This window comes from Streptomyces sp. YIM S03343 (assembly GCF_054729195.1).
The window spans coordinates 5,266,407-5,380,340 of sequence record NZ_JBPUKX010000001.1 but is presented as its reverse complement, the minus strand read 5'-3'; the positions used below and the strand labels follow the sequence as shown (position 1 = coordinate 5,380,340).

The 113,934-nt window shown below is 68.8% G+C and carries 107 protein-coding genes, 2 tRNA genes and 3 pseudogenes (2 of these 112 running past the window's edge); 65 read left to right on the top strand and 47 right to left on the bottom strand.

Annotated features, from left to right (window positions below):
- Positions 1-357, bottom strand: partial view of a UTP--glucose-1-phosphate uridylyltransferase GalU gene (gene galU / locus ACSYGN_RS23565; RefSeq protein WP_460398753.1) — the 5' end (the start) only. The gene continues 546 nt to the left of window position 1, outside the view; the window shows 357 of its 903 coding nt (coding positions 1-357); it begins with the start codon at positions 355-357; the stop codon falls past the left edge of the window.
- Positions 358-510: 153 nt separating this feature from the next.
- Between galU and ACSYGN_RS23560 the strand changes: the two genes are divergently transcribed.
- Positions 511-1,104, top strand: coding sequence for a 5-formyltetrahydrofolate cyclo-ligase (locus ACSYGN_RS23560; protein ID WP_460398751.1), 594 nt, complete (start codon positions 511-513; stop codon positions 1,102-1,104).
- A 123-nt stretch (positions 1,105-1,227) separates the two neighbouring features.
- Here the strand turns inward: ACSYGN_RS23560 and ACSYGN_RS23555 are convergent, their stop codons facing one another.
- On the bottom strand, positions 1,228-3,993 hold the full coding sequence (locus ACSYGN_RS23555; RefSeq protein ID WP_460398749.1) for a penicillin acylase family protein: 2,766 nt from the start codon (positions 3,991-3,993) through the stop codon (positions 1,228-1,230).
- 212 nt (positions 3,994-4,205) lie between these two features.
- Here ACSYGN_RS23555 and ACSYGN_RS23550 point away from each other — a divergent pair, with 212 nt between their 5' ends.
- The 6 genes from ACSYGN_RS23550 to mscL all read left to right on the top strand — a co-directional run bounded on the left by ACSYGN_RS23550 (position 4,206) and on the right by mscL (position 10,232).
- Entirely contained in the window at positions 4,206-5,765 is a 1,560-nt protein-coding gene (locus ACSYGN_RS23550; protein ID WP_460398747.1) for a potassium/proton antiporter, read from the top strand.
- A 303-nt stretch (positions 5,766-6,068) separates the two neighbouring features.
- Complete coding sequence (locus ACSYGN_RS23545; protein ID WP_460398745.1) at positions 6,069-7,370, top strand: MFS transporter; 1,302 nt, start codon at positions 6,069-6,071, stop codon at positions 7,368-7,370.
- 68 nt (positions 7,371-7,438) lie between these two features.
- Complete coding sequence (locus tag ACSYGN_RS23540) at positions 7,439-7,747, top strand: FmdB family zinc ribbon protein (protein WP_460398743.1); 309 nt, start codon at positions 7,439-7,441, stop codon at positions 7,745-7,747.
- 125 nt (positions 7,748-7,872) lie between these two features.
- The gene (locus ACSYGN_RS23535) at positions 7,873-8,706 is read left to right on the top strand and encodes an S-methyl-5'-thioadenosine phosphorylase (protein ID WP_460398741.1); all 834 of its coding nucleotides are present in this window, start codon (positions 7,873-7,875) and stop codon (positions 8,704-8,706) included.
- A gap of 248 nt (positions 8,707-8,954) precedes the next feature.
- Positions 8,955-9,602, top strand: coding sequence for a hypothetical protein (locus ACSYGN_RS23530; RefSeq protein WP_460398739.1), 648 nt, complete (start codon positions 8,955-8,957; stop codon positions 9,600-9,602).
- A 138-nt stretch (positions 9,603-9,740) separates the two neighbouring features.
- The gene (mscL, locus tag ACSYGN_RS23525; protein WP_460398737.1) at positions 9,741-10,232 is read left to right on the top strand and encodes a large conductance mechanosensitive channel protein MscL; all 492 of its coding nucleotides are present in this window, start codon (positions 9,741-9,743) and stop codon (positions 10,230-10,232) included.
- Positions 10,233-10,455: 223 nt separating this feature from the next.
- Here mscL and ACSYGN_RS23520 read toward each other — a convergent pair whose 3' ends face one another.
- From ACSYGN_RS23520 to pflB, 3 genes are all read right to left on the bottom strand, one after another.
- A complete protein-coding gene (locus tag ACSYGN_RS23520; RefSeq protein WP_460398735.1) occupies positions 10,456-10,632 on the bottom strand; it encodes a hypothetical protein in 177 nt (58 codons plus the stop codon).
- A gap of 172 nt (positions 10,633-10,804) precedes the next feature.
- Positions 10,805-11,680 (bottom strand): pyruvate formate-lyase-activating protein, encoded by an 876-nt coding sequence (gene pflA / locus ACSYGN_RS23515; RefSeq protein WP_460398734.1) that lies wholly within the window; start codon positions 11,678-11,680, stop codon positions 10,805-10,807.
- An 18-nt stretch (positions 11,681-11,698) separates the two neighbouring features.
- Complete coding sequence (gene pflB / locus ACSYGN_RS23510) at positions 11,699-13,999, bottom strand: formate C-acetyltransferase (RefSeq protein WP_460398732.1); 2,301 nt, start codon at positions 13,997-13,999, stop codon at positions 11,699-11,701.
- Positions 14,000-14,432: 433 nt separating this feature from the next.
- On the opposite strand from pflB, the gene ACSYGN_RS23505 reads away from it, so the two are divergent.
- The 3 genes from ACSYGN_RS23505 (at position 14,433) to ACSYGN_RS23495 (ending at position 17,944) form a co-directional block, all read left to right on the top strand.
- Positions 14,433-15,485: a P1 family peptidase gene (locus ACSYGN_RS23505; protein WP_460398730.1), complete on the top strand. Its 1,053-nt coding sequence runs from the start codon at positions 14,433-14,435 to the stop codon at positions 15,483-15,485.
- Positions 15,486-15,716: 231 nt separating this feature from the next.
- Positions 15,717-16,943: a L,D-transpeptidase gene (locus ACSYGN_RS23500; protein WP_460398728.1), complete on the top strand. Its 1,227-nt coding sequence runs from the start codon at positions 15,717-15,719 to the stop codon at positions 16,941-16,943.
- Positions 16,944-17,197: 254 nt separating this feature from the next.
- The gene (locus tag ACSYGN_RS23495) at positions 17,198-17,944 is read left to right on the top strand and encodes a DUF6227 family protein (protein ID WP_460398726.1); all 747 of its coding nucleotides are present in this window, start codon (positions 17,198-17,200) and stop codon (positions 17,942-17,944) included.
- Positions 17,945-18,016: 72 nt separating this feature from the next.
- Here the strand turns inward: ACSYGN_RS23495 and ACSYGN_RS23490 are convergent, their stop codons facing one another.
- The 5 genes and pseudogenes from ACSYGN_RS23490 to ACSYGN_RS23470 form a co-directional block, all read right to left on the bottom strand.
- On the bottom strand, positions 18,017-18,304 hold the full coding sequence (locus tag ACSYGN_RS23490) for a hypothetical protein (RefSeq protein ID WP_460398724.1): 288 nt from the start codon (positions 18,302-18,304) through the stop codon (positions 18,017-18,019).
- Between the two features lie 112 nt (positions 18,305-18,416).
- Positions 18,417-18,773 (bottom strand): hypothetical protein, encoded by a 357-nt coding sequence (locus ACSYGN_RS23485; RefSeq protein ID WP_460403959.1) that lies wholly within the window; start codon positions 18,771-18,773, stop codon positions 18,417-18,419.
- A gap of 175 nt (positions 18,774-18,948) precedes the next feature.
- Positions 18,949-19,896, bottom strand: coding sequence for a 1-phosphofructokinase (gene pfkB / locus ACSYGN_RS23480; protein WP_460398722.1), 948 nt, complete (start codon positions 19,894-19,896; stop codon positions 18,949-18,951).
- Positions 19,893-20,297, bottom strand: a pseudogene (locus ACSYGN_RS23475) (DeoR/GlpR family DNA-binding transcription regulator); the annotation flags it as partial. The gene pfkB and the pseudogene ACSYGN_RS23475, both read right to left, overlap by 4 nt.
- A gap of 388 nt (positions 20,298-20,685) precedes the next feature.
- Positions 20,686-22,296 (bottom strand): MFS transporter, encoded by a 1,611-nt coding sequence (locus ACSYGN_RS23470; protein ID WP_460398720.1) that lies wholly within the window; start codon positions 22,294-22,296, stop codon positions 20,686-20,688.
- A 62-nt stretch (positions 22,297-22,358) separates the two neighbouring features.
- Here ACSYGN_RS23470 and ACSYGN_RS23465 point away from each other — a divergent pair, with 62 nt between their 5' ends.
- Positions 22,359-23,327, top strand: a complete 969-nt coding sequence (locus tag ACSYGN_RS23465) for a helix-turn-helix transcriptional regulator (RefSeq protein WP_460398718.1) — start codon at positions 22,359-22,361, stop codon at positions 23,325-23,327.
- A 692-nt stretch (positions 23,328-24,019) separates the two neighbouring features.
- Here ACSYGN_RS23465 and ACSYGN_RS23460 read toward each other — a convergent pair.
- Positions 24,020-25,018, bottom strand: a complete 999-nt coding sequence (locus tag ACSYGN_RS23460) for a sigma-70 family RNA polymerase sigma factor (RefSeq protein ID WP_460398716.1) — start codon at positions 25,016-25,018, stop codon at positions 24,020-24,022.
- A gap of 231 nt (positions 25,019-25,249) precedes the next feature.
- Here ACSYGN_RS23460 and ACSYGN_RS23455 point away from each other — a divergent pair, with 231 nt between their 5' ends.
- Positions 25,250-25,804 carry a GNAT family N-acetyltransferase gene (locus tag ACSYGN_RS23455; RefSeq protein ID WP_460398714.1) on the top strand — a complete coding sequence of 185 codons (555 nt, stop codon included), beginning with the start codon at positions 25,250-25,252 and terminating at the stop codon, positions 25,802-25,804.
- Between the two features lie 50 nt (positions 25,805-25,854).
- On the opposite strand, the gene ACSYGN_RS23450 is transcribed toward ACSYGN_RS23455, so the two are convergent.
- Complete coding sequence (locus ACSYGN_RS23450; RefSeq protein ID WP_460398712.1) at positions 25,855-26,646, bottom strand: dioxygenase family protein; 792 nt, start codon at positions 26,644-26,646, stop codon at positions 25,855-25,857.
- 201 nt (positions 26,647-26,847) lie between these two features.
- On the opposite strand from ACSYGN_RS23450, the gene ACSYGN_RS23445 reads away from it, so the two are divergent.
- Positions 26,848-27,489, top strand: coding sequence for a MarR family winged helix-turn-helix transcriptional regulator (locus tag ACSYGN_RS23445; protein ID WP_460398709.1), 642 nt, complete (start codon positions 26,848-26,850; stop codon positions 27,487-27,489).
- A gap of 191 nt (positions 27,490-27,680) precedes the next feature.
- Here the strand turns inward: ACSYGN_RS23445 and ACSYGN_RS23440 are convergent, their stop codons facing one another.
- Positions 27,681-29,237, bottom strand: a complete 1,557-nt coding sequence (locus tag ACSYGN_RS23440; RefSeq protein WP_460398707.1) for an MFS transporter — start codon at positions 29,235-29,237, stop codon at positions 27,681-27,683.
- Between the two features lie 226 nt (positions 29,238-29,463).
- The gene (locus ACSYGN_RS23435; RefSeq protein WP_460398705.1) at positions 29,464-30,117 is read right to left on the bottom strand and encodes a TetR/AcrR family transcriptional regulator; all 654 of its coding nucleotides are present in this window, start codon (positions 30,115-30,117) and stop codon (positions 29,464-29,466) included.
- Positions 30,118-30,435: 318 nt separating this feature from the next.
- Here ACSYGN_RS23435 and ACSYGN_RS23430 point away from each other — a divergent pair, with 318 nt between their 5' ends.
- The 16 genes from ACSYGN_RS23430 (at position 30,436) to ACSYGN_RS23355 (ending at position 49,455) form a co-directional block, all read left to right on the top strand.
- Entirely contained in the window at positions 30,436-31,806 is a 1,371-nt protein-coding gene (locus ACSYGN_RS23430; protein WP_460398703.1) for a M6 family metalloprotease domain-containing protein, read from the top strand.
- A gap of 250 nt (positions 31,807-32,056) precedes the next feature.
- Complete coding sequence (locus ACSYGN_RS23425) at positions 32,057-32,959, top strand: glycosyltransferase family 2 protein (RefSeq protein ID WP_460398701.1); 903 nt, start codon at positions 32,057-32,059, stop codon at positions 32,957-32,959.
- Positions 32,960-33,069: 110 nt separating this feature from the next.
- Positions 33,070-33,603, top strand: a complete 534-nt coding sequence (locus tag ACSYGN_RS23420) for a hypothetical protein (protein ID WP_460398699.1) — start codon at positions 33,070-33,072, stop codon at positions 33,601-33,603.
- Positions 33,600-35,945: a hypothetical protein gene (locus ACSYGN_RS23415; RefSeq protein WP_460398697.1), complete on the top strand. Its 2,346-nt coding sequence runs from the start codon at positions 33,600-33,602 to the stop codon at positions 35,943-35,945. Before ACSYGN_RS23420 ends, ACSYGN_RS23415 begins: the two co-directional genes overlap by 4 nt.
- Before the next feature lie 115 nt (positions 35,946-36,060).
- Entirely contained in the window at positions 36,061-38,454 is a 2,394-nt protein-coding gene (locus tag ACSYGN_RS23410) for a glycosyltransferase family 4 protein (RefSeq protein ID WP_460398695.1), read from the top strand.
- A 39-nt stretch (positions 38,455-38,493) separates the two neighbouring features.
- A complete protein-coding gene (locus ACSYGN_RS23405) occupies positions 38,494-39,735 on the top strand; it encodes a glycosyltransferase family 4 protein (protein ID WP_460398693.1) in 1,242 nt (413 codons plus the stop codon).
- A gap of 74 nt (positions 39,736-39,809) precedes the next feature.
- Positions 39,810-40,952, top strand: coding sequence for a glycosyltransferase family 4 protein (locus ACSYGN_RS23400; protein ID WP_460398691.1), 1,143 nt, complete (start codon positions 39,810-39,812; stop codon positions 40,950-40,952).
- Between the two features lie 259 nt (positions 40,953-41,211).
- Positions 41,212-41,976, top strand: coding sequence for a nucleotidyltransferase domain-containing protein (locus tag ACSYGN_RS23395; RefSeq protein ID WP_460398689.1), 765 nt, complete (start codon positions 41,212-41,214; stop codon positions 41,974-41,976).
- Entirely contained in the window at positions 41,973-42,536 is a 564-nt protein-coding gene (locus ACSYGN_RS23390) for a 2'-5' RNA ligase family protein (protein WP_460398687.1), read from the top strand. Before ACSYGN_RS23395 ends, ACSYGN_RS23390 begins: the two co-directional genes overlap by 4 nt.
- A gap of 2 nt (positions 42,537-42,538) precedes the next feature.
- A complete protein-coding gene (locus ACSYGN_RS23385; RefSeq protein ID WP_460398685.1) occupies positions 42,539-44,068 on the top strand; it encodes a flippase in 1,530 nt (509 codons plus the stop codon).
- Positions 44,065-45,264, top strand: a complete 1,200-nt coding sequence (locus ACSYGN_RS23380; protein ID WP_460398683.1) for a glycosyltransferase family 4 protein — start codon at positions 44,065-44,067, stop codon at positions 45,262-45,264. The genes ACSYGN_RS23385 and ACSYGN_RS23380 overlap by 4 nt, the downstream gene beginning before the upstream one ends.
- A gap of 72 nt (positions 45,265-45,336) precedes the next feature.
- A complete protein-coding gene (locus ACSYGN_RS23375) occupies positions 45,337-46,164 on the top strand; it encodes a polysaccharide deacetylase family protein (protein WP_460398681.1) in 828 nt (275 codons plus the stop codon).
- Between the two features lie 61 nt (positions 46,165-46,225).
- Positions 46,226-47,497, top strand: a complete 1,272-nt coding sequence (locus ACSYGN_RS23370; RefSeq protein WP_460398679.1) for a carboxylate--amine ligase — start codon at positions 46,226-46,228, stop codon at positions 47,495-47,497.
- Positions 47,498-47,550: 53 nt separating this feature from the next.
- Positions 47,551-48,693, top strand: a complete 1,143-nt coding sequence (locus ACSYGN_RS23365) for a cellulase family glycosylhydrolase (protein WP_460398677.1) — start codon at positions 47,551-47,553, stop codon at positions 48,691-48,693.
- Positions 48,694-48,922: 229 nt separating this feature from the next.
- Positions 48,923-48,995: transfer RNA gene (locus ACSYGN_RS23360), tRNA-Arg, on the top strand.
- A 112-nt stretch (positions 48,996-49,107) separates the two neighbouring features.
- Positions 49,108-49,455, top strand: a complete 348-nt coding sequence (locus tag ACSYGN_RS23355; protein WP_460398675.1) for a hypothetical protein — start codon at positions 49,108-49,110, stop codon at positions 49,453-49,455.
- Positions 49,456-49,545: 90 nt separating this feature from the next.
- On the opposite strand, the gene ACSYGN_RS23350 is transcribed toward ACSYGN_RS23355, so the two are convergent.
- Positions 49,546-49,962: a tyrosine-type recombinase/integrase gene (locus ACSYGN_RS23350; protein WP_460398673.1), complete on the bottom strand. Its 417-nt coding sequence runs from the start codon at positions 49,960-49,962 to the stop codon at positions 49,546-49,548.
- On the bottom strand, positions 49,959-50,783 hold the full coding sequence (locus ACSYGN_RS23345) for a tyrosine-type recombinase/integrase (RefSeq protein ID WP_460398671.1): 825 nt from the start codon (positions 50,781-50,783) through the stop codon (positions 49,959-49,961). Before ACSYGN_RS23345 ends, ACSYGN_RS23350 begins: the two co-directional genes overlap by 4 nt.
- Before the next feature lie 459 nt (positions 50,784-51,242).
- Here ACSYGN_RS23345 and ACSYGN_RS23340 point away from each other — a divergent pair, with 459 nt between their 5' ends.
- The 4 genes from ACSYGN_RS23340 to ACSYGN_RS23325 all read left to right on the top strand — a co-directional run bounded on the left by ACSYGN_RS23340 (position 51,243) and on the right by ACSYGN_RS23325 (position 55,847).
- A complete protein-coding gene (locus ACSYGN_RS23340; RefSeq protein ID WP_460398668.1) occupies positions 51,243-51,464 on the top strand; it encodes a helix-turn-helix transcriptional regulator in 222 nt (73 codons plus the stop codon).
- 604 nt (positions 51,465-52,068) lie between these two features.
- A complete protein-coding gene (locus ACSYGN_RS23335) occupies positions 52,069-53,319 on the top strand; it encodes a DUF3631 domain-containing protein (protein WP_460398666.1) in 1,251 nt (416 codons plus the stop codon).
- Between the two features lie 288 nt (positions 53,320-53,607).
- On the top strand, positions 53,608-54,126 hold the full coding sequence (gene mobC / locus ACSYGN_RS23330; RefSeq protein WP_460398664.1) for a plasmid mobilization relaxosome protein MobC: 519 nt from the start codon (positions 53,608-53,610) through the stop codon (positions 54,124-54,126).
- Positions 54,126-55,847, top strand: a complete 1,722-nt coding sequence (locus ACSYGN_RS23325; protein WP_460398662.1) for a relaxase/mobilization nuclease domain-containing protein — start codon at positions 54,126-54,128, stop codon at positions 55,845-55,847. Before mobC ends, ACSYGN_RS23325 begins: the two co-directional genes overlap by 1 nt.
- On the opposite strand, the gene ACSYGN_RS23320 is transcribed toward ACSYGN_RS23325, so the two are convergent.
- Both ACSYGN_RS23320 and ACSYGN_RS23315 read right to left on the bottom strand, forming a co-directional pair.
- Positions 55,848-56,393 (bottom strand): flavoprotein, encoded by a 546-nt coding sequence (locus ACSYGN_RS23320; RefSeq protein ID WP_460398660.1) that lies wholly within the window; start codon positions 56,391-56,393, stop codon positions 55,848-55,850.
- On the bottom strand, positions 56,390-57,661 hold the full coding sequence (locus ACSYGN_RS23315; RefSeq protein WP_460398658.1) for a helix-turn-helix domain-containing protein: 1,272 nt from the start codon (positions 57,659-57,661) through the stop codon (positions 56,390-56,392). Before ACSYGN_RS23315 ends, ACSYGN_RS23320 begins: the two co-directional genes overlap by 4 nt.
- Positions 57,662-57,837: 176 nt before the next feature.
- On the opposite strand from ACSYGN_RS23315, the gene ACSYGN_RS23310 reads away from it, so the two are divergent.
- From ACSYGN_RS23310 to ACSYGN_RS23280, 7 genes are all read left to right on the top strand, one after another.
- Positions 57,838-58,278 carry an ATP-binding protein gene (locus ACSYGN_RS23310; protein ID WP_460398656.1) on the top strand — a complete coding sequence of 147 codons (441 nt, stop codon included), beginning with the start codon at positions 57,838-57,840 and terminating at the stop codon, positions 58,276-58,278.
- A complete protein-coding gene (locus tag ACSYGN_RS23305; RefSeq protein ID WP_460398654.1) occupies positions 58,278-59,594 on the top strand; it encodes a UDP-N-acetylglucosamine 1-carboxyvinyltransferase in 1,317 nt (438 codons plus the stop codon). Before ACSYGN_RS23310 ends, ACSYGN_RS23305 begins: the two co-directional genes overlap by 1 nt.
- Complete coding sequence (locus tag ACSYGN_RS23300) at positions 59,591-60,826, top strand: bifunctional UDP-sugar hydrolase/5'-nucleotidase (protein WP_460398652.1); 1,236 nt, start codon at positions 59,591-59,593, stop codon at positions 60,824-60,826. Before ACSYGN_RS23305 ends, ACSYGN_RS23300 begins: the two co-directional genes overlap by 4 nt.
- Complete coding sequence (dcd, locus tag ACSYGN_RS23295) at positions 60,823-61,362, top strand: dCTP deaminase (protein ID WP_460398650.1); 540 nt, start codon at positions 60,823-60,825, stop codon at positions 61,360-61,362. The genes ACSYGN_RS23300 and dcd overlap by 4 nt, the downstream gene beginning before the upstream one ends.
- Complete coding sequence (locus ACSYGN_RS23290) at positions 61,359-61,895, top strand: dCTP deaminase (RefSeq protein ID WP_460398648.1); 537 nt, start codon at positions 61,359-61,361, stop codon at positions 61,893-61,895. The genes dcd and ACSYGN_RS23290 overlap by 4 nt, the downstream gene beginning before the upstream one ends.
- The gene (locus ACSYGN_RS23285) at positions 61,892-63,007 is read left to right on the top strand and encodes a glycosyltransferase family 4 protein (protein ID WP_460398646.1); all 1,116 of its coding nucleotides are present in this window, start codon (positions 61,892-61,894) and stop codon (positions 63,005-63,007) included. The genes ACSYGN_RS23290 and ACSYGN_RS23285 overlap by 4 nt, the downstream gene beginning before the upstream one ends.
- Before the next feature lie 93 nt (positions 63,008-63,100).
- Entirely contained in the window at positions 63,101-64,144 is a 1,044-nt protein-coding gene (locus ACSYGN_RS23280) for a serine hydrolase domain-containing protein (protein ID WP_460398644.1), read from the top strand.
- Between the two features lie 266 nt (positions 64,145-64,410).
- On the opposite strand, the gene ACSYGN_RS23275 is transcribed toward ACSYGN_RS23280, so the two are convergent.
- From ACSYGN_RS23275 to ACSYGN_RS23255, 5 genes are all read right to left on the bottom strand, one after another.
- Positions 64,411-64,977: a DUF2290 domain-containing protein gene (locus ACSYGN_RS23275; RefSeq protein ID WP_460403671.1), complete on the bottom strand. Its 567-nt coding sequence runs from the start codon at positions 64,975-64,977 to the stop codon at positions 64,411-64,413.
- 79 nt (positions 64,978-65,056) lie between these two features.
- A complete protein-coding gene (locus ACSYGN_RS23270; RefSeq protein WP_460398641.1) occupies positions 65,057-67,201 on the bottom strand; it encodes a DEAD/DEAH box helicase in 2,145 nt (714 codons plus the stop codon).
- 426 nt (positions 67,202-67,627) lie between these two features.
- Positions 67,628-67,969 (bottom strand): hypothetical protein, encoded by a 342-nt coding sequence (locus ACSYGN_RS23265; protein ID WP_460398639.1) that lies wholly within the window; start codon positions 67,967-67,969, stop codon positions 67,628-67,630.
- Positions 67,970-68,403: 434 nt separating this feature from the next.
- Entirely contained in the window at positions 68,404-68,835 is a 432-nt protein-coding gene (locus ACSYGN_RS23260) for a hypothetical protein (RefSeq protein ID WP_460398637.1), read from the bottom strand.
- Positions 68,828-69,862 carry a hypothetical protein gene (locus tag ACSYGN_RS23255; RefSeq protein ID WP_460398635.1) on the bottom strand — a complete coding sequence of 345 codons (1,035 nt, stop codon included), beginning with the start codon at positions 69,860-69,862 and terminating at the stop codon, positions 68,828-68,830. Before ACSYGN_RS23255 ends, ACSYGN_RS23260 begins: the two co-directional genes overlap by 8 nt.
- 147 nt (positions 69,863-70,009) lie before the next feature.
- Between ACSYGN_RS23255 and ACSYGN_RS23250 the strand changes: the two genes are divergently transcribed.
- A complete protein-coding gene (locus ACSYGN_RS23250; protein ID WP_460394678.1) occupies positions 70,010-71,356 on the top strand; it encodes an IS701 family transposase in 1,347 nt (448 codons plus the stop codon).
- A gap of 605 nt (positions 71,357-71,961) precedes the next feature.
- Positions 71,962-72,771, top strand: coding sequence for a transposase family protein (locus tag ACSYGN_RS23245; protein ID WP_460398633.1), 810 nt, complete (start codon positions 71,962-71,964; stop codon positions 72,769-72,771).
- Positions 72,772-72,788: 17 nt separating this feature from the next.
- Here the strand turns inward: ACSYGN_RS23245 and ACSYGN_RS23240 are convergent, their stop codons facing one another.
- Positions 72,789-73,730, bottom strand: coding sequence for a restriction endonuclease (locus ACSYGN_RS23240; RefSeq protein WP_460398631.1), 942 nt, complete (start codon positions 73,728-73,730; stop codon positions 72,789-72,791).
- A 316-nt stretch (positions 73,731-74,046) separates the two neighbouring features.
- On the opposite strand from ACSYGN_RS23240, the gene ACSYGN_RS23235 reads away from it, so the two are divergent.
- Positions 74,047-74,121 (top strand) — tRNA-Arg (locus tag ACSYGN_RS23235).
- Between the two features lie 112 nt (positions 74,122-74,233).
- On the opposite strand, the gene ACSYGN_RS23230 is transcribed toward ACSYGN_RS23235, so the two are convergent.
- The 9 genes and pseudogenes from ACSYGN_RS23230 to ACSYGN_RS23190 form a co-directional block, all read right to left on the bottom strand.
- Complete coding sequence (locus ACSYGN_RS23230) at positions 74,234-74,548, bottom strand: helix-turn-helix domain-containing protein (RefSeq protein ID WP_460398628.1); 315 nt, start codon at positions 74,546-74,548, stop codon at positions 74,234-74,236.
- A complete protein-coding gene (locus tag ACSYGN_RS23225) occupies positions 74,548-75,015 on the bottom strand; it encodes a PIN domain-containing protein (protein ID WP_460398626.1) in 468 nt (155 codons plus the stop codon). The genes ACSYGN_RS23230 and ACSYGN_RS23225 overlap by 1 nt, the downstream gene beginning before the upstream one ends.
- A complete protein-coding gene (locus tag ACSYGN_RS23220) occupies positions 75,005-75,274 on the bottom strand; it encodes a type II toxin-antitoxin system Phd/YefM family antitoxin (RefSeq protein WP_460398624.1) in 270 nt (89 codons plus the stop codon). The genes ACSYGN_RS23225 and ACSYGN_RS23220 overlap by 11 nt, the downstream gene beginning before the upstream one ends.
- Positions 75,275-75,645: 371 nt before the next feature.
- Entirely contained in the window at positions 75,646-76,074 is a 429-nt protein-coding gene (locus ACSYGN_RS23215) for a PIN domain-containing protein (protein WP_460398622.1), read from the bottom strand.
- Positions 76,071-76,343 (bottom strand): hypothetical protein, encoded by a 273-nt coding sequence (locus ACSYGN_RS23210; protein WP_460398620.1) that lies wholly within the window; start codon positions 76,341-76,343, stop codon positions 76,071-76,073. Before ACSYGN_RS23210 ends, ACSYGN_RS23215 begins: the two co-directional genes overlap by 4 nt.
- A 385-nt stretch (positions 76,344-76,728) precedes the next feature.
- Entirely contained in the window at positions 76,729-77,082 is a 354-nt protein-coding gene (locus ACSYGN_RS23205; RefSeq protein ID WP_460398618.1) for a helix-turn-helix domain-containing protein, read from the bottom strand.
- On the bottom strand, positions 77,082-77,549 hold the full coding sequence (locus tag ACSYGN_RS23200) for a PIN domain-containing protein (RefSeq protein ID WP_460398616.1): 468 nt from the start codon (positions 77,547-77,549) through the stop codon (positions 77,082-77,084). The genes ACSYGN_RS23205 and ACSYGN_RS23200 overlap by 1 nt, the downstream gene beginning before the upstream one ends.
- The gene (locus ACSYGN_RS23195) at positions 77,539-77,808 is read right to left on the bottom strand and encodes a type II toxin-antitoxin system Phd/YefM family antitoxin (protein WP_460398614.1); all 270 of its coding nucleotides are present in this window, start codon (positions 77,806-77,808) and stop codon (positions 77,539-77,541) included. Before ACSYGN_RS23195 ends, ACSYGN_RS23200 begins: the two co-directional genes overlap by 11 nt.
- A gap of 350 nt (positions 77,809-78,158) precedes the next feature.
- Positions 78,159-78,287, bottom strand: a pseudogene (locus ACSYGN_RS23190) (site-specific integrase); the annotation flags it as partial.
- 157 nt (positions 78,288-78,444) lie between these two features.
- Between ACSYGN_RS23190 and ACSYGN_RS23185 the strand changes: the two are divergent.
- Entirely contained in the window at positions 78,445-78,696 is a 252-nt protein-coding gene (locus ACSYGN_RS23185) for a hypothetical protein (RefSeq protein WP_460398612.1), read from the top strand.
- 10 nt (positions 78,697-78,706) lie between these two features.
- Positions 78,707-79,906 carry an SPFH domain-containing protein gene (locus tag ACSYGN_RS23180; protein WP_460398610.1) on the top strand — a complete coding sequence of 400 codons (1,200 nt, stop codon included), beginning with the start codon at positions 78,707-78,709 and terminating at the stop codon, positions 79,904-79,906.
- A 267-nt stretch (positions 79,907-80,173) separates the two neighbouring features.
- On the opposite strand, the gene ACSYGN_RS23175 is transcribed toward ACSYGN_RS23180, so the two are convergent.
- The 9 genes and pseudogenes from ACSYGN_RS23175 to ACSYGN_RS23135 form a co-directional block, all read right to left on the bottom strand.
- Positions 80,174-80,383: a hypothetical protein gene (locus ACSYGN_RS23175; protein WP_460398608.1), complete on the bottom strand. Its 210-nt coding sequence runs from the start codon at positions 80,381-80,383 to the stop codon at positions 80,174-80,176.
- 166 nt (positions 80,384-80,549) lie between these two features.
- Positions 80,550-80,775: pseudogene (locus ACSYGN_RS23170) on the bottom strand (amidohydrolase family protein); the annotation flags it as partial.
- 135 nt (positions 80,776-80,910) lie between these two features.
- Positions 80,911-81,729, bottom strand: coding sequence for a polysaccharide deacetylase family protein (locus tag ACSYGN_RS23165; RefSeq protein WP_460398606.1), 819 nt, complete (start codon positions 81,727-81,729; stop codon positions 80,911-80,913).
- Positions 81,730-82,458: 729 nt separating this feature from the next.
- Entirely contained in the window at positions 82,459-83,169 is a 711-nt protein-coding gene (locus tag ACSYGN_RS23160) for a hypothetical protein (protein ID WP_460398604.1), read from the bottom strand.
- Between the two features lie 220 nt (positions 83,170-83,389).
- A complete protein-coding gene (locus ACSYGN_RS23155; protein ID WP_460398603.1) occupies positions 83,390-84,418 on the bottom strand; it encodes a COG1361 family protein in 1,029 nt (342 codons plus the stop codon).
- A gap of 4 nt (positions 84,419-84,422) precedes the next feature.
- A complete protein-coding gene (locus ACSYGN_RS23150; RefSeq protein WP_460398602.1) occupies positions 84,423-84,938 on the bottom strand; it encodes a hypothetical protein in 516 nt (171 codons plus the stop codon).
- Positions 84,939-85,078: 140 nt separating this feature from the next.
- A complete protein-coding gene (locus ACSYGN_RS23145; RefSeq protein ID WP_460398600.1) occupies positions 85,079-85,351 on the bottom strand; it encodes a hypothetical protein in 273 nt (90 codons plus the stop codon).
- A gap of 123 nt (positions 85,352-85,474) precedes the next feature.
- Positions 85,475-85,936 carry a hypothetical protein gene (locus ACSYGN_RS23140; protein ID WP_460398598.1) on the bottom strand — a complete coding sequence of 154 codons (462 nt, stop codon included), beginning with the start codon at positions 85,934-85,936 and terminating at the stop codon, positions 85,475-85,477.
- 346 nt (positions 85,937-86,282) lie between these two features.
- Positions 86,283-86,480 (bottom strand): hypothetical protein, encoded by a 198-nt coding sequence (locus ACSYGN_RS23135; RefSeq protein ID WP_460398596.1) that lies wholly within the window; start codon positions 86,478-86,480, stop codon positions 86,283-86,285.
- Between the two features lie 267 nt (positions 86,481-86,747).
- On the opposite strand from ACSYGN_RS23135, the gene ACSYGN_RS23130 reads away from it, so the two are divergent.
- The 8 genes from ACSYGN_RS23130 to ACSYGN_RS23095 all read left to right on the top strand — a co-directional run bounded on the left by ACSYGN_RS23130 (position 86,748) and on the right by ACSYGN_RS23095 (position 95,568).
- A complete protein-coding gene (locus ACSYGN_RS23130; protein ID WP_460398594.1) occupies positions 86,748-88,238 on the top strand; it encodes a helix-turn-helix domain-containing protein in 1,491 nt (496 codons plus the stop codon).
- A gap of 68 nt (positions 88,239-88,306) precedes the next feature.
- Positions 88,307-88,537: a hypothetical protein gene (locus ACSYGN_RS23125; RefSeq protein ID WP_460398592.1), complete on the top strand. Its 231-nt coding sequence runs from the start codon at positions 88,307-88,309 to the stop codon at positions 88,535-88,537.
- 188 nt (positions 88,538-88,725) lie between these two features.
- Positions 88,726-88,965, top strand: a complete 240-nt coding sequence (locus ACSYGN_RS23120; RefSeq protein ID WP_460398590.1) for a hypothetical protein — start codon at positions 88,726-88,728, stop codon at positions 88,963-88,965.
- A gap of 111 nt (positions 88,966-89,076) precedes the next feature.
- Positions 89,077-89,544 (top strand): PH domain-containing protein, encoded by a 468-nt coding sequence (locus ACSYGN_RS23115; protein ID WP_460398588.1) that lies wholly within the window; start codon positions 89,077-89,079, stop codon positions 89,542-89,544.
- Between the two features lie 186 nt (positions 89,545-89,730).
- Positions 89,731-92,796: an FG-GAP-like repeat-containing protein gene (locus tag ACSYGN_RS23110; RefSeq protein ID WP_460398586.1), complete on the top strand. Its 3,066-nt coding sequence runs from the start codon at positions 89,731-89,733 to the stop codon at positions 92,794-92,796.
- A 781-nt stretch (positions 92,797-93,577) separates the two neighbouring features.
- Complete coding sequence (locus tag ACSYGN_RS23105) at positions 93,578-93,997, top strand: hypothetical protein (RefSeq protein ID WP_460398584.1); 420 nt, start codon at positions 93,578-93,580, stop codon at positions 93,995-93,997.
- A gap of 189 nt (positions 93,998-94,186) precedes the next feature.
- Complete coding sequence (locus ACSYGN_RS23100) at positions 94,187-94,825, top strand: SIMPL domain-containing protein (protein ID WP_460398582.1); 639 nt, start codon at positions 94,187-94,189, stop codon at positions 94,823-94,825.
- Between the two features lie 173 nt (positions 94,826-94,998).
- On the top strand, positions 94,999-95,568 hold the full coding sequence (locus ACSYGN_RS23095) for a hypothetical protein (RefSeq protein WP_460398580.1): 570 nt from the start codon (positions 94,999-95,001) through the stop codon (positions 95,566-95,568).
- Between the two features lie 52 nt (positions 95,569-95,620).
- On the opposite strand, the gene ACSYGN_RS23090 is transcribed toward ACSYGN_RS23095, so the two are convergent.
- Together ACSYGN_RS23090 and ACSYGN_RS23085 are read right to left on the bottom strand one after the other, a co-directional pair.
- Positions 95,621-97,030, bottom strand: coding sequence for a DUF2252 domain-containing protein (locus ACSYGN_RS23090; protein ID WP_460398578.1), 1,410 nt, complete (start codon positions 97,028-97,030; stop codon positions 95,621-95,623).
- On the bottom strand, positions 97,027-97,668 hold the full coding sequence (locus ACSYGN_RS23085; protein ID WP_460398576.1) for a potassium channel family protein: 642 nt from the start codon (positions 97,666-97,668) through the stop codon (positions 97,027-97,029). Before ACSYGN_RS23085 ends, ACSYGN_RS23090 begins: the two co-directional genes overlap by 4 nt.
- A gap of 384 nt (positions 97,669-98,052) precedes the next feature.
- On the opposite strand from ACSYGN_RS23085, the gene ACSYGN_RS23080 reads away from it, so the two are divergent.
- The 5 genes from ACSYGN_RS23080 (at position 98,053) to ACSYGN_RS23060 (ending at position 101,960) form a co-directional block, all read left to right on the top strand.
- A complete protein-coding gene (locus ACSYGN_RS23080; RefSeq protein ID WP_460398574.1) occupies positions 98,053-98,715 on the top strand; it encodes an HdeD family acid-resistance protein in 663 nt (220 codons plus the stop codon).
- Positions 98,716-98,859: 144 nt separating this feature from the next.
- Positions 98,860-100,230 (top strand): hypothetical protein, encoded by a 1,371-nt coding sequence (locus ACSYGN_RS23075; RefSeq protein WP_460398572.1) that lies wholly within the window; start codon positions 98,860-98,862, stop codon positions 100,228-100,230.
- 166 nt (positions 100,231-100,396) lie between these two features.
- Complete coding sequence (locus ACSYGN_RS23070) at positions 100,397-100,876, top strand: SHOCT domain-containing protein (RefSeq protein WP_460398570.1); 480 nt, start codon at positions 100,397-100,399, stop codon at positions 100,874-100,876.
- A gap of 30 nt (positions 100,877-100,906) precedes the next feature.
- Positions 100,907-101,326 (top strand): DUF7144 family membrane protein, encoded by a 420-nt coding sequence (locus ACSYGN_RS23065; protein WP_460398568.1) that lies wholly within the window; start codon positions 100,907-100,909, stop codon positions 101,324-101,326.
- Positions 101,327-101,453: 127 nt separating this feature from the next.
- Positions 101,454-101,960 carry a glutathione peroxidase gene (locus ACSYGN_RS23060; RefSeq protein ID WP_460398565.1) on the top strand — a complete coding sequence of 169 codons (507 nt, stop codon included), beginning with the start codon at positions 101,454-101,456 and terminating at the stop codon, positions 101,958-101,960.
- Between the two features lie 142 nt (positions 101,961-102,102).
- On the opposite strand, the gene ACSYGN_RS23055 is transcribed toward ACSYGN_RS23060, so the two are convergent.
- The 3 genes from ACSYGN_RS23055 to ACSYGN_RS23045 form a co-directional block, all read right to left on the bottom strand.
- Entirely contained in the window at positions 102,103-102,291 is a 189-nt protein-coding gene (locus ACSYGN_RS23055; protein ID WP_460398563.1) for a DUF397 domain-containing protein, read from the bottom strand.
- A 257-nt stretch (positions 102,292-102,548) separates the two neighbouring features.
- The gene (locus tag ACSYGN_RS23050; RefSeq protein WP_460398561.1) at positions 102,549-103,406 is read right to left on the bottom strand and encodes a helix-turn-helix domain-containing protein; all 858 of its coding nucleotides are present in this window, start codon (positions 103,404-103,406) and stop codon (positions 102,549-102,551) included.
- 355 nt (positions 103,407-103,761) lie between these two features.
- Positions 103,762-104,499, bottom strand: a complete 738-nt coding sequence (locus tag ACSYGN_RS23045) for a GOLPH3/VPS74 family protein (RefSeq protein WP_460398559.1) — start codon at positions 104,497-104,499, stop codon at positions 103,762-103,764.
- Positions 104,500-104,727: 228 nt separating this feature from the next.
- Between ACSYGN_RS23045 and ACSYGN_RS23040 the strand changes: the two genes are divergently transcribed.
- The 7 genes from ACSYGN_RS23040 to ACSYGN_RS23010 all read left to right on the top strand — a co-directional run.
- Complete coding sequence (locus ACSYGN_RS23040) at positions 104,728-107,241, top strand: D-alanyl-D-alanine carboxypeptidase family protein (RefSeq protein ID WP_460403669.1); 2,514 nt, start codon at positions 104,728-104,730, stop codon at positions 107,239-107,241.
- Positions 107,242-107,471: 230 nt separating this feature from the next.
- Positions 107,472-109,400, top strand: a complete 1,929-nt coding sequence (locus tag ACSYGN_RS23035) for an MFS transporter (protein WP_460398557.1) — start codon at positions 107,472-107,474, stop codon at positions 109,398-109,400.
- A 175-nt stretch (positions 109,401-109,575) separates the two neighbouring features.
- Entirely contained in the window at positions 109,576-110,433 is an 858-nt protein-coding gene (locus ACSYGN_RS23030) for a hypothetical protein (protein WP_460398555.1), read from the top strand.
- A gap of 180 nt (positions 110,434-110,613) precedes the next feature.
- Positions 110,614-111,837 carry a M48 family metallopeptidase gene (locus tag ACSYGN_RS23025; protein WP_460398553.1) on the top strand — a complete coding sequence of 408 codons (1,224 nt, stop codon included), beginning with the start codon at positions 110,614-110,616 and terminating at the stop codon, positions 111,835-111,837.
- On the top strand, positions 111,834-112,190 hold the full coding sequence (locus tag ACSYGN_RS23020; RefSeq protein ID WP_460398551.1) for a hypothetical protein: 357 nt from the start codon (positions 111,834-111,836) through the stop codon (positions 112,188-112,190). The genes ACSYGN_RS23025 and ACSYGN_RS23020 overlap by 4 nt, the downstream gene beginning before the upstream one ends.
- Entirely contained in the window at positions 112,187-113,374 is a 1,188-nt protein-coding gene (locus ACSYGN_RS23015; RefSeq protein ID WP_460398549.1) for a hypothetical protein, read from the top strand. The genes ACSYGN_RS23020 and ACSYGN_RS23015 overlap by 4 nt, the downstream gene beginning before the upstream one ends.
- Positions 113,375-113,671: 297 nt before the next feature.
- On the top strand, positions 113,672-113,934 hold the 5' portion of the coding sequence (locus ACSYGN_RS23010; protein WP_460398548.1) for a restriction system modified-DNA reader domain-containing protein. Its footprint extends 136 nt past the window's final position; the window shows 263 of its 399 coding nt (coding positions 1-263); its start codon is at positions 113,672-113,674; the stop codon falls past the right edge of the window.

The following is a 113,934-nucleotide window of genomic DNA, read 5'->3' as shown; positions in this document are numbered from 1 at the left end:
CAGGACGGCGTGCCCGAGGCCCCTGGGGTCGCCCTGACGCACATAGTGCATGGTCGCGAGGTCGCTGGACTGCTGGACCTTGGCGAGCCGCGCGGCGTCGCCCTTCTTCTGCAGGGCCGACTCGAGCTCGTAGTTGCGGTCGAAGTGGTCCTCCAGGGGGCGCTTGTTGCGGCCCGTGATCATGAGGACGTCGTCGAGACCCGCGGCCACGGCCTCTTCGACCACGTACTGGATCGCCGGCTTGTCCACGACCGGCAGCATCTCCTTGGGAGTGGCCTTGGTGGCCGGCAGGAAACGGGTGCCCAGACCCGCGGCGGGAATGACAGCCTTGCTGATCCTGGGGTGCGACTGAGTCATGTCCGCAACCTTATCCGCTGCCTTTGGGCAGATTCCGATGACTCGGGCCGATTCATGCTCTTATAAGAGCAATTGAGAAAGGTACGGAAACGACCGGTGAACCACCTGAACGATCTGAACCACCCAGGACGTTCGGCAGAGCATGACAAGCGAATGTTGCGCCGGGAGTTCCTCACGGTGAGGAACAGGTTGACGGCGGATGACGTGCGGGAGGCCGCCGCCGCGCTGGCCGCGCGGGCACTCGGCCTGCCCGAACTGGCAGGCGCGCGCACGGTCGCCGCGTACGTCTCCGTCGGGACCGAACCCGGCACGCCGGCGCTGCTGGACGCGCTGCGCGCGCGGGGCGTACGCGTGCTGCTGCCCGTCCTGCTGCCGGACAACGACCTCGACTGGGGCGTGTACGCCGGGGAGGGCTCCCTCGCGCGCGTGCGCCGCGGCTCCCGGATGACTCTCCTGGAGCCGTCCGGCGCGCGGCTGGGCCCGGAGACCGTGACCGCCGCCGACGCCGTCCTGCTGCCCGGTCTCGCCGTCGACACGCGCGGGATGCGGCTGGGGCGCGGCGGGGGGTCGTACGACCGTGTGCTGGCGCGTCTGGAGCGCGCGGACGCCCGTCCGGCCCTGGTGGTGCTCCTGTACGACTCCGAGGTCGTCGGGCACGTCCCGGGCGAGGAGCACGACCGCCCCGTGGACGCCGTGGTGACACCGTCGGGGGTGCGCCGGTTCGGCGGGGGCGGGAGCGGGGTCTGAGACGCCGAAACGGCCCTCCACGCGCGCGTGGAGGGCCGTTTCCGTGCCGTTTCCGTGCCGTTGCCGTACCGCTGACGGCCCGCTGACGGTCCGCCGCCGGCCCGGCGACGGGCCGTCAGCGGGCTACGGCTTGAGGACGAGCGTGTCGCTCGTGCTCTTGTCGACGGCCTTGCCGGTGAACGACCAGGGCAGCAGTTCGCCCTCGGTCCACTTGCCGGTCTGGTCGGTGTAGTGGGCGCTGAAGGCATGTCCCGAGGCGCCGGTCAGGTTGATCCACTTGGACTTGTCGAGGTCGGCGAGGTTCACGACCATCCGCATCGACGGCACCCAGACCACGCCGTAGCCGCCCGCCGCGTTCCAGCCGGTCGCGTTGACCGTGGCCTCGCCGCCGCTGAGCTTCCAGGGGCCGCGGTTGAGGATGTACCGGAGCGCGCTGGGGCCGTCGGTGCCGAGGGTCTGGTTCTTCAGGAACAGGCGGTGCAGCCGGCCCCAGTTCCAGGAGTCGATGTCCTTGCCGAGCTTGGCGGTGAGCTCCCAGCGGGCGTCGATCATGGCGCGCTTGAACAGCTGGTCGCGGTTCTCGGCCTTGGGGCGGTTGCCGACGCCCTTCGGGGTCTTCCACCAGTCGCTGTTCTCGTCGTCCATGAGCTTGCGGACGACCTCGAACCAGCGGTCGCCGCCGTCGGGCTGCGCCTGGTCGTCGTCGCGCTGGCCGCACTCGCTCACCTTGCTGTCGTCCTCGTCGACCGGGCCGGTGTTGTCGATCTTGTCAACCCACAGGCACTGGCCCTTGACCCGCAGCTCCTTGGGCAGCTTGTTGCCGAAGGCGAGCTTGAGGATGTTGCGCCAGACGGCGTTGAAGTACGCAGCCGCCGCCGAGTCGGAGTCCTGGGTATAGTCCCAGCCCTCCAGCAGCTTCTGGGCCTCGCGCACGTCCTTGTCCGGGATGTCGATCTTCAGCAGCTTGGGCACCAGCAGCTTGGCGATCTCGCTGCTGTTGTCGAGCTGCATCTGACGCATGTCGTCGGTGGAGATCTTGCCGCCGCCCTTGATCTTCGACTCGATCAGGTCGGTGATGCGCTGGCTGCGGGCGCCGTAGCCCCAGTCGGTGGTCAGCGTGTAGGGGTACTTGTCCTTGTCGACGACGGCCTGGTTGGCGGTGACGATGTAGCCGCGCTTCGGGTTGTACTCGTAGGGCAGTTCGGCCTGCTTGATGAAGCCCTTCCACTTGTACTTCGAGTCCCAGCCGGGCGCCGGGATCGATCCGTCGTCGCCCTGTGCGCGCGTGGGGATCTTCCCGGGCAGCGTGTAGCCGATGTTGTTGTTCGTGTCGGCGTAGACCAGGTTCTGCGAGGGCACGTCGAACTTGGCCGCAGCGGCGCGGAACTCGGTCCAGTCGGAGGCCCGGTCCATCGCGAAGACGGCGTCCATGGTGGTGCCCGCGTCGAGGGCGGTCCAGCGCAGGGCGATGCCGTAGCCGTCGCCGCGGTCGGGTGCCGCGGTGTCGACGGTGGCCTTCTTGCCGACCTTCACGAGTTCGTCGTCGCGGTCGGACAGCAGCGGGCTGCCGTCCTGGGTCGCACGGACGACGATCTTCTTGGACGCCCCGCCGGCGACCTTGATGGTCTCCTCGCGGGTCTTGAAGGGCACGACCTTGCCGTCGTACAGGTAGCCGTCGCCGCTGAGCTTCTCCAGGTAGAGGTCGGTGACGTCGACGCCGGAGTTGGTCATGCCCCAGGAGATGTCGGCGTTGTGGCCGATGATCACGCCGGGCATGCCGGCGAAGGTGTAGCCCGTGACGTCGTACTGGCACTTGCTGGAGACCGTGCGGCAGTGCAGGCCCATCTGGTACCAGACGGACGGCAGCGAGGCCGACAGGTGCGGGTCGTTGGCCAGCAGCGGCTTGCCGGTGATGGTGTACCGCCCGGCCACCACCCAGGAGTTGGAACCTATGCCCTGACCGTTCACACCGACAGCCGTGGGCAGGCCGTCGAGGACCGTGTAGAGGCCCCCCAGTTGGCTTGTGAGGGCCGAACCCGTCGTCGTGGTGCTCGTGGTGCCGGTCGTGCCCGCCGTCGTCCCAGTGGACGTCGTGGCGCTTCCCTGGGTGAACGCCTTGGTGAGCTCGTCGTACTGGCCCTCCTGGACGATCGCCTTGTTGCGGCTGTACGGGTAGTCCGGGTACAGGTCGGCGATCTGCTTGGGGCCGAGGCGGCTGGTCATCAGGGCGCGGTCGATCTCGTCCTGCATGTTGCCGCGCAGGTCCCAGGCCATCGCCTTCAGCCAGGAGACCGAGTCGACCGGGGTCCACTGCTCAGGCTTGTAGTCGTTGGTGAACCCGAGGGCGGCGTACTCGAGGGAGATGTCCTTGTCGTCCTTGCCCTTGAGGTAGGCGTTGACTCCCGCCGCGTACGCCTGGAGGTTCTTCTTCGTGGCGGACGACAGCTTGGTGTCGTACTCCTTCTTCGCCACCCGGTCCCAGCCCAGGGTGCGCAGGAACTCGTCGTTCTTGACCTGGTCCTTGCCGAACATCTCCGACAGGCGCCCGGAGGTCATGTGGCGGCGGACGTCCATCTCGTAGAACCGGTCCTGCGCCTGGACGTAGCCCTGCGCCATGAACAGGTCGGCGTCGGACGAGGCGTAGATCTGCGGGATGCCGTACCCGTCCCGCTTCACTTCGACCGGGCCTGACAGGCCGTCGAGTGTGATGGATCCCGTGGTCTGCGGGAAGGAGGCGCGCACCGTGCTCACCGACCAGTACCCCCCGTAGGCGACGCCGCCGACCAGCGCCATCACCAGAACGAGGACGACCAGACGGGCTTTGCGCCCCTTCTTCCTGCCGGACTTGCCGGGCTTGTCACCGGTTGTGGCGGTGGTGTTGGGGGGCATCGCTGTCCTTGCTGTCCTAACGCGAGCGGCAGGCGGTCCTGGAGTGCTGGAGCAACCATAGGCGCAGGGCCCCGCCGTGCTTGACGCGGAGTGGGGATCTGTGCGGCCGGATGTTCGATCATGCCGCCGAAAGCGTCAAGAAAGCGTCAAGAATTAGGTAAGGTAATGAAGTACTTGCCGCGAAGTGGCTGCCCGCTTCGTGCCCACCGGACGTGTGCCGGGAGCCCCTGCGGGGTTCCGGCGCCCCAGGGACCAGAAAGGTACGGCCGCTGACTGTTCACCACCTCAACCAGCTTCTGCTCGTCTGCTCGCTCGTCCTGCTCATCGCCGTCGCGGCGGTCCGGATCTCCTCGCGCAGCGGGCTCCCCAGCCTGCTCGTCTACCTGGGCATCGGCGTCGCCATGGGCCAGGACGGGATCGGCGACATCCGCTTCGACAACGCCGAACTGACGCAGGTCATCGGGTACGCGGCCCTGGCCGTGATCCTCACCGAGGGCGGTCTCGGCACGAAGTGGAAGGAGATCCGGCCAGTGCTGCCCGCGGCCGCCACCCTGGCGTCCGCCGGTGTCGCCGTGAGCGTCGGCGTCACCGCGGCGGGTGCGCACTGGCTGATCGGGCTGGAGTGGCGGCAGGCGCTGATCATCGGCGCGGTGGTGTCCTCGACGGACGCGGCGGCGGTGTTCTCCGTGCTGCGCAGGATCCCCCTCCCCGCGCGCGTGACGGGCATGCTGGAGGCAGAGTCGGGCTTCAACGACGCGCCCGTCGTCATCCTGGTCGTCGCCTTCTCCACCGCGGGCCCCGTCGAGCACTGGTACGTGCTGGTGGGCGAGATCGCGCTGGAGCTGGCCATCGGCGCCGCCATCGGACTCACCGTGGGCTGGCTCGGCGCCTGGGGACTCAGGCATGTGGCGCTGCCCGCCTCCGGCCTCTACCCGATCGCCGTCATGGCCATCGCGGTCACCGCGTACGCGACGGGCGCCCTGGCGCACGGCAGCGGCTTCCTGGCCGTCTACCTGGCCGCCATGGTGATGGGCAACGCCAAGCTGCCGCACTGGCCCGCCACCCGAGGCTTCGCCGACGGGCTCGGCTGGATCGCCCAGATCGGCATGTTCGTCCTGCTCGGTCTGCTGGTCACTCCGCACGCGATCGGCAACGACATCTGGCCGGCGATCGTCATCGGGCTGGTGCTGACCATGGTCGCGCGCCCGCTGAGCGTCCTGCTGTGCCTGACGCCGTTCCGGGTGCCCTGGGCGGAACAGGCTCTGATGTCCTGGGCGGGGCTGCGCGGCGCCGTGCCCATCATCCTGGCGACGATCCCCATGGTGAACGGCGTCGAGGACAGCCGGCGCATCTTCAACATCGTCTTCGTCCTGGTCGTCGTCTACACCCTGGTCCAGGGCCCGACCCTGCCCTGGCTGGCCCGGGCGCTGAAGCTCGGCGGGCCCGAGGAGGCCGCCGACCTCGGCATCGAGTCGGCGCCCCTGGAGCGGCTGCGCGGCCATCTGCTGTCCGTGGCGATCCCCGACGGCTCCCGGATGCACGGCGTCGAGATCAGCGAGCTGCGGCTTCCAGCCGGGGCCGCCGTCACCCTCGTCGTACGGGACGGGAAGTCGTTCGTGCCGATGCCCTCGACGGTCCTGCGCCGCGGCGACGAACTGCTGGTGGTCACCACCGACCCCGTCCGCGACGCGGCCGAGCGGCGGCTGCGCGCGGTCGCCCAGGGCGGCAAGCTGGCGGGCTGGCTGGGAATGACCGGTCGCAACGGGAAGTGAAACGCACATCGACCATGGCTGGAAACGGACCCGGGCGGCGCCCGATGCCGTCCGGGCGATCACCGCTCGCGGGCACCACGCGCGCGTAGTGCCTCTTCTCACAGGCCCGGCCGGTCATGATCCCGGTACGATGAAACGGCACTCTGATCGAACCAACTCTGCCTGACGCAGAGCTGGCGCGACCGTATGGCGGTCGGATCGCCCCCTGTGACGGGCACCGGCATCTACCGCAGTTCCGCGCACCGAGGACAGCTCTCGGCGCCCCTCACGGGCGCGCTACCAGGCGGCAGAAAGGCACGGGCCGTGGCATCCACGGTCACCCCTGAGCCCGCACAGAACACGACGGAAACCGCCTCCCGCCCGGGGTACGGGCAACTGCTGCGCACCCGCGGCGCCTGGACCTTCCTGGTACCGGGTCTCGCGGCACGCCAGCCGTTCGCGATGCTCACCCTGTCCATGGTGCTGCTGGTGCAGCACACCACCGGCTCCTACGGCGCGGCAGGCGCCGTGGCGGCCGTCACCGGCGTGGCGATGGCGCTCTTCGCGCCCTACAGCGGCCGCCTGGCCGACCGGCACGGCCAGCGCGCGGTGCTGATTCCCGGCGCCCTCGTGCACGCCGTGTCGGGGCTGGGCCTCACCGCGCTCGCCCTGGCGCACGCCCCCCTGTGGGCGCTGTTCGCGGCGGCAGTGCCGACCGGCGCGTCGGTGCCGCAGATCGGGCCCATGGTGCGCGCCCGCTGGGGCGTGAAGCTCAAGAACTCACCTCTGATGGCCACCGCGGCGGCCTTCGAGTCCGTCACCGACGAGCTGACCTTCGTCGTCGGCCCGCTCCTCGCCACGGCCCTGTGCACCTCCGTGGCCCCGGCCGCGGGCCTGATCGCGGAGGCGACGCTGACCCTCGTCGGCGGGCTGCTGTTCGCCGCGTGCAGGAGCACCGAGCCGCCGGTGGCCGCCGGCGGCAGCGGGCACGCGCGCGTGAAGCACGCCTCGGCGCTCGGTGTGCCCGGCGTACGGGTGCTCGTGGTGACCTTCCTGGGCATCGGGGCCGTCTTCGGCGGGATGCAGGTCTCGCTGGCCGCGTTCAGCGAGTCGATCGGCCGGCCCGGTCTGAACGGCGTCCTGTACGGCGTCTTCGCCGCGGGCAACATGCTCTCCGGCGTCGTGTGCGGCGCCGTCGCCTGGAAGGCGGCCCCGCAGCGCCGTCTGCTGATCGGCTACACCGCCCTCACGCTGGTCGCGGCCGCTCTGTGGACGGCGCACTCGGTGCTCGTCCTCGCCGGTCTCGGCCTCCTCGTCGGCACGACCGTCGCGCCCGCCCTGATCACCGGATACACCCTGGTCGACGGCCTGGTCCCCGCCGCGTCCCGCACCGAGGCGTTCACCTGGCTGACCGGCGCGGTCGCACTGGGCCAGGCGGCGGCCGTCACCGTCGCCGGACAACTGGAGGACCGGCTGTGGGACGGCGCCGGGTTCCTGGTGCCGATGGGCGGCACGGCGCTGGCCCTGGTCACCCTCGTGGCGCTGCGCTCGCGTCTGGTGGCACGTCCCACAGGCCGGACCGTGGCGCGTGGCGTCGGTCACCGCCTGCCGGTCACGGTGGACTGACGCCGGGGAATACGTCACTATGGACCGTCGTTAGCACTCATCGAGTGAGAGTGCCAGGAGGAAATTCAGTGCCGACCTACCAGTACCAGTGCACCGAGTGCGGCGAGGGCCTCGAGGCGGTCCAGAAGTTCACCGACGACGCCCTGACCGAGTGCCCCAGCTGCGGTGGACGTCTGAAGAAGGTGTTCTCCGCGGTCGGCATCGTCTTCAAGGGCTCCGGCTTCTACCGCAACGACAGCCGCGGCTCCTCGTCGAGCAGCAGCCCCGCGAAGTCGAAGCCGGCGGCCTCGTCGAGCTCCACGGATTCCGCTGGCTCCGCCGCCAAGTCGAGCTCCACGACGTCGTCGTCGAGCTCCGCCAGCAGCTCGGCCGCCTGACACTTCTCCGGGGGACCCTGCCGTCGTACGACGGCAGGGTCCTCGGCGTTCCCGCAGGCGGGGTGCGCCGTCACGCAGCCGGCCACGCGCCCCGCCGTTCCGCCGGGCGGGTTACTGTGCTGGGCATGGCGAACGCAGAGATCGGCGTAATCGGCGGTTCCGGCTTCTACTCGTTCCTCGACGACGTGACCGAGGTCCAGGTGGACACCCCCTACGGACCGCCCAGCGACTCCCTCTTCCTCGGTGAGATCGCCGGCCGGCGGGTCGCCTTCCTCCCCCGGCACGGCCGCGGCCACCATCTGCCGCCGCACCGCATCAACTACCGCGCCAATCTCTGGGCGCTGCGCTCCCTCGGGGTGCGCCAGGTGCTGGGCCCCTGCGCGGTGGGCGGGCTGCGCCCCGAGTACGGCCCGGGCACACTGCTGGTGCCGGACCAACTGGTGGACCGTACGAAGTCCCGGGCGGGCTCCTACTTCGACGGGCTGCCGCTGCCCGACGGCTCGGTGCCGAACGTGGTGCATGTGTCGCTGGCCGACCCCTACTGCCCCGCGGGCCGGGCCGCCGCGCTGAAGGCGGCGCACGGCCGGGACTGGGAACCTGTGGACGGCGGCACGCTGGTCGTGATCGAGGGGCCGCGCTTCTCGACGCGCGCCGAGTCGCTGTGGCATCAGGCGCAGGGCTGGTCGGTGGTCGGTATGACCGGTCACCCCGAGGCCGCGCTCGCCCGTGAACTGGAGCTCTGCTACACCTCGATGACCCTGGTCACCGACCTCGACGCGGGCGCCGAGTCCGGTGAGGGCGTCTCGCACGAGGAGGTGCTGAGGGTGTTCGCGGCCAATGTGGACCGGCTGCGCGGGGTGCTCTTCGACGCTGTGGCCGCCCTCCCCGACAACGCGGTGCGGGAATGCCTGTGCACGACGGCACTCGGCGGGATGGATCCGGGATTCGCGCTGCCGTAACGGGGGCGGGGCCCGCTGCGGTCGCAGGCTGCGCCAGTTGCCGGCCGGCGGTCGCCGGTGACGGGAGCAGAGCCGTGCGCAGGCGGTGAACCAGGCCGCGACGAGGGCTGCTCCCTGCGGAACCCCTCCTTCGGGTGGCGGAGTTTTCCACAACCGACGGGTCGTCCACCGGCCCGGGCGAGCGGCACGGCGAAGCCCCATCGTGGGGGCATCGCAAGCCGCTCCCTCGTCGCAGGTGGTGATCCCCCATGTCCGGCTCCGCTTCATCGTTGTTCCCCCACCGGTCCTCGCCGCAGCATCAGCCTCTCCCCAGGTCGGCCCTTCACGAGGTCTTCCCGCCGGTCTTCCGGCCGACCGCGTCCTCACCGCGCCCGCCCGGCACCGACGTCCCGCCGACGTCCGAGATCCCGCTGTTCCCTCCCGTGCGGGTGCGCGGCGGATGGTACGGCTTCCAGCGGCTCGTACGGCGCTGTGCACCGATCCTGGCGGCCGGGCCGGCGGTGGCCGCGGCGGCGCTTCTGGCGACGGGCCCGCGGGCCGGGACGGAGGCGCATCCCAGGGTCCCGGTACCCGGTCGTCCGGTGGCGGAGGCGGCCCGGCAGCGCCCGGCGGCCTCACCACCGGCCCGGCCGGTGGCCGCGCCGGTGCGGATCGCCGACGCCGCCACCGTACGACTGCTGCGGCCCGGCGACCGGGTCGACATCATCGCGGCCGAGGGACCCGCGGCGGGCGCCGACGCCCACGTGATCGCGCGAGGAGCGCGGGTGGCGAAGGTGCCCGAGGCTGTGGACGACGGGGAGAGCGGGGCCCTGGTCGTGCTCTCGGTGCCCCGTTCCACCGCGGCGCGATTGGTGGGCGCGAGCGCTACCGCGCGGCTGGCGGTGACGCTGTGCTGAACCTTGCGCGCCGCCTCCTTGGCAGCCTCCTGCCGGGTCTCGCGCTCATGGACCGGAACCGGCCACAGCCGCCGCGGATTGACGTAGGTTGCGGAGTTGTCTGTTCCACGACCTGTGTCCCCGAGGAGAGGCCCCGAGTTGAGAGAGAGCAAACCGAGCGTCTGGCAGGGCTTCAAAGCCTTTCTGATGCGCGGCAACGTCGTCGATCTGGCAGTCGCCGTGGTCATCGGCGCGGCCTTCACCAACATCGTGACCTCGGTGGTGAAGGGCGTCATCAACCCTGTGGTCGGTGCGATGGGCACCAAGAGCCTGGACAGCTACAGCAGTTGTCTGAAGGACCCGTGCAAGCTGAACCCGGATGGATCGGTCAAAACGGGTGTCCAGATACTCTGGGGCTCCGTGCTCGGGTCGACCCTCAACTTCGTGATCACCGCGGCGGTGGTGTACTTCCTGATGGTGCTGCCCATGTCCCGCTATCTGGCCCGGATGGAGGCCCGCCGGAAGGCGAAGGAAGGCGTGAAGGAGACCCTCGAGGTGACCGAGCTGGAGGTGCTGAAGCAGATCCGCGACGAGCTGATCGCACAGCGCGGCTCCGGCCCCTCCTCCGGCTCCGGTTACGGGCGGCCTTAGGGCCTGTCCGACGGATCATGCCGGAGACGCGGGGGCTGGCACGCACATCTGCGGCGTTGTCGTCAGTCGCCGACGCTCCGCGTCGACTCCCTCCTCCGCCTTGCAGCTGCACGCACCAGCCCCCGCTCACCTGGGTCGACGGGTGCCGTCGGTTTCCTCCGACTCGATCCGCCGGACAGGCCCTAGCCCGCCGGTGTCTCACGGCGGCTCTGCGGCGCGCGGTTCAGAGGTGGTGGGGCGGCTTCTCGTCGAGGAAGCGCCTCAGGTCGGCGGCGCTGTCGGAGTCGCCGCGCTCGCCCCACCCGCGGTCCGTGTCGTCCGCCGACTGCTGGTTCAGCGGGTCTTCGAAGATCAGCGCGGCCTTCGGGCCGCGCGGTTCGGGGGCGGGGTCGCTGTTCATGGCTCCAGGGTACGACTCGGGGCGCGGCCGGTGCCGGGGCGCGCTCCCCGGCCGGGTCGGCCGCCGGTGCTGGGGTGTTCCGGCGGAGACGGCGACGCCGGAACCCGGTGAAAAGGGGAACGACCAGCCCGATCGCTTCGGATCGGATGCCGGTCGTCCCGTGGGTTCGGGTTCACACCGCGAAGAGTCCGTAGGCCGTGAAGATGGCCTTGGCCTGTGCCGTCTGCTCCGGTGTCGGGCTGGGTGTGTCGTGCAGGGTGAATTCCTTGCCGAGTGCCTGCCACTTCGCCTCGCCCAGCTTGTGGAAGGGCAGGACGTCGACGCGGGAGACATTGCCGAGGGTGGCCGCGAAGGCCGCGACTCCCTCGACATTCTCCGGTGCGTCGGTGAGACCCGGCACCAGCACGAACCGCACATGGACCTCCTTGCCGAGGTCCACCAGCCGGTGCGCGAAGTCGAGCGTCGGCTGGAGCGGGCGGCCGGTGACCCGGCGGTAGGTCTCACGGTCCCAGGACTTGATGTCGAGCAGGACGAGGTCGGTGTCACGGAGCAGAGCGTCCGTGGCGCGGACCCCGAGGAAGCCCGAGGTGTCCAGGGCGGTGTGCAGACCGAGTTCGTGCTTGAAGCGGTTCAGCAGCTCGCCGGTGAACACCGGCTGGAGCAGCGGTTCGCCGCCGCTGACGGTGGCGCCGCCACCGGAGGCCGCGATGAAACGCTGGTACTTCCCCGCTTCGGCGACCACGTCGTCGGCGCTGGTCCGCTTGCCGTTCCGCATCCGCCACGTGTCGGGATTGTGGCAGTACAGGCAGGTGAGCGGGCAGCCGGACAGGAAGGTCACGAAGCGGGTACCGGGTCCGTCGACCCCGGTCGAGAGGTCCCACGAGTGGACCGAGCCCACCGCCGGCCGACGGGCCACGGCGGCGGCCGGCGTGGACGGAGTGGAAGGAGTGATCGGCGTGGACGGGATGGCCTGCTCAGCCGAGGTGGTGGCCTCGTCGACGGGGCACCCCGCCCACGCCGGCATGGCCGACGCAGGCGGGAGAAGCATGGTCATCGTCCCTCTCTCTCAGAGCGAGCCGTGGAAGGTGCGGTTGATGACGTCGAGCTGCTGCTCACGGGTCAGGCGGATGAAGTTCACAGCGTAACCGGAGACCCGGATGGTGAGCTGCGGGTACTTCTCGGGGTGCTCCATCGCGTCCTCGAGCGTCGTCTTGTCCAGCACGTTCACGTTCATGTGGAAGCCGTCGCTGCCCATGAATCCGTCCAGGACACCCGCGAGGTTGGCGGTGCGCTCCTCGGGGTTACGGCCCAGGGCGTCCGGGGTGATCGTGTTGGTCAGCGAGATGCCGTCCTCCGCGTCGTCGTACGGGAGCTTCGCGACGGACATCGCCGAGGCGATGTAGCCGTGCTCGTCACGCCCGTTCATCGGGTTGGCGCCCGGTGCGAAGGGGGTGCCGCCGCGACGGCCGTCCGGCGTGTTGCCGGTCTTCTTGCCGTAGACGACGTTCGAGGTGATCGTCAGCACCGACTGGGTGTGCACCGCGTCGCGGTACGTCGGGTGCCGGCGGACCTTCTCCATGAACTCGTGGACGAGCCACTTGGCGATGTCGTCGGCCTGGTCGTCGTTGTTGCCGTAGGCCGGGTACTCGCCCTCGATCTCGTAGTCGACGGCAAGGCCGGTCTCGTCACGGATGACCTTGACACGCGCGTACTTGACGGCCGAGAGCGAGTCGGCGGCGACCGACAGACCGGCGATGCCGCACGCCATGGTGCGCAGGATCACCTTGTCGTGGAGGGCCATCTCCAGGCGCTCGTAGGCGTACTTGTCGTGCATGTAGTGGATGACGTTGAGCGCGTGGACGTAGGTCTTGGCCAGCCAGTCCAGCATCGCGTCGTACTGCTTGAGCAGGGTCTCGTACTCGAGGTACTCGCCGGTGATCGGCTCGAAGCCCTGGACGACGGTCTTGCCGGACTTCTCGTCGCGGCCACCGTTGATCGCGTAGAGCAGGGCCTTGGCGACGTTCACACGGGCGCCGAAGAACTGCATCTGCTTGCCCATCGCCATCGCGGAGACGCAGCAGGCGATCGCGGTGTCGTCACCGTACTTCGGGCGCATCAGCTCGTCGGACTCGAACTGGAGGGCGCTGGTGTCGATGGCGACCTGGGACGCGAACTTCTTGAACGGCTCCGGCAGCTGCGGCGACCAGAAGACGGTGAGGTTCGGCTCCGGCGCGGCACCGAGGTTGTACAGGGTGTTCAGCGCGCGGAAGGTGGTGCGGGTGACCAGCGGCCGCCCGTCGGCACCGATACCGCCCATCGACCAGGTGACCCAGGTGGGGTCGCCGGAGTAGAGCTCGTTGTACTCCGGGGTGCGCAGGAAGCGGACGATACGGAGCTTGATGACGAAGTCGTCGATGATCTCCTGGGCCTCGGACTCGGTCAGGAGACCGGCCTCGATGTCCCGCTGGAGGAAGATGTCGAGGAACGCGTCGATGCGGCCGATCGACATGGCCGCGCCGTTCTGCTCCTTGACGGCGCCGAGGTAGGCGAAGTACAGCCACTGGACGGCCTCACGGCCGGTGCGGGCCGGACCCGAGATGTCGAAGCCGTAGGAGCCGGCCATGGCCTTGAGCTCCTTGAGGGCCTTGATCTGCTCGCTGGTCTCCTCGCGCTCCTGCATGACGCGGTCGCTCGGCCAGTCGGCGTCGAGGGCGGCCTTGTCGGCGAGCTTGGCCTCGATGAGCTTGTCGACACCGTAGAGGGCGACGCGGCGGTAGTCACCGATGATGCGGCCGCGGCCGTAGGCGTCGGGGAGGCCGGTGATGATGCCGGAGGAGCGGCAGGCGCGGATCTCGGGGGTGTAGGCGTCGAAGACACCGTCGTTGTGGGTCTTGCGGAGCTTGGTGTAGATCTCGGCGACCCGCTGGTCGGCCTCGTAGCCATAGGCGTTGAGGGCGCCCTCGACCATGCGCCAGCCACCGTTCGGCATGATCGCCCGCTTGAGCGGCGCATCGGTCTGGAGACCGACGATCACGTCGAGGTCCTTCTCGATGTAGCCGGGCTCGAAGGCGTCGATACGGGACGGGGTCTTGGTGTCGACGTCGTAGACACCGCGCTCGATCTCGGTCGGGAACATCCCGAGGAGCTTGTCCCATACCTTCGTGGTCCGCTCGGTGGGGCCGGCGAGGAAGGAGGAGTCACCCTCGTAGGGGGTGTAGTTGTTCTGGACAAAATCCCGGACGTCGACGGCGTCGCGCCAGAGGCCGCCGCGGAAGCCTTCCCAGGCATCTCCCGTCGCTGGCGTGTCGGTCGCCCTCTCCGCCGCAGCAGGAGTGACGGTGTTGGATTCCGCAGGAGTGGCAGTCATGACGCGCACCTTCCGCATCGCTTCGTCGGTACGCATCCATTGCACGCCCATGGCAAGCGTTCGGGGAGTTGCTTTGGTCCCCCATGTGGACCCAAAGGTCCTATCGATGATCGATCAAACGGGGGCCCATACCCTGCGACCTGGTGTTTTGGGCGGGACCTTGTTCCTTTGACCGCTTGTGAAGCGCTGCGCAATTGTTTTCTGGAATTTCCGCGCATGCGCGCGGCTCTGCGCTCAACTGTGCCGGCCGCCGTATTACTCGTGGTGCTATTGCTGTCGCTCTGCGGCGCTCTTACCGGGGCCCGGGCGGTATTCGCGACGGCCGCGGTGTGCGCGCTGGCGGTGGTCGCGGGAGCAGTTGGGGCCGGCGTGGGTGCGGCGGCGGGCGCGTCGGCAGGAGTGGCCGCCGGGCGGCCCGGCAAGACTGATCGGCATGACAGTCGACGCTTTGACGGATGTCGCCGGGGTGCGCGTCGGGCACGCGACCCGCACCGGGGACGGCTGGCTCACCGGCACCACGGTCGTCCTCGCACCGGAGGGCGGGGCCGTGGCGGCCGTGGACGTACGCGGGGGCGGCCCCGGGACCAAGGAGACCGACGCCCTCGACCCGCGCAACGTGGTACGGAAGGTGGAGGCGATCGTCCTGACCGGAGGGAGTGCGTACGGACTCGATGCGGCGTCCGGCGTGATGGCCTGGCTGGAGGAGCGCGGGCGCGGGGTGCGCGTGGGGCCCGACCCGTCGCACGTCGTGCCGGTGGTGCCCGCCGCGTGCGTCTTCGACCTGGGGCGCGGCGGAGACTTCCGGGCCCGGCCGGACGCGGCCACCGGACGCGCGGCGGTCGAGGACGCCGCCGCGAGCACACCGGGCGCGCCGGTGCCCGAGGGGTGCGCAGGCGCCGGAACGGGCGCCGCCGTGGGCCAGCTCAAGGGCGGCGTCGGCACGGCGAGCACCGTCCTCGGTTCCGGGATCACGGTGGCCGCCCTGGTCGTCGCCAACGCCGCGGGGTCGGCCGTGGACCCGGAGACGGGCGCGCTGTACGGCGAGTTGTTCCAGGGCCGGGTGACCTACCCGGAGCCGCACGTGCACGAGGCGGCACGCCGCCGGCTGGCCGAGGCCGCCGCTAAGAACGCGCCCGTCCCCCTCAACACGACGCTCGCCGTGGTCGCAACGGACGCCGATCTGTCGAAGGCCCAGGCGCAGAAGCTCGCCGGCACGGCGCATGACGGCATCGCGCGCGCCGTGCGGCCGGTGCACCTGCTCAACGACGGCGACACGGTGTTCGCACTGGCCACCGGCGCCCACCCGCTGGACGCCGGAAACCCGCTCGCGCTCAACGACCTCCTCGCGGCGGGCGCGGACACCGTGACCCGCGCCATCGTCCGCGCGGTACGCGCAGCGGAGTCGGTGACGACGGCGGGGACGGGAGCCGGGGCGGGGGCGGGCGGGGTGTGGCTGTCGTACGGGGAGGTGTACGGGAGGGGGTAGGGAGGGGGCGGGAGCGCGAAGGGGGTGGTGAGGAGGTGGTGGTGGGGCGGGGCGGGGGCGGGGGGAGGGAGGGGGGAGGGGCCCCCGGAACGCGTGCGTGCTGTGCGATTGTCCCGGTTCTGTCACGCGACGATACGGAGAGCGATCGGCGGGAACCTTCCCCGCCGCCCTTCCCCTCTCTCTCCACGCACTGGAGCGGATGACGCACACCACACGAACCTGGAGCAGCCCGTGACAAGGCCGGACATAGCAGCGCGGCGCGCACTGGTGGCCTGTGCCGCCCTGATGGTCGGCACCTTCGCCCTCACCGCGTGCGGCGGCAGCGCCAACGCCAAGGACGACGCCGACAACGGCAAGGGCGGCAAGGACGCCAAGACCTCGACCGCGCAGATCGTGATCTCGGCCAAGGACGGCTCCACGAGCGCGTCGATCAACACGACCGGCGTGAAGGTCAGCCGCGGACGGCTGACCGAGGTGAAGATGACCGTGTCGGACTCTGGGCAGGCCGTGGCGGGCACGATCTCCGCGGACGGCACCGTCTGGAAGCCGAAGCAGCAGCTGGAGCGCGGCACCAAGTACGCGATCTCGGCGACCGCGAAGGACGGCAGCGGCCGTACCGCGGCGGCCAACTCGATCTTCACGACGGTCACTTCGGCCAACAGTTTCATCGGGACGTACACGCCGGACGACGGCACCACGGTCGGTGTGGGGATGCCGGTGTCGTTCACCTTCGACAAGGTGATCAGCGACAAGAAGGCCGTGCAGTCGCACATCACGGTCACGTCCAGCAGCGGGCAGCAGGTCGTCGGGCACTGGTTCGGGGCGCAGCGGCTCGACTTCCGGCCCGAGGAGTACTGGAAGGCCGGCTCCAAGGTCACGATGAAGATCGACCTGGACGGTGTGCAGGGCGCGAACGGCGCCTTCGGTGTGCAGAGGAAGACCGTGACCTTCACGATCGGCCGGTCTCAGGTGTCCACGGTCGACGCGAACACGCAGACCATGACGATCATGCGGGACGGCAAGACTCTCAAGACGCTCCCGGTCTCGACGGGCAGCCCGGAGCACACCACCTACAACGGGCAGATGGTGATCTCCGAGAAGTTCAAGCAGACCCGGATGAACAGCCAGACGGTCGGTCTGGGCGGTGAGTACGACATCCCGGACGTGCCGGACGCGATGCGCCTGACCACCTCGGGCACCTTCATCCACGGCAACTACTGGTACAACAAGGGGAATCCGCCGTTCGGCCGGGAGGGCACCAGCCACGGCTGTGTGGGGCTGGCGGACGTGCAGGGCGGCGGCTCGGGCGGCACGCCCGCGAGCTGGTTCTTCGGCGACTCGCTGATCGGTGACGTGGTGATCGTCAAGAACTCCCCCGACAAAACGGTCGCGCCCGACAACGGGCTCAACGGCTGGAATCTGTCGTGGAGCGAGTGGACGTCAGGCAGCTCCGCCTGATCCCGGCAGGTGCCGGCCCTCTCGGGCCGTCACCGATCATCTCCGGCCATCTCTGACCGTCCCCGGCCGTCCTTCCGACGGCCCCACCCTCACCTGACCAGGCATTTTCCACGGTCTACCGGGCCGCGCGGGAACTTTTCGCGCGGCCCGCGCGTTTTCCGCGCATACGTTTTCTCGGTTCCCGGACATGATGTCCGGCCGAGGGGCTACGGTATGCACCCACAAGGTGACATGCAGCAACGCCGGGAGAAGCCTTGAGCGTTCCGTACGAGACGGCAGCGTACGAGCCACCCGAGTCGCCCGAGTCTCCTGAGGAGCACCTCGAGCGACTCCTCGGCCGTGCCCTGAACTCCTTCGAGCTGCCCGACGAGACGATACGGCGGCTCGACTGCGCGCTGGCGTACGCCGGTTCACTGCACTCCGCGCACCACAGCGCGGGGCTGCACAGCGAGACGTACCGGCACACCTGGCTGCTCGCCGACGGTTCGGCGCTGACGCTCTGGGAGCTGGTCCACAACAGCCTGCCCGGCGCCGCGGCCGAGCACGAGGTGTATGTGGACGAGGAGGAGCTGCACACCGCGACGGCCCGGCTGCCGCTGCCGCCGGACACCCCGGACTTCGAGCTGCCGGTGCTGGTGCAGCTGTCACCGATGCCCGAGCCCCGGCATGTGTATGTGCCGGACGATTCGGCGGACCACGCGCGTCGGCTGCTGCGCCGCGCGGAGAACCAGGACCGGCCGGACACGGAAATCGCCGAGTTATTGACCACGGCCTTCGCGCACCAGATCACGCAGGCGTTCGGGCGCCCCTGCCGCGCGGGACGTATCGGGCTGTGCTTCTCGCTCTACGAGCACGCGTTCCTGCTGCGGGACGGCAGGGAGCTCTCCCTGTGGGAGGTCGAGCACACGGCGACCCCGGACGGGCGGCACATGTGCGAGGTGTACGGCACGGAGGACGCAGCCAGGGACGCCATGGAGCGGCGGGCGGGGCGGCTGTCCTGAGGGGGTGACCCGGCGGGGCCGCGGACCCGGACCGCCTGTGCGCCCGCTCCGGCGGGGACTCGGCGGTCGCCGTCAGCGGCTGTCGCCGAACTGCCGTACCAGGCCGGCGAAGGCGGCCTGTTCCTCCGGGGTCAGTTCCACGGGCTTCGGCTCGGGACCGTTCGCGGGCTCGGACGGGCCGGGGGCGGCGGGCAGCTCTCGGTACACCGTGCGGATGGCCTCGTTCTGTACGGCGTTCCGTACGGCGGCCATCATGCGGCGGCGGCGCAGGAGGTGCTGGAAGAAGACCAGCCAGAGGGCGGTTACCGCGGCGAGAACGGTCAGTCCGGCCAGCCGGGCGATCGCGACATGCTCAGGCATGCGTTCCAGTAGACACCACGGTCCGGGGCTGCAGCCCCGGACCGTGACGTACCTCGCATGTGATGTAATCGGCTCACACCGCCCCAAAGGGACAGAGTGGCGGTGAAGGCCGTCAGGCCGTCGCTGGCTGCTTGGTGTCCTCGCTGCCCTCGGCGTTCGCCGTCGCCGCAGCCGCACCCACCGGCGTGCCGGAAGTGTTCTCCTGGCCCGGCTTGCGCATGCCCTTCAGGACGACGACGGTGACCGCGCCGCCCGCCATCGAGGAGGGGATGACGCGCAGCGGGTCGGCCGCGGCAAACGGGATCGCGCCTTCGGAGATGAAGGAGAGGCCGAGGACCCAGGCGGCCTTGCCGTTCTCGGTCTCGGTCTCGGTCTCGGTCTCGGTCTCGGTGAAGAGCTTGCCGCGGACGGTGGTGGCGAGGGCCATGGCCAGCGGCGGCACCATACCGGCCGCCATCACGGCCGCCATGAGGGAAAGCGGGGAGGGGAGGGAGGGGGGAGGGTGTGGAGGCGGGGCCCGTTCAGGCCCCGCCTCCGGTCGGCCACAGCGAGAATCGGGGGCTCACCGCTCGAATGGCCGGTCCAGGGAGTCGTCCGCGGCCGGGGTGCCGGGGACGGCTGGGGTGTAGCGCCGGTCGGCGCGCTCAGGACACCGGTTCGGTCAGTACCCGGTCCACCGGGATGTCGTCCGTGACCGTCACGGCCGTCGGGTCGAGGTCGTCCGGGGTCGGCATCACGCTTCCCGGCAGCTGTACGGCCGCGGCGCCGTGCGCGATGGCGGAGGCCAGCGCCTGGGGCCCGCTGCCGCCGGCGATCAGGAAGCCGGCCAGCGAGGAGTCGCCCGCGCCGACATTGCTGCGCACGACGTCCACGCGTGCGCTGCCGAACCAGGTGCCGGCGTCGTCCACGAGCAGCTGCCCGTCGGCGCCCAGGCTCGCCAGCACGGCACGGGCGCCCATGGCGCGCAGTTCCTCGGCCGCCTTCAGCGCGTCGCCCACGGTCGTCAGGGGGCGTCCGACGGCCTGGGCCAGTTCCTCGGCGTTGGGCTTGACGACATCGGGCTGCTCTCGCAGCGCCTCCAGCAGCGCGGCACCCGAGGTGTCGAGCGCGATCCGCGCGCCGCCGGCGTGCGCCCGGGCGACCACATCGGCGTACCAGGACGGCGCGAGTCCGCGCGGCAGGCTGCCGCAGCAGGCGATCCAGTCCGCGTCACGGGACTGCTCGCGCACCGTCTCCAGCAGCAGCTCCTGCTCGGCGGCGGACAGCTCCGGACCCGGCGCGTTGATCTTGGTGAGCACCCCGTCCGCCTCGGCGAGGGCGATGTTCGAGCGGGTGGGGCCGGCGATCGGGACGGGCGCGACCTCGATGCCCTGGGCGTCGAGCAGATCGGAGACCAGCGCTCCCGGCGCACCGCCCAGCGGCAGTACGGCCACCGTGTGCTGCCCGGCGGCGGTCACGGCTCTTGAGACGTTGACCCCCTTGCCGCCCGGGTCGGTGCGCTCACCGGTGGCGCGGATGACCTCGCCGCGGTCGAGCGACGGGACCTCGTAGGTCCGGTCGAGGGACGGGTTCGGGGTGACGGTGAGAATCATGCGCGCACTACTTCCATGCCGCCGCGTTCCATGACGGCTGCGTTGTCGGGGCTCAGCCCGCTGTCGGTGATCAGCAGGTCCACGTCGCTCAGGCCGCCGAACCGGGCGAAGTACTCCTGGCCGTACTCGGAGGAGTCGGTGAGGAGCACCACACGGCGGGCCGCGGCCATGGCCGCGCGCTTGACCGCGGCCTCCGCGAGGTCAGGAGTGGTCAGTCCCTGTTCGGCGGAGACGCCGTTGGCAGCCACGAACAGGACGTCGGCGCGGACCTCGCCGTAGGCGCGCTGCGCCCAGGCGTCCACGGCGGCGCAGGTGCGGTGCGGGATGCGCCCTCCGACAAGATGAAGCTGGATGGCGGGGTGATCGGCGAAGCGGGCGGCGGTCGTCAGGGAGTGTGTGATCTCCTGCTGCCGCTCCGGCGGGTACATGCCCGTTTACCTCCGCCTCATGCCCGAACCTGTGGTTTCCGCGCAAGAGTACCGTCCGAATGCCCGAAAAGTAAACAGGTTCAGACCCCATCCGGACACGATCGGACTTACGCCACCCAGACGGAACTGCGAGCCCACCCATCCATCAACCAAGACTCCACTGAAGCGCGTTGACGCATTTCAGCCCCCGACGAGGGGCCGGACTGAGACGCATGTCACTCGATAGCGCAATCTGCGAACAGACAGAAGAAGGCGCAATCGGACATTACCGCCATTACCGACTCCGGCCCGGCCTGCCGGACATAACCGCAGGGGCCCAGCACCGGAAACGGTGCCGGACCCCTGTAATGGAGAGGACGGCTCAGCGCACCAACTCGGGCGCGGGCTCGGATTCGGGGTCGGGCTCACTCCAGGCCTCGTCCCCCACGGCCCGCACGCCCCGCGCGTGGTCCACCGCGTCCCCGGCCCCCTCCACATGGTGCGCGGGCCGCTTCGGCAGGGCCGACATCAGCACGAAGATAACTCCCAGCACCGCCGCCACCCACCACAGCGCGTGCTGGAAGGCATGCGCGAAGGCGGGGCCGACCTGGCCGGGGCGCAGCCGGTCGTCGATGACGCCGAAGAACACCACCGACACCAGCCCCAGCCCCAGCGCGTTGCCCATCTGCTGCACGGTGTTGATCAGCCCGGACGCCGACCCGGCGTGCTCGCGCGGCACCTCCGACAGCACCGCGTCCGTCAGCGGCGCGACGATGAACCCCATCCCGGCACCCATGACGACCAGCGGGAGCGCCATCTGCCAGGAGGCGATACCGAGGCCGTAGCGGTGCGCCTCGCCGATGTAGAGGAGCACGCCCACCGCCATCAGCAGCGCGCCCGCCTGGAGCACCTTGCGTCCGAACCGCGGCACGAGCTTCTGGACCGACAGCCCGGCGGCCATCGACACGGCGATCGAGAACGGCACCCCGGTCAGACCCGCGTGCAGCGGGCTCCAGCCGAGCCCGATCTGCATGTAGAGCGTCCACACCAGGAAGAAGACGCCCAGCGCGACCCCGAAGACGGTCTGCACGGCGATGCCCGCGGCGAAGCTCTTCACCCGGAACAGCGACAGCTCGACCAGCGGCGATCCGTCCCGCGCCGCCTTGCGCCCCTCGTACGCCACCAGCGCCGCGAACACGACGAGCGAGCCGCCCATCGACACGTACCCCCACACCGGCCAGCCCAGCTCACGGCCGCGGGTCAGCGGATACAGCAGCATCAGCAGCCCCAGAATCACGAGTACGACGCCGACCAGGTCCAGCTTGAGGGCGTGCGGGGCCCTGGACTCGGTGATGAAGCGGCGGCCGAGGAGGAACGCGACGACGCCGACCGGCAGGTTGATCAGGAAGATGGGCCGCCACTCCAGGCCGAAGAGGTTCCACTCCGTCAGCAGCGCGCCGAGCAGCGGACCGGAGACCGCTCCCAGGCCGATGATCGCGCCGAACAGGCCGAACACCTTGCCCCGTTCATGCACGGGGAAGGTCGCGTGCACGATGGACAGCACCTGAGGCACCATCATCGCCGCCATGCCGCCCTGGAGGATGCGCGAGGCGACCAGCATCTCCGGGTTCACGGCGAAGCCGCACAGCGCGGATGCCAGTGTGAAGCCGCCGATACCGACGAGGAACAGCCGTTTGCGGCCGTGGATGTCGCCGAGCCGCCCACCGGTGATCAGGCCGGCGGCGAACGCGAGGGCGTAACCGGCGGTGATCCACTGGATCTGGCTGAACGATGCGCCCGCGTCCCGCTGGATGGAAGGGATGGCGATGTTGACGATCGTGACGTCGACCAGGTCCATGAAGGCCGCGGTCATCACGATCGCGAGCGCGAACCAGCGACGGCGGTCGCCCGTCCCGGGGGCGGTGGTGTCCCGGGCTGTGCCCGTAGCGGTATGCGTTCCGCTGTCCGAAATGGTGTCCGTGGTGGAGGTCATGCCGTCACGCTAGAAGCGCATTAGGTCAGGTTGTGTCCTAGACGTGGAGCATCCTGTACGACATGACGACGGACACCCCGGCCCGGCTGCTTCAGCTCCTCTCCCTCCTCCAGACGCCCCGCGAATGGCCCGGCGGCGAGCTGGCCGAGCGGCTCGGGGTGTCGCGGCGCACGGTACGGCGGGACATCGACCGGCTGCGGGAGCTGGGCTACCCGGTGCAGGCGACGAAGGGCTCCGAGGGCGGGTACCGGCTGGCCGCGGGCAAGGCCATGCCACCGCTCGTGCTGGACGACGAAGAGGCGGTGGCCATCGCCGTCGGGCTGCGCGCCGGTGCCGGGCACGCGGTCGAGGGCGTGGACGAGGCGTCCGTACGGGCGCTGGCCAAGCTGGAGCAGGTGCTGCCGTCCCGGCTGCGGCATCGCGTCAATACCCTTCAGTCCGCGACCACCCCGCTGGCCAGCGGTGACGGGGCCAGCATCGCGCCGGAGACCCTCACCGTCATGGCGTCGGCCATCGCCGGCCGGGAACGGCTGCGGTTCGCCTACCGCGCCAAGGACGGCGCGGAGTCCCGGCGGCAGACGGAGCCGTACCGCCTGGTGTCGACGGGGCGGCGCTGGTACCTCGTCGCCTACGACCTCGGTCGCGCCGACTGGCGCACCTTCCGGGTGGACCGGGTGAGCGAGCCGTTCGCGACCGGCGCGCGGTTCGCTCCGCGGGAGCTGCCGACCGGGAGCGCGGCGGAATATCTGCGGCAGTCCATCCAACGGCGGCAGGAGACCTACGAGTTCGAGGTCACCTTCGCCGCGTCCGCCGAGACGGTCGCGCGGCGCCTGCCGGCCTGGGTGGGCGTACCCGAGCCGATCGACGACGCCAACTGCCGTCTGCGCGCGACCTCCGACGGGCCCGCCGAGTGGCTCGCGGCACGGCTGCTGATGCTGGACCTCGACTTCACGGTGCGGGAACCCGCTGAACTCGTGCATCTCGTAAGGAAGTTGGGGACGCGCCTACTCCGGGCGGCGGGAGACGGGTGAGAACCCGCCCGACGACAGGCTGCGCGCGGCTCGTATCCGCCGTTCGACGGGCGGGACGGATATGGCAAAATCTGCCATCCGGCGGGCCACCCCGGGGTTCAGGTCCGGGGTGGCCCGCCTTCGGCGCTGTGGGCCTCAGGGACTGCCGCCGTAGCCGCGACCGTCTCCGCACCGGCCGCGTGCCCGACACCAGCCGTTGCGCTCGGCACCGGCCGCGCGCCCGGCGCCGTCCGCTCCCCTGCCCGGCTCCGTCACGTCGTGTCACTCAAGGGACGAGCCGGGCCCCGGCACCTGGGGGGTAGGCGCCGAAGCCCGGCTCTCGGGAAGTCCCGGCGCCGGGGGGGTTGCGACGGGACGTGGTCCATGGGGTGGTCTATGAGGTGGTCTATGAGGTGGTCTATAGAGTTGAGCACACCACTTCGTAAGGCAGCGCACGGCAACACATGGCAGCTCATGGCTTCTTGAGGCCCCGAAGGTTCCGAGGCTTGGAAAGGTACCGTCCAGAACCCTCAACTCCTGGGCCCTGAAGCTTTGTTCCCGTGGCCCGGCGAGTTGAAGCGGCGTCGCCACGCCATCTTTGCGCGGTCTTCCGCCACCGGGCGCACGCGCCCCGCGCCTGCCGTACGCCTCCCGGCACCACGGAACCCGATTCCCCCTCGTTCTCTCCCGCGCCCTCCCCGCCCTCCAGTACGTCACGCCGCCGCGTCGAACCCCGTCTGCCGGGCGAGCTTCTTCAGCTCCAGCAGCGCGTGCTTCTCGATCTGGCGGATGCGCTCACGGGTCAGGCCGTGCTCCTTGCCCACCTCGGTCAGCGTGCGCTCCCGGCCGTCCTCGATGCCGTAGCGCATCTTGATGATGGAGGCCGTGCGCTGGTCCAGACGCCCGATGAGGTCGTCGAGCCCCTCGCTGCGCAGCAGGGTCAGCACCGACTGCTCCGGGGAGACCGCGGAGGTGTCCTCCAGGAGGTCGCCGAACTGGGTCTCGCCCTCGTCGTCCACCGACATGTTCAGCGAGACCGGGTCACGGGCCCAGTCGAGCACGTCCGTCACACGCTCCGGCGTCGAGCCGAGCTCGGTGGCGATCTCCTCGGGCTCCGGGTCGCGCCCGTTCTCCCGGTTGAACTCCCGCTGCACACGCCGGATCCGGCCCAGCTCCTCCACCAAGTGGACGGGCAGGCGGATGGTGCGTGACTGGTCCGCTATGGAGCGGGTGATCGCCTGGCGGATCCACCAGGTCGCGTACGTCGAGAACTTGAAGCCCTTGCGGTAGTCGAACTTCTCGACCGCGCGCACCAGACCCGCGTTGCCCTCCTGGATCAGGTCGAGCAGGGGCAGACCGCTGCGCGGATAGCGGCGGGCGACCGCGACGACCAGACGGAGGTTGGAACGGATGAAGACATCCTTGGCACGCTCCCCTTCGGCGTACAGGGCCTCAAGCTCCTCGCGAGTGGCGTCCGTGGCGGACTCCTCCTCACCGTCGAGGACCTGCCGCGCGAACACACCCGCCTCTATGACCTGGGACAGCTCGACTTCCTTTGCGGCGTCGAGCAGCGGTGTACGCGCGATCTCGTCGAGGTACATGCCGACCAGGTCGCGATCGGCGATCTCGCCGCCATGGGCGCGAACACTGTGTGCCGCGTCGACGTTCTCGCCGGTGGCGGACGTACGACGGGCGACGGCACGGGTTGCCATGCGTGCTCCCTTGCGTGGTGGGCTGGCGGGTGGTCCTGTGGATGCTCAGCACGCCCCCGGTGGTGGTCCAGGGCGCCTCTCCTCGCAGACCGCTGGTCCTTCCGGGACTCTCCTCGCGTGCCCCGCATCCGATGGAAACAACGACTGGAATCCGGACAGAATTCCCAACCCGACCCACGATTTTTCGGATCTTGCAGTACCCTCCTGTCCGCACTCGGGAGGGAGCAGAGAATGTCGTCGGACGATACAGAGGTGCAGGTCAGGCCGGGGGGCGAAGAAGACCTCGAGGCTCTCACCGAGATCTACAACCACTACATCCGTGAGACATCGATCACATTCGACACCGTCGTCTTCACTCCGGAGGAGCGCTGCCCCTGGTTGCTCTCCCACCCTGAAGACGGCCCCCACCGGCTGATGGTTGCCGTGGACAGCGGCTCACAGGAGATTCTGGGCTACGCCACATCCAGCCCTCACAGGCCGAAGGCCGCCTACTCCACTTCCGTCGAGACGACGGTCTACGTCACGCCGCACGCCACCCGCCGCGGTATCGGCACACTCCTCTACAAGGCGCTCTTCGACGCCCTCGCCGGTGAGGACCTGCACCGCGCCTACGCGGGCATCACACACCCCAACGAAGCGTCCGCGCGGCTGCACGAACGCTTCGGGTTCCGGTACGTCGGCACCTTCCGGGAGGTGGGCCGCAAGTTCGGCCGCTACTGGGATGTGGCCTGGTACGAGAAGGAACTCCGCAAGAGGGAACTCCACAAGAAGCAGCCCCACGCGTAGGAACTCCACACGCAGGAGCCCCACAAGAAGGAGCCCCACAAGAAGGAGGCTCAGCCGAACTGCACCGACCGCTTCGCCAGCCCCAGCCAGAATCCGTCGATCACGGACTTCTGCGCGTCCGCGCCACCGCCGGCGTCGGCCGCGCCCAGGGTGACGAAGAGCGGGGCGAAGTGCTCGGTGCGCGGATGGGCGTAGCGGCCGGCCGGTGCCTTGTGGAGGAAGTCGGACAGCGCGTCCCAGTCGCGGGCCTCCAGGGCGCGCCGCCCCCAGTCGTCGAACTCGGCGGACCAGCTCGGCACCCCGCCGCCCACGTGCCGCAGGGCGGCCAGGTTGTGGGTGAAGAAGCCGGAGCCGACGATCAGGACGCCCTCGTCGCGCAGGGGCGCCAGTCTGCGGCCGATCTCCATCAGCTTCACCGGGTCGAGGGTCGGCAGGGAGATCTGGAGCACCGGGATGTCGGCGCCGGGGTACATCTCGGCGAGTGGGACGTAGGCGCCGTGGTCGAGTCCGCGGTCCGGGACGTCCTGGACGGGCATACCGGGGGCGCGCAGCAGTTTCCGTACGGACTCGGCGAGTTCGGGGGCGCCGGGGGCCTCGTACCGCACCTGGTAGTAGTGCTCGGGGAAGCCCCAGAAGTCGTAGACGAGCGGGATCGTCTCGACGGCGCCGATGGCGAGCGGGGCCTCCTCCCAGTGGGCGGAGACCATCAGGATCGCCCTGGGGCGGGGCAGCGCGGCGGACCAGGCGGCGAGTTCGCCGGGCCAGACGGGGTCGTCGGCGAGGGGCGGGGCGCCGTGGCTGAGGTAGAGAGCGGGCATGCGCTCCTCGGTGGCGGCGGACATGACGGCGGCTCCCTCCACGATCGACGGACCGGTCGGCCACGGCCTGCGATCGATACTCGACTCGATACCCGACTCGGCACTTCTTGTCGACTTCTTGGCGATACTTGCTGTCCACACTTGCTTTAACTCTCAAGTTCTTTCAGGGACACCCTACGCGCCACTTGTTCAAGTTTCAAGAAGATGCCTCGTACAGTGGGACACATGGACACGGCACTCGACCCCGACTCCGCCCCGGCCCCCACCGGCACGGACTCCCCCACCACCCCCGCCCCGGAGGCCGCCGCCGCCCCCGGCGGCCCCGCCCCCGGCGCCCCCACCGCCGCCGATCCCGGCACCGCCCCCGATCCCGGCACCGCCCCCAGGCACCGCTGGCTCACCCCCGACGAGCAGTGCGTCTGGCGCTCCTACCGGCATGCCAGCACCCTTCTCGAGGACCACCTCGACCGCCAGCTCCAGCGTGACGCGGGCATGCCGCACATCTACTACGGCCTCCTCGTCCAGCTTGCCGAGGCCCCGGGCGGCCGGCTGCGGATGACCGAGCTGGCGATGAGCGCCAAGATCACCCGCTCCCGTCTCTCGCACGCCGTGGCCCGCCTGGAGAACAACGGCTGGGTACGGCGCGAGAACTGCCCCTCCGACAAGCGCGGCCAGTTCGCGGTGCTGACCGAGCAGGGCCACGAGGTACTGCACCGGACCGCGCCGGGCCATGTGGACGCCGTACGGCAGGCGCTGTTCGACCGGCTCACCCCGGAACAGCAGAAGTCCCTCGGCGAGATCATGCAGATCATCGCCGAGGGACTCCAGCCGAACGAAGCAGGTGCGGACCTGCCCTGGCTGCGCTGAGCGCGCGTCACGCCGCACTCATCTCGGGCCAGGACAGGTCCGCGGGGAGGTACGTACGAGGCGTCCCCTTCCCCGTACGTACGAGTGACCCGAAGGGGTGGCCCACGGTCAGCGGGAGATCGCCGCCGTCAGCGGGCCGTGAACTACGCCGCGGTGGGCGGTCTGACGGCCCCGGTGGGCGGTCGCCGCCGTCAGTGGGCGACCACCGGCACCGTCACCGCGTCCTCGGCCTCCTCGCCGGACTCGGCCAGCTTGCTGCCGGCGGCCACGCCGCTGCCCGGCCGACCGGCGTTGACCAGGGTCACGACGATCGCGGAGGCCAGCACCAGCATGCCGACCGCGAGCCAGATAGCCGTGGTGTAGCCGTGCACCATGCCCTGGAGCTGGACGAGCTGCGCCTGCGACTTGGAGGCGGCACCGGCGATGTGGTCCGTGATGTACGCCGTGGTCGCCGAGGCGGCGATGGTGTTCAGCAGGGCCGTACCGATCGCGCCGCCCACCTGCTGCGAGGTGTTGACCATCGCGGAGGCGACACCGGCGTCCCGGGGCTCGACGCCCAGGGTGGCCAGGGACATCGCCGGCATGAAGGCCGTACCCATGCCGAGGCCGAGCAGGATCATCCCGGGCAGGATCGTGGAGGCGTACGACGAGCCGAGGTCCAGCCGGGTCAGCATGAACATGCCGAGCGCGGCGACCAGGAAGCCGGGCCCCATCAGTGCCCGCGCCGGAACGCGGGTCATCAGCCGGGCCCCGATCTGGGTGGAGCCGATCATCATGCCGGCGACCATCGGCAGGAAGGCGAAGCCGGTGCTGATCGGGGAGTAGTTCTTCACGACCTGGAGGTAGTAGGTCAGGAAGAGGAAGGTGCCGAACATCGCGATGATGGCGATGCCGAGGGAGAGGTAGATGCCGCCGCGGTTGCGGTCGGTGACCACGCGCAGGGGCAGCAGCGGGGCCTTGACGCGGGCCTCGGTGACGACGAAGGCCAGCAGCAGGACCGCCGACGCGATGAACAGGCTCACGGTCATGGAGTCGCCCCAGCCGTCGGACTCGGCGCGGGTGAAGCCGTAGACGAGCGAGACCAGGCCGAGGGTGGACAGCAGGACGCCGGGGATGTCGAGCGGGTTGCGGTTGCGGCCGCCCTCCGGCTCACGGATGACGAAGAACGCGCCGAGCGCGGCGACAATGGCGAACGGGATGTTCACGAAGAACGTCCAGCGCCAGTCCAGGTACTCGGTCAGCACACCGCCGAGGATGAATCCGACGGCGCCGCCGCCACCGGCGATCGCGCCGTAGATGCCGAACGCCTTGGCGCGTTCCTTGGCGTCGGTGAACATCACCGCGAGCAGGGAGAGCGCGGCGGGCGCGAGCAGGGCGCCGAAGGCACCCTGGAGTGCGCGGGCGCCGAACATCATGGCGCCGGTGGTCGCGGCGCCGCCGAGCGCGGAGGCCGCGGCGAAGCCGGTCAGACCGACGACGAACGCGCGCTTACGGCCCCACAGGTCGGCGATACGGCCGCCGAAGAGGAGCAGTCCGCCGAAGGCGAGGGCGTAGGCCGTGACGACCCACTGCCGGTTGCCGTCGGATATGCCCAGGTCCTGCTGGGCGGAGGGCAGGGCGATGTTCACGATGGTCGCGTCGAGGACGACCATCAGCTGGGCGAGCGCGATGAAGACCAGCGCTTTCCAGCGGTTGGCGTCGCCGGTGGCTGAGATGCCGCCGGGAGCCTTTACGGCTGTTTCAGACATGGGGGTACCCACTTCGGGACTTCGCGGTGAAGGGAACGGTGAAGGACGTACGCGACGTTCGTGATGTAGGTGACGTACGTGAGGAAGGTCGGGCCGTCAGAAGGCAGGAATCGGGACAGGGATCGGAACGGGACTACAGGTCAACGGATGTATGAGTAGGAGGACTGCTGCGGGATGCAGACCTCATCGGGTCGGTCCTCATCGGGTCTGTCGGAAATCGGGCTGGTCAGGAATCAGAGCACCTGCGCAGGTCCTCCACGGTCACGGCCGTTCCGGGCAGGATCGAGCGGGCCGGGGCCCGCAGTCCGTCCAGGAACAGCTGCAGATGCCGGTGGACGAAGCGGTCCATGCTGATGCAGTTGGCGCCGGCCGGGGGCCGGCCGAGCTGGGCCACGATGACCATCAGATCGCCGTGATCCACGTCCGTACGAAGCTGTCCGGCCGCCTTGGCGCGGTCCATGACCTCCTCGACGAGCTGCTCGACCCGCTGACGGGACGCCTCCAGGTCGGGGTGGTGCTTGTCGAACGTCGTGGAGACCATCGGGCACAGCGCGCTGATCCGCTCGTCCGCGGCGGCGTGCACGAACCGCTCCAGCGCCGCGAAGGCGTCGCCCGTCTCCGCGAGGGCCTGTTCGGCCGCCTCGGCCGTACGGTCCATGACGGAGCAGACGACCTCACGGACGAGGGCGTCGCGGTCCGGGAAGTTGCGGTACACCGTGGCGTTGCCGACCCCGGCCCGGCGGGCGATGTCGTCGAAGGGGACCTCGGGTCCGAACTCCACGAACATCTCCCTGGCCGTGGTCACGATCCGCTCCCGGTTGCGCAGGGCGTCGGCGCGCGGCCTGCCCACCTTGCGCGGTACGGGGGGCGCGGTCTGCACGGTGTGCTCCTTCGGTCGGTTCCTCGATACCGGGGACTGAGTCCCCGTTTCGCTCGGACACAGGTCTAAACGGGGAAGCGGTCCCCGGTTATTTCCCGTCGCCGAACTCTTTCCATGTGACCTACGTCACACTCCCGGCGCAGGGGCGCCAACGGGGAAGCCGCCGCGGAACCCAGGACGACCCCGGCGAACTCCCCACCGAACTCCCCCGGCGCCCCGATCGGTCGCCTCCAGCGAGCGCCCCGCGCCCCGCCGACACAGGGTGATCGAAAGGGTGCAGCCGGTCACCGGGTGGCTGCCCGGAGCGAAGGGCACCGAATGCCGCCGCAGCCGCAGCCGACGCCGCAGCCCACCGACCGCCGGATACGCCCCGCCCGCCTCGCCCGCCTCGCCCGCAGCTCCCGCCGCTCCCGCACCTCCCGCCGGACCCGCCGACCCCGCCGGACGATCGCCCTGGCCTCGGTGACCGCGCTGACCTTCGCGGTGAGCACCTCGGGCGCCACCGGGCACCTCCCCCCCGCCTCCCGCGCGATCGGCGCCGGCCCGATCGCCCTGGCCCGCACGACGTCCCTGGCCCCCTGCATGATCAGCGGCGGACCGGACGTACAGATGTCGGAGGGCGTGCCCACCCCGACCGGCTACGCCCGCTCGACGGGCGTCGTCCACGCCCTGACCCTGATGGTCGACTTCCCCGACGCCCCCGGCGAGGGCAGCGCGTTCGACCGCTTCGGCGAGTTCTTCCCGCAGACCAGGAAATGGTTCCGCGCCAGCTCCTACGGCCTTCTCGACTACCGCCCGGAACCCCCCGTACCGCACTGGCTGCGCATGCCGAAGCCGTTCGCGGCCTACGGGATAGAGCGCGGCGCCCCCTTCGACCCCGGCTACCGGCGCCTCATCCAGGACATCGTCGCGGCGGCCGATCCGGTGGTGGACTTCCGCTCGTACGACTTCCTGAATGTGCTGATGACGCCGAACGCCGGGCCGTCGGCGCTGGACACGGTCCTGTCGGTGACGTTCGCGGGCAACCCGGAGGCGCCGGTGGCGGACGGGGTGCCGGTGGCGAACGCGTCCTTCGTCTACTCCCGCCAGGACGACGGCTCCGGCTCCTACGCCCGCACCGGCTACCGCGTCCTGCCGCACGAGAACGGCCATGTCTTCGGCCTGCCCGACCTCTACACCCAGGAGGGCGGGGGCGCCGTCGGCCACTGGGACATCATGAGCGAGGACTGGGGCGCCGACAACGACCTGCTCGGCTGGCACAAATGGAAACTGGGCTGGCTGGACCCGTCCCAGGTCCGCTGCGCGACCACCCCCGGAACGGCCGAGTACCGGCTGACCCCGCTGGCCCGGCCCGGCGGCCCGAAACTCGTCTTCGTACCGATCGACGGCCGCACCGGCTACGCCCTCGAACTGCGCACCCGCGAGGGCAACGACGAGGCCGTGTGCGGCCCCGGTGTCCTGATCTACAAGGTGAGCGCCGACGTGGACACGGGCCAGGGCCCGGTCGAGGTCTACGACGCCCACCGCGACAGCGGCGGCTGCACCCGGAGCCCCAACATCCAGGCCGAACTCTCCGACGCGCCCTTCACCCCGGGCGAGACCTTCAGCGACCCCCGGCACGGCATCCGCGTCACCGTGGCATCGGCGGACCTGGCGGGCGACTACCGGGTGACGGTGACCCGGACCTGACCCCTCCGGCCGATCACCGGGCCTGCGGTCACCTCCCGGTCTGCCCTTGACCATGCGGACTCAACGGTGCAAAGTTAGAAATATACGACGTATACGTACACCGGATGTATATGGTGCAGGCACTTGGAGAGGCTTCGAACCTGTCCCCAGCTCGTGGAGCGGCTCAGGCGGCCCGACTGTCAACGGAGTACCGCAAGCGCCGCGACGAAGCGAACGGGGCCGGCACGGGTTCGATCGAGGAGGGAGAACAATGAGCTCACGAGACAGCGCATTGCCTGCCGAGATCCGAGAGGGGCCGCAGTCTCCAAGATCCGCGCACGTCAATGGTGTTCACAACAATTTCCTGCCGAAATGGGGGCGGGAGTGGTCGGGCGACGGCCCGGTGAAGCTCTCCATCCTGATGGCGGCCTACAACGAGGAAGGGACGATCACGACGGCGATCGACGCGGTGCTCGCCCATGAGTACCCCTGCGAGATCGAACTGATCGTCGTCGACGACGGCAGCGGCGATCGCACGCCGATGCTTCTGTCCAAGCGCGCGAAACCTCCGGTGATAACGCACCGGCACACTCACAACCTCGGCAAAGGCGCTGCCCTGCTCACGGCCGGGAGGCTGGCCACCGGGACTCACATTCTTCCGTTCGATGCCGATCTGGAGTATTCGCCGGACGACATTCCACGGCTTCTGGAGCCCGTCCTGCAGGGGCGCTGCGACGTCGTCTACGGTGCGCGTCTGTTCGGACAGAACACGGTCTACCAGTCGTACCGGTACGCCCTCGGAAACGAGGTGATGACACTGGTGGCGAATGTGCTCTTCGACGCTCACCTGGCCGATATGCACACGTGTCTGAAGCTGATTCCGCTGTCTCTGTTCCGCTCTCTGCACCTGCGCTCGGCCGGGTTCGGGCTCGACACGGAAATCACGGCCCGTCTGCTCCGTCTCGGAGTCCGCCCCTTCGAGGTCCCGGTGAGTTACTACAGCCGGTCGCAGGCCGAGGGCAAGAAGATCAGTTGGCAGGACGCCGTCGAGTGCTTCCGCATCCTCGGCAAGGTCCGCCTGATGCGAAGGGGGCGGGTGGAGCCTGGCCGCCCGGCCTCGCGGGCACTGCCGCCCCGCATGTCCGACGGCCGGGCCGAGCGCGGCCTCGCCTAGCCGGTGGGCTCCAAGTCCGTATGACGTAAGTCCGTATGACGTCCGTCGACCGTCCCCAGCGTTGATCGTCGGGGTTGCGGTGGCCTCGTGAGCTCCCAAGGAGCAGCAGCATGAGCCCCTTTCTCGACAGCCCCAAGAAGCCATTGCAGCATCAAACGACGCAAGTGAGCCCCGAGCGGACGCCTCCGCGGCGTGGCCGTCGCCCTGCGGTCGCGGTGCGCACGTTGGTGGTGGTGCTGCTGGCCCTGGTGGTCGGCGCGGTGAGCGTCTCGCTGATCCCGGCCGTTCGCCATGAGCTGCGCTCATCGTTCACACGACTGCCCAGTTCCTACACCGAGTTGTACTTCACGAGTGCGCCGGCCGTCGGAAACTCCCAGGTCTCCGTGCCGGTTTCCGTCGTCGGCCACGGGGCCGGTGCGCGGACGTACCAGCTCCGCGTGTGGCTCGAGTCGCCCATCGGCCGCACGGCGGCGTCGACCACGGCAACACTCACCGGTCGGCCCGGCGCCCGGACGTCGACGGTCGCGCATCTTCCGCTCCGCCGCGGCCCGGCCGTCGTCCATGTCGCCCTGCGCGGCCACCCCGAATCACTGCAGTTCCGCCTCGGAAGCCCCATCTCGCCGACCCCCAAGGGCTCACCATGACCGCCGTCACAGTCTTCGCAGGACGGGTCGCAGGACGGCTGGCGGCACGCCGCGCGCTCCTGGGCGGCACCGCGCTCGCCGCTCTCGTCGAACTCCTGCCCGGCGCTCCCACCGCGCTGCTGACACTCGCCGGTCTCTGGCTCCTCCTCGGCGCACCGACAGTGCTGTGGTACGGCATCGCCCACCGCGTCGTGTCGACCCGCGACGCCCAGGTGCTGCTCGCCGTCGGCTTCAGCATCATCACCGACATCGTCGTCGCCCTGGTGGTGAACACCGCCTTGCCGTTCCTCGGTATCGGGCAGCCGCTCGCGCGCGCACCGCTCGCAGTCGCCTCCGCGCTGGCCGTCGTCATCATCGCCGTCGCGGCGGATCCTCCGTCCGAGCGCATGTCCGACCGCCTGGCCCGGTGGCGTACGTGGTCCGCCCACGACGTGCCACCAGGTCTCGTCCCGGTGTCGGCCCTGGGCGCCGTCACGCTCACCCTGACGGTCGCGGGGCCGATCCGGCTCAACAACCATTCAGGCTCTGCCGTCAGCGTCGCCGCGATGGTCGGCATCGTGCTGCTTCTCGCACTGCTCCTGGGGCGGCGTGGGCGTTACCCGGCCTCCGTCCTGGCCCTGGGCCTGTACTTCGCGGCGGCGGGACTGCTTCTCCTCACCTCGCTGCGAGGCTGGTACATCACCGGCCACGACATCCAGAAGGAGTTCGACGTCTTCCAGCGGACGTTGTTCAGCAACCGCTGGGACATCGCCGCCTACCGTGACCCGTACAACGCCTGCATGAGCATCACCTTGCTGCCTACGTCGCTGGTACGGCTGACGGGGATCTCCGGCGTATACGTGTTCAAAGTCGTTCTGCCGTTGCTCTTCGCCCTCACGCCGGTTCTGGTCTACCGCTCGGTGCGCAATGTCGCACCGCAACTGGTCGCGCTGCTGTCGGCTGTCTTCTTCATGATGTTCCCGACGTTCTTCACCGACATGGTGTTCATAGCGCGCCAGGAGATCGCGTTCGTCCTGCTCGGGTGCGCCATGGTGGTGGTGACCGACTCCGGCCGCCCGGTCAGCAGCCGACGTGTCGCGTTCACGGTGCTGGCCCTGGGTATCGTGCTCTCCCACTACTCGACCACCTATGTCATCGTCCTGACCTTGGCGCTGGCGCTTGTCACAGACCTCGTCTGGCGGCTGTGCTCGCGTCTGAGAAAGAGCACACCGCGGAACGCCGTCGAGCGGGGCTTCGTCACCTGGTGGATCGTTGTCGCGACTGCGGCCGCCGCGGTCGTCTGGGCCGGCCCTGTCTCCCACACCGGTGGGCAACTGCAGGCGACGGTCACCACGACTGCGAGTGATCTTGCAAGCGGGCACGCGTGGACCCGGTCGTCCGATGTGTCCTACAGCCTCATCGGCGGGGCAAAGGTCAGCCCGGCGGAGCGACTGCGTGAGTACCGCGCCGACAGCGTGCGCGCGACGGAGCGCGGCAGGGCGGCCGGTGAGTATCCGCCCTTGAGTGTGGTCGACGCCTACCCCGTCTCGGTCGCGAAGGAGGATGTCCAGCCGCTCACTCCGGTCGGCCGTACCCTCCAGGAGCATGGCGTCGACGTGAAGGCGGCGAACGGCGGCTTCCGCGCGTTCATCGCGGGGCTGCTGCAGTTGCTGCTGTTCCTCGGTGTCGCCACGACCGTGTGGGGGCGGCGGAAAGCGTTCCACCCGACACGTGATCAGGTCACGCTGACCGTCGGGTCGGTCGCCGTGATCGGAATGTTCACCCTCCTGCCGCAGGTCTCCGTCGACTACGGCGTGCTGCGTACGTTCCAGCAGGGTCTGTTCTTCTACGCCCCGTTCATCGCGGCCGGCCTGGTGTGGATCTGCCGGTGGGCCGGGCGCCGGCGGGCGGCACCGCTGGCGTGCGCGCTGTCGTTGGTGTTCCTGCTCGACCTCGTCGGTGTCCTGCCGAAAATGCTCGGCGGCTATCCGCCGACGCTCAACCTCGACAACGCCGGCCAGTACTACAACAGCTACTACATCCATCCCGAAGAGCGCAGTGCGTTCGTATGGCTGCTGCCCCGCGCCCAGGGACAGCAGGTGAACATCCAGTCGCAAGTGGGGGCGGACCGCGCCGCCACCGAGCATATGCAGAGGCAGCTCCGCAGCCATGCCGTGTTCGCCATCGACCCGTCGCTCGTCAGGAAGGACTCGTACGTCTTCCTCGGCTTCACGACGGTCCGCAAGGACGAGGCAGCGGTCTTCTTCCGCGGCGACTCGGTGACCTACCGCTATCCCACCGCCTTCCTGAACGCGACCAAGGACAAGGTCTACAGCAGTGACGGGGCGGCGATCTACCGATGACCCGGGACCGACCGCGCCTGATGCGTCGGCGGCCTCGCCGACGGTGTCCACGATGTCGCAGCGCGGGCTCGCGACCCGGCAGGCATCCCCGCACACGGCACGTCAGGAGACTCTCATGACACCACGTACCGTCCTGCTCGCGTCACCGCCCATCGAGCCGGGCCTCGGCGATGTGGAGCACTATGTACAGCAGCTCGCACGGTTGCTGCGGTCGCGGCACGGCTGCCGCGTGGTGATCGCGACGACCGCGGCCGAAGGGACCGCAGCCGGGCGGTACGAGAGCGCCGGCGGTATCGCGGTGTACCGCCTCGCGGCGCCCCGGGCGGGGTTGCGGACGCCGCTCGGGCTGCACTGGCGGCTCGGTCTGCGCCGCATCATCGAGGCCGAGCACGTCGATCTGGTCAACGCGCACGCGCCGACGCCGCTCTTCGCCGTCGCCGTCGCGCGGGCCTGCGGTGATCTCCCGTTCGTGATGACCTGTCACCCGGGGAGGGCCGGCAACGGCCCAGGGATTTCCGGCCTGTTGCGCGCGAGGCACGAGCGTACGGCGCTGGGCCGGGCTGTACGCCGTGCACAGGAGGTGGTGTGCTCGTCGGACTTCGCCGCCGCCGACCTGCCCGACCTCTTCGCGGGACGCCCGACCACGATCTTCCCCGGCGTCGATCCGGAGTACTTCGTCCAGAGTCCTGTGCCGGGCGCACCACGCATCGTCTTCTCCGGGGCACTTGAGCAGGGCGCCGCTCGTGAGGGGCTGTCCGATCTGCTGCGCGCGGTCAGTCTGCTGTCCCGGACGGTTCCGGATGTGCAACTGGAGGTGGCGGGCCAGGGGGCCGGCATGGCGGAGTACGAGGGGTTGGTGCGGCGGCTGAGTCTGGACGGCCATGTGACCTTCACCGGGCGGCACGAGGACAAGCAGGTGGCGGCGGCCTGTCGGCGCGGGCGGGTTCTCGCTCTGCCCGCTCACCACGACGGTTCTCCGAGCGCGGTCGTCGAGGCGATGGCATGCGGACGCCCGGTCGTCACGACTCCGGCCGGTGGGGCCTCTTCGCTCATCACACACGGCGACAACGGCCTGCTCGTCGCGCCGGGAGATGTGGCGGGGCTGACCGAAGCACTCGGGTCGGTGCTGTGTGACGATGCGCTTGCCCGGCGTCTGGGCGCCGAGGGCCGTGAGCAGGCGGCCCGTGAGCTGTCATGGGAGCGCCAGTCGGACCGTACCGTCGAGGTCTTCGACCGTGCCGCAGACCACCGGCACCGGATGCACACCGTTGCCGTCGTCGCTCCCAACTATTTTCCGAAGATCGGCGGCGTCGAGAACTACGCCAGGCGCGTCGCCCACGCGGTCGCCGGCGAACCCACGATGCGTGCCGTCGTCATCACCGCGAACCCGACCGGGTGGCGCACCTCGGTCGGGGTCGACCGCGACGTGCCGGTCATCCGCCTCGGGACGTGGGCGCGGCATCTCAACACTCCGGTCAGTCCGCTGTGGCTGTGGCAGCTGCGCCGCTGGCTGCGCCGTCTCGACGTCGACGTGGTCAACGCCCATGCCCCGGTCCCCGGCCTGGGGGATCTGGCGGTCGTCGTCTCCGGGCGGCGCCCGGCCGTCATGACCTACCACGCCGGAACGATGGTCCAGGGACACAAGGACGTCGATCTGCTGGTCAGCGCGTACGAGCGGCATGTGCTGCCCCGGGTGTTCTCGCGGGCCCGTGCGCTCGTCGCCAGTTCACCGGTCTCGCTGGCCTCCGGCCGTCCGGGCGCCATCGAGATCACGCCCGGCGTCGACACCGAACGGTTCACCCCGGGCGCACCCGCCTCCACACGGCCGCGCACGATCGTCTACGTCGGCCGCATGGACCGCGCGTCACCCTGGAAAGGCATCGACGTCCTGCTCCGGGCGTTCGTGTCCCTGGCCGACCTGCCCGACGTGCGGTTGCGCCTGGTGGGCGGTGGGGACGCCCTGCCCGATCACATCCGGTTCGCGGAGCGGCTCGGGATCGCCGACCGGGTGGACTTCACCGGCCGTGTCCCCGCTGACGCCCTGCTCGACGCGCTGCGTACCGCTGCCGTGCTCGTGCTGCCCTCACAGACGGACGCGGAGTCCTTCGGCACCGTGCTGGTCGAAGCGATGTCCTGCGGCACACCCGTGGTCGGGTCCGACGCGGGAGGCGCGCGGCATGTGATCACGCCGGGAGTCACCGGGCTGCTGTTCCCGCACCACGACCCCGATGCGCTGGCTGCGGCCTGCCGGCGGCTGCTGCAGGACGGCGACCTGGCCGACCGCATGGGCGCGGCAGGCCGACGGCGCGCGATCGAACATTTCGCCTGGCCGACGCTGACCGACCGCTACCTCCAGCTCTTCCGGTCGCTCCTCCCCGCACAACCGGCGCCGAGCACGATGACGAAGCCTCGTACGACGCCGGCAGCCGGCCCTGCCCCGTTCCACGGCCGCCCTGCTCAGCCCTGGAGCGGACGCAGGGCGTCGACGAGTTCCTCGGCCCGCCCCTGAGTCCCGCCCCTGAGTCCTGAGTGGAAAGGCAATGACGCGATGAAGAACGTCCGGGAGCTCCAGTCCGGCCGTACTGCCGAGGTTCTCGGCCGCGCACCGGACCACGACCGCGGCCCGGTGCGTACGACGGTTGCGGTCGTCGCACCGTACTACCCGCCGCACATCGGCGGCTCCGAGAACTACGCCGCCCGTGTCGCCCGCGCGGTTGCCGACGACCCGGCGATGCGGGCCGTCGTGATCACCTCGAACCCGGCCGGGCGGCGCACGACATTCGGGTTCGACGGACGTGACGTGCCGGTCGTCAGGCTCGGGACGTGGGCACGCTTGTCCAATACGCCGGTGAATCCGCTGTGGCCGCTGCAGCTGCGCCACTGGCTGCGCCGTCTCGACGTCGACGTGGTCAACGCCCATGCCCCGGTCCCCGGCCTGGGCGATCTGGCGGTCGCCGTGTCCGGGCGGCGCCCGGCCGTCATGACCTACCACGCCGGCTCGATGAGCAAGGGCCGCAAGAACGTCGACCGCCTGATCCGCTGGTACGAGCGGCACATACTGCCCCGGGTGTTCTCGCGGGCCCGTGCGGTCATCGCGGTGTCGCCGGTCTCGCTGGCCTCCGGCCGTCCGGGCGCCATCGAGATCACGCCCGGCGTCGACATCGAACGGTTCACCCCGGGCGCACCCGCCTCCACACGGCCGCGCACGATCGTCTACGTCGGCCGCATGGACCGTACGTCGTCGTGGAAGGGTGTCGATGTCCTGCTCCGGGGATTCGCAGCGCTGGCCGAGGTGCCCGAAGCACGGCTGAAACTCGTGGGCAGCGGGAGCGCCGTCCCCGGTCTCGTGGCGCTGGCCGAGCAACTCGGCATCGCCGACCGTGTGGATTTCACCGGCGGGCTCACCGGGGACGCGCTGGTCGCGGCGATGCGGAGCGCTGCCCTGCTCGTCCTGCCGTCGCTGACGGAGGCCGAGTGCCATCCCATGGCACCGATGGAAGCGATGGCATGCGGCACGCCGGTGGTCGGGTCCGATGTGGGCGGCATCCCGCACGTCATCACCCCGGGTGTCACCGGGATGCTCGTCCGTCCGGGAGACCCGGACGCGCTGGCCGCGGCCTGCCGGCGGCTGTTGCAGGACGGCGACCTGGCCGACCGCATGGGCGCGGCAGGCCGACGGCGCGCGGTCGAACATTTCGCCTGGCCGACGCTGACCGACCGCTACCTCCAGCTCTTCCGGTCGCTTGTCCACGACGCACCCGGCTCCCACGCGAAGGCCGGGGGAGGATGAAAACGGCCCGGGAGCACGAATACGGCCGCGCGGCCCGGGCGTCCGACCGCGCCTCAGGCCGGGGAGACGGCCGCGTGCGTACTGTCGCGGTGGTCGTACCCAACTACTGGCCGCAGATCGGCGGGGCGGAGAACTACGCGCGGCGCATCGCTCACTCGGTTGCCGCAGATCCCGCCATGCGAGCCGTCGTCATCACCGCGAGCCCGACCGGCCGACGTACCTCGGTCGGCGCGGACGGTGACGTGCCGGTCGTCCGGCTGGGGACGTGGGCACGGCGGTTGGTCAGCGCACCGGTGAGTCCGCTCTGGCCGCTGCAGCTTCGCCGCTGGCTGCGCCGTCTCGACGTCGACATCGTCAACGCGCATGCCCCGGTGCCCGGGCTGGGGGAACTGGCGGTCGTCCTGTCCGGGCGGCGCCCGGCCGTCATGACCTACCACGCCGGAACGATGGTCAAGGGACACCGGTACCGTGACCGTCTTCTCCACTGGTACGAGCAGCATGTCCTGCCGCGGGTGTTCTCGCGGGCCCGTGCGCTCGTCGCCAGTTCACCGGTCTCGCTGGCCTCCGGCCGTCCGGGGGCTGTCGAGATCACGCCGGGTGTGGATGTGGAGCGGTTCGTGCCCGGCCCGCCGCCTTCGGCACGGCCGCGCACCATCGTCTTCGTGGGGCGGGTGGACCGCGCGTCGTCGTGGAAGGGCATCGATGTTCTGCTGCGGGCGTTCGTGGCCCTGGCCGATGTTCCCGATGCGAAGCTGAAGCTCGTGGGTGACGGGAATGCCCTGGGCGACCACCTGGCGGTCGCCGAGCGACTCGGCATCGCCGACCGCCTGGAATCCCCTGGCGAACTCACCGGCGACGCACTGGTCGCGGCGATGCAGAGCGCTGCCGTGCTCGTGCTGCCGTCACTGACGGATGCGGAGTCCTTCGGCATGGTGCTGGCTGAGGCGATGGCGTGCGGCACACCGGTGGTCGGTTCCGATGTGGGAGGGATACCGCACGTCATCACACCGGGCGTCACGGGGCTGCTGGTTCCGCCGGGCGAGGCGGACGCGCTGGCTGCGGCCTGCCGGCGGCTGTTGCAGGACGGCGACCTGGCCGACCGCATGGGCGCGGCAGGCCGACGGCGCGCGGTCGAACACTTTGCCTGGCCGACACTGACCGACCGCTACCTCCAGCTCTTCCGGTCCCTTCTTCCTGCGGCGCCGGCCCGCCCCTGACCACGACGGCGACGCCGACCCCTTGACCACATGGCAAAGCCTCCTTAACGTAGAAATATACGGTGTAAACGTACATAGCCACGCGAAGCTGTCCACCGGTTCCGCTGGTTCCGCGCCGTAGACCGGTCGTCGTTCCACGGTGACTGTCCCGTCTCGGGTGCAAGGGCAACGGGCCGCGCCAGAGGCGAACGACCCGGCCGCCGACATGCGGGCTCACTGACGCTGAAACGGTCGGCCCGACGCCTGAGAGGGACCGTGCATGTGCATACGAACCGGTCGACGACCGAACCCTCCCGCCGACGCCACCACTGCGGCCCGGCCGCAGTCGGTGGACACCGAACCGGCAGCGACACCGCCGGCCGGAGCCACCCACCTGACGCGCCGGGCGCTGCGCGCGACCCGCTCCGCCGCACGGGCCGTCGCACGTTCCCCGTTCGGGTTTCTTGTGGCCTTTCCGGTGCTGCAGCGGGACTGGATCCGCATAGCGCCTGCGGCGGACGTCCTCGCCGTGCTCGACACGCTGCGCCGGGCCGAGGTACGGGGGTGGCTGGCGGGCGGCTGGGGCGTGGACGCCCTGCTGGGCCTGCAGACGCGGCGCCACGGAGATGTCGACGTCGTGCTCGCCTGGGACGGCGGCGTCGAGGAGAGAGCCAGATCGGCCTTGGCCGGACTCGGTTTTCAGCCGCTGCGCGACCAGGTCTTCTCCGACGACCGTCTGCTGTCGGTGCGCTGGGCGGTGGACGACGGGCTGGTCGTCGTCGACCTGCTCCCGGTCGATCTCGCCCGCCGGCCGTTCACGGCGCTGCGCAGTATGCGGGAGACATCGCAGACTGCCGCCGCAACGGTGGTCACCTCGGCCGATCCGGCGCCCGACGACTGCGGCGTGGTCTCCGGACACGTGGTGCCCTGTCTGCCGCTACGACTCCAGCTGGCGGCCCACCAGGGCTATCCGCCGCGCAGGTCCGACCGGCACGACATCGCCCTCCTCCAAGAGCTGCTCGAGAGGCGGGGGATATCGCAATGAGGTGCCCTGTCCACCCGGTACCCCGGCGGCTGCTGGGCGCCGCGATGCGCGTCGTCCGGCCCGCGAGCGCACTGCTGGTCCCTGTTCCCGAGGCAGCCACCGCCCTGCGGGTGTGGCGGGGTACGGATGCGCTTCCCAGCGGAGTACCGGCTCACATCACGGTGATGTATCCCTTCCTGCCGCCGCACAGCATCGACGGTCTGGTGGAGGCGGAACTGGCCCGCATCACCGCCTCCGTTCAACCGTTCGGGTTCTGTCTCACCGAGGTGAGACGGTTCCCGGGGGTGCTGTACCTGCGGCCGGTTCCGGCGGAGCCGTTCGGTGACCTCGCCGGGCTCGTGACGCGGCACTGGCCCGCCTGTCAGCCGTACCAGGGCAAGTACCCCGAGTTCGTCCCGCACGTCACGCTGGCCACCGACGAGTCGGCCTGCGGGGACACCGAGCGGCTGAAACCGCTCCTGCCGATCACCTGCCAGGCCAGAGAGGTGACCCTGATGACGCAGAGGGCACGAGGATGGCACGCCGGAACTCGTTTCCCGCTGTGCGGAACGGTGCAGTGAGGATGTTGCACAAGGCCCCGGCTGTCCGAGCGCTGTCCGGCAGCGGTACGGAGGCGCGCCCGTCGAAGGCCCCGTCGAAGGCCCCGGTGGGTCTGTTCGCCAACGTGGGAGCCATGACGACAGGCCGCTTGGTGACGTCGGCACTCACCTGGATCGCGTCACTGATCATCGTCCGTTCTCTGTCGCCGGACGACTTCGGCAAGTTCACCTTCATCTTCAGCGTCTTCGGGATGCTGAGCATCATCACGGACCTTCAGATCGGGCGGATAGCGGTGGTCCGCTTCTCCACCGACCTGCACGACCCCGGGAGCTTCGGCGGCACCTACGTCCTGCTGCGGCTGGCCCTCGGTGTGATCGGCTACGGGCTGGCCGTGGGCTTCGTCGTCGCCGCCGGGTACCCACCGGACGTCGTCCGTGCGACGGCTGTGGCCGGGCTGGTGGTCGTGGTGGCGACCCCCTCGCACGCCTACAACGCCGTTTTCGAGGCCGGGATGCGGCTTCGCCCCATCGCCGTCGGTACCACGTTCGGCGCGATCGGCTGTGTGACACTGACGGCGGCGATCGCGGCGAGCGGCGGGACCCTCCTCCTGTTCACCATTCCGACTCTGCTGTACGAGCTGCTGGAGATCGCCTGGAAGGCGGCGGCAGCGCACCGCATCGTGCCCTTCACATACCGGATCGACCTCCACGAGTGGTGGTCGCTGATCCGGGAGGCCGTGCCGCTGTCGATCGGGGCGGGCCTGATGCTGGTCTATTACCGGGTCGACTCGGTGATGCTGACGAAACTGGACTCGTTCACCGCCGCGGGCAAATACGGGGTTGCGTACAAATTCGTCGATCTGGCGCATTCCATATCGTTCTACGTCGGCATGGCCGTCCTGCCGCTGCTGGTACGGGCCTGGCCGCACCGGCCTGAGGAATTCCGGGCGGCCACCCGACGTGCCGCGCTCCTGCTGGCAGTGATCGGCGGCCTGCTGGTGTGTGAGTTCACGGTCTTCGCGAAGCCGGTGATCCACACCCTGTACGGGGCGGAATACGCGGTGGCGGCCGGTGCCGCGCGCATCATCGTGGCCTCCGAGTGCATCGCCTTCTTCACCTTCCTGGCGTTCAACTGTCTGGTGGCGGCCAGAATGCACCGCGCCTACCCCCTCGTCACCCTGTTCGGCCTGATCGTCAACATCGCGTTGAACTTCCTGCTCATACCCCGCTGGTCGTATCTGGGCGCGGCCGTCACCATGCTGGTCACCGACACCCTGGTCTGCGTCCTGATGCTGCTGTTGCTGCGCCGCCTGCCGGTGATGCGTCCCCTGCCCATGCCGCCGTGGCGCAGCGTGCTGTGCGCCACCGTGTGCGGGGCGGCCGTCGGATGGTCCGTCGCCCGATTCGCACCCTGGCCGCTCGGAGCGGTGGCGACCGCGGTCGTCTACGCGGCGATCCTGCGGGCCCTGCGGGCTTTCAGAGACATGGACGCCGACACCGGCGAGCCCACTGACCCACCCGCACACGGCCGAGGAAAGGAGAAAGAGCGATGAGAGTCCTGTTCATCGACGAGCACATCGGCGGACACACGACCATGCACGTCCATCTGCGCCAGGCGCTCCGGGAAGCGCATCCGGAGATCGATGCGCACTTCCTCGAAGTACCGCCGCCCTCACTGCTCCGGCTCGTGGCGGGTGCCCCCCTGCCCTTCCTGCGCCGCTACGACCTGGATCTTCAACTGCTCAGGGCGCAGCTCGCGATGAGCGCCTGGGTGCGCGGCCGGCTGCGCGGACTCGAGGCGGAGTTCGACGCGGTTCACGCCTACACACAGAACACCGTGCTGCTCAGCACGGGGACACTCCGCCGGATGCCTTCGGTGGTGGGGCTGGATTCGACGAACGCACGCACCGCCCACTGTCTCTCGTACCGCGAACCCACTCGGTGGACCCCGCACACCATGCGCCCCGCCATGCGCCTCGAATCGGCGGTCTTCCAGGCAGCGCACGCCCTCATCGCCCAGACCGAATGGACCGCGGCGTCGGTACGGGACGACTACGGCGTCCCGGACGACCGGCTGAAGGTCGTCAGAGTCGGCATCATTCCCCCGGAGACCGACCCACCCGCCGCACCCGGCACTCTGCGCCGGGACCTTCCACGGATCGTCTTCGTCGGGAATTCCCTGGAACGCAAAGGGGGCAACCAGCTCATCAGAGTGCACCAGCGCCATCTCGCCGACCGGTGTGAACTCGTCATGATCACCAGAGAACGCGTTCCCCGGGGCCGGAACCTCACGGTCGTCGACGACATCACCCCGGGCGACCCGCGGCTCTGGCAGATCCTGAGGTCGTCGGCGGTCTTCGCCCTGCCGAGCCGCATCGACATGACCCCGCTCACCGTCCTGGAGGCCATGGGGGCCGGGCTGCCCGTGGTGGCCTGCCCGGTCTACGGGGTCCCCGAACTGGTGACGGACGGACGGACCGGCCTTCTTGTGGAACCCGGTGACGACCGCTCTCTGCTCGCGGCCCTGCGCACCCTGCTCGATGCCCCTGCCCTGCGGGCGAGCATGGGAGCGGCCGGGCGGAACCGTCTGCTGGAGAGGTTCGACGCCCGCAGGGAGGCTGCCGAACTGGTTGCCGTCCTGCACGAAGTCGTGGCACGCCACCGGGCCGGAAGCCCCGCGGTCGCCCCTACCCCCCGGCATCCACGCGGATCGTTGCGTCCGCCGCATCCGCACCGTGTGAAGACCTGACTCGACCGTGCGAACACCTACCTGGACCGTGTGAAGACCTGACTCGAGACCCTGATCCGGAAGGAGCCCGGCATGCCCGGCATGAGCCGCATCCCCATCCTCAACTACCACTGCATCTCGGACGATCCCGCGCCCTGGATCGCCAAGTGGACGGTGACTCCCGGCGACTTCGAACGGCACCTCGACCTGATCCTCGCCAGCGATCGGACCGTCGTGCCCGTCTCCCACCTCGCCGAGGCATTCGCCGGCCGCCGCCCCCTGCCGCGGAACCCGCTCGCCATCACCTTCGACGACGGATTCGCGGACTTCGCGGACATCGCGGCTCCGGCCCTTGCCGACCGTCACCTGCGCTGCACCTTCTACGCGGCAACCGGCTCCCTGGAGGGCCGGCACCGGCGCGAGACGGTGTTGCCCCGGCATCCGATGGTCAGCTGGAACCAACTGCCCGAGCTGGAGGAACAGGGAGTGGAGATCGGCGCGCATTCGCACACCCACAGGGACCTCGATCTGGCCGACCCCCGGGTGGCCGCGGACGAGGTGGTCCGCAGCAAAGCGCTTCTCGAGGACGCCCTGGGGCATGAGATCCGCTCCTTCGCCTACCCGTACGGTCACTTCACCGCGCATCTTCGCCGGGTGGTCGCGGAGTGCGGGTACGGCTCGGCCTGCGCGGTGCGCAGCAGGCTGAGCCGCGTCGGAGACAACGTCTTCGCCCTCGCCCGGCTACCGCTGCGTGCGGCGACCACACTCGAAGATGTGGGTGCCTGGGTGGCCGGTCGTGGTGCGTGGGTCGCCTCGACACGGCCGGACACCCTCGGTATTCGCGCCGAGCGGCTGTACCGACGTGTTCTGCGGATGCCCGTACTGCCCGAGAACGTCCTCGCCGACCCGCAGCCGCACTGAGCGGTCGCAGGCCGGGCTCTCTCAGAGAGCGGAACGCACTGACCGACGAACAGGAGCCATCATGAATCACGAGGTGCCTGCACTGCTGGTGAGGGTGGTCCCCGCTCCGCAGCAGCACGGAGGTCTCGGTGTGCTCAGAACCCTGGGCAGAGCGGGAGTACCGGTGTATGCCATGGTCGAGGACCGCTTCACCCCGATGGCGCTGTCCCGTCACCTTGCGGGTCGTTTCGACCTGCCGCCGACCGTCCTGAAGGACCCCCGAGAACTCCCCTCGCTGCTGCTGCGGTTCGGCCACGCGATCGGCCGCAGGGCAGTCGCCCTGTCGACGGACGACGAGGCCGCTGTCCTGCTCGCCGAGCACGCCGACGCCCTCTCCGAGCAGTTCATCCTGCCCCCGGTTCCTCCGGCGCTGCCCCGCAAGCTGGCCAGCAAGGAAGGTCTTTTCCGTATCTGCATCGACAATGACGTGCCGGCACCGCGGTCCTACGCACCTGCCGATCGTGAGGAACTCGTCAAACTCGGACGTGATTGGGGGTACCCCCTCGTCCTGAAGAATCGGGAGGCATTCACCCGGCTCAGTGCGCCGATCGTGGGTTCCACCACCGTGATAAGAAACGAGGACGAGTTGCTCGCTCGCCTCGGGTCGCGCGAGACGCCCTCGGTGCTGGCCCAGGAGTACATTCCGGACCAGGTGGCCGAGGACTGGATCACCCACCTCTACTGTGACCGACAAGGTGTGGCCCGGGCAGTCTTCACCGGCTACAAGGTGCGTTCCTGGCCGCCGTACGCCGGACCGACCACACGAGCCCGGAGTTGCCCGAACCCGCAGCTCGCCCGGTTGGCCAGGGACCTGTGCCAGCGGATCGGCTACAGCGGCATCGCGGATCTCGACTGGCGTTTCGATCGGCGTGACGGCCGCTACAAACTCGTCGATTTCAACCCCCGCATCGGGGCACAGTTCCGGTTGTTCGAGACCTGGCACGGAACAGACGTGGTCCGCGCGATGTACTTGGACCTCACAGGCCAACCGATACCGAGGGCGCCGCAGAGGAACGGCCGGATATTTGTGCTCGGTCAGCTCGATCTGCCCTCGGCTGCCGCCAGCGCCAGGCGTGAGCACAGAATGCCGGAAGCGGTGCTGCCCCGACGTGGTACGGAGCGGGCATGGCTGTGCCTGGACGATCCGCTTCCCGCCCTTGCCGAAGCGGTGCGCTTCTCCGGCGCTGGGACATTGCGCCTGTCCCAGACAGCCGCCGACGTCTTCACCAGACACTCCGACAGAGCAACGGGCGGCACCCGGAAATTCACCCGGAAATTCGGCACGAACGGTTGAATCGACGATCCCGCGCTCCAAGTGACAAGCCCATCCACCTTAACCTGTTGGATATGTCGAAAAACCGCAATCGGCATCGCCTGTTGGCTCGCCTATTGGCCGCCGCGCTGGCATTGATCACATGTGAGGTCATGGCGCTCCTGACCACAGCCTGCACGAAAGCCGGCCCGCCGCAGCTGCGGCTCGGTATCGCGTACGGTCATCGTCTCGTCTGGATGTCCGACAACGACCTCGGCGCCGCGCTCGACGACGCCGTCGATGTGGGAGCACGCTGGGTGCGAGCCGACCTGTCATGGCAGGACATCCAGCCCGACACACCGGCGAGGTACAGGTGGGACCAGTTCGACCGTGTCGTCGCAGCGGCCTCAAAGCGCTCCCTCACAGTGCTGCCCGTTCTCGCCTATACACCGAAGTGGGCACGTCCGACGGGCTGCGCCAGCGAAAAATGCCATCCCGCCGATCCAAAGGCCTTCGCCACATTCGCGGCGGCCGCTGCCGCACGCTACGCACCGTCCGGCATTCACACGTGGGAAATCTGGAACGAACCGAATTTGTCCCTTTTCTGGAAGCCCGAGCCCGATGCGGCCGCTTATACGACGCTGCTCCGGGCAACGCGCCAAGCGCTGACACGCGAGGACCCGTCGGCGTATGTGATCCTCGGTGGGCTCGCCGCGACACATACGCAAGGCGGGAACATCTCGCAGACCGATTTCCTCGCAGCCGTGTCGGCGCGCGGCGGCAACCGACTGGTCGACGCCATCGGCTACCACCCGTACACGTACCCCTACCTTGCGAGCACCCGCACGCGATGGGGAACCCCATGGGAACGGATCGACGGTACGCCCGACAGTCTGGAGGGCGTGCTGTCCAGGTACGGCACACCCGGCATGCCCGTGTGGATCACCGAGTTCGGAGCACCGACCGATGGCCCCGGCACCGCGTCGGACGGGCGGCCGAAGACGATCGGCCCGACGACGACCCACGTGACCGAGCAGCGTCAGGCCGCGATCGCGGCGGACGCGGTACGCACCGCGCTCGTGACCCCGCACGTGGATGCACTGTTCTGGTACACCGATCGCGACCTCGGTACCGACACGTCCTCAAGGGAGAACTTCTACGGCCTGCGCCGCGCCGACGGAAGCGCGAAGCCCGCCCTTGGCGCCCTGCGCAACGCCATCGGCGCGCACGACCGATGATGATCAGAACAAACGGGCGGCAGCGAGTATCACTTGACCACTCACCACCGCTCACTACGCCGGCCGCAGACGCGCACCTGATCGACCACGGCGCCTCGGCCTACCGCCGACACCCGCTAGACTGTGTTCGGTGCCCCGCCTCGGCGAGGCACCCTGTGGATGCCAGGGCCCTGAGGGGCAGAAATCCGCCCACTTCGGGCAGATTCCCAACCTTCACCCACGCATCCCTGCCTTCGTAGCTCAGGGGATAGAGCACCGCTCTCCTAAAGCGGGTGTCGCAGGTTCGAATCCTGCCGGGGGCACAGCAAAACACCAGGTCAGGAGCCCTTCCGTCCAGCGGACGGGAGGGCTTCTGCGCTTGCAGCACACATATGGCACACATGCGGCTGCGGGCAGAGCGTGGGGAGCTGTGCGATGCCCGCCAAGGACGAGTTGGCCCGGCGCCGGCACGAGAGGCTGGTCGACCGGCTTGAGTCGATGATGCGGGCCGTCCTGAAGCCGCAGTACGAGGGCTACTACGGGCAGCTGATCCTCGACGGCGACGACCTCGCGGACATGGGTGAGCTGAGCGACGTACGACGTGCCGCTCGCGAAGCAGGAGGCCGTCTCGGCTGGAAGACGACCACGCATCTCGCCGCTGGCAGGCTGTTCGTACTCGACGAGCGGGAGGTGCCCGAGCACATCGAGCGGCTGGCCCAGGACGAGACCGCCGCGGCGATGGACAGGGCCAGGCGGGAAGCCCGCCGCCCGAGGCCGACCTGATCCGCGGAAGACGCAAGGGGCGCCCCGCCGCGTGACGCGCGGTGAGGCGCCCCTCTGCTTATCAGCTCTCCGGCACGGATCAGGCACACATCACACGACGTCCCCCTCCAGCGCGATCACCGCCTCGGCGGCCTCACGAGCCTTCCTCTCCGCCTTCTCCAGCCTGGCCTTCGCCTTGGCCAGCTGCTTGGTCCGGCGCCTGTGCATCTTCTTGGAAACCTCGTCCAGCCGGTCGGGGAAGAGGTGCCCGTACGTGTCCAGCGTCAGGGTCGCGGACTTGTGGCCGAGCATCGACTGGACGACGTTGACGTCCGCTCCGCTGGCGATGGCGAGCGAGGCCGCCGTGTGGCGCAACTTGTGCGGCGTGACATTGAGGTGGCCCAGCCCGGCCTTCGCGACCGCCGGCGCGAAGAAGCGCTGCCGGAAGTTGCGGGCGCGGAGCGGGCCGCGCTGCGGAGACGTGAAGAGCAGCGCGTCGTCCTCCCGCCCCTCGACATGCGGCTTCAACTCCTCCGCCAGGACTTCGGGATGGGCACGGACCGGCGCTCGTGGTTCTTCGGAGAGTCGAGGTAGAGCCTGCCGTTGTCCTCGCCGTACGCCTCGACGATGTGCGCCCGACAGGCATCGAGATCGACGCGGCCCACCTTCAGCGCGGACGCCTCACCCCAGCGCAGGCCGGTGTAGGCCAGCAGCAGGATGAACACCCGATAGACGCCTGCCGCATTGGCCAGTGCGTCGACCTGCATGTCGTCGAGGTAGACGTGGTCCGCCGGCGCGGCCTTCGGCAATGGCACACCGACGGCTGGATTGGCCGCCAGGCGGCGGGACTTGACCGCGTAACCCAGGACGCGGCTGAGAACGACGTACACCTTCCGAACCGACAGCGGGCTGAGCTTCCGACCGCCGGTCGCCTCGCCGGACAGCAGGTCCGCGAGCCACTCGCCGATGTCCTCGAAGTGGATGCGGTCGAGCGGTGTCGCACCCCACTTCGGCAGCACGTGGACATCGAGAACTCCGCGGTAGCGATTGCGGGTTGAACGCTTGAGATGGATCTGCGCAGCGAGCCATGACTCGGCCAGCTCTGCGAACTTCACACGGGCGGCGGCCGGGTCACGGTACGAACCGTCGCCGAGACGCGACTCCATCCGCGTGCGTTCGGCTTCGGCATCGATCTTGCGGGCGAACGTCTTCATCTTCGGGTTGCCGTTGGGGTCGTACCACCGCACGCGGTAGCGGCCGGGCGGTGTACGGCCGACCTTCCGGGCTGCGGCCACTGCTTTGTCGTACGCCGCGTGCCCGTTGCGGTCCTCTATCCATACGCGTGCCATCAAGATCCTTTCCCAGCCGTAGGCCGGTTACCGGACTGGTCGGGCCCTATGCGCCCCGAAGCCACGAGGCGTATCTGTAACTTGGGAAAGGAGAGCTTGGCAAGAGTTGGTTCTAAAACTCTTCAGAAGTCGAAGCCCCGAGTTTTTGGGGAGGGGGCGGTATTCAACGCCGGTCCTCGGCCTTCAGTTGCAGTGCTCCTCTCGCCGTCCCGATGGTCACGTAGCCAGCCGGCTACGGCGGCAAGCTGTCCTGCCTGGTTGTTCAGCTTGGTCGCGAAGCAGAGCACCTGGAGTCAAGGGTCGGAATTCATCCTGATTTGGGGTGCCGGAATCCGGCACTCTTTGGTCGACCGGCCTTTTGCCATTACGGTTATCCGGCCCCGCTCACCCATGGTGCTGGCCGCTGGGGCGAAATGCGCCCGAGGCGCGCTCTCTGCCGTATCCGAATAGGAGACCTCTTTGTCCAACCGCCCGGAGCAATCCGCTGCCCGTGAACGCGGCGCGCTCGCGTCCCCGGCCGATGTCGCCGCCTATCTCGGGGTGCCGGTGAAGACGCTGTACCAGTGGAAGTACCGGGGCACCGGCCCGACCGCGCTGAAGGTCGGCAGGCACCTGCGCTACCGCTGGCGCGAGGTCGACGCCTGGCTCGACCGGCAGGCGCCGTACGACCTCACCGCATGACCCCGCGGATGCAGACCGGCCCTCGACGCGCCAACGCCAAGGGCCACAGCTCCCTCAACTGACCGTCCGTCCTTGAACGATGACTCGGTGGGTTTGGACCTTGCCAGTCCTGGCCCACCAGAGAGGAATGCCTATGGAGGACTCTACGTACCCCGCCCCCAGCACTGGCCGCAAGATCGACTGGCCCGCAGTCGCCATCCCCGGTCAGGGCACGTTCTTCTCGGTCCCCGCGTCCCCGGCGGGTACACCGTCCCCGGATGTGCCGTCCCCGGATGCGGGGACCGGCAGTCCCACCGTCGGGGACCAGCACGGGGACCGTCCCGACGACGAGGCGGGGACCGAGCACGGTCCCCGCGACGGGTTCGGTCCCCGGTCCCCTGTGGGCGGGGACCGTCCCCGCCCACGGTCCCTGCAAGGTGGGGACCGAACAGCGACGAACCGGGGAAACAAGCTGGTGAGCGGCCTGGGGACCGGGGGCCGTGACGACGGTCCCTGGGAGACCGACGCGGGGACCGGTCCCCGAAGCGCGCAAACGGTGGGGACCGGTCCCCACTCGGGGTCGGGGACCGGCGGACCTGGACCGGGGACCGAGCAGGCGGGGACCGTGGTCCCCGACAACGGTTCGGGGACCGGAGACCGCGCGGGGACCGGGACCGCCGGTGACGGTGCTGTCGTGCTGGACGAACTGCGCGCAGCCATCGCCCGATACGTGGTGCTGCCGAGCGAGGAAGCACTGACCGCGGTGACCTTGTGGGTGGCGGCCACGCACATCCAGTCCGTTCTCCAGCACGCACCACGGCTCGCCGTCGTGGGACCGACGAAGGGGTGCGGTAAGTCCCGCCTGCTGGATGTCCTCCACGAGACGGTGCACAGGCCGATGATGACGGTCAACACCTCCCCCGCCGTCGTCTTCCGCGTCATCGGGAAGAACCCGCCCACGCTGCTGGTGGACGAGGCCGACACCATCTTCGGCCCCAAGGCAGGCGACAAGGAGGACCTGCGCGGCCTGCTGAACGCCGGCCATCAGCGCAACCGCCCCGCCTGGCGGATCTCCGGCCCCGAGCAGAAACCCGTCTCGTTCCCCACCTTCTCCATGGCCGCCCTCGCCGGCATCGGTGACCTGCCCGACACGATCATGGACCGCGCGGTCGTGCTGCGCATGCAGAAGCGCAAGCCCGGCGAGCGCATCACGCCGTTCCGCTCACGCACATCGGTGCCCGAACTGAACGCGGTACGAGATAAGTTGACCGCCTGGCTGGCCCCGCTCCGGAGTACCGCCGCCCAACTGGTGCCGCAGATGCCGGTCGAGGACCGGGCCGCGGACACCTGGGAGCCCCTGGTGACCGTCGCCGACCTGGCCTGTGGCCACTGGCCCGAGCAGGCCCGGGCGGCCTGCCTGACCATGACCCGCAGCGAGGTCCTCCAGGACGAGCAGACCACCCTCAAGACGCGGCTCCTGCACGACATCCGACGCGTCTTCGACGCGGCGGGGACGGAGGTCGTACGCACCCAGGACGTGCTCGCCGCTCTCCTCCAGGACTCCGAAGCCCCATGGGCCGAGTACGGCACCAACGGCTTGAACGCCTACCACCTCGGCAACCTGCTACGGGACTTCGGCATCAGCTCGGCCAACCACCGCTTCGACGGCCGCCAGGCCAAGGCGTACACGCGCAACAGGTTCCTGGACATCTGGGCCCGCTACTGCCCCGAACCCACCACCGAGCCCGCAGCCGACCGCCAGTCGCACCACCTGACACCCGCGCTCCCACCGCAGCACACGCCACCAACCACTCCTGCGGGAGCCCTTCCCATCGGCCCGCCCGGCGGCCTGGGCGGACCCAAACGGACCCGCTGAACCCACCGGCTACGTATCCGTCCGTCTCCGTCGCATCCGTCCCCGCGCAGCTCAGCGCGGGGACGGATGCGGCCCTCGGGACGGACTCCTCCGTACCACCACCCGCGTCCGTACCTGCGGTGACCAGCTACGCAACGGATGCGACGGACGCGACGCATCCCGCCCACAAACATCGGGAGCACCACCGTGCACGACAACAACGCCGCTTCTAACTCCCAGCGCCGGGCAGCAAGGTATCCCGCTGGACCGTCCAAGGACGGTCGCAGCGGCGAAACCTCCGCCCCGGGGGTGGCGGAGGCTCTCGGGCGCCAGGGGGCACCCGAGGGGGAACAGCCGGCCGAGACCGCCGCCGTCGCGCTGCCACGTGCCGCCGAAGCCGCCACGCTGCATCGTGTCGCTCGACGCCGCAAGCCCGATCCGAACGGCCAACGCAAGGAGCGTGTCGACGCCCGCTACAGCGTCGACGAGAAGAAGGACATCCTGCGCATGGCCCGCTCGCTGAACATCGCTGGCGCCCACTACGTCGGCGCCGTCGTCATGGCCCACGTCCAGGGCGACCTCGGTCTGCCCGGCCAGCGCACTCCGCTGGACGACTACATCGACGAACTGACCGCCCTGCGTGGCGAGGTCGCCAAGATCGGCCACAACATCAACCAGATCGCCAAGAAGCTCAACTCCGGCGGCCATCCACATCCTGGGGACTCCGCCGTCCTGGCCCAGGCCGAACAGACCCTCACCGCAGCCGGCGCCACCATCCGCCACATAGCGACCGCCGCGAACCAAGCCGTCTCCAAGAAGGCGGCCTGATGATCGCAAAGATCGGCAGCGGCAAGGAAACCGCGGGCCTGATCGGGTATCTATTCGATACGAAGAAGGCCAAGGACCACACCGACCCGCACCTGGTCGCCTCCTGGGACGGCTTCGCCCCCGATCCCGGCTGCTCCGACGACATCGACGCCACCAGGAGGCTCCTCGTGGCGGACCTGGACCTGCACGTCAAGCAGGCCCGGCGGCTCGGCCGCGCCCCCGAGAAGCACGTGTGGCACTGCTCCATCCGTGCTGCACCCGACGACCGCATCCTTAGCGACGGGGAGTGGGCCGCCATCGCCCGCCGGGTCGTCGCGGCGACCGGCATCGCACCCGTCGGAGACCCGGACGGCTGCCGTTGGGTCGCAGTCCGCCACGCCCCCGACCACATCCACATCGCCGCTACCAAGGTCCGCGCGGATGTGCGCACTGCACGGCACTGGAACGACTACCTCACCGCCGACCGCGAACTCGCCGCCATCGAGAAGGAATACGGCCTGTTCCAGGTTGCGCGCGGGGACCGCACGGCTGCGAGGCGGCCCACCCGCGCCGAGCGGGAAAAGGCCCGCCGGTCCGGTCACGACAAGCCAGCCCGCGAACGCCTGCGTACTACCGTCCGCACCGCCGTGGCCGCCGCCTCCAGCATGGAGGAGTTCGTCCACCTGCTCAGCCACATCGACGCCATGCTCGTCGAGATCGTGTACTTCCCTTCGGGAGACGTCCGCGGATACAAGGTCGCCGCCGAAGACACCACCACCGCCAACAAGGAGCCCGTCTGGTTCTCCGGTTCCGAACTCGCCCCGGATCTGTCCTTCCCCAAAATCCTCAAGCGCCTGGAAAGTATCGAGCCGCCGCAATCGGCTGGCCAGCCGGGCCGGCGCAGGCCCAACCCCTGGCACCAGGCCACCACTTCCGCAGAACGCATCCCCCGCCACCTGGACCGGACCGACGACCAAGCCTCCCAGGCCCACCTCGTCGCCTTCGGTGAAGCCCTCGACGCCCTCCCCCTCCTCGCACCCCAATCTCTTCGGTCGCAACTCCGGGAAGCGGCCTCGGCGTTCGATCGCGTCACCCGCTCCCGCATTCAGGCCGAGTATCACCATGGCCGAGCACTACGCAGCGCCGTACGAGCCATGCTCCGCGAGCCCACCCCTAAGGACGGCGCCACCCTGGCGATGTTCCTGGACGCCGCGATCCTCGTCGTCATCGCCGCCGCCCGTTGGCACCAGCTCCACCACCACGACCAGCAAGTCGCCGCATCCCACCAGACCCTGCTCCACCTCCAAGCCGCATACGATGAGGCCGCAGCCGCACCCTTGGCTGCTCTTGCCCTGCGTCGACCGCCTCAGAAGACCGTGGACCGGCATGTCCGCTACGTACAGCAGGCGGTACCGGAGCATGCCGAGCAGGTCATCGAAGACCCTGCCTTCGAGGCCCTCACCACCGTCCTCACCGAGGTCGAAGCAGCAGGCCACGACCCGCAATGCCTCCTCCAGCAGGCCGCCGATCAGCGTGCCCTGGACGACGCCCGCTCCCCCGCACGAACACTGGCGTGGCGCATGCAGCGTCTCAGCGCAAGGCCGACGCCCAGTCCCCGCGCACGCGCGGCACAGGCACGCAGCGCGGCACGGGGCGAAATCGCAGCCCAGCGCCCCAGCACTCGGGCCCACGAAGCAACAGCCGTCCCGACCGCGCACCCGCAGCAAGCACGGCAGCGCTGATCACGACCGCACGGACAACTTGGGAGCAAGCAGCTCCAGCACTTCCTCCCAGCGATAACGGTCGGCCCCGCCGCCAGCCTTTGGCCTATGCGGCTCGTACGAGCCAATCAGGACGCCCATCTCACGCAACCGGTCCAGGCTCTGCCGGTAGGCGGGATGGGCGGCCTGGGCAGAGTTCAGATACGGCAGCACGGCCACCGGTACCCCCATGGCTGGCGCTTCGCACAGGATGCCCAGGGCGAGATTGTCTGAGATCCCCGCGGCCCACTTGTTGACCGTGTTGAACGTGGCCGGGGCGACCGCGATCGCGTCCGCAGGCCGAGTCGGGCGCGGCTCCCCCAGTGACCGCCAGGCTGAGCGGACGGGGCGGCCGGTCTGGGCCTCGACCGCCTCCGCATCCAGGAAGCCGAGTCCTTGCGGGGTCGCGACGACCCCGACGTCCCAGTGCCGCTCCTGCGCTGCGGTGATCAGCCGACCGACGTCGACGGCGACCCCGGCCGCGCAGACCACGATCTGGAGGAACGGCTTGTCGTGCTCATCACTCACGCGGGCACTCCCAGTTGGCGACTGAAGTGGTGCAGCTCGGGCAATGCCCGGCGGCGGTCGCGGGCTGCCATGTCGGCGACCAGTTCACGCACTGCCGGGCGGCGCACGTCCTGTGCCGCACAGCTCTCGGCGATACGCAGGGCCTGGTAGCCGTCGGCGAGTCTGCCCTGCTGACTGTAGGCGCGCGCGGTCTCCACCCAGAGCGCGGCCCGGCGCTCTGGGACGGGAATGTGGCGCCGCATGAGGGGCCGTGCAGTCTGCAGGGCAATGCCGGCGTCGCCGAAGGAAACGGCCGCGCTGACCTCGTGCAGGGCGACGTTGGTGGGGCTGAAGTTGGCCCAGGCGTCCGGCCGGTCGAAGGAGACGTAGCGAGCCACCTCCTTGGCCTCGGTGAGGAAGTCCTGGGTGGTGTCGCGGTCGCCGTTTCTGCTGGCGGCGGTCGCCCCGCGGAGCAACAGCAGACCTACCGCTGCCAGGTGCCGCGGCGAGCGCTGGTCGTAGGAGCCGCTGAGCTGGTCGACGGTGTGGCGGACCATGTTCACGGCCTGGGCGGTGTGCTTCTCCCGCACGAGAACGTGGGCGTGAACGCGAACACTGGCGGCAAGGACGACCGGATCCCCGGACCGCTCCGCCTCGGCCATGGCCCGGCCAGCCGCGAGCCAGGCGTTGCCCTGATCTGCTCGCTTCAGCAACAGGCTCACCGACGTCTGGTAGGCGGCCGCGAGCAACCCGGACGCCTCCTCCGAGCCGGAGGAGGCGCTGGCGGCCTGGCGCAGGTCGGCGATCAGTCCCGGCAGGGCCTGCTCCAGTTCCGCGTAGTCGCACACGCAGAACATCCGGCGCACGGCCCGTGCCCGCTCCCGAAGCTCGTCGATGCCCAAGGCTTGACCGGTGACGCCGGGGCTCGTGCCCGGAAGCAGGACCTGGATCAGGTCGTGATGCGCTGCAGTCGACGACGGCGGAGCCGCGAGCGCGGCTACACCTGCGGCAAGGAGAGTACGGCGGTGCATGTCCTCGGTTCCAGGGTCGGCGGGGCTGGCTTCAGGGACGTGGGCGAGGCCGAGCCGCCGCAGCGAAATGTCCAGTACCTGCGCGATCTCACGCAGAACACGTACGTCCTCCGTGCCGATGCCGCTTTCCAGACGGCTCACCTTCGACTGGTGGTAACCCAGTGCGGCGGCAACTTCTTTCTGCGAACGCCGCTGTAACACGCGTGCCTGACGGATCACTTCACCGATCCGTCTCGCTTCACTCTGTGCGTCGGCCATCTGCGCCACGGTTCCTTCTGCCGTCGCCGATCCTGCCTGCTCAACCGAGCGTAACCGAGGGGTGATTGGCCGCGATGCAACTCCTGCATAGGTGATGCAGCCCCAGCACGCAACGTGGTCCCGACTGGCTCCGGAGCGGTTGCGTAGAGCAGCCGCACCGATCCAGGAGGCAGCTCGTGACAGCGCGCCAGTTCGTTCTCTCCGTCCCCGCCACACCGACCGCGGTCACCACCGCCCGGCACCAGGCCGTGGACGCGATAGAGGGCTGGGGTGCGGTGCTCACCGCTGGGGTGGTGCACACCGCCGCGCTCGTGATCAGCGAGTTCGTCACCAATGCGGTCCGACACGCCGGCACCGACCCGGTCTCTCTGTCCGTCCGCCTCGACGAGACCGCACTACGCATCGAGGTCTCTGACACCTGCCCGGTGCTGCCGCAGCCCGGTCTCCCGGACCCGTACAGCGAGAGCGGCCGGGGACTGTTCCTCGTCGCCGTTCTCACAGACCGACACGGCATCGAGCCCACGACGCTCGGGAAGCGCTGCTGGGCCGAGATCGACCTGCCCACCAACCCGGACCAGGAGATCGCCTTCTCCCTTCCCTTGCAAAGGAGTTGCTGATGACGAGCACCCGCGTCCCTGGCGTGGCCGCCAAGGTGATCGCCGTACGCCCCGGTCGACCGCTCACCGGCAGCGTGACCGTCGACGGCTCCAAGAACGCTGCCCTCCCGCTACTGGCCGCCGCGGCAGCCCTCGACCGTCCGATGAGGCTGAGCAACCTCCCGGCCAACACGGACGTGCAGATCATGCTTTCGCTGCTGCAGCAGGCGGGCTGGCACGTCGCACAGCCCGTCGGGGAGCCGACCGCTGCGGTGATCCTGCCAACCGAGAGCCGACACGCTTACCCCGACCTGCCGCAGGCCGCCCGTATCCGGGCCTCGTACTACCTGGTTCCCGCCCTGCTCGCCCGGCACGGCGAAGCCCGGCTGCCGTGGCCGGGAGGCTGCCAGATCGGCGCGCGCGGGATGGATCTGCACTTCAAGGTGTACGAAGCGTTCGGCGACAGGAGCGTTGTGGACGATGCCGGATACCGCGTCGAGGCCACCGCGCCCCGGACCGGCACCGTCGCCCTGGTGCTGCCGTTCCGCTCGCGCGGTGCGACGGTGGCCGCCATGCTCCGGGCCGTCACGACCGGGCGGCCACTGCGGTTGGGAGAGCCCAATCTCTCACCAGAGGTGTTGTGCGTGCTGGATGCCCTACATACGGCAGGCTGGGAGACCCGGGCCAGCGCACGCATGCTCGCCCTCTCGCCGCCGTCCTCGGCACCGAACGACACCACCTGGGTGGTGCCGGGAGACAAGGTCGAGGCAGGGACGCTGGCCTGCGCAGTCGCCGCAACCGGCGGCAATGCGCGCATCGAGGGCGCGCGTGCCGACGACCTGGGCACGCTCGTGGCGGCCCTGCACCAGCTGGGGATCTCCGCCAGCAGCGAGGCGAACACTCTCACCGTGAGCGCTGAGGCCACCCGCGCGATCAGCCGCCCTCTGCGGGCCATCGCCTCTCTCAGCCCTGGCGGCCTGGACGCCGACTTCGAACCCCCGCTCATGGCGCTGGCCCTCGGCCTGTCTGGCACCCATCTGTTCGCCGACGCCATCAACCCCGGCCGCCACAGCAATTTGCTGCCCCAGCTGGCCCGCCTCGGCGCGGCCATCGAGGAGATCTCCCCCACCGAGTGCCGCCTGTCCGGCCCCCAGCAACTGACCGGGACGGGTGTGGAGGCCACCGACATCCGCACCGGCTCCGCCCTCATGGTCGCCGGCCTCACCGCCCAAGGCGTCACGACCGTCGGCGGCCTCGACCAGCTCCGCCGCGGCCACGCCGACCTGCCCGGCAAACTCCACACCCTGGGCGCCGACATCTGCGAGGTCACCCCATGACCGGCACACGCACCCTGCGCCAGATCATGGCCACGACCGACGTCCACTCCAGCCTGGACAACGCCGGGCCCTTCCTGACCCACATCCACGCGCTCCGCCCCACCTCGCTCATCGTGGACTGCGGCGACTTCTTCGAAGGCTCCGGCTACTACCGCCTCGCCCTGGGCACGATCGAGCGCGCGATCCTACTCAAGCTGTACGACGTGTTGGCCCCGGGCAACCACGGCTGGCCTCACCACTTCGAACCCGATCTCCACCGACTCACCGTCTGTGCCAACGCAGTCCACGCCGAGACCGGCGACGCGCTCTTCCGCCGCCTGCACATCACCGAAATGGGTGACCGGCGCGTCGGAGTGACCGCCGTGATCGGGCAGCAGGCTTTCCACTCGATCCCCGCCGCGCAGCGAGCCAACCACCGCGTCACCGATCCCGTCCGATCTCTGCGGGAGCTGATGCTCGCCCACCATCACGAAGTGGACGACTGGGTCCTGCTCAGCCATTCCGGGTTCGAGGAGGACCTCAAACTGGCGTCGGCCTGCCCGTTCCTCGACGTGATCTTCGCCGGGCACTGCCACAGCGACCAATACGGCCCGTTCCGCGCGGGAGACACCCTTGTCACCAAAGGCCGCGAACTCGCCGACGGCTACGCAATCGCCATGCCTGTCGGCGCGGGCTGGGGCGCTGGCACCACCCGCTTTCCAGACCGCGCCTCAGGTGCCGTCCCCACCGAACTCGCAGACGTGACGGCACGTATCGACGAAGTGGGGAATCAACTGAACGAGGTCCTCGGACCGGTTGGGACAGCCTTCCGCCACCAGCCCGTCGACCGGCATGGCCTGCTCCTCAGCCTCACCTTCCGTCTACGCACAGCACTTGGCGCAGATGCGGTCATCCTCAACGACACCGCGCTGCGCTCCGTCCGGCTCGGCGACACCCTCACCCTGGGCGACCTGCTCTCCATCGAGCCGTTCGCCAACCAGCTGGTGCACGCCCACCTTCCGGAGCCGGATCGCCGCGACCTCAGTGGTCTGATCTCGCGTCTGACCGCCCAAACCGGCCCGCTCGTCACCGCCCCCGATCCACTGCCGGACACCATCACCACCGTCCTGACCACCGATTACATCGCCGACACCTACCTCGGCGGACGCACGCATGAAGCCGGCCTGCGCCTGGACCAGGCCATCCAGCACGTCCTCACCGCTCCCGACACCACGGACGGAGGCAAGGGATGATCCTCACCGGCCCCGAGATCGAGGCAGCCGTCCACGACGGCCGCCTCCGCATCGCCCCCTTCGCCGCCGACCAGGTCAACCCCAACAGCTACAACGTCCGTCTCGGCCCCACACTGATCACCTACACGAGCAATGTCCTGGACGCCCACCACCCCAACCCCACCCGCGAAACCACCATCGGCCCGGACGGGCACGTCCTCCAGCCCCACGAGCTCTACCTCGGCCACACCCTCGAAGAGGTCGGCTCCGACACCTTCGTCCCGCTGCTCTTCGGCCGCTCGTCCGTCGGCCGACTCGGCCTGTTCGTGGAAATCACCGCCCCCATCGGCGACATCGGCTTCCACGGTCAGTGGACCCTCATGCTCACCCCGACCCGCCCGCTGCGGGTGTACGCGGGCATGAAGATCGGACAGATCATGTTCTTCGTCTCCACCGGCCCCATCGACCTCTACCGCGGCAAGTACCAGGCCGCCGTGGGCCCTCAGCCGTCGGCCTACTGGCGCGACGCCGCAGGACTTCGGGCGGTGCCGTCGTGATCCTCACGGGACCCAGCATCGCCACCGCTGTCCGGGCCGGCGACATCACCATCGACCCGTACGATCCCGCTCGCCTCTCCCCGAACGCCTACGACTGGCGCCTCGGCGAAACGCTCCGCATCTGCGACGGTGACCTCGACGCCGCCACCCCCGCCGCGTTCACCGAGCAGCCCATCCCCACCACCGGCCTGGTGCTGCAACCCGGGATGCTCTACCTCGGCGTCACGCTGGAGAGGACCGGCTCGGAGTCGTACGCGCAGATGCTCAACGGTGACCGAACCATCGGCGCCCTCGGCATCTGGGTCCACGTCTCGGCCCCGCTCGGCCACCAAGGCCACGCCATCCGCTGGACCCTGGAGATCCGCGCAGCCCGACCCGTGCGCGTCTACCCAGGGATGACCTTCGGCAAGCTCGTCTTCCTCACCGCCTACGGCACCCCGGCCAGCTATCAGCAGCAACCCGCCAAGTACGCGGCGACGGACGGCATCGACATCTCCCGCCTCTACGAAGAGATCACCGGAGGAGCCCAGTGAGCCCCCACGAGGCCAATGGGCCGTTGGCAGCCACCTTCCTCGACCTGCCCGCCGGAAGCCCTGGCGGCAGCGTCGAACTCTTCCTCGACCTCTACACCGGCGATTGCCCGCTCATCCCTGCCCGCGCGTTCATGCTGGGACGCTCCAGCCCCGGGCACCGCATGCCCGCCGGACTCAGCCTGCTGCCCGTGGCAGACAAGCGCCTGGAAGGCCCGGCCTTCGCCCGCTACGTCGCAGCCCTGCGAACGGCTCTCGCGGCAGCGATCGACCCAGCCCAGATCGGCGTCGTGCACCTCCAGCACCTCGCCTTCGGCGCCACCCCCGCCCTGATCCGTGCCCTACCCCTGCACCCCCGTATCGCCCTGGTCCACGGCACAGACCTGATCTTCGCCGAGGCCCACCACGACCAGCTCCAGGTCCTGCGCGAGACCGCCCGGTCCGCAGACGCCATCGTGGTGCCCACAAACGCCATGGCCGACCGCCTCCTCAAGCTCGCCCCGCAGATCGACCGCCGGAAGATCATCCACATCCCCTGGGGAATCCCCGACCGCCTGCTCACCGACCCGCCGACCCGGCGCACTCGCGCCTCCTCCAGCCACCTGCGGCTGCTGTACGCAGGACGGCTGACAGCCGAGAAGGGCGTAGAAACCCTGGTCAAGAGCCTGGCCCCTGTGCCCGCAGTCGAACTGAGCATCGCCGCCCCCAGAGCCCAGTTCCACGCCCTGGCCCCACTGCTCCAACGGGCCGGCGTGCGGGCCCGCTACCTCGGCTGGCTCCGCCGCTCACAACTGTGGAAGGTGTTCGCCGAACACGACGTACTGGTCATGCCGTCCACCACGCTGGAGGCCATGGGCCTGGTAGCCCTGGAGGCCCAAGCCTGCGGACTGCCTGTCATCCACCAGCCCGTACCCGGCCTCAGCGAAGCCCTCGCCGCCTCCGGCATGGCCACAGACTTCACCCACCCCGCCGCCCTGGCCCGTGACCTTGACCGGCTACGCACCTCTCCCGCCCTGTTGTCCGCCCTACAGCAGGCGGGCTACGCGAACGCGGCCCGCTATCCGCTCTCGGCGACCGCACGGTCCCTGACCGACCTCGGCCGCCAGCTCACCTGAACTGCCTTCCACGCAGCCGCCACGCCGCTGCCCGGCCAGTCCCGTGAACGTCACTACGCTGACCGGCGGGATGCTCCGGCGAAGAGGGAGACCATGACGTACGACAGCGACCGCATCGAAGCCCTGTTGAACGAGGGCGTCCGCGACAAGGTGTACCCCGGCGCCGTGTGGGCTGTCGGCGACGCAACCGGCATCCGTGTCCAGGGCGCCACCGGTGTCCTCGACCCCGACGAACCAGACGTGCCGATGCGCACCGACACCGTCTTCGACGCCGCCAGCCTCACCAAGATCCTCGCTGTGTGGTCGTCCATCGGCGCTCTATGGGAGGACGGCGCCCTCGACCTCGACCAGCCGCTCGGCACCTTCTGGCCCGAGGTCACCGGCCGCCCGCTCGGCGCCGTGACTGCCCGTCAGCTGCTGACGCACACAGCCGGTCTTCCCCTGCGGGCCCAGCTGAAGAACCTCTATGGCACCAACAAGGAGGACATCCGCCGCGGCGTGCTGCACGAGCAACTCCACCGGACACCAGGCGAAGCCGTCGAGTACACCGACCGGGCCGCCCTCATCCTCGGCTACCTCGCCGAACACCTCTTCGGCCAGACCTTGGGCCAGCTGGCCACCGTCCGCATCTGGCAACCACTGGGCATGGACAGCACCCGCTTCGGCCCACTGCCCGATGAGATCGCCGCCCGCTGTGCCCCGACCGAACTCGATCAGGACACCGACACCCACCTCAAGGGAACCGCCCACGACTTCTCCGCACGCCTCCTGGGCGGAGTCTGCGGCATCGCCGGCGCCTTCACCGTCCTCGACGATCTGGCCGCCCTCCTGCGCTACATGTTGGACGCCGGCACCGCACCGCAGCGAACTGGCTTCGGCCCCGCGTGGACCGAGACGTCACTGACCGTGCAGACCGGCACCTTGGCCCCCGTGCGCGGCCTATTCTGGCACTCCGCTCCCGGGACCACCCCAGCCGACGACGTCTGGGTCCACTACGGATTTACCGGAACCGGCATGTGGATCTCACCTCGCCAAGGGCGGTGGGCCGTGTTGCTGACCAACAAGCTCTACTACACCCGTGATCGGCAGCCGTTGACCGAGGTCCGCAACGCCTTCCGCGAGCTTGCCTTCATCTGAGCAACCGCCCCTGGCATCATCGCGTCCCGACAGGGATGATCGACTGCGTTACAACCTTCTTCACGGGTTCAAGGCGGCTCGCTCCGCTCCCCGCGCGCGGCACGGCCCCCGGCCGGGCCTGCGCTCCTGCCTCCGTCCCGCTCCAGCCCGGCCGGCGCCCGTGCCGCGCGCTAAGCAGTTGGCCCTTGTCATCAGAAAAGAGGTACGTATGCCGTGGCCAAGACGGTCGAACCTAGAAGCCCTCTGCCTCTACCCTCACCTTTGCCTCACTGCCACCAAATATGGGGAGCGCTTCTATCTTCTTCCACAATTGTGCGATTACCCAACTCTCGATGCGCCCCACGAGAGAAGTACCCAATATGGGCACTCCAAATCCCTGCATAGAAGTGGCGGAATATGAAATCAACGAAACGTCCGACATGCATGGGCGCAGCGCACGCGATCCTGCAGTCAGTGGAATTTATCGTCATGTGACTCGACGGGTGCCCCGGCTTAGCATTACCTGGATCATAGTCGAACCTGACCGCAGACCTGAGAAGCATACTCGTCGGCACAGTTTCCGCATATACATCCACTACATCCAGTACGGCATCGAGGCTAAGCATATCGGGGTCTATTTTATATGGACAAGGAATATAAGCGAGACGATGACCCGATATCCCCCCATTCTCGATATCGTATGTTATTTGTAGCAGCGACCCATCATAGAGCAAAGCAGAATATGCACCACTCTCAACCCAATTCCTGTAATCATCCAACCCCAAGTCGCCCCTACTTACGAGAAAAGGGGCACCCGGATTAGTCGAGTGCCACGAAACTCGCGTCTCTGACATGGAAACCACGGACCTGAAGGCCGCAATCCTACTCTCAACTAAAAAATCAAGGACGTTGACCACTTCATCTCTGACCGCTCTAGTGGTCGTCACCAGAGATCTCTTCCTGCATCTCTACCAACCGAGTCCGAAGAGACGCCGGAACGTCCTGCAGATCGATTTCGCCCCTTTCTACCGCATCAATAAAGGCTTGCAACGACTCGGTGGCTCGTCGCGCAGAGTTTCTGGCTGCTCCTGAGCGATCCCTGTAGATGTGACGGAGCGTCTTCAACTCAGCCGAAGTAGGGATAGGAAAGTCCAGTCTGAAGTCCTTCGCTTTCACCTTTGAGACTTCTCCTGCAATGAGGTCCATATCAGAGCCCCATCCAGTGATCCGCACCCAGGCGCGGCTCCTCGTGATGGCGGTAAACAGCGTGTTCCGCTGCGTGACTGCATTATAAGAACTCGCCGCCATCTGCGCATCAATCACATAAACCATAGGGGCCTCATTGCCCTTAGCTCGATAAATGTGACCCAAGGCAACAGAGCCGCTGACAAAGAATCTATCGACGCCGCTATTAACCCCCACGAGGTGGGAGTTGATCCCCCGAGCCTTCAGAGCCTGCATCAGACGAGGCGCGCGAGACTTTGCACGCCTAACATCCGGCAGCACAATCATGATGTCATCGGCCTCCAACTCATCCTCTGTCAGATTCTTTTTGATCTGGGCTGCTACCCAGGCATCTTGCCCAGCCTGTTCGTCGAATTTTCGCAGGACGACCGAATCTTCTTTCTGGATAAGATCCGGAAAGTACGACGGATAGCTATCTTGCGACCGCTCCAAAGTGACGCGAGATCCGAGCCTTAGGTCGCCTCGTAGAACGTTATAGCCAATATCTTTCCACAATTTCGGTTCATCGAAATGCTGCAGAAGTCCACCGACGCGATAGACGCCGATACCCAACGCGTGTGCTGTCGCTAGAGCCCAAGGAGTGTTTCGGTAACACATGGGAAGGACGATGTCACGGCGCGGCTCATTTTCTCCGTTTTCGAGACTCACCAGGCTCTCGCCAGAAGGGCCCGTACCGAAAAGGTCATCAGTGCCGGGCATGGCCGCCTCTGAAAGTTTTTGTAGCTCATCGAAGCCCCACACAATACGCTTAGGCTCTTTGGTAAATAGGTAGACCAACTGGAAGAACTCAGGCGGAAGATCCTGCGCTTCATCGATTAGGACAACATCGAAGATTGGGGCCGGGTTGGACTGCTTAGCCACCGCTAGCAACTCTTTACAGATCCCTTGGAACTCTTTTCCCTGCCCGTATACCGTCCGTGCATAGTTGTAGTCCCGTGGAGTCTCGCCGAGCGCTGCAGCCATCTCGCTGTAGACGCCAGCACGCGCACCAGATCCCCAGGAGTGCATAATCTGAAGTCGTTGCTCATCAGGACGATCATTGCTGTACTCAAACGTAAAACGCGTAATAAGATCGTTGATCTGCTGATAAAGTGCGCGCGTATGGAATGTGACAGCGATACGCCAATCTGGATGCTGAGCGTGAAGATATGCAGCCTTCAAGGCGAGGACCACTGTCTTCCCAGAACCGGCCAGCCCGCGGATCCGTTGCGGCCCCTCAGGCGTCTCGATAGCAGCCGCCTTCTGCCACCGGTCGAGATTCGCTATTCCTCGCTCTATCTCCTTTAGGACAGCTCCACGAGATGATTCGAGCTGTACCGAGGCCCTCTTCTTTGCAGGCTTAATAGTCGTGACTCGCTGGAGAGCCGCTTGGAGCGCACGCTCTATGTCAGGATCGACTGAGGGGAGCTCTGAAATCCAGTCAGCAATCTCCTCAAACCCGAGGTACGTGCCCTCAGATCCTGCAGGGGGCTCGCCTACCGGGCTTGCGAATACGGTAACCGTGTTAATTGTTACGGCAAGCTGTCGTCCGCTCCTCAGCGAGTCATGCTTCCTGAGGGTGCTTTCCAAAACGACATAAAGGCGGTCCTGCGACGCTACGAAATCAGCCCATTCACTTTCATTACCTGGCATTCCATCTGCAAGCAGAAAGGCAACCAGCCCACGCTCTCGACTTACGAGCAGAGCGTCTACTTCAACCCGATTATCCGACGTTGCCAGTACCGGGTAGCCCAAATAAATGGTTCCCTCATCAATCTGCGGCTTCAATACTTCCGCCAGTCGAGAGGCGGTCGCCCGATCTCGGCTTTCACCATAGACAACGTGCAAAGGCATGAGGCGGTCCCCTGTTCAGCAACGAGCATCGCCCCGCGCCTGCGTGGCTAGTTCGTGGGTGGTACCTGTCGCAAGACATCCTATGGAACACGTTCAGCAGATGGCCATGACCTAAACGGGCAAAACCAGCCGCGCGTTGACGCCCTGTAACACCCGATGTCACTACCCGCCGGCTCTGCAGGCCGACGCGCGTCGGAGAGGCCAACTCGCCTACAGCAGCCCAGAACCAAGGCCGACTGGATCCCCGCCAACAAGCCTTAGAGGCTGCACCCCAACTCCGTAACCAGTCACCAGTTCTGCCGTCGCACCTTGCTCTCGTCGACGGCACCAGCAACGTGGCTGAGCCCTGATGGGGTGCAGAGGGGCACACGCGCGCGTGACCGATCGGCGCACACGCCGTCGTGGCTGACTGTCGTCGGCTGAGCTTCAGGCGTGGGTCTGCCGCACTCCGGTGCACGCAATCAGGCTGCTGCCGTCCTCGGTGAGGAACAGCATGAACACCCAGGAGCCATCGGCAGCCCTGATCTGCCCCAGACGAACCGGTTGCTCATGCTGGCCGAGCAGATGCACGGTGCGTTCGAGGTCCGTGGTCTCGATGCCATGTCGGCGGGTGTGCCGCAGCCGTCGTCCGTAGATCTGGGCGAGCGACCCAGCGGGCGTGGTCCCGTCCCAGACAACGTGGTACCCGCCGCCACGAAGCGCAGCCAGAGCGGCCAAGCTCGCCTCGTCGCTGCCGACAAGCAGCCGTTCAAGTAGTGCCCGCTCCACGCCGCCACCCCCACTGGGATCCTGCTGTACAGCAACCGGATACAGCAAGCACAGCAACCGGCCCCACCCAGTAGCGGCCCGCTGGGACCGAGGCCCGACCTGTATGACCGTCAGCGACCGATCTCTGTAGGACTACGGATCAAAAGGTTCTGACATCTACGGCTGACATCAACGACGCCGGACGGGGGCGTACACCAGCAACCCCATCCGGCCGTCGCATCAGTCGCCGACAGCGTCCGAAGTGGATGCAGATCAAACTCCTAAAGCGAGTGTCGCAGGTTCGAATCCTGCCGGGCGCACCAGGCACAAGGCTCCGTACCGATCATGGTCCGGGGCCTTTGACATGTCACCTGAGCCAGCCGCCTCTCTGCCCTGCGCCGTCGCCGAACCAGCTCGTGTGCCAGCGGCGGTGTCACCTTCCGAACGCGTTGCGGTCAGAGCTCCCATACTTGGTCCGGGTCGTCCAGTGCCGCCCGGATCTGTGAGAGGTCTCCGATATCCGCGAGCGGCGAGCTCTTGGCGATGTCGACGATTCCACGCACGACGGTGTGCAGCACTTCGCCGTTACCCTCGTCGAGTGCCTTGTCCAGCCGGGCGAACATCTCCTTGTAGATGTTGCGTCGTTCCGTGAATGCCTGTGCAAAGTAGTCCTTGAGGACGGCTTCGGCGGCCCGGATCCGAGCGACCTCCGTAGCTTCGTAGGCCTCGATCCGGGCTCTCTTGGTGCTCTCGACCTCGTGGATGTGGATGCACTCACGGGTGGCTTCGACAATCTGGTTCAGCGCGGCGAAGCCGTCCATCGCCCGAACGGAGCCCTTGGCCGCGTTGATGACCTTGCCTACATGCACCTTGGGTTGGTCAGGCATCGTGAGTCTCCTCGGTCAAGGGTCTGTACCTGATGGTGAGATTTGCGCTGCGCTCGTCCAACTTGCCTTCGGCGTCGACGATCGGAGTCGCCGCCACGTCGCGGACCGCCATGACCAGTGTCATGGCCCGCTGGAAGCGCGCGGCGTGCTCAGTCGGATCGAACGGCTCGGACTCCAGGAGTTCCAGCGCCTCAAGCGCTCGGAAGGTGAGGTCCACGAGAAGCTCGCGCAGCTCCGTGGCGCGGGCGTCGACGCCTTTCAGACGGGTGTCCGTCTCGTCAAACTCAGCGATTGCCACGGCGACCTCCGCCTCGAACTCCCTGGCCCGGGTCATCGCCTTCATTCCTTGGCTCTTGGCGACCAGTCCGCCGACGAGCAGCGCAGGACCGATGGTGACGAAGTTGAGCACCGTGGCTCCCAGGGCCATCCCGCCGCCACCCGACGCGAGCGACCCACCGCCCAGCAAGGCGAGGGTCGCACTCTCGGCGGCGGCGCCCGTCAAGCCGGAGATCGCCGCTCCGGTACTCGCGACTCCGAAGCTGCTCGCTGCCGCCGTGATCCCAGCACCCGCGCCCGCTCCCGCCGCCGCGGATCCGAGAGCCCCGCCGATCCATGCCACCGCGTCGACGTCGAGGCTGCGAAGTCCAGGGACCTCGGTCATGGTGGCGTCGACGCCCTCCACCAGCAGCCGCTCGCTCTCGCGCACCTGTCGCTCGTGGCGACGCAGGAAGTCGCCCATGCGTACGACGACATCGACGAGCGCCTGCCTCTGCTGCTCCCCCAGTGCCCTCAGGGCAGCGTTCGTCGCTGCCAGTGCCTCCTCGGTCTGGGCTCGGCGTCGCTCGAAGCCCTGGTTCGTCTCCTTGCGCCCGTCGATCGAACGCTTGAAGTCGTGGGCGCCCTTACCGAAGAGGGCGGCCCCGCTACCACCGGTCGCCACACCGACACCGATGAGCACGACTGGTATGAAAAGTGGCACGATCTCCCCCTTGGTGCCCCAAGCCCCTGCGTGGACCAGCAGGTTCAACCGTTCACATTGTGCCCTTGGTCCGTGATCGTCCGGGACGCCTTTCTGTCGATCGACACGGCAGCTGTAGTTCCGGCGTCTTCCCTGGTCAGCAGCTCGCGGGGCCGGGTGGGGGTATGGGTACGGCCACCGTGATCATGAACGTTTGTGACGACGTTTCAAGAAGCGGTGGCCGTGGAGGTCACGATAGCCCAGACAGTCTGGGGCCGGGTGTTCGGGGCGGCGATGCACGTGATCGCGGACTGCTTCGTGCGGCCTGAGACTCGCACGACTGCGGCGGAGATGATCAGCGGGCTGCTGGCGGAGGTGGACACGCGGAACTGCTGGACTCTGGCCCAGGCGCTGGGGCATCCGGGTCCGCACCGGCTGCAGCACCTCCTGTCACGCGCGAAGTTCGACCACGACCGGGCCAGGACGGAGATCGCCCGTCTCGTTGCGCGTGAACTGGCAGGTCAGGATGTGGTGCTGGTGGCGGACGAGACCGGCGACGCCAAGTCGTCCACCGACTGTGTGGGAGCCGGCCGCCAGTACTCCGGCGCGCTCAAGGGCGTCGGTCTGTGCCAGATCGCCGTCCACCTCGCCGTGGTCACCGCGACAGCGCGGGTGGTGATCGACCGGGCCCTGTATCTCCCGAAGGACTGGGCCGCGGACGAGGAACGCCGCGACGCGGCCGGTGTCCCGGAAGAGATCATGTTCGCCACCAAGCCGCAGCAGACCGCCGCCATGGTCGCCAAAGCGCTCCAGTCGGGCATCGACGCACACTGGTTCGTGGGCGACGAGGTCTATTCCGGCCGCGAACTCCGCACGAAAATACGAGCGTTCGGACTCGGCTATGCAGTCGGCGTGTCCCATACACACGTGGTGACTGACGGAGCGGGCCGCAAGTGGAAGGCCCGCCAGGTGATCAACAAGGTGCTGCCTCACCAGTGGATGCGCATCCAGACCGGACACGGAACGAAGGGCACCCGCGAGTACGACTGGGCCTGGCTCGACGTCCGCGCGGACGACACCCCCGACGGACACGACGAGAACGGCACCAGCCTCCTGGTCGCCCGCCGGCACCGGTACACCGGCGAGCTCTCCTTCTTCCGCTGCTGGACGCCCGAAGATGTCACCCTCGCCCAGCTGGTGGAGGTGATCTGCCGCAGATGGCGGATCGAGGAGACCTTTCAACTCGGCAAGACCTTCACCGGTCTGGACGAAGGCCAGGTGACCTGCTGGAACTCCTGGATGCGCTGGTCCTTGTTCTCCCTGATCGCCTCCGCCGTCCTCGCACTCACAGCCGCTGCCACGGTCACAGTCGGCCCCGCCGGACCGGTCCGGCTCGTCCCACTGACCTGTCCTGAACTCGTCCGGCTTCTCCGGGTGTTCGTCCTCACACCACCCGTCCGGGAAGCGGAACACGTCCTGCACTGGATGGCCTGGCGCCGCCACCATCAAGCCGTCGCGCAAGCCTGCCACCAGCGCCGACACGAACTCCAGGACCAGCCATGATCGGAACTACAGCTGCCGTGATCGATCGTTCATTGGCAGATGGCTCGATAGTCACGGCGCTCGACGGCCCAAAGCAGAAGCCCTTCTGTGCGCTGAATGAAACCTTCCGAAGCACCTGGCTCGTGCCAGATACGTGCCAGATCTAGCGGGAAACAACGGGGAACACCAGGGAACAAGGTGCTGGCTCACTGAGGCCCAGTACTTTTCCGTCCCAGGTCAGCCCGGCAATCGCCCGCAAGTAACCCAAGCTTCCCAAGCTGAGGGCTCAGGCACAGTCGTCGTGTGCCAGCCGGAGGGCCTCAGCCACGTTGCCAGTGTCGTCGACCGGAGCACGCCACGAACCGCGCAATGAGGGCCTACATGCAGCTCACAGGCTTCCTGGTGATGCAGGTCCAAGAGATCGGGGGCTTCGACGTGGCCATCAACGTGGTCTGAACCGGCTAGTCAGTGACGTTTTCTCAGCGAAATAATATGCGCGAAGCGGCATGAACCATTCTCTGCGTGAGCAGGCCGGGACGAACTGGTCTCGGCTGGAGGCAGACGTAAAGCCCCTGGTAGGACAGGTCTCACCACAAGATCATGTCCGAACCACCAGAGGCTTCACGTTGGTCACCTATGTTGCCACGCTCGACGTCCCGCGCCACGTCGTGGACCACCTCGCCCGCCTGCTTGCCGCGCGCCGGCGGCGGATCGGCACTCCGTGCGGCAGTCGGGCGCTCGGACCGTTCCGGCAGGCCGTGCTGGTACTGCGCTGGTTCCGAGAGCGCGGCTGCGTGCATTGCCTGGCCCGCGACGCGGGTGTCTCCCAGGCAACCGGCTACCGCTACCTCCACGAGGGCATCGACGTCCTCGCCGACCGGGCCCCCGACCTGCACGCCGTCCTGGAACGCTGCCGCCGTGAGGGCATGACCCACGTGATCCTCGACGGCACACTCATCGAGACCGACCGCCTCGCCCGTGTCCGCGACAACGGCAACGACCTGTGGTTCAGTCAGAAACACAAGGCGTTCGGCGGCAACATCTGGTTTCTGTCCGCCCCGGACGGGACCCCGCTGTGGGTTTCTGACGTGGAACCCGGCAGCGTCCCCGACATCACCGCCGCCCGCATCCACGCCCTGCCCGCGCTGTACAAAGCCGCGGCCGACGGCCTGCCCACCTTGGCCGACAAGGGTTACATCGGCGCGGGCATCGGCATCCTCATCCCGGTCCGACGCCCCAAGGGCCGGTCCGAGCAAGCCCTGCACGCCGACACGCGCACCACCAACAACCTGATCAGAGGCATCCGAGCCCTCGGCGAACGCGCCGCAGCCGAACTCAAGCAGCGCTGGCGCACCCTGCAACACATCACCCTCAGCCCCAGCCGGATCGGCGACATCGCCCGAGCCGCCCTCGTCCTCAACGGAATCTGGAAATGATCACCGCTGAGAAAACGTCAGTCAGTACCCGAGAAGATGACCGACACCGGCAGGTAGCAGTGGCCGGTCTGGCAGGCGTGCTGGCGTTTGCGAGCGATCAGGTCGTCTAGGCGGATGCGCTGCTCCAGGACCGCCATGAAGTCACTGCCGTCCATCGTAATAAAGGGTGTGCTGTAGCTGTAGACGGCCAGGGCATCTGAGGTGAATCCGCTCATGCTGATGTACAGGCCCAGCGTGTTCTTGCCCTTGCGCTCGATGTTGTTCTTGAACACGTCCAGCTCCCGGCGGCCAATGGCCTCCTTCCACCACTTGGCCTCAAGGACGTAGTGGTCAGTGGCGTAGGTGAACGCGCCGTCGATCTGCTCATGGTCAAGGCTGTACGACGCCCGGGGCTCGAGGTCGTACAGCCCAAACATCTTGTTGATGAAGTCCTCAAAGTCGGTGCCGCGCCGGTGCGGGTCACTGGACGTGCGCATCTCAAAGAAGCGTAGCTTCAGGGCCTCATGGTCGGCGTTGAAGAGCCGGGCCTGCTCGGCTTGCCTGGCGCTTGCGGCAATGGTGGCTGCGTGGTCTTCGTGCTCCTGGATGACGGACCGCTGGTGCTCGGTCCACTCGCGCAGCTCGGCCACGGCGGCTTCGGCACGGGCCACCATCTCGTCCCGGTCTACTTGCTGCTCCAGGTTCGAAAACCGCTTCATCTCCGCGATGTCGAGCATGAGTTTGATGGTCAGGTCCCGGTACCGGGCTTCATTGGCCCGGAGGAGATCGACCAGGTGCCCAGAGGTCTCGCGCTTGGTGGTGCTGAAGTCGAGCCGCGCCAGAAGCTCGCTGTGGTCTTGCAACATCCCCCGGAGATACCGCTCAAAGGGTGGCTTGTTCCAGAAGATCACCGTGAGTGCGTCGGCCAGCGCGATGTAAGCGCGCGGGTTGATCTTGTTGCTGCTGGCGCTCTGTGGCATAGTCCCCCTCTTCCTCAAGCCTCATCCAGGCGCACCGTCATCTCAACACGGTAGCGCGGGAACGGCGGTTGATGAGCCCTTCACCTCGCCGGATGATGCGTCATGCGGCTTGCTCCTCGGTCGCGTAGAGCAGCGTGGCCGAGGCCGGTGTGGGTGCAGCGAGACATACGCGCGCCTGGTCGGTCGACGCACCCTCCGTCGTGGCTGGCTGTCGTCGGCTGAGGTCCGTGCCACAGCCGTGCCAGATGCAGGGGTCAGCCACGGTCAACACCGGTGCCCCGCGGTCGAGTAGCCACCCGCTTCCTTGGCCGGCGAAGCCGCAGCTCAGCCCGCAGATCACCCACCCTCTCTCCTAAAGCGGGTGTCGCAGGTTCGAATCCTGCCGGGGGCACAGCGAAACACCAGGTCAGAGGTCCTTCCGTCCAGCGGACGGGAGGACCTTCCTGCGTGCGACACGCCCTGACTCAGGTCGACGATGCCGACGGGCCGGGTGGGGATCGGTCTCAGGCGGCGCGCGGGGTGAAGGTGACATGGGAGTCACCTTCGTCAATGGCCAGGTTCAGAGTGCCCTCCAGGGCTTTGGCCAGGCGACGCAGCAGCGGGAGCGTCGGCACGGTGTCGCCACGCTCCATCCGGGACACCTGAGGCTGCGTCATCCCGGCCCGCTCGGCCTGGGACAGGCCAAGCTCGACCCGACGGTCGTAGACCGCCTGCCCGAGATCACCGGCCAACCGCGCGTCGACGTACTCCTGGTCGTACTCCACCGTCTCATCGGCATGCTGCCGGGCCCGGCACGTTCTCCATGTGCTGTGATTCATCAGCTCTCGTGGGGCACCGTGGGACGGGTGACCGGTACGACGGTGAGGAGGTCGTCAAGCCCTTTGAAGTCGTCGGGGTTGGTCGTGAAGAGGGGAAGGTCCTCGGCCACGGCGATGGCGGCGATCATCAGGTCGGCCACCCGACGGCGCGGCTTGCGGCCAGCGCTGATCACCGCCGCGCAGATACGGCCGTAGATGCGGGCCGCTTCGGCATCGAAGGGGATGGGGTCGAACTCGTTTTCGGCGCGCTGCAGGACATCAAGTCTGCGGGCACGTTCGACGTGTTCGTCGTAACCGCTCTGCTCGTCGTTGCGACGGACCTCGTGCGGACCGGCGGACAACTCGGCCAGGGTGACGGCGGTGATCGCCATTTCGTCCGGCAGCTCCTCGGGGGCCACCCACCGGCGAAGAATCATGATGTTGGTGTCGAGGAGCCCCTGCTTGTGCGTCACACGGTCAGCGGGCATAGGGATCATCCAGGTAGGTGTCGGCCGTGGCGTCCTGGTCGGCGCGGAACGCGTCGAGGGCGATGTCGGGTGCAGTCCTGGACATAGCGGCGAACTCCTGGCGGGAGACGAACCGACGGCGTCGCCGCAAGGGGACGAGCTGACCGATCGGCTGTCCGTCACGGGTGACGGTGAACGACTGGCCGCCCTGTATGGCGTCCATGATCTCTCGGGACCGACTACGCAGATCCCGCTGGGTGATTTCGGGCTGAACGCTCATACCGACCACGGTAGCACCCAGTGCTACACCGTGGCACCGCCGGCTTCCAGCTTCGAACGCAGTGAGCGACCGAGGCGAACCCGTTGTCGCCGTCATGGACGCCGGCCCGCCGGAACGCATTCAGCACACATGAGGCCGGGAAACCCTGTGAACACGTGAGAACTACCGAGGGGTGTTTTCCAGGCCAGGCACCACACAGTCGACGTTTCCGCAGGTCAAGGCCACGCCCAGAGAAAACTCCTAAAGCGGGTGTCGCAGGTTCGAATCCTGCCGGGGGCACAGCAAAACACCAGGTCAGAGGACCTTCCGTCCAGTGGACGGGAGGGCCCCCTGTGGTTGCAGCACACATACGGCACCGACGCCGCGGCCACCTACAGTTGCTGCTCCCACGGATTGACCACCAGAGCCCCGGTTCGGGCCATGTGCTTGATGTTGCGTGTGGCCACTGTCCAGCCGTTGGCCAGGGCGGTGGCGGCGATCAGGGCGTCCGGTGGGTCGATGCTGGTGCCGGCAAGCTTGAGCGTCCTGTGGATGGTGAGGTAGGCGGCGGCTTCCGGTTCGCCGATCGGTGCAATGCGGTCACGGAATTCGTGCCGTACCGCAGCGAGGGCTTGTGCGTAGCGGGCTTGCCTTACGGGGTCCGGGGCGGCGGCAACGCCGGCCTCGATCTCGGCCACGGTGATCACGCTCAGGAAGCGGTTGGGGCGGGCCGTGGACCGGAACCAGGCCAGGACGCGCGGGTCGAGCTTCACCCGGGTCGTGAGCTCGGCGACGACATTGGTGTCGAACAGGTAGATCACTCGGCGTCCGTCTGCTCGTCGTAGGAGCGGGCGCCGAACTCCAGCCCCTCGAAGGGCCGGGCGAGCAGGAACTCCTCGAAGCCGTCGTTACTCAGCGTCACCCAGCGGTGCAGCATCTCGGGCAGAGCCTCGATCTCCGTGTCGGCGAGCTCCGCGTCGAAGTGCCGCCGCTGGTCCTCCGGCAGGGACTCCCGGATGTCACGGATGGTCCGCAGCGGATGCGCCGACGGGCGCGGCGGGTGAGGGTCACCGCTCGGAGCTGTGGTCATCGGCATCCCCTCCGCGTGCATCGGGCCCTGTGTGCTGCTGGTCCAAGGCTACGGGTTTCCGCCTGCCTGCTCACAACCTTGGGAGGAGAGCGAGGCATGCGTTATGCCTGGCCGCCGAGCGACAGCCGCAGTTCTTCGGCGTGCGCCTGGTCGCCCTCCTCAGCGAGTACCGCCCCCAACCAAGTGACTGGCCGGAACGGATACGGCACACATGAGGCCGGGAATGGCTGAGAACTCGCAAGAACCGTGGAAGGGTGATTTCCCAGCTCAGGCGCACTGGAGACTACGTTTCCGCCGGTCATAGCCCCGCCCAGAGAAAACTCCTAAAGCGGGTGTCGCAGGTTCGAATCCTGCCGGGGGCACCATGCAAAAGGCCCCGGTCCGATCATGGTCCGGGGCCTCTGGCAGCTCGAATCTCAACAGCACGCGGGGTGAAGGTGACGTGGGAGTCGCCCTCGTCGATGGCAAGATTCAGGGTGCCCTCCAGGGCCTTGGCCAGGCGGCTCAGCAGCGGAAGAGTCGACACGGTGTCGCCACCCTCCATCCGGGACACCTGAGGCTGCGTCATCCCGGCCCGATCGGCCAGTTCGGCCTGGGACAGACCAAGCTCGACCCGACGGTCGTAGACCACCTGACCGAGATCACCGGCCAGCCGCGCGTCGACGTACTCCTGGTCGTACGCCACCGTCCCACCCGCGAGCTGCCGGGTCCGGCGCGTCCTCCACGTGCTGTGACCCATCAGCTCTCGTGGGGCACGGTGGGACGGGTGACCGGTACGACGGTGAGGAGGTCGTCAAGCCCTTTGAAGTCGTCGGGGTTGGTGGTGAAGAGGGGAAGGTCCTCGGCCACGGCGATGGCAGCGATCATCAAGTCGGCCACCCGACGGCGCGGCTTGCGGCCGACGCTGATCACCGCCGCGCAGATACGGCCGTAGATACGTGCCGCTTCGGCATCGAAGGGGATGGGGTCGAACTCGTTTTCGGCACGTTGCAGGACATCGAGCCTACGGGCGCGTTCGGCGTGTTCGTCGTAGCCGCTCTGCTCGTCGTTGCGACGGACCTCGTGCGGACCGGCGGACAACTCGGCCAGGGTGATGGCGGTGATCGCCATTTCGTCCGGCAGTTCCTCGGGGGCCACCCACCTGCGAAGGATCATGATGTCGGTGTCGAGGATTCCCTGCTCGTACGTCGAGCCGTCAGCGGGCATAGGGATCGTCCAGGTAGGTGTCGGCCGTGGCGTCCTGGTCGGTACGGAACGCGTCGAGGGCGATGTCGGGTGCGGTCCTGGACATCGCGGCGAACTCCTGGCGGGAGACGAACCGACGGCGTCGCCGCAGGGGGACGAGCTGACCGATCGGCTGTCCGTCACGGGTGACGGTGAACGACTGGCCGCCCTGTATGGCGTCCATGATCTCTCGGGACCGGCTACGCAGATCCCGCTGGGTGATTTCGGGCTGAACGCTCATACCGACCACGGTAGCACCCGGTGCTACACCGTGGCACCGCTGACAGCCTCCAGCTTCAAACGCGGTGAGCGACCGAGGCGAACCCCCTGTCGCCGCCATGGATGCCAGCCTGCCGGAACGTATTTAGCACACATGAGGCCGAGAACCAGGTGAACACATGAGAACTATCGAGGATGTTTTCCCAGGCCATAAACCCTGTGGCCGACGTTTCCCCAGGTCGCGGTCCTACCCAGGGAAAACTCCTAGAGCGGGTGTCGCAGGTTCGAATCCTGAGCGAGCACTCTGCCGGGGGCACCATGCAAACGGCCCGGACCGATCATGGTCCGGGCCGTTTCGACGGCAGCAGCCGCTCAGGCGGCAGGGAGACGGTGTTTGAGCAGCGGGTCCATGTGGCTGATCGCCTCCCGGGTGTCGTGCACGACGTGCGTGTACACGTCCATCGTGATGCTGATCTGGCTGTGCCCAAGGATCTCCAGGACGGCGAGGGACACTTCCGCGTAGCTCGTCGCACTGCTGGGTGACGGCCAGTGAGCTCCGGCAAGTCTATTGATCACGACTGCAGGCAGACCCTAGGTCCCCGGCCGGAGTGGGTCTATCGTCGGAATCCTGGGGCCAGGACGAGGAGGACGGCCGGTGATGCCGCAGGACGAGGCCGTGATCGGCTGCACAGGGAAGGTACTCATCGGAACTCGCGGATCCGCGGGCCCCGGCGAAGTCCTGGTCCGGGTCAGAGGCGGCTCCGAGACCTTCCTCGCCTGGTCGGAGGATCCCCTGCCCGTGGGCGCGACGGTCCTCGTGATCGAATCACGTGGATGCCGCGAGGTCGGCGTCATCAAGTGGGTGGATCCGTTGGACGCGCTCGGCGAAGATACCGTCGGCGCCGGCTGAGGAGTACAGCATGTTCGGATACCGCGTCCCCGCCCCCGACGAGGCGATGTTGATCTCGGGTGGCAGACGGGGACTGGCGGGTGCGCCGTTCCGAGTGGTGACGGGGCACGGCAAGTTCGTGCTCCCGGTCTTCCGCAAGGTCCGATTCCTCACTCTGTCCATGTGTGAGTCCGAGGTCACCGAGACTTGTGTGACCAGGCAGGGCATCGCGTTGCACGTCCGCGCGGTCATCGCCTTCAAGGTCGGCAACGACCACGAAAGCGTCATCAACGCAGGCCAGCGGTTCCTCTCAGACCAGGAGCAGATGTCGGTGCTCACCGGCCGGATCTTCGCCGGCCACCTGCGGGCCATCATCGGCTCGATGACGGTCGAGGAGATCGTCACCGAGCGACAGAAGCTTGCCGCGGAGGTCCTGGACACCTCCAAGACCGAGATGGCAAAGATCGGCCTGATCGTCGACTCGCTGCAGATCCAGTCGATCGACGACGGTGACACCGGATACATCGACGCGATGTCCGCGCCGCACAAGGCGGCCATCCAGCGGCAGGCGCAGATCGCCCAGGCGCAGGCCACTCAGGCCGCGGTCGAGGCGCAGCAAGCGGCGGCCCGCAAGCAAGCCGAGTACGCCCGGCAGACCGCCATCGTCAAGGCGGAGTACTCGGCCGAGGTGGACCGCGCCCAGGCGCAGGCCGCGCAGGCCGGACCGCTGGCGCAGGCACACGCCCAGCAGGAGGTGCTTGCCGCCCAGACGGAGCTGGCCCAGCGCCAGGCCAAGCTGCGCCAGCAGCAGCTGGTGGCCGAGGTCGTGAAGCCCGCCGAGGCTGAGGCCGAGCGGGTCAGAATACTCGCGGCCGCCGAGGCTCAGCGGATGAAGATCCAGGCGGAGGCGGCGGCCTCGTACGACCGGGTCGCGCTCGACCGGATGCTGATCGACCAGCTCCCGCAGATTGTCAAGGAGGCCGCCGGCGGCCTCGCCGGGGCCAACGTCAACGTCCTCAACGGCGCGGACGGCCTCGGCGAGATCGCCGCCGGCCTGGTGTCCCAGGGCCTGACGATCCTCGACTCGGTCCGACAGAACCTGAACGGCCAGGACCCCGACGACCACCGCCCCGATGGTCGTCGTCCCGAGGAGAGCAAGGGCAACAGCCTGCTCCAGCTGCCCACCAGCAAGGAGAAGCAGTCGAACGACGGTCCGGTGGACGTCGACTGAAGCGCGGCAAGCATCTGTGAGGCGTACTCGCGTGCAGTGCCGCCCACCCAACGTCCGGGGAAGCCGGTGGCCTCCCCGCGCTCCACAGGCAGCACGCCAGGAAGTGCGGACTTGATGTAGGTGTGGGCGATGCATCTACTTCAGCGGGACGGCTCGACGCCTTGACCGGACGCACGGCCTGCGATCTAGTCAAGCGCTCGGAGGGGCAGTGGTGCTTGTCTTCAAGGATCGGACTGGCACACCGATGAGTGTGCTGGCACCCAGAAGTCACGAACAGTCGAACCAGTGCCCGATGGGGCGCTCAGGACAGGTACGGCACTCGAAGATGTAGACGCCTCCGGCATCGCCGAGGCACAGTCCGGCGGGATTGTGGGCGCCGTCCTTCCATCGCCGGCCGCCCGGTTCGTTCTCGTCGGCTCGGTCCTCCTCGGGAAGCCACGTGCGCCAGGACTCACCGTCGAATTCCCAGCTGGACACGGTCAGAAGGTGCTCCATCCGGCTGCCGCAGCCTTCGCAGTCGGGCCATGCCGGTTCCTGAGTCCAACCCGGATAGCCGCCCAGCTTGATCCCTGGGGCCTCCGCGAGGTGGTAGGAGTACCGCAGGCCGGTTTCGGCGAGCAGTGCGTCGAAGCGGCCTCTGAGCGCGTGTTGAGCGTACGGGCCCGTTCGGCGCCGAGCCGCTGGGTGTACATGCCGTCGTCGCCGCCCCACAGCGCGTCGAAGGCGGGCTGCACGGAGGCGGTGAGGCCCAGTTCGGCGAAGGCGGCGATGGTGTCGGGGCTCAGCATCTCGGCATGCTCGACCCGGTGGCGGGCGGCGCGGACGCGGTCGAGGCCGGTCTTCTCGGCGGCGGGCACCCCCTCGACGACAGGACACCGAGCCCTCGTAGACCTTGTAGGACTTGGTGTACAGGTGGCATCCCGCTGTCGCCGTCCCGGAGGGATCACCATCAGTGGTGACGGTCGATCAGCTCATCACGGAACAGAACCTTCAGCTCCCGGGATTCAGCCGGCCGGTGACTGGATGTAGTCCTCCAGGCGTGCCACGGCGAACCCCTGCTCCTGGATGCGCCGGAGCAGGCTGGCGAACATCTGCGTCATCGTATGGCCCTTGAGCTCGGAGGGCCCGCGAAAGTGGGCGAGTATTATGTCGCCGTCGCGCAACTTCTTGTCTGCCGTCTGGTACTGCATGTTGCGGATCTGCATGGACTCGCGCCACCACACGATCGCACGGGGCCCGCACTTCCCCACCGCGGTCTTGGTGTTGCTGTTGTACGCGCCGTAAGGCGGCCGGAACAGCACTGGGGCGGTGCCGTACTCCTTGGTGAGGGTCTTCTGATCTCCGCACACCTCTTCCTGCTGACGGGCCAGAGGGAGGGAACTCATGACGGGGTGGTGCAGGGTGTGGTTCTGTACGTGGTTGCCCAGCGCCTGCAGCGGTTTGAAGTACGCGTAGTCCGACTTTATGGCGTCGTTCGTCAGGAACATCGTGATCGGGATCTTCAGGTCCCGCATCATCTTGATGAACTCGGGATCCTTCTCCTGGCCGTCGTCCACCGTGACGAAGACGACCTTCTGCGAGGTCGGTATGTGGGTGAGGACCGGAACCGTTCCGGTGGCGGAGAGCTTCACCGGCTTGTCGGCCGGCGGCTGCGGAGCGGCCCGCAGCGGCGTCACGCCCCACCTGCGCCACGCCGCGGCTCCGGCGGCGCGGGGAGTGCTGCCCGCGCGGCCTTTGGGTGCGGCTGCCTGCGAGGTGCGGGCGGCGTGACCGGTTCCGCTGCCGCCGACCGCACCGCAGCCGCCGACCGCAACGGCCACCATGACCGTCCCCGTCACCGACGTGTACAACCTGCCTCGGCTCTTCCGCTGCACCGTTCTTCGCTCCTGTCTGGCACATGACGCTTGGTCGGATGAAAAATAACTTGATAAATAAAAAAATGATTAATGATCAGGTGTGAGACGATTGGGCCGTGTCCGAACCGTGCTCCGGGACGAGTGGGCTGGTGGAGGGCTCCCAGAAGAGCCACGTTCACCCGATCTGATGAAAGAGGTGCGGGCAGGGTTCCCGCAGACCCCGGAACGCATCGCTTGCGATCGAGCAGGACCCCTTTTTGCCCAGGCCGTCAACGTCGGCTCGATCAGAGCTCATCGGGCGTCGGGCAAGTCGCTGACGACTCCTCGACGACCGGCTCACGCTCTGCGGCTCGGTACCGCTCACACTCTTCTGCGGCGCCCTGGTCGGGATGGGGACGCCTCTGCCGGTCGACCACCCGCCAGCGGGGCTGATCGGCTTCGCCTGCTGCCCGGGCGGACGCCACGTCTTGCCTCGTAGTCCGGCCTGGTCCACGACGTCGTGTATGAAGTCGGCGTCGTGGAGGCACCAGTTCAGAGGGGCCTCACCTACCGGTTCTGGTAGGTGAGGCCCCTCTGACATCTGCAGCTGACATCAACGAGCGCGGTCACTGACGACCGGGGCGCCTCCTGAGCAGGCGGTCAATGTGGCTCATGGACCTGCACGCCTTCCGCTACGCCCACGCGGGCTGAGTGTTGTCAGTGGTCGTGGCGATCGCAGTGGCCATGACCCCCGTCGTGCCCGTCGCCGTCATGCCCGTCGTGCCCGTCGTGCTCGTTGTACTTGGTCTTGGTGGGGTCGGTGGCGGTGTGGGTGGTGGTGTCGCCGCCTCCGGTGACGGTAGCGGTGTTGGTCACCCGTGCACGGGCGTTGCAGGAGACGTCGACCTTCAGGGTGACGGGCGGGTAGCTGTGCCCGGCGGGCAAGACGTCGCTGCGGGTACAGGTGAGGGTGACCAGAGTGCAGTGCCATCCCCTGCCCGTGATCCTGTCGGCCCGAAGACCTGCGGGGAGGATGTCGTGGACGGTGACCCTGGTGCCATTGGTCGGGCCGGCCGAGGGGGCGTTGCCCACAGTGATGGTGTAGACGCCGTCCTCACCCCGGGTGAAGGTGCCCGCGTGACTCTTGGCGATGGTCAGGGAGGGTCGGCTGACCGGGACGACTGTGAAGGTGAGGCCGGTACTGCCGGTGTTGCCGGGGTCAGTGGTGGCGGTGCCACTAGGTTTGGTGAGGCCGGTGGTGGTGAAGGTGTCGGTCACCGGCACCGCCCTGTCATCGACCTGGGCGACGTAGGCGCGTTGAACCGTGGCGGTCCAGGCTGTGGCCAGGACGATCGCCAGGACGGCCAGCCTGGCCATCATGACCACCCCCGTCTTGCGGGTCCGCACCCTCAGCCACAGTCGAAACATGCTGCCCGAACCTCCCGTGCCGCGGCTTGCTCCAGCCCGCCCTCTCCCATGCCTGAACACCGACATCTCCGCTTCCCAACCGTCGACAACAAGTTGTAGATACTCATCGTGACAAGACAATTACTCTACGAAACTGTTCGTGGGCTCGCGTATACGACGCGACGGTGATCGCGGCGAGCATCAACGGATCGGCTGCGGGGGCGGGGCTCGGTGGGAGTGGTCACCGGCTGCGCCGGAGGAACTTGTAGGGCAGAAGGCACAGAGCGATGAGGACGAGGGCTGAAAGCCCGGCGACCGCGGGGGTGGGGAAACGCCCTTGCTGGGCGGCCGACGCGGCGACTGCTCCTGCGCTACCAGGAGTGCTTGGGAAGGTGAGGCCGGCGCGCGCGGTGCGCTCGACCAGGCCGCTTTTGAGCGTGAGTGCCACGTTCCACGGGCCGTTCGGCAACCGTGCGTCCAGCGGGACGACCGCCTCCGCAAGGTCGCCCGGAGCCAGAGTGGTGCCCATCTGGGTCGAGAACGGTCCGGCGCGCAGTCCGGCCGGCCCGCCGGAGAGGGAGATTGCCCCGCTGAGGTCCAGGGCACGGCCCCCCGTGTTGTGGATCCGGGCGCGAACCTCCCCCCGCCCGTCGCGGGCTCGGGCCGGATAGAGCCGCTCGATCTTGAAGTCCGAGGGTGGCTCACCACCGGGACCGACGTCGACGTACATGCGGACGCCCACCCGGCCCAGCATGGTCAACGTGTGCGAGCGGTCCGTGGGGGTGCCCGTCTGCGCCCAGATGACGCCGTATCGCTCCCCGGCGGCAGCGTCCCTGGGCACCCGGATCGTGGTGCGTACCCGCGCCGTCTCGGAGGCCGCCAGCTCAAGGCCCGCCGTATCGAGTGACGTCCAGCCGGTCAGCTCGTCGGGGGTGTGCTCCGGCGCGAAGGTGAACTTGCCCTTCGCGATGGTGGCCGCCGCGGCGTAGACGTCGACGTGCATCGGTGTGGCCGACTCGTTGGTGACCTCCACCCGCCGCTCGATGGTCGAGCCGGGCGCGACGTGGTCGACGATGTAGGCCTGCGCCCTGGGATCGGCACGGCGGCTTTCCGGAGCGTCGAGCAGCTTGATACCGATGGTCCTGCCCGGAGCCGGGTCGTGGGGCGAGGACGCCCCGGGCGCCCCGTGCCCCGCCGCCGGCATCACCCCGGCCGCCTGTACGAAGGCCAGCACCAGCAGGAGAACCCCGTACCGGCGCGCACCCTTCATTCCGTCAGGCAACGGACTCGGTCAGCGTTCCGGTGTAGGTCCCGCCGACGGCGGCGGCGGGCACGTGAACGGTGACGGTCGGGTTCCAGGTCGCGGTGTTGTCTCCGACACCGGCGCTCCCGGTGACCACCGTCTGCGCGGAGTTGCTCAGCGTCACGGGCGTTCCGGTGGCGGTGATGGTTCCGGTCGTCGTGATCGACCCGGGATCGTAATCAGCGCTCGTGGCGGGGATCGTCGACGAACCGCTCGTGAAGTCCGTCTCCGCCGCGGTCACCGTCCAACTGGCCGAGAGGAGGGCGCGATCGTCGGTGACGGTCATGGGACCGATCGCCCCGCTGATCGCGGTGCCGGGCGCTCCGGAGCCGAGGTTGGCACTGACTGGTACCGACAGCGTCAACGCACCGGACGTGACGGTGTACGTGACTGTGGTGGCGGGGTCGTCCGCCGCGACGGCGAGACCCGGCTGGACCAGGACGAGAGCAGCGGCTGCGGCCGCGACAGACAGGCTTGGTGCGCGCACGGTAACTCCCCGGGTAGCCGCCCGCCAGCGGACATCCTGGCTGACAGCGGACATGTTGGCTGACGTGACGCAGACAATCGGGCGCGGCCTGTTCACACAAGCCGACGCGCACCGCACTCCGCCACACGAAGGACCACGTTTCAGCCGGAGCGAGGTGACCTGCGGCGTTGAACGCCCCACGGACTCTTCCGCCCGTCGGGCTCGCTCACAGCTGTGGGAGCAGGCTCCTCGAAGGTCGCGTGGGCGCGCGGTACGAGACGGACTGCGGCACCGGCGATCGCCGGATACGTCTCGGGAAGCAGGCTCGTGTACGTGTCGGCCGTGATGGTGATCGAGGAGTGGCCGAGCATCTCCTGGTTGGATGTGCTTCGGGTCGGCGCCAGCCGCATGGGCCGGCGTCGCGGCATCCTCACGCCCGGGTTCCCGGCCGGCCGGGCCGAGGTGACGAAACCGCTGGAACGGCCGCTGCGCGAAGCCGACTTGGCCTACGAGCTGCGACCGTTCCAGTTCTCACGCTACGGCTGCCACCGGAGCGACTACTTGCCTCCCACGCCCTTCTCGCCGATGCGGAAGATCCTGTGGCTGTCGCGGGTCATGTCGACGACCACCTTGGTGGTGGGGCCGCTGCCCCAGGTGAGGGTGACGACGGCCTCCGTGTAGTTGCGGGTGGTGCCGTTGTCGGTGACCTTCCAGGCGAGCGGGACGTTCTGGGCGCGCAGGATGCCGTCGGCGTGCTCCCGGTTCTCCCAGGCCGCCAGGTCCTTCTGGAAGGCGGGGGTGAGGTAGTGGCTGCGCAGGGCCTTTCCGAGGTGGCCGCTGTCCTCGTCGAGCACCGCGTCGATGTACGTGCCGTAGAAGTCGGCGATGCGAGTGATGTTGTCGGACGGCTTGCCGCTGACGCTGCGCGGGGCGCCGGCGGAGGCCTGGGCGGTGGCACCGAGGCCGAGGGCGACGGCGAGGAGGCTCGCGGTCAGAATGGTGCGGGTCTTGCTGCTCATGTGTGTTCCCCTTTTTCTGAGTCGTGTTTTTCTGAGTCGTGCAGAATCGCGCCGAATGGCGCTGTCGGCATGTGGTGGGCCGCCCTCCCCACCCCCGTGGCGGAGGATTGGCCCCGGTCATGCGGTCGGTGGAGCTTGTTCACGGCCGTGACGGTCGTCTTCTTGACGGCCTCCGCCGGTGAGGTCGCCGACGTGTCCTGAAGTCGCCCAGCAGCCCCGGTCGACGGCCGTGAGTGTCTTGCCGTCCCGGGTCGACGGCCATGACGGTCCTGCCGTCCCGTACGGCGGAGAGCGGACGGATGCCGGGAGGAGGTGTACCAGGAGATCAGCCTGGTCGAGGGCGGTCCTACTCCAGCGCCTCCGGCACGTCAGCGGTGATCTCGACGGCCGTCCAGGACGAGCTCGGGTGCGGCAGGAGATGGGCCGCCGCGAGGAAGCCGGGCGCCTTGGCCGCGACGTCCGCCGGTGGGGCGAGCGTCACGCCGAGGGCGAGGCCCGTGACGGCGAGTGCGAAGGGCGGGCCTGCTCGAGTGTGCTTGGACATGCGTGTCCCCCGTGGATGAGTGCATGGGTGTGGTCCGTCGCCCGCCGCTGGCTGGTCGGTCCGGCCTGGTCGGTGCGACACCAAGAGCATCAGCCGTCACGTCGGCCCGGCGCAACGCTGGAAGCCCGTCCGGCGACGGTGGAACCATCCCAGCCCATCTGACGTGCAGATATATGGGCCGCCTGGGATACGGGGACACGTGGGACACAGGGCACGTGAGATACGCGGACAGGCGGGATACGGGGATACGCGGGAGGACGGGGAACGGTGTCGAGCGGGGACGACGTCGAGCAGTTCGCGGCGCTGCTGCGCCGGCTGAAGGACCGCACGGACCGGAGCTACGGCTCCCTGGCCCGGCGCCTCAACATGAACACCTCCACGCTGCACCGCTACTGCGCGGGTGAGGCGGTCCCGCAGGACTACGCCCCGATCGAGCGTCTGGCCGCCTTCTGCGGGGCGACACAGGACGAACGCCTCGAACTGCACCGGCTGTGGCTGCTCGCGGTGACGGCACGACAGCGGCCGAGGGCCGGTGAAGGGGCGGTGCAGCCGACAAGGGCCGAGGACGCAGCGGAACCGACCAAGACCGAGGGGGTGCTGGAACCGACAGGGGCCAAGCGAGCTTCGGGCCCTGGCAGCCGGACGGCCCAGGGTGCGGGCGGCGTTGCGGGCAGCGTGGCCGGCGGGGGCGGCACGAGCGGTGCACCGCCGCGACTCGACGCGGGCGCACCCGACGCCGGGCTGCCCGCTCCCGACGCTCCCGGACCGGGCAGTCCCGAGCCGACGGCCCAGTGGGATGCGGCCCGCTCGACCGGACAGCCCTGGTACCGCCGTCGCCGCCGTCGCCGCACCTTCGTCGGCGCCGCGGCGACCGTGCTGCTGGTGACGCTGGCCAGTGTGTCGGCGCTGACGGCCGACCGGTCTCACGACAACTCCGCCAAGGCCACCGGTCAGTCCCGAACGACAGGAACCGGAACCGGTACGTCACACCACCCCTCGGTCACCACGGCCAGCCCCTCCCCCAGCCGTTCGTCGGCCTCGCCCTCCACAGGAGTACGGGCTCCGGGGAGCCCCGAGCCGAAGGGCGGACCGTCGGCGGACGCGAAGAGCGGCGCTCCCGTGCCGACCGGTGTGCCGCTCGCCTGGACCGCCGACTCGCAGATCTGGGACGGCGGTTGCGGGCACGACTACGTCATCGAGAAGGAGCCGTCCCAGGTGCCCCCGCCGCCGGTGCAGCAGGACGCCGGGGTGTGGGCGGCGACGCAGAGGGCGGTGCACGGGCGGCAGACGATGGTGCAGATCTCGGTGCAGGGGAAGTCGTCCACGGCCGTGGTCCTGGAGGCCCTCCGGGTCCGGATCGTCAGCCGCGGCACCCCGGTCACCGGCAACGCCTACGCCATGGACCAGGGCTGCGGCGGCGGTCTGAGGCCCCGTGACTTCTCCGTGAACCTGGACGTCAACCGCCCGATCGCCCACGCGCGCCCCGGCAACGACGGCGAAAAGCTCTCCCCCGCCGTGCAGTTCCCCTACCGAGTCTCCGCCGAGGACCCCGAGGTGCTGCTGGTCACCGCCACGACCGAGGCCTACGACTGCAACTGGTACCTGGAACTCGACTGGTCCTCCCAGGGCCGCACCGGCACGGTCCGCATCGACGACCACGGCCGCCCGTTCCGCACCAGTGGCATCAAGGGCCTGCCCCACTACTGGTACGGCACGAACGGCCAAGGTGTGCGTCAGTGGGTGCCCCTCGACTCTTAGGGTGCGCCGCACAGCCGGGGCCGCAGGTGTGGGTGGCGAGGGCGCGCACGTCGTCATGTTCCCGATGGGTGCTTCTCCAGCCACCGGCGGGCGCCTGTTTCGGCGGCGGATTCCCGAACCGTCAGCGGTTCTCCATCGACTACGAACACTCGATCGACTGGATGAGTGTCGACACCGTGCTCCTCGACGAGATCCTCCCCAACGAGGACGGCGGTTGTCTGCACGAGATCGCACTCACCGACGCGTCGATCACCGTCCGATGTGAGGATCTGCAAGCCGTATGGGAGGACGCGGACTGAGGGGCGGCCGTCCGCCATGCTCAGCTTGTGGAACTTCCACTCGGGCAACACCGAATACAAGACGTCCCCGTGGGAGGTGTGGTCCGCCGGAGCCTCCTCGACCACCACCCGCATCGACTACGTCAACTAGACCTCGACATCTCGGCGTAGCCTGCGGACAGGGAGAACATCGAAGATGGGGGGATTCGATGCGGACGGCCGTGATCGTGTCCAAAGCCGTGCTCACCGTGATGGGCACGTGGCTTGTTCTCGTGCTGGCGATCATGCTTCCGGCACTGCTTCCGGAACGGTGGGAGTACTACATCATCTCCCCTGCCAGCGTGGGTCTGTGGACGCTTTCGATGCTGGTAGGACCCGTCGTCGTCTGCTGGAAACTCCGCTCCTGGATTCGGACGGTCCCAGGTGATCCGAAGCGGTGGGACGGCTGACCTGTCAGCCCGACGGGCCCTCTGATGCCGTGCTGCTCACGTGTCTCAACCACGTCTGATGTCAGCTCCGTGGCCTACCGGTTGAGCATGGCCGGTGGCAAGATCACGTGGGTGGAGAGTCATGCTGAGTTGTCGTTACGATGGCAGGGGAAGTCCGTACGCTGGTGGATCGCGGGGGTGGCGCTGTTCGCGGTTGCGGCGGGGGTTGCGGCACGCCGCGGTGTTCCGGATGCCCAGGACTGGGGGATCTTTTCCGGGTTGGCGGGCGTGGCGGTCGTCTCGACTGCGCTCGGGATGTTCAGGCGACGGGTGGAGGCGGGCCCGGACGGGCTGCGGTTCCGCACGGTGCTGCGGTGGCGGCGGCTGAGATGGGACGAGATCGTCTGCTTGGAGGATCTGCGGGTGGCCGGTGCCGAACAAGGTCCACAACTGCGGGTCGCGGCCAGGCTGCTCGACGGCTCCATGGTCCCGCTGCCGGTGCCATGGGTCGGTGTCGACGACGCGACGGATTTCGAGAGGCAGCTGTCCCAACTGCGTGCGCTGCACCACCGTTACGGGCGCAGCAGCCGGGGATTGTGACCAGCTTGCGGGTAGGGGGCGGCTTTCGGCGTAGACCCCGTACGCGGGTATGAGGGGCCTGTCCTGCTCGGTCTCGTGGCGGCAATGGCGGCAGTGGCGGCTGCGGCGGCTGCGGCCCAACTGCTAGAATCCGCGCACTTGTTCGGGGGGGTGGGGCCCTCCGCAGTGTGAGGGGGGAAGAAGCAAGTGACTCGTCGTGCCTTCGTGCGTGGCTCCCTTGCCGCCGTCACCGGGTTGGCGCTTTCGGTGTCCGCTGTGCCGCTGGTGGGGGCTACGACCGCACACGCAGAGCCCGCGGCGGAGCTCATCGTTCCGGCGACCGTGCGCACGACTCCGCGCACGGCGGATCTGCAGAGCGCGGGGGCCTCCGGCTTCCTCGAGTACCGTTCCACCGCCGAGGGCTCCGGCCTCTGGTGGACCGGCTACGACGGCAGCCGCAAGCCGGTGGAGGGAGGCAAGGGACTCGGGCCGCGCACTCCGGGTTCGTACGGCACCGGTTCGGACGTCGTCGCCCTCCGCCCGTCCCAGAGCAGTGGTGGGCAGGTCGTGCTCCGGGACATGGGGACCGGTGCCACGGAGACCGTGGCGATCCCGGCGGACCAGAGCTATATGCAGACGTACGGTCGCACCGTCCTGACCGGCACTTCGACAGGCGGCGAACGGAATCGGCTGTTCCTGCTGCACGACGAGAACGGCAGCACGGTGCAGGTGCCCGTCACCGGATTCCCGGACGGGACGGTCTTCCCGTTCTTCCCCACGGGTGCCGCGTCCGGCATCCTCGTCAACTTCTACGGCCCGGACCGGGTCCTCCACCACGCCATGGTGGATCCGGAGACCGGCGCCGCCACGATCCTGCCGTCGACGGTGGCCAACACGGACTCCGTGGTGGGCTCCGATTACCTGGCCAGTTGGTACACCACGTCCCGGGTGCGGGTGTACGCCAAGGGTGCCTACGACACTCCCACGCACGAGGTTTCGTTCCCCCGCAGCTCCGCGCGCAAGATCCTCGGCGTCGCCGGTGACGCACTCGTCGTCGCGCGGCGCGACGACTCCTCCGTCTGGAGTGTGTCCGCGCTGCCCTTCGACGGCTCCGCGGAACTGCCCCTGGCCAAGCGGGCGGACCCAGAAGCCCTGGTCACCCCCGACGGCGGCCTGGTCCTCGCCGGCGGGGAGTCCTCCGTGGACTACGGCATCGCCAAGATCGAGGCGGGCGGCGACGGTCTGCCCCGGATGCACCGCATCGTGGACCTTCCGGCCGTGCCGATGGGGATCGAGTCGCTCGATCTGAGCGGCGGTGAGCTGATGACCTACGAGTCCGGCGACGGGGCGACGCACCTGTTCAGCCGCTCGCTGGTCACGCAGGGGACCCTGACGGCCGGCACGCGCACGGACCGGGGACGGACCGCGAGGTGCGGGGTCATGGCCGGGGACTACGGGGACTGCCCCGACCTCCGGGGTACCGGTGACGGGCGGGCGGTCTACCGGACCTGGGACGGGGAACTCCACGTCCTGGACCGGGGTCAGTCCCTCCCCGGCACCGTACTGGCCTCCGGCCTCGGCGACAGCAACGGTCTCGTGGACGTCGAGGGCCGGTATGCGAGCTGGCGGGGACCCACGCCCGCGGGAGACGGCCTGACGGTGACAGATCTGGACACTCGGAAGACCGTGCTCACCCGTACAGGCTCAGCCGCCGCGGGCCCCACCGCCCTGTGGGGGGAAACGCTGTGGAAAGGGTCCACCGGCGGTGGTGTGACCGCCACGGAGGTGCGGTCGGGCAAGGCGATCACGTCGTTCCAGGTGGGCAGCACCTGCCATGCGGGGAATCTCCAGGCGGTGGGGCGCTGGGTGTACTGGTCCGGCTGGTGCGATCTTCCCCAGGCCCAGGGGAGCGTGCCGAAGGCCGTCGTCTACGACACCCGCAAGAAGACGCTCATCACCGCTCCGGCCGGGGGAGAGAACCGGCTGGGAGACGGCTTCCTGGTCGCGCGTGACTCCAGCTCCGGGGCGCTGACCCTCACGGATGTCAGAAGCGGCTCCGCGGTGAGCCGGTCCCTGGCCGCCAAGAGCGGGAGATGGGACGTCGATCCGTACACCGGCCTGATCGGTTATGTGGACCCCGCCTCCCAGGACATCCACGTCGTACGGAGCGGTACGCCCGCCACGGACATCGCGGTCCTCGGGGCGGAGACGGACTCCTCGGTCAGCGGGCTGAGCTCGGCCCCGTGGGACGGCACATGGTGGCTGTCGAAGCCGGCGGCGTCGTGGACGCTGGTGCTCAGGAACAAGGCGACCGGCGCCACTGTGCGCACCATGTCCGGCGGTGCCGCACACGACGCGGTCCAGGCGTCCTGGAACGGCAGGACGTCGACGGGCGCGTATGTGCCGAACGGCACGTACACCTGGACTCTGACGGTGGCCCCGGCAGACGGGCAGGGCACGTCGGCGACGGCGTCCGGCTCGTTGAAGCTGACCGGTGGTGCCGCCGTGCGGCGCGACCAGGTCGGGTCCGACGGCATCGGTGACCTCGTCACGCTCACCCCCGCGGGCGCACTCACCTTCCACCAGGGCGACGGCGGGAAGTTCACGACGAAGACGGCGGGCTCGGGCTGGCCGGCCTCGATCACCGCGATTCCGTTCGGAGACCTGAACGGAGACCGGTGCAACGACGTGCTGGTGCGGCTGAGCAGCGGTGCCCTGCGCCTGTACAAGCCGGGCTGCGGCGCGGCGCTCAAGCCCACCACGCCGTACACGACGCTCGGGGCCGGCGGCTGGACCCAGTACAACGTGCTGACCTCGCCCGGCGACATCAGCGGCGACGGACGGGCCGACCTGATCGCCCGCAACGCCTCGACCGGCGCGGTCTACCTGTACAGGAGCACCAGCACCGGAACGCTGTCCGCGCGCGTGAAGCTGTACGGCGACTGGAAGACGTACAAGAAGGTCGTCGGTGTCGGCGACCTCAACGGCGACGGCATCGGCGACCTGATCGCCCAGGACAGGTCCAACAACCTCTACCGCTACTACGGCACCGGAAAGGGCACCTTCGCGTCCCGCGTCCGGCTGTTCACCGGCTGGGGCAGCTCGTACGACGCGGTCGTCGGCGTAGGTGACATCACCGGCGACGGCAAGGCGGACATCGTCGCCCGGGACACCGCCGGCAACCTCTACCGCCAGACCGGCTACGGAAACGGCTCGTTCGCGCCGCGAGTGAGGATCGCCACCGGCACGCAGAGCTACAAGGCCCTGTACTGACCGGTACTGGTGGGGCGCCGCGCGGCGTGGCAGGGGCGCCGCGCGGCTTTGGCGTCATGGGGTTCTCGGAGTGGGAGCTGTCAGCCCACTTGGACCCAGGCGCAGATCGCGAGAACTGCGGGCACAGGGCACGCCAGGGCACCCAGAAGGAGCAGACGAGCCGCCGGCTCCAGACGGCGGATGCCGGGTGACCGGGCCAGAGCGGCCAGTGTGGCCGCAGCGCCTACGACGGTCAGGACGAACCGCAGCACGAAGCCCTCGGCAGGTTGGCCGTCGGCAGTTGCCCAGACCGCCGCCATACTCACGAGAAACGTCAGCCACGCAAGCGACGCGAGAGTGACCACCCACAGCAGGCCTGCCAGTACGGCAACGGCCACCTGACCCCGGCGGGGTCGCTCTGTCGGCTGATGGGGGCCGTAAAGTGCCGCGTACGTATGGGGATTCACCTTCGTTCCTTTCCATGTGAGACCTGCACGATCCTCATGCCGGGGACGGTTTTGCCGCATGGGCGCAGATACTCATCTCCAAGCGCGCTGCATCTCACATTCCTTGGTGAGCTCTCCAGATTCGACCCTTCAATGGTTGACGGCACAATTGATTACGTTTTGCCTCAGCTTGCGAGGTCCTATGAGTGGGGTATTGTCTCGAAAATGGGGAGCTGGGCGCCTACGCCCCTACCGCGCAGAGCGGCTCGTCCCCTCTTCCCGCGGGCAGCAGGAAGCCCCACCTGCGCCCCTATGCACACCCCCCACTCCGCGCGCTCACCACAAGGTGGAATGTCATGCGACGCGTACTGTTTCTCATCCCCATGGCCCTCGTCGGCCTCATCGCCTTCCTCGCCCCCACCGCCTCGGCCGTCAGCGCGCACTTCGTAGGTACGCCGACTGCCACCCGGTCGGGCAACAGCCTCACGGTCTCCGGGAAGGAGGCCGGACTCGGCAATCAACAGACCGTCAATATTCAGGTGACCGCCAACGCCGCATGCATCAACCCCGGTGGCCAAGGCCCCAACGCCGCCAACAAGCAGGCTGTCGCCGGTGGAGGACAGTTCCCCGTGCAGAACGGCAAGGCCAACTTCACGGTGACGGTGACAGCCACGTTCAAGCCTTCGTGCAGCCCCCCGATGACGGTGCAGTTCAGCGACATCCTCGTCACTGACACCGGTAACGGCATCTCCATCTCGGTGCCCGGCACCTTCTGACACGTCAACCGTCGACAGCGGAAGGCCATCTCGCCGACCCCACGTCGCCGGTCAGCCGAACGGCCCGCGAGCACACCCGCTCGCGGGCTGTCTGCGATGCGCGGCGCGCCCTCCCTGCTCCGTTGTGCTTGAGCCACGGTGGTTTTCAAGTCTGTTGCGGCGGTGGGGTGTTGCTGATTCGATCCTCGGATGACAGAGATCAAGGAGCCCTGGGGGCTCAGTGTGCTCGGTGCGGGAAACGTCTCGGCGGAGCCCCGGCTCGCCCAGGTGAAGCTCGCGGTCGACCTCCTGGCGCCGACGCCCAAGGATGCCTTTGCACAGGCTGGTGCAGCCGTTGCCAGACTGCGGACGGTGCTGCGAGATCATGGGATAGCCGACTCCGACGTATCCGGATCACGCCTCGCCCTCCAGTCGGAGTTCAAGGGCTACGGCGCGGACCGGACGTTCCTGGGCTATCGCTGCGAGGCGACGTACACCGTGCAGACCCAAGCCCTTGACCGGCTCGAACTTCTGATAGAGGACGCCGTCGAGGCCGGTGCGAACCGAGTCGACGACGTGCACTTCGACGTGCTCGACAAGCCCGCGCTGCGGGACGAGGCCCGCCGCCGGGCAGTCGGGGCCGCACGTCGCAAGGCTGAGGTCTACGCAGATGCCTGCGGTGTCAGGCTCGGCCCTGTCGTGCACATCCAGGACGTCGACCCGGAATCGGTCGGGCTGCGCAGTCATGGGGGTCGCCTCGGAGGCGATCCCGAGACCGACGGTGTCTTCGCGCCCGGCACGGTGCGCGTCGAGGCGGCCGTGCTGCTCGGCTTCGGCCTGCTGCCCTGACCTTCCCGCCAGGCGGCTGCGGAAGGAGGCGATGCCGCCGTCCCCCCTCCCCCGCCCTCCCCGCCCTCCCCCGTGACGGGTGAGGTGCGGCCGCCGGTCCCCCCGATGTGATGGGACCGGCGGCCGGGCGTACGCCTGCCGCTGCCCGGTCGGCTCGCCCGCTTCAGAGCCTCATGGATCGGCCGGATCGACGGTCTGAGTCGACGGAGGAGGCACCGGTGTCCAGGACGACCGGAAACACCGCAGCCGAGGCCGACCACGCCGAGCGCGGGGCCCATACCGACTACACGGCCGGCGTCTACGGCTCCGTGCTCGCGACCTCCGTGGTGGTCGGCGCCGGAACGCTGGGGGACTTCCCGCGCACCGAGCTGGTGCTGCTGCTGTTGCTCACCGGCCTGGTGTTCTGGGTCGCGCATGTGCACGCCCAGCTCTTCGGGGAACGACTGGCGCAGCACGGCCGGCTGGACCGCCGGACCGTGCTGCATGTGTGCCGCGACGAGTGGCCGATCGTCACGGCCGCCGTCCCGCCGGCCGTCGCTGTGGCGGTCAGCCCGCTGCTGGGGCTGGACGTCGAGGGCGCCGGCTGGCTGGCGGTCTATGTCGCGGTGGCCGGGCAGGTCGGGTGGGCGGTGGCGGCGGCGCGCAGGGCCGGTGCCTCATGGCCTCTCGTCGCCGGCACCGCCTCGGTCAACCTGCTCCTCGGTCTCCTGATCATCTCCTTCAAGATCGCCCTGAAGCACTGAAGCACCAGAACACCGAAGCGTCCCCTTTGTCCCTCAGAGGCTCTCCTGTCCCTCAGAGGCTCTCCGCCGTGACCCGCCCCGAGCGGCGCGCCGCCTCCAGTGCCTGGAAGTCCCGCTCGTTCTGGTCGGCGTAGGCCTGGCCGAAGTCGACGAGCGCGCGGTCGAAGCGGTCGTTGCCGCCCAGGTACGAGGCGATGGCGATGGGGTCTCCGGAACGGGCGTGGGCCCGTGCCAGTGAGGCGCCGCACAGCCGGGCGAAGAGGGTGAGCATGTGCGGCCCCATGGTCTCCGGCCGTGCGATGCCCTTCCAGTCCCAGAGCTGGCGCACATAGAAGTCCCGTGGCTTCCCGTCGAGGCCCACCTGGTGCGTCCAGCCGAGGAAGATGTCGCTGGTGGTCTGGATCAGACGCTGCCCGGCCACCACCCGGCGCCCCTGGTTGTCGTACTCGTCGCCGCCGGTGTGGGCGGCCAGCACCGACTCCCCGGCCTCCTTGGCCTGGAGCAGCAGCGGATCGTCGTCGTCCCTGCCGAGCAGGAACACGACCCAGCAGCGGGTGCCGACGCTGCCGACGCCGACCACCTTCCGGGCCAGGTCCACCAGCCGGTAGTGCCGCAGCAGATGCCGGCGTTCGGAGGACAGGGACCGGGAGTACGTGTCCAGGAGGTTCCGGAGCTCCGTCTCACGCCCTTCCGCGGAGTGGTCCACCAACTGGTCGAGCGGGGTGATCAGCGGCGGGTCCGCGGCGATGCGCCGTCCCTCGGGGGTCACCGTGGTGAGTTTGGCGAAGGCGCGCTCGGACGTCCGGGTACGGGCCTTCTCCGCCGCCTCGACGCTGCGGCGCCGGTCCGCCTTGTCGATCGACGACGAGGACAGCAGCTCGTCGACGTGGGCGGCGTCGTCCTGGGCGTACCAGATGTCCAGGGTCTGCATCCCGGCGAAGGAGTGCATCCGCTCCCGGTAGCCCTTGACGCAGGTCTGGACGAGCGTGTCCTGTTCCTTGACCGAGAAGCCGTTCGCACGGCCCGCGATGACGAATCCGGCGGCGAGCCGTTTGACGTCCCATTCGAACGGGCCGGGGTGGGTCTCGTCGAAGTCGTTGATGTCGAAGACCAGCCGTCGCTCCGGCGAGGCGAGCAGCCGGAAATTCAGCGGGTGGGCGTCCCCGCAGAGCTGGACCCGCAGCCCGGTGTCCGGGGCGGAACCCAGGTCTGCCGCCATGATGGCCGCCGCGCCGCGATAGAAGCGGAACGGCGATTCGAGCATGCGGCCGTAGCGGACCGGGACCAGCTCCTGGACCCGGGTCGCCGACTGACTCTCGATCACCTCGACGGGGTCGAACCGCTCCTTGCCCGGCTCGAACGTGCCGTGGCTTCCGCGTGACACGCGGGTGCGTGCCTGTCTGCCGTATGCCGCCCGTTCCGACGGCGACAGGGTGATGGTGAAGTCGTTCCCCTTGGTCATGACTCGGCCTCCCGGTCCGGGGTCCTGGTGTCTGTCGCGGCCTCCGGCTGTTCCGGCGGCTCAGGTTGCCGGCGGCGCAGTCCCTCCTCGACCGCGCTCACCAGCACCCGTACGGCGACTCCCACGAGCAGCAGCCCCACGGTCATCTGCGCCATCACCACCACACGCCCCGCCTCGGTGCGCGCGGTGATGTCGCCGTAACCGACGGTGCTGAAGGTGGTCAGCGTGAAGTACAAGGCGTCCGTCCTGGTCAGCCGCTCGCTGAAGGTCTCCGGGGTGGAGTGGTCCAGCAGTTCGTAGACGGCGGCGAAGAGCACCAGGAACAGCACGAGCGTGGTGGCCAGTACCTCGACGGCCTTCAGGCGCGGGTACGGCGAGTGCACGATGATCCGGATCTCCCACAGGAACACCAGCACCACCGCCGTCAGTCCGAGAACCAGCAGCGTCCAGGCACCGGCCGAGGTCCGCTCGTCGTAGGGCAGCAGGTAGTAGGCGGTGACGAGTCCGGCGGAGATCAGCACCGCGCGGCCGACGACCTCGGCCACCGCCCGCCGGCCGGGACGGGGCTGCCGACGCGGCCCGTGCGCGTCCGGCCCGGACCGGTCGCGGTCCGGGCCGACAGCCGTGGGATCGCTCATGTCCTGCCTGTCTCCCGGTTCCGTTCCGGTCCGTCGATCCGTGCCGATCCGTCGATCCGTGCCGACCTGTCGATCCGTTCCGATCCGTCATGTCCTGCCTGTCTCCGTCGGTCCGTTCCGATCGATCGGTCCGCTCCGGTCCGTCGGTCCTGCCTGTCTCCGTCGGTCCGTTCCGGCTCGTCGGTCCGTTCCGGGGCGGGGGTTTCGGCCCGCCGTGGGTCGGCGGGCGCCTCCGATCCCAGCCCACCCCGGCGGCGGTGGAGTCGGATCACCCGTCGGGGGTGACCCAGCGATCGCGGGCAGCCTGGACGCTGGACCGGTCAGGTCCCCGTACGCCACCCCGGCGGTCCGGGAACGACTTGCCCGATCACGCGAGGAGGAGCCATGACAGCATCGCGTGGTCCCGCACCGCCCACCGGACCGGAACCCGGGGCCCCCGGGGCGGGCCCCGCTCCGCCGGACGACATCGCGGACCTGCTGGGGCGCCTCGGCCGTTCCTGGACCTGGATCCTGGGCTCTGCGGTCGCGACGCTGGTGCCGGGTGTCCTGCTGCTGGTCTGGCCGGACGCGACCCTGCACGTCGTGGCGGTCCTCCTCGGTCTGTACCTGCTGGTGACCGGCGCGTTCCGGTTCGTGGCCGTCTTCGGCCGGAGGGAGCACGGCGAACGTCTCGTGGCGCTGCTCCTGGCCGTGCTGTTCATCCTGGCCGGGCTGCTCGCACTGCGGAATCCGCTGCAGACCATCGCCGCGCTCTCGGCGATCGTCGGCGCCGTCTGGCTGGTGTCCGGCGTCCTCACCCTCTACACGGCCGTCGCCGACAAGGACCTGCCGCACCGCGGTGCGGTCATGGGCTTCGCGGCGCTGGCGATCGTCGCGGGGATCGTGGTGCTCGCCCTGCCCGCCCAGTCGGCCCGGGCCCTGACCCGGCTGCTCGGCCTGTGGCTCGTCCTGCTCGGCCTCGCCGAGGCGGGGGTCGCCCTCGCCTGGCGGGCCGCGCTGCACAGGGCGGGCATCACGGGCCCGCACGGCCCCGCCGAGACCGCCTGACGCCCGGCCGCAGGGCGAGACCCCGCGGATCGGCGGTGCCGGCCGGGCCTCCCGCACCGACACGCTCACACGCTCGTACCGGCCCGCCATCCGGAGCGCCGCCGGCCACGACAGGCCCGGCACACACGTACGAGGGGAGCCCCCATGAACCCCGCATCGACCCCGGCCTCACCGGACCCCGAGGACTCCGGAGCATCAGGACACCCCGGCAACGGGGACGACGGCCGTACCCTGAGCGCCTCGGAGCACGAGGAGTACGAGCGGCTGCGCCGGCACGCGTCGGTACGGCACCGGCGGCTGCGCAACGTCGGCGCCTCGATCCTCCTGCTGCTGGCCCTGCTGCTGGCCCCGGTCGCCGTCGTCGCGGCGTGGGTCGAGAAGACGGTCACCGACACCGACCGTTATGTGGCGACCGTGGCGCCGCTGGCGTCCGACCCCGCAGTGCAGAACGTCATCATCACCCGGATCACCAACCACGTGGTCGCGCAAGTGGACGTCAAGTCGATCACGGACGCCCTCGCCAAGACGCTCAAGGACCGCGGGGCACCGCCCCGTGTCGTGGCCGGGGCCGACGCCCTCACGGGTCCGCTGACCTCCGCGGTCAGGACCGCCGTCGACCGCGTCGTCACCCGCGTGATCACCAGCAACGCCTTCCAGCAGGTGTGGGAGGGCGCCAACCGCCGGGCGCACGCGGCGGTGATGAAGGTGCTCACGGACGAGGGCGGCGGCGTCGTGAGCGCCAAGGGCGAGAACATCCAACTGGACGTGGGACAGATCGTCGACCAGGTACGGACGCGCCTCGTCGACGCGGGCTTCAGCAAGGCCGCCGCCATCCCGAACACCGACAAGACGATCACCCTGTTCAAGGCCAAGCAGCTCAGCAGGGCCCAGGACGCCATGCGGCTGCTGGACATCATGGGCGCCTGGCTGCCGGTGATCGCCGTGGCATTCGCCGCGCTCGCCGTGTGGACCGCTCCGTCCCACCGCCTCATGCTGATGATCGCGGCCATCGGCATGGGCGTGATGATGATCGTGCTGCTCGTCGGGCTGGCCGTGGCACGGCGGATCTATCTGGACTCGGTGCCGTCCGGCACGCTGCCTCCCGACGCCGCCGCGGCGATCTACGACACCTTCATCCGCTTCCTGCGCAACAGCACCCGCACCCTTCTGGTCGTCTTCGTGATCACGGCGCTGGCCGCATACCTGTTCGGTCCCGGACGGGTCGCCCGATTCGTCCGTGCGACGTCGGACCGGGGCACGACGGCCGCCGGCAACGCGATCGAGGAAGCAGGGCTGCGCACCGGGACCGTGGGGCGCTGGCTGGACGGTCACCGGGCGTGGACCACCGGTGGCGTCATCGCGGCGGGAGTCCTGGCGCTGCTGCTCTGGAACACGCCCACGGTGGGTGTGGTGGCGCTGATCGTCGGTCTGGTCCTGGTCGTGCTGATCATTCTGGCGATCCTCGCCGCCGCCGCGGGTCCGCCCCCTGAGCAGGCGGAGGAGGCGGCGACTTGAGAGGACGCGGGACCTGCCATGCGGGGCGGGGCGACGTGTCCCCCGGCGAGGTACGGGCCGCCCGCACGATCACCCGTGCCGGGTGAGGTCGCCAGGGCTTGCCGTGGGAACGCTGAAGAACAGCACAGAACCGATGCCGGGCGAGAGCCTGTAACGGAGGACGGACATGAGCGAGCACATCTACCTGGCGTACGACTTCCCGCTGCTGGGCGCCTTCTGGACCATGCTCTGGTTCTTCCTGTGGATCATGTGGTTCGTTCTGCTCTTCCGGGTCATCGTCGACATCTTCCGTGACAACGAGATGAGCGGCTGGGGCAAGACCGGCTGGCTGGTGTTCTGCATCGTCCTGCCTTTCCTGGGCGTGTTCGTCTACGTGATAGCCCGCGGCAAGGACATGGGCCACCGGGAACAGGCGCAGGCCCGTACCCAGCAGGAGCAGTTCAACGCCTACGTCAGGGAGGCCGCGGCCGGCGGCCGGTCCCAGGCGGACGACCTCGCCAAGCTGTCCGAGATGCGCACCCGCGGCGACATCACGGACGAGGAGTTCCGCAGGGCCAAGGAGATGGTCCTGAGCGGCCAGGGCACGGCGGCGTCCTCCGGGTCCACCACCCCCACCGCCTCGACCTCCCCCACCCCCCACAGCTGAGCATCCGGACAACATGAAACGAGGCACAAGATGACCGCGACACCCACCCGTCCGGCACACACGGCGAGGCAGGAATGGGCGACCGGCCTGACGGCATTCGCGGCCGTGATGCTCTTCCTCGTCGGCGTGCTCGCCGTCTTCCGGGGCATCATGGCCATCGCCGAGGACGACATCTTCGTCACGACCCGCGAGTACGTGTTCCGGTTCGATCTGACCGGCTGGGGCTGGGTGCACCTCATTCTGGGTGCCGTCGGCGTGATCGTCAGCCTCGGGCTGTTCTCGACCGCGACATGGGCACGCGTCGGCGGCGTGGGCATCGCAGCACTCGTCATCGTCGCCAACTTCCTCTCGCTGCCGTACTACCCGGTCTGGTCCGTCGTGATGATCGCGATGTCGGGCTTCATCATCTGGGCCCTGTGCGTGGTCAAGCGCGACGACGCCCTCGGGTAGCGTCCGCCGGGCACCGTGCGACGGTGCCGGGCCGTCATCGGCCCGGCACCGTCGCATGCCCGGACCCACGTCCTCGCTTCAGCACCCCTGCAACGGGGCGCGCGGTCACCAGAGTTAGCATCCGTTCATGACGACTGCTGACGACAACGGATCCGTGCTCGATGTCGAGATCGGGGCCCTCCGCGGGGGCTCCGCGGACCTCGCCCAGTACGCCGACAAGGCCGTGCTCATCGTGAACGTGGCCTCCAAGTGCGGGCTCACCCCGCAGTACACCGGGCTGGAGAAGCTTCAGGAGCGGTACGCCGGGCAGGGGTTCACGGTGCTCGGGGTGCCCTGCAACCAGTTCCTCGGCCAGGAGCCGGGCAGCGCCGAGGAGATCGCCGAGTTCTGCTCCGCGACCTACGGCGTGACCTTCCCGCTCACGGAGAAGGTCGAGGTCAACGGGGAGGGACGGCACGCGCTCTACGAGCGGCTGACCGGCTTCGCGGACGCGGAGGGGCACAGCGGCGACATCCGCTGGAACTTCGAGAAGTTCCTCATCGGGCGGGACGGGAGCGTCGTAGGACGGTTCTCGCCGCAGACCGAGCCCGAGGCGGACGAACTCGTCGCCGCCATCGAGGCCCAACTGGGCTGAGTCCCGACAGACAGAAAGGTGCCCTCTCGGCTAGGACGGCGGACTGGTCGAGAGGGCTCCGGGACCGTGCTCGCGCACGGGTACTACGTGGGTACTGCTGTGGGTACTGCTGTGGGTACTGCTGGGTCTTGCTCGGTTGTCGTTACGCCTTGACCGACGCCACGAAGGCGTTCCACGCCTCGGCGGGGAAGGACAGGACGGGGCCCGCGGTGACCTTGGAGTCACGGACGGCGAGGGTCGCGGTGGGCGACTTGACCTCGACGCACGCGCCGTTCCCTGCGGAGTAGGAGGACTTCGTCCACGTCGCCGTGGCGCCCTGCCGAACTGCCATGTTCACTCCTGTTGCACGTTGCTGTGGTACCGAGTCACCGCTTGGGAGCGGTGGTTGGTGCGATTTGCGCCAACCGCTTCGACCAGTTGGCCTGATCGAAGCTACTCGCCAACAGCCCCTCCTGGAGTAGTCGTTCACTCATCCGGATGGCATATTCCATTGGAGACTTACGGCCAAAGGTTCCAGCGGTGTAAGATCCGCGCCGCCCAAGCCACTTATGCCCTGCGAACAGCCGGAGCGCACAGCCGGAGCACGGCTCAGCGGGCATACTCCTTGGCCACGTCCGCGATGTACTGGCGTGACTGGTCCACATTCAGGGACTGGGCGCGCAGATGCTCGTACATCACCGCGTATCTCTGCACGTCGTGCGCCTTCTCCAGATACAGATCGCTGGTGACGCCCTCCAGGTACACCACGCTGGAGTCCGCCGCGTCCGCGAACTCCAGGATCGCGTACTGGCCGTTCAGCCCCGGGTGCGCGCCCACCTCGAACGGCAGCACCTGCACGGTCACATGGGGCAGCCGCGCCATGTCCAGCAGATACTCCAACTGCTCCCGCATGACCGTCTTGCTGCCCACGATCCGGCGCAGCGCCGACTCGTCCAGGACCACCCACAGCCGCAGCGGATTGTGCTCGGCGGCGATCCGTTCCTGACGGCGCAGCCGCACCTGCACCCGCTTCTCGATGTCCGCCGGTGAGGTCTCCGGCAGCGCGCCGTGCACCAGCGCCTCCGCGTACGCCCGGGTCTGGAGCAGACCGGTGACGATCTGGGGCTCGTAGACCCGCAGCGACTCGGCGTCGGTCTCCAGACCGATGTACACGCTGTACGGGATGTCACCGAACGCATGCCACCAGCCCTGCTGGCGCGAGTCCCGGGCCATCTCCATCAGCGAGTCCACGACCCGCTGGTCCTCGACCTCGTACACCCCGCACAGATCACGCACATCGCGCTGGCTGATGCTGCGCCGGCCGTTCTCCAGCCGGCTGATCTTCGACTGCGACACCAGCAGCCGCTCGGCCACCTCTTCGGCCGTCATGCCCCTGAGCTCGCGGAGCCTGCGCAACTCCTGGCCCAACCGGCGTCGCCTGACGGTGGGATTGACATTGGACGCCACGGGACGTGCACCTCCGGCCTGCTTACTTCTACTTTGCGTATCTGCTGTTGAGCAGATTGCCACCAAGGTGCTTTCTACCGCTGCCAAACGGTGGATATGCGGTGTACACACATCAGTTCAGGGCCGTCCCCCGCCATCCCCCACCGACCGCGGGCCGGTCAGCGCGGTCAGCGCCTTCACCGGCGGCTTCTACACGGCTTCCACACGGCTTCCGCACAGCCGAGCGGGGCGATGGGAGACCGTATTCCTACGGCTTCATCGCCCCGCTCGGACCAGCGGCTCCCGTACCGGGTCCGGGGACTCAGGTGCGGCTGTTTTTACGGTTGCGCAGATGTACGGCTTTGCTGCCGGGCACTCAGTGGACCGCGGCACGCACCATCGAGCCCCGGCGCGGCTGCATCGGGACACCACGAGCGGGTTCCGGCACGGTCCCGGCTCCAGGTCCGGGCTGGTTGCGGCGCGGCTGGACGGCCGCACCGTTCTGAACGTCCATCACGGCGTGCGCCACCAGGCCGCCCATGGGGTCGTGCCTGATCAGATCCCGCAGCCGGGAACGTGACGAGCGTCCCTCGTTGCCGGGATACAGATGCTTGCCGAGGCCGACCGCGTGCGCCAGCGCGGCGAGCGCCGCGGTCCGCGGGTCCGGCGGCACGCCGGTGCGGATCGCGGAATCCAGCCGGGACCGGATCTCCCGGCTGATGGCGGTGTCCGTCGCCTGGTAACGGATCGTCGGCAGCACCCCGCACATCTGACCGGGTACGGCGGCCACCATGCCGCACCGCTCCAGATGCGCGAGATACGTCTGGCGCAACCCCAGCCGGGGTCCGCCGATCCAGTGAACCGCCCGCACCGGAGCGCCGCGCCTTCGCAGCAACTCCAACGCGCAGTCCAAAGTCGGATCTCCAGTCGGCCGTGGTGCCACCACGGCGATACGATCCCCGTCTGGGGCTATCCGTCCGGCCAACGCCAGCTCTACTAGCTGTGCTCCGGCCAGACCGAGGTCGAGCGACTGCGGCTGCGCAGTGGTACCCGTGGTCGGGTCCAGTGCCAGCAGCAGAAGCTCTTCCGGAAGTGTTCTGCGGCTCCTGCCCATCCATGCCTCCCCGCGTGGATGAAAGACAGGGTGACCCCTCTCACATTGGTCTGTCGAGGGTGCGTGACCGCTTCGTAAGGGAACCGGCAGGTATGTCGTTCTCGTCTACCACAGAGGTTAAGCCCGCACACAGGACACTGGTACATGGTTCGGACAGCGCTGTGGATGCGGTGTCCGGGCGGTGGTAAGCGGTTGGTTCGGTACGCGCACACCGAGGGCGTGCGGCGCATGGAGGAGGCATCGGTGGCGGGCGAGTCCCCCGACAGGTCGAAGCAGCGCGAGTCGTCGGAAGAACCGACGTCGGGGAGCGCAAGTCCGGTTCCGGAGGCCAGGAGCGAGGCGCGTGACCCTCGTCTGGCCGTCGCCCAGGAATCCGCGGCACCGAAACGCGGTGGCGTGGACACGGCGACCAAAGTGCTCTCGGTGCGGGATGTACGGGACGTACAGGAGCCGGTGACGGACGACGAAGAGGCTCCGGAGGCCGAGGAGACCGCCTCGGAGGAGTCGGAGGGGTCGGAGGGCTCCGAGGACGCTACGGCGCCGGAGGGGGCCGACGAGGCCACGGAGGACGGCGACGACGCCTCCGACGGGCCCGCGGACGACTCCGACGAGGCTGAGGGCGACACCGGCGAGGCTGCGGGCAACTCCGGCGGCGACGCCCGGCGGGCCGCCGTGGACTCCTGGGTCGTCACGGCGGAGGACGCCGCCGCACGCAACGGCGCGAAGACCGGGAGCGGTGACGACGCCGAGGGCGGCCCCGAGGACGACACCGAGGGCGACGCCGAGGGCGGCTCCGGGGGCGGCTCCGGGGGCGGCAAGGAGGCGGAGGACGCCGACAGGGCCGTAGACCCGGGGAAGGCCGAGGAGGAGACCGCGGCGGCGAACAACGACGCTGACGACGCCGGCGACTCCAAGGACTCCGACAGCAGCGAGTCCGCGGCCGAGCGGGCCGAGGATACCGACGAGGCCCCTGAGGCCGCCGAGGAGCCTGAGGCGGCCGACGAAGCCTCCGGCACGGACGGAGACGAGCCCTCCGACGCCACGCCCGACCCCGAACCCGAACCGACGGACGCCGAGCCGACGGACGCCGAGCCGGCAGCCGACGAAGCCGAGGACGAGGACGAGGGGGAACCCGAGCCCAAGGGCAAGCCCGCGCCCACGCCCACGCCCGCTGCCAAACCCACCCCACCGGCAGCCGTAGACCACCCCACCACCATCTTCAAGGCCCCCCGCCCGCCCAAGCCCCCGGTCGACCAGCCGACCACGATGCTCAAGGCGCCCCGGCCCGCGAAGTCCCCCGCACCCTCCACGCCACCACCGGCACCCCCCGCCCACGACCCCGAGCGCACCAGCCGGTTCGTCGCGCTGAAGCCCCTCGACGAGCCCACCGCCCCTCCGGCGCGCACCCCCGGCGGGCCCGGCGTCCTGCCCCCGGCCGAGCGCACCACCCAGCAGCCGCTTCCGCCGAAGCCGCCGCTGGATCTGCTCGCCGAGCTGACGAACACACCGCCGCCCCCGCCGAGCCCGCTGCGCACGCTGCTGCGGCGGGTCAAGATCTGGACCCCGCTGGTCCTCCTGCTCGCGGTCGCCTTTGCGATCGTGCAGGCCGTACGCCCGCTGCCCACCCCGTCCCTCGCGCTCACCGCCGACGACTCGTACACGTTCGACGGCGCCAAGGTGTCGCTGCCGTGGCCGAACGAGGGCCAGGGCTGGATGGACGTCGACGGCATCGGCACGATGAGCAGCTTCGGCAAGACGACGCCGGTCGCCATCGGGTCGGTCGCCAAGGCGATGACCGCGTACATCGTGCTGAAGGACCACCCGATGAAGTCGGGTGCGAACGGCCCTGCCATCACGGTGGACGCCAAGGCGGAGAAGGAGGGCGGTTACGACAAGGACGGCGAGTCCACGCTCAACACCGTCAAGACGGGTGACAAGCTCACCGAGAAGGACGCCCTGTCCGCCATCATGATCCCGTCCGCGAACAACATCGCGCGTCTGCTGGCGCGCTGGGACGCGGGTTCCGAGGCGGCGTTCGTCAAGAAGATGAACGCCACCGCCAAGGAACTGGGGATGACGAACACGACGTACACCGACCCTTCCGGCCTGATCGAGACGACCGTCTCGACGGCCGAGGACCAGGTGAAGCTGGGCAACGCGCTGGTGAAGATCCCCGCGCTCACCGACATCACCAAGCTGCCGAGCTGGAAGGACCCGTCCGGCCAGGTCTGGCAGAACTACAACCGTCTGGTCCCCTACAACGGCGCGATCGGCATCAAGACCGGCACCACCACCAAGGCCGGCGGCAATCTGTTGTTCGCCGCCACCAAGGAGGTCGGCGGTGAGACGGTGACCGTCGTCGGCGCGATCCTCGGCCAGCACACGGCGCCGATCATCGACACCGTCAACAACGTCAGCAAGACCGCGATGCTGGGCGCGCAGTCCAAGCTGACCTCGGCGAAGATCCTCAAGAAGGGCGATGTCGTCGGGTACGTGGACGACCAGCTCGGCACGCACACCCCGGTCGTCGTCACCAAGGACGTCACGGCGGTCGGCTGGGCCGGGCTGAAGGTGAAGCTGTCCTTCGACGCGGAGGACCTGCCGCACAGCGCCAAGGCGGGCACCAAGGTCGGCACGCTGACCGTCGGCGACGGCGACAGCGGCGCGGTGAAGGTGCCGGTGGCACTCCAGAACGACCTCACCGAGCCGGGCTTCGGCGCAAAGCTGACCCGGGTCTCCTGACCCGGCGGAGCTGTGCGGGCTGTGTCGGCCGTGTCTCCCGACACTGTCTCCCGACACTCCCTGCACAGCCCGCGACACGGCCGGAGGAACAGCACCCCTCCCTGGGCGCCCAGCCAGGGCGCTTGAGGGCGGGGTGCGTGCTAGCGTCACGAGCCGGGGCAGGCCACCGGTCGATGAACGGGACGGAACGGGGCCGGGAACAGAAGACAGGACACGGGGAGTGCCTTCAGGTGGCCACTGCGGAGCCGACACGCGCCGACGACACCGGACCGGGCCCGGGTACCGGCCCGCGCATTCAGGTACCCGCTGAGTGCCCGCAGGACCGTCACGGGAACAAGGACGGCGACAGGGACGGCGACAAGCACAAGGAGACGGGCAAGGCGACGGGCAAGGCGACGGACCGCTGGGCCCGCCTCCGTACCACTCTCCGTACCGCTCTCCGTCCCCTCCACGAGTGGGTGCTGCGCCATCCCGTCCTCGCCATGACGGCCTTCTCCGGCGTACTGCACATCGCCTGGTTCTTCACCTTCGCGAACAGCGGCGGCGATCTCGCGGCACAGGACGCCTGGGCGGAGTTCGTCGGACGGCACCCCGATTCGGCGTACAACCTCGCCTGGTACGGCGGTATGCACCCGGTGTCGTACAGCGTGGTGTCGCCGTATCTGATGTCCGTGCTCGGGGTGCGGACGACGATGATGATCGCCGGGACGGTGTCGGCGGGGCTGCTGACGCTGATACTGATCCGCAGCCGTGCGGTGCGCGAGCCGCTGTGGGCGGCGCTGGCCGGGATGTTGGCCTTCCTGTGCAACGCGGTGTCAGGGCGGGTGACCTTCGGGCTCGGCACGATGTTCGCGCTGGGCGCGGTCGCCGCCGTGTTCTGCTGGCCGCACCGCTGGCGCCACAAGCGGTGGGCGAAGGCGCTGTGCGCGGCGCCGCTCGCCGCACTGGCGACCATGGCGTCGCCGGTGGCGGGGCTGTTCGTCGGTCTGCTCGCGGTCTCGCTGTTCCTCCAGAAGCGCCGCCCGGGCGCGTGGGCGCTGGGCATCGCGCCCACGGTGGTGGTGGCCGTCTCGGCCTGGCTGTTCCCCTTCTCCGGCACCCAGCCGATGATGTTCGGCTCGGTGATACTGCCCCTCACCTACGCCGTCTTCTGCTTCGCGCTGGTCCCCAGGGAGTGGACGACCGTCCGGCTGACATCCGCGGTCTACGGTGTCGCGGTCATCGGCGTGTGGGTGGTCAGCTCGCAGATCGGCTCGAACATCAGCCGGCTGGCGATGCTGTTCGCGGGCGTGACGCTGATCGCCGCCCTGCCCTTCCACGAGCGGCGCTCGCGTGCCTGGTGGATGACCGTCGTCGCCTTCCTCGGCTTCGTGACGTGGATAGGGTTCAAGGCGGTCGACGACGTCATCCACACCACCCCGGCGGCCTCCTGGGCGCGGGAGCTGGCACCGCTGGTCAACGAGCTCCAGGGGGTCGGCGCCGAGAAGGGCCGCGTCGAGGTGGTCCCGGCCCGCTCGCACCGAGAGGCGTCCGCGCTCGCGCCGTACGTGAATCTGGCGCGCGGCTGGAACCGCCAGGCCGACATGGAGCGCAACCCGCTCTTCTACGACGACACCCTCAACTCGGCGAACTACCACGAGTGGCTCCAGCGCTGGGCGGTGCACTTCGTGGTGGTGCCGAAGGACGAGCCGGACGGCAACGGCGGTGAGCGCGAGCGGGAGCTGGTGCAGCGCGGGATGCCGTATCTGAAGCAGATCTGGGGCGACGCCAACTGGCAGCTGTTCCGGGTCACCGACCCGGCGCCGCTCGCCGAGCCGGACGCCGTGGTGGACCGCGCCGAGCAGGGCGAGCTGACCATCGAGGTGCGCAAGCCGGGGCGGATCCTGATCCGGATCCCGTACTCGCCGTGGCTGAGCATCGTCGACGAGAAGGGCAAGAGCCTCAAGCCGCCACAGGAGACCAAGGCGTCCAAGCACCGGGCCGACGGCACCCCGAAGACGTTCGACAACGTCAACGGCTGTCTGATGGAGACGCCGGAAGACGCCAACAAGGACAAGTGGACGGTGCTGCTCGCGCCGAAGGCGGGGACCTACCGGCTGGCGGCGCCGTACCAGCTGCCACGCGGAACGCCGTGCCCGGACGAGTGGAAGACCCATTAGCGCATCGGGCCGCTCTCAGCGGAGGCGGTCGACGTAGGTGTCCGTGCCGGGCACCGTCGGGACGAACGGCGCCACCAGCTCCCCGGCCACCCGGTGTACCTCGTCACCGGCCTCCGGGCGGATTCGACCGGACCGACCCCTCCCTATCTGACGTAGCGTCAGCTACACCGGATCCATGACAGACGACGCCACGCCCACCGCTGAGGCCTTCAGCCGCATGTACGCGGAACTGGCCGCCGTCGGCCCCTACGGAGCCGATCTCGGACATGCCCTCATCACCATGGTCGAGCCGGACCCCGGCAGGGAGCGCGAGTACAACCGCTGGTACGAAGACGACCACTACATCGCCGGCGCAATGGCGATGCCCTGGATGTTCGCGGGCCGCCGCTGGGTCGCCACCCGCGACCTGCAACTCCTGCGCTACCCCGAGAAGTCTGCCGTCGCGCAGCCGGTGACGGCGGGATGCTACATATCCGTCTACTGGATGACCGCCGGCCGCTACGCCGACCACATGCGATGGACCGTCGGCATCAACAAGCGCCTCAACCGCGACCACCGAGTCTTCCAGGACCGCACGCACATCTTCACGGCCTTCCAGGACCACGCCGCGACCGTCTACCGCGACGGCGACCTGGGCCCGCGCGACATCCACGCCCTCGACCACCCCTACGCCGGGCTCGTCGTCCAGGTCATCGACGCCGACTCCCCCGGCGAACGCGACGAACTGCTCGCATGGCTGTGCGCCGATCACCTCCCGAAGCGGCTGGAGGGTTCACCGGCGGCCATGGTGACCGTCTTCACGCCGACGCCGCTGCCCTTGGATCGGATGACCTACGTCAAGCAGGTCGAGGGGGTCGGCACCCGGCTGACGCTGCTGTGGTTCCTCCAGCACGATCCCCGCGACGCCTGGCAGCACCACTTCACGGACCTGGGCACGGCAGTCGCGGCCAAGGGGTTGGGCAACGTGCAGTTCATCGCACCGTTCATACCGACGGTGCCCGGGACGGACCGTTACGTGGGCGAACTGCGGTAAACGCAGGGAAAGATCGTTGTGCGGACCCGGCGGGAGTTCACGGGCACAGCGACACCTGACAGATGTGGCCGCCCATGGCACATGGCGATTTCACGGAGATGCGGAGATGTGGAGATGCGGAGATGCGGAGATGTGAGGGTGGCATGACCACAGCACCCTCTGGCTTGTGAAGATCCCTTGATGTCGCTCATTCTGGACCCGAGCGGCATGGGGAGGGAATCGATGATGGGAAGGCCGTCGTCGGACGGCGGGTCGGCCGTGCGTGAGTGGCTGCTGGTCGTCGCCATGCTGGGGCTGGCCTGGGGGCCGTTCGTTCTCCTGGGCGTGTCCGCTCTGCTGATCATGGCCTTCACACAGATCTGGGCGGCTGCGGGGCCGTTCGGTCTCATGGCAGTCACCGCAGTCAGAGGGTTCACCGAGCGTCCGCCGCTCCCGGGGCGCGCCGTACGGCCGGAGGACGAGCCGGAGCTGGCCGCACTGGTACAGGACGTCGCCGAGCGGCTCGGCTTCCACGGACCGCTGCTCGTACGGATCGTCCCCGACCCGGCCGCCGCCATGGCCCGCGTCAGGATCCGCGGTGTACGGACGTACGTCATGGTTCTCGGTCTGCCTCTGCTGCGAGCACTGACCGAGGCTCAGATGGCGTCCGTGATCGCACACGAGCTGGCGCACGACCAGCATGTGCGCCATCTCCGTTCGAACCTGCTGGCCCTCGCCCGCGACGTGCTCGCGGAGCGTCTCGACGGGCGCCTCCGCCTGCTCGCCCCCCTCGCCGCCCCGCTGCTGCGGGCCTCCCAGCCGTCGGTCTGGCGGGCGGAGACGGCCGCCGACGCCGAAGCGGCCCGGGTCGCCGGCACCGTGGCCACCGCCGAAGCGCTGGAGCTGACCGGTCCCCTCCACACGATGTTCCACGGCCTGGGCGCCACCTGGTGGTCCGCGCTGGAGCGAGAGGGCACCTACCCGGAGGACTTCTACGACGCTCTCGACACCGCACGACGCGACCCGTTCGTTTCCCGCCGCGCCGCACGGTGGGCCGCCGAGGAGGAGTCCCTCGACCCGTACGCCACCGCCGACCATCCACCGTCCGGCACCCGGGTCGCAGCCCTGCCGCACACCGACGCCTCCGACGCCTCCGACGCGTTCCGCGCCGTACCGCTGACACTTCGGACCGGCACTGCAATCGAGCGGTGGTGCGTCGGACGACTCGCCGCGCCGGACGAGCATGTGACGCTGGACGGCGTCTGGGAGACGAGACGGGCCGAAACCGCCGGGACGTCGCGCCCCACGGCACCGGGGGCACACAGCAGCCTGCGGGCCGTACAGCTCCTGGAACTCGACCCCGGCTGCGCGCACTCGTCGACGAGCTCGTCGACGGTCCCGGCCCACTGCCCCTCGTGGTCGTGACCGGGCAGGACTCAGCGGCCCGAGCGCTGTCCGCCGCTCTGGACGCTCTCGCCGACGGCACCTGGCCCGCCCTTGCCGGTCTGCTCGAACCCGGACTGCGCCGGGCACCCGCAGCCATCCGCCCGGCGATCCGCCGTGACGTGTTCTGCGGCGCCATGGCCACAGCCCTGGAAACCGTACTGCGCCAGGCCGGTTGGACGTCCACGGGGCGCTGGACGAGCATGGTGCTCACCGCACCGGACGGCGCCGTCGTCGATCTGAGCGAGCTGCTGCCGGAGGCGGTGGGCGGCGGGGATCCCGCCCCCGTGCGCGCCCTCCTGACCGCTGCCGGGGCGGCGGAGGCCGCCGCGTGAAGAGCGAGAAGCGCACTGTGGTGACCACTGCCGCGGGACGTCCCTGCCCGGACCGCGCCGTACGGCTTCCCGGCACATCCCGGCCCGCCCTCCGGCTGGCCCTGTTCGGCCTCTCCGTCACCGTCGTGGGGTACGCGCTGTTCGCCGCATGGCTCCTCGTGCACCTCCACCAGTACGAGAACGCCCGAGCGCGGGCCACCGCGACGACGAACGGCGTCGTCGTCGAGGACGGTATCGGGGACGAGGAGGACATCCGGGTGCGGTGGACCGACGGTGGCGGTCATGTCCACATTCAGCGTTTCGCGGTCTACGACACCGACCGCTACACCAAGGGCAGGCAATTCCCCGTCGCCTACGACCCCGCCCGGACCGTCCCCCAGACCGTCTCCCAGGCCGTCCCCCAGACCGTCCTCCAGGGCTTCCCCGGCGACCGGTCCGAGACCGCGGCCGAGGAGGACCTCTCTGCGCCCGTCGGCCTCGTCGGCGTCGTCGCGGCGGCTCTCTGCGGCGTCTGGGGCTGGCGCGGACTGCGCTTCGGCGGCCTGAAGCGGCGGTCGGGCAAGCCCATGACGGCGACCGTGTGGCAGGGCGACCGCGGTGCCGCACCATGGCGCGGACCGCGCACGATCTGGATCTCCCTCACGGATCCGGAGGGGACCGTGACTGCGGGGGAGACGTCACAGACCGTCGGGATCGCACACCCGGCGGGGGCACCGGAGGAGGAGTCGGGCACGGCCCCCCGGCCCCGCAGAGCCAGCCCCGCCACGCGCTGGCAGCGCGTCATGTGGCACCCCGCACTCGACGACTCCGGTGGCCGCGTCCCGGTCACGGTGCGCCGCGCCACCGTGTGGACCCGATCCGCCCTGGTCGAACTCCCGGACGGCACCCGCCTGGTGCCGCTGGGCCGCCTGCGGGGCCGACCGGCCCGGCACATGGGGATCGACGACCACGAAGCCGCCCGGATCGACCTGCGCGACGCCTTCGTACTCCCGCCCGGAACCGAGACACTGTCCTCCCGCCCCTGGTGGGCGACCGGGGCCGTACTCGCCGCGCTCGGCGCTGCCCTGGGCATCCCGGCAGGTGTCCAAATGGGCGGAGGCAGCCTCACCGCCCTCGTGGGCTTCGCGTTGTTCCTCGCCCCCCTGTGCCCCGCTCTGTGGGCCCTGTCCGCCCCGCAGCCCTGACCGAGGCACACGCCGACACCAGGAAGGGCCGGGCCAGCTTCAGCGCGCCTGGCGTTCGCCGTGTTCTCGGCAACGTAACTACCGGCGCTCAGCAGATTCAGTCCCTCGCGCCGCGGGGCCTTCGTCCACACATGGGTCGTGTCCGTCGCGATCCAAAGTTCCATGCGGAGACGGTGACCGGGGCCGGGCTGTGACCGCCTCGGTGCCGTCAAGCAGGGGCGGTGGTGCGTACATTGGACTTTGACGACCGGTTTCTCTATTTTTCTCTTACGAGATTCCGAAGAAGGGTGCTGAGGCATGTCGAGGCACACGATCGTCGTGGACCACGAGGTCTACGAGCGGCTCCAAAGGGAAGCCAAACCGTTCGTCGACAACCCCAACACTGTCCTCCGCCGGCTTCTCGACCTCGGCCAGGAAGCTCCAGTGGCCGCTCGGCGCAGAAAGCCGTCGGTGGCCCCGCTCCTGGCGGCAGGACTGCTGGCGCCGGGGCAGCGGCTCACCTGGCGCAGGCGCAACCTCGGCGAGACCCACACGGCGTATGTGACCGAGGACGGATACCT

Excerpts from the sequence above, each read along its gene's own strand:
- ACSYGN_RS23030 (WP_460398555.1), top strand. The coding sequence starts at position 109,576 with ATGACAGACGACGCCACGCCCACCGCTGAGGCCTTCAGCCGCATGTAC.
- ACSYGN_RS23025 (WP_460398553.1), top strand. The coding sequence starts at position 110,614 with ATGTCGCTCATTCTGGACCCGAGCGGCATGGGGAGGGAATCGATGATG.
- ACSYGN_RS23210 (WP_460398620.1), bottom strand. The coding sequence starts at position 76,343 with ATGACCACAGCTCCGAGCGGTGACCCTCACCCGCCGCGCCCGTCGGCG.
- ACSYGN_RS23230 (WP_460398628.1), bottom strand. The coding sequence starts at position 74,548 with ATGAATCACAGCACATGGAGAACGTGCCGGGCCCGGCAGCATGCCGAT.
- ACSYGN_RS23375 (WP_460398681.1), top strand. The coding sequence starts at position 45,337 with ATGCCCGGCATGAGCCGCATCCCCATCCTCAACTACCACTGCATCTCG.
- ACSYGN_RS23425 (WP_460398701.1), top strand. The coding sequence starts at position 32,057 with ATGAGCTCACGAGACAGCGCATTGCCTGCCGAGATCCGAGAGGGGCCG.
- ACSYGN_RS23385 (WP_460398685.1), top strand. The coding sequence starts at position 42,539 with ATGTTGCACAAGGCCCCGGCTGTCCGAGCGCTGTCCGGCAGCGGTACG.
- ACSYGN_RS23365 (WP_460398677.1), top strand. The coding sequence starts at position 47,551 with ATGTCGAAAAACCGCAATCGGCATCGCCTGTTGGCTCGCCTATTGGCC.
- ACSYGN_RS23465 (WP_460398718.1), top strand. The coding sequence starts at position 22,359 with ATGACGACGGACACCCCGGCCCGGCTGCTTCAGCTCCTCTCCCTCCTC.
- ACSYGN_RS23305 (WP_460398654.1), top strand. The coding sequence starts at position 58,278 with ATGACGAGCACCCGCGTCCCTGGCGTGGCCGCCAAGGTGATCGCCGTA.
- ACSYGN_RS23275 (WP_460403671.1), bottom strand. The coding sequence starts at position 64,977 with ATGTCAGAGACGCGAGTTTCGTGGCACTCGACTAATCCGGGTGCCCCT.
- ACSYGN_RS23300 (WP_460398652.1), top strand. The coding sequence starts at position 59,591 with ATGACCGGCACACGCACCCTGCGCCAGATCATGGCCACGACCGACGTC.
- ACSYGN_RS23345 (WP_460398671.1), bottom strand. The coding sequence starts at position 50,783 with ATGGCACGCGTATGGATAGAGGACCGCAACGGGCACGCGGCGTACGAC.
- ACSYGN_RS23395 (WP_460398689.1), top strand. The coding sequence starts at position 41,212 with ATGTGCATACGAACCGGTCGACGACCGAACCCTCCCGCCGACGCCACC.
- ACSYGN_RS23370 (WP_460398679.1), top strand. The coding sequence starts at position 46,226 with ATGAATCACGAGGTGCCTGCACTGCTGGTGAGGGTGGTCCCCGCTCCG.
- ACSYGN_RS23450 (WP_460398712.1), bottom strand. The coding sequence starts at position 26,646 with ATGTCCGCCGCCACCGAGGAGCGCATGCCCGCTCTCTACCTCAGCCAC.
- ACSYGN_RS23405 (WP_460398693.1), top strand. The coding sequence starts at position 38,494 with ATGAAGAACGTCCGGGAGCTCCAGTCCGGCCGTACTGCCGAGGTTCTC.
- ACSYGN_RS23280 (WP_460398644.1), top strand. The coding sequence starts at position 63,101 with ATGACGTACGACAGCGACCGCATCGAAGCCCTGTTGAACGAGGGCGTC.
- ACSYGN_RS23105 (WP_460398584.1), top strand. The coding sequence starts at position 93,578 with ATGCGACGCGTACTGTTTCTCATCCCCATGGCCCTCGTCGGCCTCATC.
- ACSYGN_RS23080 (WP_460398574.1), top strand. The coding sequence starts at position 98,053 with ATGACAGCATCGCGTGGTCCCGCACCGCCCACCGGACCGGAACCCGGG.
- ACSYGN_RS23120 (WP_460398590.1), top strand. The coding sequence starts at position 88,726 with ATGCGGACGGCCGTGATCGTGTCCAAAGCCGTGCTCACCGTGATGGGC.
- ACSYGN_RS23560 (WP_460398751.1), top strand. The coding sequence starts at position 511 with ATGTTGCGCCGGGAGTTCCTCACGGTGAGGAACAGGTTGACGGCGGAT.
- pflA (WP_460398734.1), bottom strand. The coding sequence starts at position 11,680 with ATGCTTCTCCCGCCTGCGTCGGCCATGCCGGCGTGGGCGGGGTGCCCC.
- ACSYGN_RS23520 (WP_460398735.1), bottom strand. The coding sequence starts at position 10,632 with ATGAACAGCGACCCCGCCCCCGAACCGCGCGGCCCGAAGGCCGCGCTG.
- ACSYGN_RS23100 (WP_460398582.1), top strand. The coding sequence starts at position 94,187 with ATGACAGAGATCAAGGAGCCCTGGGGGCTCAGTGTGCTCGGTGCGGGA.
- ACSYGN_RS23085 (WP_460398576.1), bottom strand. The coding sequence starts at position 97,668 with ATGAGCGATCCCACGGCTGTCGGCCCGGACCGCGACCGGTCCGGGCCG.
- ACSYGN_RS23415 (WP_460398697.1), top strand. The coding sequence starts at position 33,600 with ATGACCGCCGTCACAGTCTTCGCAGGACGGGTCGCAGGACGGCTGGCG.
- ACSYGN_RS23225 (WP_460398626.1), bottom strand. The coding sequence starts at position 75,015 with ATGCCCGCTGACCGTGTGACGCACAAGCAGGGGCTCCTCGACACCAAC.
- ACSYGN_RS23270 (WP_460398641.1), bottom strand. The coding sequence starts at position 67,201 with ATGCCTTTGCACGTTGTCTATGGTGAAAGCCGAGATCGGGCGACCGCC.
- ACSYGN_RS23195 (WP_460398614.1), bottom strand. The coding sequence starts at position 77,808 with ATGAGCGTTCAGCCCGAAATCACCCAGCGGGATCTGCGTAGCCGGTCC.
- ACSYGN_RS23460 (WP_460398716.1), bottom strand. The coding sequence starts at position 25,018 with ATGGCAACCCGTGCCGTCGCCCGTCGTACGTCCGCCACCGGCGAGAAC.
- ACSYGN_RS23180 (WP_460398610.1), top strand. The coding sequence starts at position 78,707 with ATGTTCGGATACCGCGTCCCCGCCCCCGACGAGGCGATGTTGATCTCG.
- ACSYGN_RS23355 (WP_460398675.1), top strand. The coding sequence starts at position 49,108 with ATGCCCGCCAAGGACGAGTTGGCCCGGCGCCGGCACGAGAGGCTGGTC.
- ACSYGN_RS23070 (WP_460398570.1), top strand. The coding sequence starts at position 100,397 with ATGAGCGAGCACATCTACCTGGCGTACGACTTCCCGCTGCTGGGCGCC.
- ACSYGN_RS23220 (WP_460398624.1), bottom strand. The coding sequence starts at position 75,274 with ATGAGCGTTCAGCCCGAAATCACCCAGCGGGATCTGCGTAGTCGGTCC.
- ACSYGN_RS23040 (WP_460403669.1), top strand. The coding sequence starts at position 104,728 with ATGGAGGAGGCATCGGTGGCGGGCGAGTCCCCCGACAGGTCGAAGCAG.
- ACSYGN_RS23200 (WP_460398616.1), bottom strand. The coding sequence starts at position 77,549 with ATGCCCGCTGACGGCTCGACGTACGAGCAGGGAATCCTCGACACCGAC.
- ACSYGN_RS23535 (WP_460398741.1), top strand. The coding sequence starts at position 7,873 with ATGGCGAACGCAGAGATCGGCGTAATCGGCGGTTCCGGCTTCTACTCG.
- ACSYGN_RS23470 (WP_460398720.1), bottom strand. The coding sequence starts at position 22,296 with ATGACCTCCACCACGGACACCATTTCGGACAGCGGAACGCATACCGCT.
- dcd (WP_460398650.1), top strand. The coding sequence starts at position 60,823 with ATGATCCTCACCGGCCCCGAGATCGAGGCAGCCGTCCACGACGGCCGC.
- pfkB (WP_460398722.1), bottom strand. The coding sequence starts at position 19,896 with ATGATTCTCACCGTCACCCCGAACCCGTCCCTCGACCGGACCTACGAG.
- ACSYGN_RS23185 (WP_460398612.1), top strand. The coding sequence starts at position 78,445 with ATGCCGCAGGACGAGGCCGTGATCGGCTGCACAGGGAAGGTACTCATC.
- ACSYGN_RS23260 (WP_460398637.1), bottom strand. The coding sequence starts at position 68,835 with ATGCCTGACCAACCCAAGGTGCATGTAGGCAAGGTCATCAACGCGGCC.
- ACSYGN_RS23060 (WP_460398565.1), top strand. The coding sequence starts at position 101,454 with ATGACGACTGCTGACGACAACGGATCCGTGCTCGATGTCGAGATCGGG.
- ACSYGN_RS23555 (WP_460398749.1), bottom strand. The coding sequence starts at position 3,993 with ATGCCCCCCAACACCACCGCCACAACCGGTGACAAGCCCGGCAAGTCC.
- ACSYGN_RS23135 (WP_460398596.1), bottom strand. The coding sequence starts at position 86,480 with ATGTCCAAGCACACTCGAGCAGGCCCGCCCTTCGCACTCGCCGTCACG.
- ACSYGN_RS23095 (WP_460398580.1), top strand. The coding sequence starts at position 94,999 with ATGGATCGGCCGGATCGACGGTCTGAGTCGACGGAGGAGGCACCGGTG.
- ACSYGN_RS23065 (WP_460398568.1), top strand. The coding sequence starts at position 100,907 with ATGACCGCGACACCCACCCGTCCGGCACACACGGCGAGGCAGGAATGG.
- ACSYGN_RS23075 (WP_460398572.1), top strand. The coding sequence starts at position 98,860 with ATGAACCCCGCATCGACCCCGGCCTCACCGGACCCCGAGGACTCCGGA.
- ACSYGN_RS23430 (WP_460398703.1), top strand. The coding sequence starts at position 30,436 with ATGCCGCCGCAGCCGCAGCCGACGCCGCAGCCCACCGACCGCCGGATA.
- ACSYGN_RS23240 (WP_460398631.1), bottom strand. The coding sequence starts at position 73,730 with ATGCCACAGAGCGCCAGCAGCAACAAGATCAACCCGCGCGCTTACATC.
- ACSYGN_RS23380 (WP_460398683.1), top strand. The coding sequence starts at position 44,065 with ATGAGAGTCCTGTTCATCGACGAGCACATCGGCGGACACACGACCATG.
- ACSYGN_RS23325 (WP_460398662.1), top strand. The coding sequence starts at position 54,126 with ATGATCGCAAAGATCGGCAGCGGCAAGGAAACCGCGGGCCTGATCGGG.
- ACSYGN_RS23530 (WP_460398739.1), top strand. The coding sequence starts at position 8,955 with ATGTCCGGCTCCGCTTCATCGTTGTTCCCCCACCGGTCCTCGCCGCAG.
- ACSYGN_RS23505 (WP_460398730.1), top strand. The coding sequence starts at position 14,433 with ATGACAGTCGACGCTTTGACGGATGTCGCCGGGGTGCGCGTCGGGCAC.
- ACSYGN_RS23160 (WP_460398604.1), bottom strand. The coding sequence starts at position 83,169 with ATGTTTCGACTGTGGCTGAGGGTGCGGACCCGCAAGACGGGGGTGGTC.
- ACSYGN_RS23140 (WP_460398598.1), bottom strand. The coding sequence starts at position 85,936 with ATGAGCAGCAAGACCCGCACCATTCTGACCGCGAGCCTCCTCGCCGTC.
- ACSYGN_RS23455 (WP_460398714.1), top strand. The coding sequence starts at position 25,250 with ATGTCGTCGGACGATACAGAGGTGCAGGTCAGGCCGGGGGGCGAAGAA.
- ACSYGN_RS23165 (WP_460398606.1), bottom strand. The coding sequence starts at position 81,729 with ATGGTGGCCGTTGCGGTCGGCGGCTGCGGTGCGGTCGGCGGCAGCGGA.
- ACSYGN_RS23315 (WP_460398658.1), bottom strand. The coding sequence starts at position 57,661 with ATGGCCGACGCACAGAGTGAAGCGAGACGGATCGGTGAAGTGATCCGT.
- ACSYGN_RS23205 (WP_460398618.1), bottom strand. The coding sequence starts at position 77,082 with ATGGGTCACAGCACGTGGAGGACGCGCCGGACCCGGCAGCTCGCGGGT.
- ACSYGN_RS23410 (WP_460398695.1), top strand. The coding sequence starts at position 36,061 with ATGACACCACGTACCGTCCTGCTCGCGTCACCGCCCATCGAGCCGGGC.
- ACSYGN_RS23390 (WP_460398687.1), top strand. The coding sequence starts at position 41,973 with ATGAGGTGCCCTGTCCACCCGGTACCCCGGCGGCTGCTGGGCGCCGCG.
- ACSYGN_RS23420 (WP_460398699.1), top strand. The coding sequence starts at position 33,070 with ATGAGCCCCTTTCTCGACAGCCCCAAGAAGCCATTGCAGCATCAAACG.
- ACSYGN_RS23485 (WP_460403959.1), bottom strand. The coding sequence starts at position 18,773 with ATGGCGGCCGTGATGGCGGCCGGTATGGTGCCGCCGCTGGCCATGGCC.
- ACSYGN_RS23490 (WP_460398724.1), bottom strand. The coding sequence starts at position 18,304 with ATGCCTGAGCATGTCGCGATCGCCCGGCTGGCCGGACTGACCGTTCTC.
- pflB (WP_460398732.1), bottom strand. The coding sequence starts at position 13,999 with ATGACTGCCACTCCTGCGGAATCCAACACCGTCACTCCTGCTGCGGCG.
- ACSYGN_RS23440 (WP_460398707.1), bottom strand. The coding sequence starts at position 29,237 with ATGTCTGAAACAGCCGTAAAGGCTCCCGGCGGCATCTCAGCCACCGGC.
- ACSYGN_RS23045 (WP_460398559.1), bottom strand. The coding sequence starts at position 104,499 with ATGGGCAGGAGCCGCAGAACACTTCCGGAAGAGCTTCTGCTGCTGGCA.
- ACSYGN_RS23055 (WP_460398563.1), bottom strand. The coding sequence starts at position 102,291 with ATGGCAGTTCGGCAGGGCGCCACGGCGACGTGGACGAAGTCCTCCTAC.
- ACSYGN_RS23445 (WP_460398709.1), top strand. The coding sequence starts at position 26,848 with ATGGACACGGCACTCGACCCCGACTCCGCCCCGGCCCCCACCGGCACG.
- ACSYGN_RS23155 (WP_460398603.1), bottom strand. The coding sequence starts at position 84,418 with ATGAAGGGTGCGCGCCGGTACGGGGTTCTCCTGCTGGTGCTGGCCTTC.
- ACSYGN_RS23090 (WP_460398578.1), bottom strand. The coding sequence starts at position 97,030 with ATGACCAAGGGGAACGACTTCACCATCACCCTGTCGCCGTCGGAACGG.